Below are 115,343 nucleotides of genomic sequence, written 5' to 3'. Positions count from 1 at the left end.
CTGCTGCCCCAGCTGAGCCATGTGTGTCAGACCGACGCTGTAGTCGATAGCATCGCTGGCACGGCGACGGCCGCCACCCAGAGAAACCACGGCCATGCCCAGCGCGCGGGTATCCATCGCACTGACAATGCCCTGAGTTTCGGCATACACCGGCTTGGTCAGCGTGGCCTGTTGCAGATAACGGTCGTAATGTTCGATGAAATCACTCGGGCCTTTTTGCGCCGCAATCATGCGACCAAAGACTTCGGCCGCTTTGCCGTTGTCGAGAACGGCCTGCAATTTGCTGCGGGCGTCTGCGTCGTCTTTTGCCAGCCCGCCGGACAGCAACATTTCCACGCACAGCGCCATCGTCACTTCGAGCAGGCGCGGATTGCGGTATTCGCCGGTCAGGAAGCGCACGGCTTCGCGCACTTCGACTGCGTTACCGGCGCTGGACGCCAGCACCTGGTTCATGTCGGTGAGCAGCGCCGTGGTTTTGCAACCCGCGCCATTTGCCACATCCACAATCGCCTGTGCCAGATCTTCTGAAAGCTGGTAGGTCGGCATAAACGCGCCGGAGCCCACTTTGACGTCCATGACCAGCGCATCCAGCCCTTCTGCCAGTTTTTTGGCAAGGATTGACGCGGTAATCAGCGGGATAGAATCCACGGTCGCGGTGATATCACGCGTTGCGTAGAAGCGTTTGTCCGCCGGTGCCAGCGAGCTGGTCTGGCCGATAATCGCCACACCGACGTCCTGAATAATGCTGCGGAAACGGCTGTCGTCCGGGAAAATATCAAAGCCCGGAATGGCTTCGAGTTTGTCCAGCGTACCGCCGGTATGGCCAAGCCCGCGGCCGGAAATCATCGGCACATAACCGCCGCACGCGGCGACCATCGGGCCTAACATCAGGGAGGTCACGTCACCCACGCCGCCGGTGGAATGTTTATCCACAATCGGGCCGTTCAGGTTGAGGCTTTTCCAGTCCAGCACGGTGCCGGAATCACGCATCGCCATGGTCAGCGAAACGCGCTCTTTCATCGTCATGTCATTGAAATATATGGTCATTGCCAGTGCGGCAATCTGACCTTCTGAAACCTGACTGTCGCGAATACCGTTCACAAAGAAACGAATTTCTTCGTCGCTTAAAGGCTGGCCGTCACGTTTTTTTCGAATAATTTCTTGTGCGAGAAACAAGGTATCCCCCTGCTTAAGCTGAGCGCCCGATGCGGACGCGAATACCGGACGCTGTTAAACAGCGCCGCGGCAAAGTTCGTGTAGTGGTGATTAATAGCTGCTGGTGGCTTTCTGGCCAGCGTGACCCAGAGTGGTCAGCAGGCTTGCCAGCAGGCTGGAAGCGCCAAAACGGAAGTGACGTGCGTCAGCCCATTCGCGGCCCAGCAGGCGGTCAGCCAGTGCCAGATATTGCGCAGCATCTTCAGCCGTTTTCACGCCACCGGCCGGTTTGAAACCGACGGCTTTGCCCACGCCCATTTCAGCAATCACACTCATCATCAGCTCAGCGCTGTGCAATGTTGCGTTTTCAGGCACTTTACCGGTTGAGGTTTTGATGAAATCAGCGCCTGCTTTGATAGCAATTTCAGAGGCTTTACGGATCAGCGCGTCCTGTTTCAGTTCACCGGTTTCGATGATCACTTTCAGCAGAACGTTTGCGGCTGCACAGGCTTCTTTGCACTGTTTAACCATCTCAAAACCAATTTGCTCGTTACCGGCCATCAGTGCGCGGTACGGGAATACCACGTCAACTTCGTCGGCACCGTAAGCAATGGCTGCGCGGGTTTCTGCCAGCGCGATTTCAAGATCGTCATTACCGTGCGGGAAGTTCGTGACGGTAGCGATACGGATATCCGGCGTCCCCTGTTCACGCAAAGTTTTACGCGCAATCGGGATAAAACGAGGATAAATACAGACAGCAGCGGTGTTACCTGCCGGGCTTTTGGCCTGGTGACAAAGCGCGATCACTTTAGCATCGGTGTCGTCTTCGTTCAGCGTGGTTAGATCCATCAGGTTCAGCGCACGTTGCGCTGCGGCGGTTAAATCGGTCATATAACTCTCCAACAATTTTCAATTCCAGCGACCGGCCAGAACTGAGCATACAGTCATGAATTCATTCCGGCGGTTAACGTCGGGGAAAGAATTCTGCACGTTGGCGAGCGGACTTGGTTCCATGAAGATAGCGTGCGTAAACCCTGTGGCTTACGTGGCAACTGAGATCCTTCTCACCGCGCTTGGATTGGCTGATGCCAATTCGTTGTGACTATTTGAACACGTCACATCAGGTTCCTGTGTGCAGTATTTCACACAAAATGAAAACCGTTTGCAACGTTGCTTATTAAAATGAGACTCCTGTCACATTTTAACGGCGCTATGCTCAGCGTCTAACCCAGATAAGAGTGTATACCCGATTCATGACAAACGAAGTTCAGGCGGATATACAGAGAACGCCGACCGGCGATCTTGCGGATAATGTTATAATAATAACATTTTAAAGAGAACATAAATCGCACTACAGCGGATGAAACACAGGCAGCAAGAAATGCCGGGCGATAAAAATGTTATTTAAATCACAAAAAGTATAACGAATTACTGCCGTGCAGATAGCTGAAAGACCCGGCGGGTGTTGGCGAGCAGCGCATCGGCGATTTCCTGCGCGGATTCCGTACGCAACTGGCATAACACATCAAACACCGCCGCGGCGCGTTCCGGCCGGTTAGGTTGTCCCTGAAAACCCTGCAACGGCATATCCGGTGCATCGGTTTCGAGCAGTAAAGAAGAGAGTGGCAACTGCGCCATCACCTGACGGGTTTTCTGCGCACGTTCGTAACTTATCGTTCCGCCGACGCCTATCGCATAACCGAGTTTAATAAACGCCTGCGCCTGAGAAAGGCTTCCGGCAAAACCGTGTACCACGCCGGTCGCGGGCAGTTTCGCCTGCCGTAACATCGCGGCGAGCTGATCGTGGCTGCGGCGTGAATGCAAAATCACCGGCAGATTCTCATTTTTTGCCAGGGAAAACTGAGCTTTAAGCAACCGCTGTTGTTGCTCAAACATCGGGTCTTCCATGTATAAATCCAGCCCGATTTCGCCTACTGCGACCAGCCGCGCATCACGGTGGCTGAGCAACGCTTCCAGCAATTCGACATCCTGATCCTTGTGCTGCGCGATGTATAAAGGATGCAGCCCGAGCGCGGCGTGGATCTGCGGGTGATTTTTGGCGAGCGCGAGAATGCCGCGAAAGCGATCTGCCGTCACGGCAGGCACGATAATTTCGCGGACATCCGATTCACCGGCGAGACGCAGGCTTTCCGCTTCCGCGCCGGTAAAAGGCGGAAAATCGAAATGGCAGTGCGTATCGATAAACGTGAAACTCACAACTTATCACCTTCGCTGGCCGGATAATGACTCTCAGCCGGCGCATTGTCGTTCATCGCCGCCGGACGGACTACGCCGCCATCGGCGACCATATCCGTCAGCACGGCGGGATCGAGAATAATCTGTTCGATTGTGCTGCTGGCGGCGGCCAGCGGGATCACATTCTCCGGCTCGTCCTGCGGCACCACGATGCGTTTTGGCCGGCTAACGCGCGGAGTAATCTGCGGATAAGGCCGTTCGTTTTCGCGCGGCATCAGCCAGTGCGCAGCAGCAGAAAGGAAATACCGTCCGCAACGGCGGCCCAGATGATAATCCTGATTCAGCGCAGGAAGACGGCTTCCCAGCGCGTGGCTGGCCAGCGGTTTTGGCGGGAATATTTCGAAAATACGCACATCATCCGGCGGATTTTCAATGAATTGCTGAATGCGGTGATAGCTTTCTTCGTGATGCTGCATCATGCGCACCAGCTGTTGCAGGCTGCTTTCACTCAGCCACTGCTCCATCCGTTTCATCCACTGCGGCGTGTAGAACATCGCCGAAGGCACAGTGCGGATAACCACAATGGTATCTGCGCCGCGGCGGTAAGCTTCCTCGACCGGGATCGCATCGCTGATCCCGCCATCCTGATAGCTGATACCATCCAGATCCACGCCCATGCGGTAAAAACCGGGGATCGCGCTGGACGCTTTGATCACCGGCAGCCAGTTTTCACGCGTCGGCGCAAAGTAGTTGGCGGTGTAATCATCGCTGCGGCAGGCGCACATCAGAAACTCACGGCCGTCGATCAGCAGTTTTTCTGCACTTTCCATCGCCAGCGGCATGTTTTTCGCCGTTTCATCGACCAGCCAGTCGAGATCGATAAGGTGTCCGCCACGCACAAAGCGCAGGGGATTGAAAAAGTCAGGGCTGGTGGTGTAGCGGGTGATGACTCTGCGGGCATAACCGGGCTGGCCGCACACAAACGCGGAAAGGTTTTGCGCGCCTGCTGATGTGCCCAGATAGAGATCAAAAGGATTAAAACGAGCCCGCTGGAATTCATCCAAAACGCCTGCGGTAAAAATGCCTCTCTGTCCTCCTCCTTCACATACCAGGGCAATCTTCCCCGGCATATAAGGTTTATACGCCAGCGGTTCTATATTCCCCAGCGTGACAGGTATTCTATATCCCAACGCGCTATCCTCGCAAAATCGGCATTACACGATTGGCCTTTTACCGGCCTCCTTTCTGAGCATACCTCGACTTCTCGTTTTGCGTGAATTACTTGCCTGAATTGGCCGATAAAATCGTTACGTCCTGTTAACGAAACACGTATCCGCCTGAACGGACGCCAAAAAAAGTCTCGCCCCCTTTTCTGAAAACACGGCTTGAGGCAGTGCGTTCAGAGAAGGGGGCGAGAGTGATATTTTAACTCGTTATCGCTTCACTACATTATTGCGTCAGAGTCTCTTGCGGCCGGTAAACAAGCTGACCAGGAACAAGATAATACCGACGACGAAGACGATTTTTGCAGCCCATGCAGCGGTACCGGCTAATCCACCGAAACCCAATGCTGCCGCGATCAACGCGATGATTAGAAAAATAATGCCCCAACGAAACATAAGCTTCTCCTTACCCTATTTTCACTTTGCCAGTTTAAAAGGTGGTGCCCCGCTTCGGGCCATTGTCACTGTGAAACGTTTATCTTTCTGACGCCTTTTTTATCGGCTCAGCGCCTGATAACCCAACACATTACCTATTAAAGGTAGTCGAAAAATGAAAGTGTTAGCGTTTTCGGCGTCGATTTATTTGTACAAAGCTTTGTATAAATAAACGGACAAAGATGATCCACAGGGTCTGCACGACCCGTTATTCAGCGGGCAACTCAAAATATTGTTATGCGTTTTTCATTCGAACGGTGCCCGCCCGACAGGAGGGCACCTTTTGACTCAGAAAGATTAAGGTGCGACTTTCAGGTCGTTTTTAACGCTCTTCACGCCATCAACGGTTTTCGCCACACTTTCAGCACGGTCAGACTGCGCCTGATCTTTTACTGAACCGGAAAGCTGAACAACACCGGCGGTGGTTTCAACTTTCACGTTACGTGAAGGGACAATATCGTCAGCCAGCAGTTTCGCTTTTACCGAAGCTGTGGTTGCAGTGTCACCCGCGTAACCTTTTACGCTCTGATCTTTGCTGTCTTTGGTGTGCAGTTTGTCGCTGACAGATTTCACACCTTCAACTTTTGTCGCGGCAGCAACGGCTTGTTCAGCTTCGGCCTGTGAGCCCACAAAACCGCTCAGCGTCACGACGCCGGAGTTAGTGGTTACCGAAATGTCGCTGCTTTTGATGGCTTTATCATCCACCAGAGCACTTTTTACTTTCGCTGTGATGGCGCTGTCGCCCATGTAGTTATCAACTTTCTTCATGGAGCTATCGATTTTTGCACCTGCGCTATCCGTGGTAGTTGCAGCCAGTGCACTACCGCTCATCAGCGCGGTACCCAGAACTACGGCCATCATTGAATAGGCAAATTTAGAGTTTTTCATCGATTTCTTCCTTTCAGTTTGTGAGCCTCAATCGGGGCCCTTCACGTCACAGTCTTGGTGACGTCTCCTAACAATTTGTATTGCTGCTGTTTTCACGTCCGGAGAAGCAGAGTACGTCGTTTTATTCTGGCTTTTAATCGCCACGCGATATAACACTCTGTATCGTGACTTTAAGACAGTGCTTTAAGCCACCATTTCCTGAACACACATTTAATATAGTCAAGAATGTTCAAATTAGTAGGAAGATCGCCGGATACGCCCGCGAATGCAGACAAGTCTTAAGATTTCACGCGAATTCTGCCCGTTTTTCGGGCAAAGAGAGGAGAAATTGAACAAAGGGAAATTGCGGAGAATGGCAAAAGGCGAAAAAAAAGACGGCCGGATTGCCGTCTTTTTCATCAAAAGCCACGCGAAGAAGAATTAATGCTCGCGGGTTTTACGGAATTTCACTTCCGGGTAACGCTCTGAAGCCAGGTTAAGATTCACCATGGTTGGGGCGATATACGCCAGATTATCGCCGCCATCGAGCGCCAGGTTGGTTTCATTCTTACGTTTGAATTCTTCGAATTTCTTCACGTCGCTGCATTCTACCCAGCGCGCCGTTGAAACGTTCACGGACTCGTAAATCGCTTCCACGTTGTATTCACTTTTAAGACGCGCCACGACCACTTCAAACTGCAGAACACCGACCGCACCGACGATCAAATCGTTGTTGGAGATCGGACGGAAGACCTGAACCGCGCCTTCTTCTGACAGCTGAACCAGACCTTTCAGCAGCTGTTTCTGTTTCAGCGGATCACGCAGACGAATACGACGGAACAGTTCAGGGGCAAAGTTAGGGATGCCGGTGAACTTCATGTTCTCACCCTGCGTAAAGGTGTCGCCAATCTGAATGGTACCGTGGTTGTGCAGACCGATGATGTCGCCCGGATACGCTTCTTCAACGTGGGAACGGTCACCGGCCATAAAGGTCAGTGCATCGGAAATCACGACGTCTTTGCCGGTACGCACCTGACGCAATTTCATGCCTTTTTCGTACTTACCGGAAACCACACGCATAAACGCCACGCGGTCGCGGTGTTTCGGGTCCATGTTGGCCTGAATTTTAAACACGAAACCGGTGAATTTCTCGTCGTCGGCTTTCACTTCGCGCAGGTCGGTTTTACGTGGCATCGGCGCAGGCGCCCAATCCACCAGACCGTCGAGCATGTGGTCAACACCGAAGTTACCCAGTGCGGTACCGAAGAAGACCGGCGTCAGTTCGCCCTGCAGGAACGCTTCATGGTCAAATTCATGGGACGCGCCCTGAACCAGTTCCAGCTCTTCACGCAGCTGCATCGCCAGATCTTCGCCAACGGCAGCGTCCAGTTCCGGGTTATCCAGACCTTTCACCACGCGGACTTCCTGAATGGTGTGACCTTTACCGGTCTGATAAAGATAAACTTCGTCTTTATAAAGGTGATAAACACCTTTGAACAATTTACCGCAACCTATAGGCCAGGTAATTGGCGAGCAGGCAATTTTCAGCTCGCGCTCAACTTCGTCCATCACTTCCATCGGGTCGCGGATGTCACGGTCGAGTTTGTTCATGAAAGTCAGGATCGGCGTATCACGCAGACGGGTAACTTCCATCAGTTTGCGGGTCCGGTCTTCAACACCTTTGGCGGCGTCGATCACCATCAGACAGCAGTCAACGGCGGTCAGGGTACGGTAAGTATCTTCGGAGAAGTCTTCGTGCCCCGGGGTATCGAGCAGGTTGACCAGACACTGTTTATACGGAAATTGCATCACGGACGTGGTGATGGAAATACCACGTTGTTTTTCCATTTCCATCCAGTCGGATTTGGCGTGATGGCTTGAGCCACGGCCTTTTACCGTACCGGCGGTCTGGATTGCCTGTCCGAATAACAGAACTTTTTCAGTAATAGTGGTTTTACCGGCATCGGGGTGAGAGATGATGGCAAATGTGCGGCGCTTAGCCACTTCAAGGGCGTATTCACTTGGAGACATGTTTTTCACGTTTCTGCGGTTGGTCCGCCCTGCATCGGGATTCACATCACGTCAGAAGGTGACGTCAGGCAAAGCGGTAATAAAAGTTATAGCCGGCTATTTTCACTGATTTAGACGGGATGGGCAATCAATGGTTTTTTTGTGCGCGGCAAGGGATACGCCGTTTTAGAAACGGAAATCAGCAGAGAGAGAGATCCAATGTTCTTTCAGAACAGTTTTATGCTCTTCAAGCATTGGTAACGTTTCAAGCAGACTAGGCCAGGTTTCACGGGCAATTTCAATGGCATCTTCGATATGTACCTGTACGGCTGACCAGGGGACACCTATTCTTTCAGCCCAACGCTCAAAGGAGTGCATATTAATCTCGTGCCAGCGTTTTTCCTTTGCCATGTTTAAAGCCACGCTGTCTTCATTGCTAACATAAGGCTTCGTTGAAACAATGTCATAGGCAGGCGAAAGGATTGCACCAACGCGATCAGGGTAAATCACCGTCCAGTTTTTAAGATGGGCATCTCCATTGGCCACTAAAATATTCGCCAACATCCTGCGCGACATTTGCTGAATGTCGATGATTCCGCCCACGCCCATCCTATAGAGTGCGCGACCAATGTCATCATAGCTGTAGCGTTTGTATTTGTTTCGCGCATACACCTGAAATATCTGGGCAAAATCCTCGGAGTGCACTCGTCCCTCTTCCGTACGGTCAAAACGGCGAATCGCATAGGCGTAAGGTTCACTGGGCAGAGGAATATCAGGCAAATTGACCAGGCCCGAGAGTTCAACAAGCTTAATATCAGGAATGTTGACGCCAATTGCCTGCGCGAGTTTCATTGCAGTAAACTCATTTTCAGGCACTGCACGATGGGCCGTTGAAGGCGTTTTAATGATCCAGCTATCCCCACCAACGTCCGTGCTCACGTTGAAACGACCATCTTGTCGTAATGCAGAGAATTTCATCTGGACGCCAGCCAGGGAAAATTTGTCATTGGTGCGCGAAACATCCATCTGGACAGCTTCCAGTTTATCGCCACGGGAAGTCAGTGCCCAATCGGGAATTTCACCGCTTTTAAGTGGTACAGCCGTCAATCCTCCGGGCAAATTGTTCCCGGCATAGGCAAGCAGCGGGAATTCATCGTCATGATGAACTTTTAGCGTTTGAGCCATCCATTCACGAAGCGCACCTTCGGAAAGCAAGTTTGAAAGTACCGGAGGAAGCTTGTGAGAACTGATAAGTGGTTTGTGGAGATATTCGGCGCGTATATTTTGCGTTAACGTAAAGACAGGACGCTGACTCACTGGTAATGCAACATAGTCAGGGTCAAAAGACAGGATATTCCGGCTTCCGGCATAGTGAGCCAGAACCCCGACACGCTGTTTATCAAGATACAGCGCTAACGCCTCTACCGACTCCACCAATTTGCCCATATTTACTCCTTTAAATCGCCTAAAATGTCATCCCAGTCATTGTTAAGACTTTCTGGCTCTTGCTCAGATTGGCGATTATATGTGCTGTTTTTTGAATCGAGTAGCTCTTTTATCTGCTGAACACGCTTACGCGGTACCAACATCATTTCAAGATCCATGCCCTCAAGAATTCTCAATAATGTTGAAAGGCGTGGGTCTGCGCCCGCTTCAATTTTTTGATACTGCTGCTGCGACATGCCTGTTCGCATTCGCATATCTTGCTGACTAAGCTCTAGCTGCTGGCGTTGTTTTTTTAGCAATGCGGGCAATTCACCGAGAACTCTCATCAACGGTCTCCTCTCTCTCTCTTTTTACAACACATTGATTGTTTTTAGACCTGATTACAATTAGTTTGTTGTCATTAACCTCTAATTACAGCTAATGAATTGTAATTAACGAAAATTACAACATATTAGATGTAATGATAATGAAATTACAGCTAAAGTGTTGTATTCAACATCAAATACAACACATCAGCTGTAATTACCGGTTCTTTACAACGAATAGGTTGTTAATCAGCCCAGCGGCAGCGCCATCATGATGGCGTCTTCGCGGCCTTGTGCGGCGGGATAATAGTTACGGCGGACGGAGACTTCGTTAAAGCCCAGGCTTTCGTATAACGCGATCGCTTTGGCGTTGGAGGCGCGAACTTCCAGCCAGAGCGTGAAAACGTCTTTTTTCTCAATCTGTTGGATGACGTCTTCCAGCAAGGCCCGGCCTAATCCCTGACGCTGAAATGCCGGATCGATGGCAATATTGAACAGCGTAGCTTCATCAAGAACGATTTGCGTAATAGCAAAACCGGCCATCACGTCGTTGTGCATGATTTTGAGATTCAGATAGCGTTCGCCCTGATTGCTGGTGAGCGTTTTTTCCGTCCACGGGAAAGCGTGGCTGGCCTGTTCAATTTCAAATGCGCGGGGAAGATCAGCGGGCGTCAGGATAGAAATGTTGTTCATTTTCACAGATCTGCTGCCAGAGTGCGCGTTTTGCGCTGGCGTCGTGATAAAGCTCGGCGAGAGCCGGGCTGGATAACTGCGTACCGGCGAGCGTAAGCGGTTCGCTTAAACCCAGTCGCCAGATATTGCAGCGGGTATCTTCCGGCAACATTGTTACCTGTTCCGGCGTCAGGCGGTAAACCTGCGGTTCAGCCAGTGCCAGACTGCGGAGCACATCGCGCACCAGCGGATCATCTTCAGCGGGCGGTACGTCGGCGACAATCAATAATTTTGTCTCCGCAGGCAGGCTGACGGCGACTTCGCCCTGCAAAACCGCAGGCCGGCGCAGCGTCCACTGGGTAATGCCCAGTTGTTGTAACAGTGTATCTCGTCTGGATGCCATGCCTGATCCCTGCCCGTTTAATAGCGAAAAGCCCGGCTATGCTAGCAAACACATCGAACATGCGCCAATAAACCTCTATAATCGCGCGTTACATTCCTGAGGAGCCACACCCTGATGTCTGCATTAACTCCGGCCAGCGAAGTCATACTGCGCCATAGCGAAGAATTTGAAGGCCGCCGCGTCCTGTTCGCCGGCGACTTACAAGATAACCTGCCTGCTGAACTCGACGCTGAAGAAGTCCGCGTTCACACCAATATGTATCACCACTGGCAGATGCTCAGCAAAACGCTGGGCGACAACGTGCAGTTCGGCTTACTGGCCGACGCAGACCTGATCGCGCCTTGCGATGTGCTGGTGTATTACTGGCCGAAGAGCAAGCTGGAAGCCAAATTCCAGCTTTTCAACCTGCTGTCACAGCTGCCGGTCGGTATCGACGTATTTGTCATCGGTGAAAACCGCAGTGGCGTTCGCAGCGCGGAAACCACGCTGGAAGGCTTATGCGAACTGAGCAAAATCGACAGCGCGCGCCGTTGCGGTCTGTATCACGGGCGTCTGGAAAAACAGCCTGAATTTGATGCAGAGGGCTGGTGGGATGAATACATGGTCGAAGAAGTGACCATCAAAACCCTGCCGGGCGTATTCAGCCGTGAAGGTCTGGACAGCGGAAGCCTGTTGCTCATCAACAGCTTCGAAGAGCCTGTTAAAGGCAAAGTGCTGGATGTGGCCTGTGGTTCCGGCGTTCTGGCATCCGTGCTGGCGACATACTCGCCGAAGATGAAAATCACGCTGAGCGATGTGAGCGCAGCCGCTATCGAAGCCAGCCGCGCCACACTGGCCGCCAATGATTTGCCGGGCGAAGTGATCGCCAGCAACGTTTATTCCGATATTGCCGGTCGTTTTGACATGATCATCTCCAACCCGCCATTCCACGAAGGTCTGCAAACCAGCCTGACGGCGGCTGAGCAGCTGATCCGTGGCGCGGTCAGCCATCTGAATATCGGCGGCGAACTGCGCATTGTGGCTAACGCCTTCCTGCCGTACGCCGCGCTGCTGGATGACACGTTTGGCAGCCATGAAGTGCTGGCACAAAATGGCCGCTTCAAAGTGTACAAAGCAGTACGTGGCCGTCCGCCGCGTGATCCAAAGAAAAAGCGTTAATCCGTCGTTTTACTGCTCGCTGAGGATACGCATCATTTCTGCGTTGTAACGGTCACCCGCCGCAACGTGGAAAGGAAACACTGCTTCGATCGCCGCGATTTCGGCTTCACTCAGGGAGACATCAAGCGCGGCGATGTTTTCCTCAAGATAATGACGACGTTTGGTGCCAGGGATTGGCACCAGATTATCGTTACGCGATAACACCCATGCCAGCGCCAGCTGCGACGGTTTCACCCCTTTTTCCTGCGCCAGTTCACCGATTTTTTCCGCCAGTTGCAGATTCTTTGCGAAGTTTTCACCTTCGAAACGCGGGCTGAAACGACGGTAATCGTCAGGCTCAAGATCGTCCATTGAACGGATTTGTCCGGTCAGAAAACCGCGTCCCAGTGGGCTGTACGGCACAAAACCAATGCCAAGGCGTTCGCACGCCGGCAAAATCTCCGCTTCCACATCCCGCGACCACAGCGAATATTCCGTTTGCAGCGCAGTAACCGGATGCACTTTGTGCGCACGCTCCAGCAGGCTGACAGACACTTCGCTCAGCCCGATGTAACGGATCTTCCCTTCCTGAACCAGATCCGCCAGCGCGCCCATGGTTTCCTCAACGGGAACAGACGGATCAGGACGGTGCTGATAATAGAGATCGATAACATCCGTTCCCAGACGCTTCAGGCTGCCTTCAACGGATTGACGGACATAATCCGGATGTCCGTTGGTGGCGCGTGCGTGCGGGTTCGCGAGGTCACGCACGATGCCGAATTTGGTGGCCAGGAAAACTTTATCGCGACGCCCTTTCAGAAATCGTCCCAGAAGTTCTTCATTGGTATGCGGGCCGTACACGTCGGCGGTATCAAACATCGTGACGCCCAGTTCCAGCGCACGTTCCAGCGTCGCCATCGACTCTTTTTCATCCTGACCGGTGGTGTAGAAATCGCTCATGCCCATGCAACCCAAACCGAGCGCTGACACCATCGGACCCATTTTTCCAAGCTGACGTTGTTTCATTGAGATTCCCTCAAGACATGAAGAGTAAGTAACGGGAGGAAGTGTGCTTGTTATTGCGGATAAGATAAATCATCCAAAACGTGCAACACTGTTCATAAATCGCAAACAATGGTGAGCGCCTGCGGAGAAGTAAAATGGATCAGATACAGGCAATGAAAATTTTCATCCGTATCGCCGAGCTGGAGAGTTTTAGCCGTGCGGCGGAAGACCTTGATTTACCGCGCGCAACGGTCAGCACGACGCTGAAACGGCTCGAACAACGGCTGGGCGTTCGGCTGTTTTTGCGCACCACGCGTCAGGTTAAAATCACCGATGAAGGTAAAATTTATTACCAGCGCTGCCTGCAATTACTGTCAGCGCTGGAAGAAGCCGATACCTTATTTGCCCATCACAAAAACCAGCCCGCCGGAACGGTCAGAATCGACATGCCGCATTCGCTGGCGCGCGTGATGGTGATTCCGGCGTTGCAGGCATTTTATGAACGCTACCCGCATATCACCCTGAGCGTCAGCGCCAATGACAACTCCGTTAATTTGCTCGATCAGGGCGTGGATTGCGTGATTCGTGCGTGGCCGTCAGAAGACGAAAATCTGCAATCGCGACATCTGGCCAATCTCGAACAAATCACCTGTGCGTCTCCGGCGTATTTCGCGAAATTTGGCATCCCGCAGACGCGTGCAGATCTCGCCGCGCATCAGGCTATTGGCTACTTTTTCGCACATCAGCAACCGGAATCGCACCTGGAATTTGTCTCGGATGGCACGGTCGAAAAAATTCCGTTACGCCGCACGCTAACGGTCAGCGGCGCGGATGCGTACGTTGCAGCGGCAAAAGCCGGTTTTGGCCTGGTTCAGGTTTCGAGACTGGCGATAGCGCAGGAACTGGAACGGGGAGAACTGGTTGAAGTCTTGTCAGCATTAACGCCGCCGCCGATGCCGCTTTACATCATGTATCCGCCGGGACGTTTTCTCGCGCCACGTATTCGCGTGTTTCTCGACTGGCTGATTACGCTCTTTTCACAGCCGGATGCGTGAGTGGCGCCGTCGGCATTAATAGAAAAATTGCTGATTAAACCATCAATTAACCTGGCTTTGTTCTGACAGATTCACCCATTCACCGTGAATATGTTGTTTTTTACATCAACCGTCCGAAATGGGGGAAATAACAGTTGACGCCTGTGGGAAAATCTCTAGAATTCGCCCCCGTGGTTGTGTTACTTGCTGATGACATTCCGATGAATGCGTCAACACAGTAATCAATTGGTTCGCGATGGTGGCGGAATTGGTAGACGCGCTAGCTTCAGGTGTTAGTGTCCTTTGGATGTGAGGGTTCGAGTCCCTCCCTTCGCACCAAAACAATCACAAGATTTATATTGCACGGCACGGTACGCGATGGTGGCGGAATTGGTAGACGCGCTAGCTTCAGGTGTTAGTGTCCTTCGGATGTGAGGGTTCGAGTCCCTCCCTTCGCACCACTCCGGTGATATAAATCAGCAGTAAGCAGAATTCATCTGTGCGAAGGTGGCGGAATTGGTAGACGCGCTAGCTTCAGGTGTTAGTGTTCTTACGGACGTGAGGGTTCAAGTCCCTCTCTTCGCACCACATGATTCTGTTCTTCGGTTTTCCCTTCCTGTATTAACGCCTTAGATTTCAAAAAGTAAAAAATCCCCTTCGCTTTACTGTTTTTCCTGTTTCTCATCTTCGTATTCCTGTGTTTAAAACCTGTGTTTTCATCACAAACTAAAATTCAACGTCACTGCCGCCAGACCACCCGCCAGCGCCATAAATGAGGGCAGCAGCAGATAATGGCGCAACGTCCGGTGGAACAGCATGCCCAGCGTCACCAGCATCGCGACCACGACCAGAACGCGCAGCTGATCCAACGTCATATGCGCCAGCGCCAGCAACGGCATCAGCGCGCAAGGCAGCAAAACGCCCCAGCCGCTGGTCAGACGCTTACCCAGCATCCATACAACCGCCCAGATCCCACATGCCATGACAATTGCCGGTATCATAACCCTGCTCCAAACGTTGATAATGAGAACCAATATCATATAGGATTTTTTCTCATTTACCAGTCGTCCCCGCAATAAATCAGACGACACAACGCCCGTCTGCCAGTGCGCCCGCCTTTAAGGTAAGGTCTGCGTGGTTATTTGCGGTCTTGTACTCCGTTTGGGTGACACCTGCGTACAAAAGTGCTAATTTTAAAGGCGTTAAACCAAATTAGTGAAACCGGGTTAATTAAATTTTTTATAATAGTCACTAAAAAAACTATATTTATAGAATTCTAATAATTACCTATTAGAACTATTAGCCTGCCTGCATGGAACTTGTCTTAATGGAATAAGCGCGCGGTATAGGGCGATAAGAATCTTTATCTATTCAGAACAACACACGCTAAATAGAGTAAATTTGATGATATCTCATTCCTATGATGAGCTGCTGAGAAGCAAACATCGGCTGGCGATGCTCCTATTCTTTTTTTTAAATAGTGCCACAGCGCTATTTTCGATGGTTTATCCACCTGACAATGCAGCGGCGACACCCTTTCCGCTGATACTGATTTTTGCACTTTGTTGTGGCGGGTTAATATTTTCTTTTTTCAGTAAGAAAAATTACTCTTCACATCTGAATATGTGTTCTGTGATTGTCGGTCTGTTATGGGCCTGGCAAATAGCATTACGTTTTGAGGAAGTCGGGCAAACAGATAAAAATTATCTGGTGATCAGTTTACTCAGTATATTCTTTATCAGCGCCATCGCTTTGTCAGATAATTTTCTGGCTTTTTGCCTTCATGCAGTACCTTCCACTATCTGCGTGATCTTTCTGGATGACTTTCAGCACATCGGGCATATCCTGTTCACCGTCATGTTGCCGCTGATTGGCCTGTGGCTGCATCACCTGATGCTCAAACGCAGTGACGAATTCACCCGCCGCATGGTGTCGAATCTCTACAGCGAAAGGGAAAAGTTCAGCGATCTCAGTATGCTGGATCCGCTCACCGGCCTGTACAACCGTCGTGGCTTACAGAACAAGCTGGAAACCCTCTTTAATCAGGCGTCCGGCCATTACGTGATGCTGCTCGATATCGATCACTTCAAGGCCTACAACGACAATTACGGCCACAGCATGGGTGATCAGGCGCTGGTGCGCGTTTCTGCCGCCATTCGTGACGCCGTGCGTTCGCGGGATGTGGTCGTTCGTTATGGCGGAGAAGAGTTTCTGGTGCTGATGTCGAACGTGAAACAGGAACACGCAATCCGGATGGCAGAACGCATTCAGAATAAGGTTCTGGGGCTGAATATCCCGCATTTGTTTAACGCACAGGTCTCGACTCACGTTACCGTCAGCGCCGGGTTAGCTGCGCTGGAAGAGGGCGATTTTATTAGTGCCCTGGGCAACGCTGACGCCTCACTGTATAAAGCCAAAAACAGCGGGCGTAATAAAATATTTTATGCGTGGGAAGAGAATAATGAGCGCCACGAAATCGCTGAAGAAAAATTAGCCTGATTATTGCCGGAAAGTAACATTGATAACAGCGCGCTCATTGTTATTATTTTTGCTAGCGATAATGATACCGTTGCCCTGTTCGATAATAAAGCGCGCTCATTCATTATCACTGCATAATCATTCAACTTTCGGCCTGATTAATGGTTCAGGCTGAAAGTTAAACAGCTTGTTTACCTTATTGAATGTTACAAAACCCTGTTACCCGCCTGACTGAACGCCCTGCTTAAATAACTCTTTCATTTTGTAAATACCCACAAAAATAAGATGTATAAAAATAATCCTAATCCCGACGTTGTTTTGTCATCGCCCCCACAGAATATTGCTTTTTCCCGCCAGGTTTTATGTTACAAATCCCGTCTACTTTATTGTTTTAACGCCATTATTTAGTCTGTTTCAAAATTTGTGAACTCTCTCACGCCCACCTTCCGGCGAGTGCCAGAGGCTATTTTCCCGTGGCACTGACCGGAAGGCTCCCTGATCGAACACTTCTTACACTGTTGCCCACCCGCCGTACTGACTTCTGACGGATCAGCGTGTTACGGCGGGCTTATTCACCTCATTACCACTCTGTTTCTCTACATAACAAAAGGTCCGGTGTATGAACAGTTCGATAGTTTTAGGGATTATCTGGCATCTGATAGGAGCGGCCAGCGCAGCCTGCTTCTATGCACCTTTCAAGCAAGTGAAAAGCTGGTCCTGGGAGACCATGTGGTCGCTGGGCGGCTTCTTTTCCTGGATTATTTTACCGTGGGCGGTGAGCTACGTACTTCTGCCCGATTTCTGGGCGTATTACGGCTCGTTCAGCTTTGCCACCCTGCTGCCGGTTTTCCTGTTCGGCGCGATGTGGGGCATCGGGAACATTAATTACGGCCTCACAATGCGCTATCTCGGGATGTCGCTGGGAATAGGTATCGCCATCGGGATCACCCTGATTATCGGCACATTGATGACGCCGGTTCTGCAAGGCAAAATCGGTATGCTGTTCGGTACCGCCGGTGGCCGGCTAACGTTGCTCGGCGTTCTGGTGGCGGTGATTGGCGTGGCGATAGTCAGTTACGCCGGTTATCTGAAAGAGAAAGCACTGGGGATTCAGGCGGAAGAATTTAACCTGAAAAAAGGGCTGATTCTGGCGGTGATGTGCGGGATCTTCTCCGCCGGGATGTCGTTTGCGATGAGCGCAGCGGTGCCGATGCACGACGCAGCACGCGCGCTGGGCATCGACCCGCTGTACGTGGCCCTGCCAAGTTATGTGGTGATCATGGGCGGCGGCGCTATCGTCAACCTTGGTTTTTGCATCATCCGTCTCGCGACGCGAAAGAACCTTTCGCTCAGGGCAGACATGTCCGTTGCGAAATCCCTGCTGGTGGCCAATATCCTGTTCTCCATCCTGGGCGGCATCATGTGGTATCTGCAATTCTTCTTTTACGCCTGGGGACACGCGAGCATTCCCATCGAATACGACTACATGAGCTGGATGTTGCACATGAGTTTCTACGTACTGTGTGGCGGGATCGTCGGTCTGGTTCTGAAAGAATGGGCGGGCGTCGGCAGAAAACCGGTTCGCATTCTCTGCCTCGGTGCGCTGGTGATCATTCTGGCTGCCAATATCGTCGGGCTGGGAATGGCACTCTGATTTTCAATCCGTAAACCCTGGCGGCAGAGCGTGCTTTGCCGTTATCAATCCGCCGCAATCAGCGAAAAAGGCTGCGGCGGCGTCTTTTTCGCCTGAGCAATAAACCGCTGCCGGTAATCCCTCGGCGAAACACCGTACGCACGGTTAAACACCACGGAAAAATAATTACTGTCGTCAAAGCCGCATTCGGCAGCCACATCACCAATCGCCATGTTGCCATAACGCAGCAAACTCATTGCCCGGCACAGTCTGAGCTGACGCAAATAACTCATCACACTCAGGCCGGTATGTTGCTTGAATAACGCCCGCAGGCTGCGGGGATTCAGCTGATGTTGCTGACAAAACGTCTCCAGATGAAACGGTTGGGCAATACCTGCCCGCAGCGCCATCAGCAATAAATCCAGCTGATGGGCATCGGGCAACGCGCCGCTGTCCGGACGGTGCCGGAAGCGCAGCAAAAGCAGCGCCAGCTGCATCAGCAACGCTTCGCTCAGCTGAACAGACAGCGGCTCGGATTTCATACATTCCTTCGCCAGCTCATCCACTTTATCGCGCAAAACGGACATCCCAAGCGTGCTCAGCCGCCAGTAACGCTGTTCCTGGCTGGCATTTTCTCCCGGCAATAATTGCGCCCAGTCGGCTTCCAGCCGGAAACGTTCGCGGCAAAACAGCACATTATCGAGCGCCAGTTCATTGGCAGATTCATAGCTGTGCCGGTCTCTGGCGTTGATATAAAACAGGTCGCCGCAGGTAATGGGATAGGGAATATCGTTCCAGATATGCATACCGTTGCCACGCCAGACGATCACCAGTTCATCGAAATCGTGGTCATGGGTGGGGAAATCCGCCTGCGGATGGCGCTCTTCTACCACTACCGAGTTCATCCCGGTCAGAAAGAGGTCATTTTTATTGAGTCTTAAAGACATAGCAGCAATCCCATACCCGTTTGACGGCAAGATAAACGAGGCGGCTCAGGCAAAAACCTGAGCGCACGAGAGGCACCGCTTAACGTAGCTGATCACGCATGAGTTTTGGCGACACCGAAAATTCCCGACGGAACTGCGTCGAGAAATGGTTACTGTCACTGAACCCGCAGGCATAAGCGATATCCGTAATGCTCTGATCGCTGTGGTGTAAACGACGGCGGGCTTCCAGCAGGCGCAGGCGGTTGAGATACCGCTGCGGCGTCATGCCGGTGTAATGCTTCATCTGCCGGTGCAGCGTGCGCAGCGCCAGCGAAAACCGTTCGGCGGCCTCGGTCCAGTTAACGTCCTCACTGTAATGTGACTGGAGCCATTGCAAAAGTTGGTTAACCCTGTTTTCCGAGGTATCTCGCAATTGTGGCTGGAAACAGTCCTGATAAAGCAGGATCAGCAGCTGTAAAAACAGGCTTTCGCGCGTGGCGATGTGTTCCATTTCCACACTGGCGGGCAGCGCTTCCAGCTGCGCGATACAGTTCAGAACCTGATGCAGCACACACGGGCTGAGTTGCCAGTGGATCTGCGACTGATAGTGATGTTCCTGCGGCAGAAAATGGCCGACATCCTGAATAAAGCGAAACGCTTTTGGCGAACGGAAAAGCACATTGGTCAGCCGCAGGTTATCCACGTTTTCAAACAAGTGATGATCGCTGGCGCGAACAAAACACACCGTTCCGGCGGTCAGGGTATACGGATTGTCATTAAAGATGTGCACGCCCGAGCCGCTTTCCACCAGCATAATCTCGTGGAAATCGTGGTAATGCTCCGGGAAAACGTCTTGCGGAAGACGCCGCTCAACCGTCACAGTCAGCTCAGGTGCCGCAAAATAATCATCACCCTTCAGTAACGTCATTTATCGCCTCCGGTTCAGGAAATCATGATGCTTCGGAAAACAACCCTACCCTGCGCGTGCCGTTCTTACCTTCAAACGGCGGCGTGAAAAACGTCATAAACGGTCAGATTTTTAAGATTCACCCCACCACGCAGCAGATCTGCGGCGAAGATCACAGTCGCCCGCCCAGCACGCATTCCCTTTTGCAAAACCTCGCCAGAGGCAGCTTTCGGCTGATCTGTGATCTGCCTCGCATCTACCTTTTTAATGCTGCCATCCCGTCAAAACCGGTGGCAATCACCGGAAGGTGACCCCGCAACGCCTCCCCTACACTGGCTGCATATTCAATAAGGAATGGCCGCTATGAGAACTCACCATCTTGCCGCTATTGACCTCGGCGCTTCCAGCGGCCGGGTAATGCTGGCGACGTTTACCCGCCACGATGCAGACCCGGCAGCAACGCTGACGCTGAAAGAAATTCACCGTTTTCCCAATAACCTGCTGCACATAGGCGGTCACGAAACCTGGGATCTTGATGCGCTGGAAAAACACATTCTCGAGGGGCTGAACCGCCTGGATGCGTCGGGCATTCAGCTCGACGGTATCGGCATTGATACGTGGGGCGTGGACTATGTCCTGATCGACGAACACGGCGAGCGCGTAGGGTTGCCCGTTTCCTACCGCGATAACCGCACCGAAGGCGTCATGGCACGGATGGAACAACAGCTGAGCCGCGAAGCGATTTACCAGAAAACCGGCATCCAGTTTATGCCGTTCAATACGCTCTATCAGCTGCGTGCGCTGAGCGAACAGCAGCCTGAGGTCGTGGAGAAAGCCGCGCATCTGCTGATGATCCCGGATTATTTCCTCTACCGTCTTACCGGCAAACTGAATCAGGAATACACCAACGCCAGCACTACGCAGATGCTGAATATTGCCACCGGCGACTGGGATGAAGACCTGCTGAAACTGGCAGGCGTGCCGCGTCACTGGCTGACAAAACCAGGCCAGCCCGGCCATTCTCCCGGCCTGTGGCACAGCCCGCGCGGCCGCAGCGTGCCCGTTTTCAGTGTCGCCACGCATGACACCGCCAGCGCAGTCGTCGCCGCGCCGCTCACCGGCACGCACAGCGCCTATATCAGCTCCGGCACCTGGTCGCTGATGGGCATCGAAAGCCCGAAAGCGTTCAATCACGCCGGTGCGCTGCACGACAATGTCACCAATGAAGGCGGCATCAACGGCAGCTATCGCGTACTGAGCAATATCATGGGGTTATGGCTGTTCCAGCGCGTTTGCCGCGAACTGAATATTCAAGACCTGCCTTCATTAATTACGCTGGCCAAAAACGTCCCGCCGTTCACCTATCTGATTAACCCGAATGAAGACCGCTTTATCAATCCGCCGTCAATGGTCGATGCCATTCGTGAAGCCTGCGAACAGGCAGGAGAACCGGTTCCGGACTCACCGGCCGAACTGGCGCGCTGTATTTTCGACAGCCTTGCCATGTTGTACCGGCAGGTGTCCGTTCAGCTGGCGAAGCTGCAAGGTGAGCCGCTGCGCGACATTCACATTGTCGGCGGTGGCAGCCAGAACCAGTTCCTGAACCAGCTTTGCGCCGACACCTGTCAGGTGAACGTCAGCGCCGGGCCGGTTGAAGCCTCCACGCTTGGCAATATCGGCTGCCAGCTGATGGCACTTGATGCCGTAAAAGATGCCGCTGAATTTCGTCGCATTGTCGCCACGAATTTCGAGCAACGCCATTACCTCCCCCGTATTCACGAGGATTTCCCAATTCACTGGCGCCGTTTCCAGGCGCTCTGTCACGCCAATGAGGAGCTCGCAGTATGACTTCATCTATCGACAACGCATGGACGCTTGCTAAAGAACGTTTCGCCCAACTGGGCATTGATGCCGAAGCCGCAATCAAACAACTCGATACCCTGCCGGTTTCAATTCATTGCTGGCAGGGGGATGACGTCGCGGGTTTTGAAAATCCGGAAGGCGGGCTGACCGGCGGTATTCAGGCGACCGGTAATTACCCGGGCAAAGCGCGAAATGCACAACAGCTGCGGGCGGATTTAGAACTGGCGATTTCAATGATCCCCGGCCCTAATCGTCTGAACCTGCATGCTATTTATCTGGAATCCGATAAACCGGTTCCGCGCAATGAAATCGAACCGAAGCATTTCACCGGCTGGGTCGACTGGGCGAAGAAAAACAAGCTGGGTCTGGACTTCAACCCGTCCTGTTTCTCGCATCCGATGAGCGCGGACGGCTTCACGCTCTCCAGCGCCAACCCGGAAATCCGTCAGTTCTGGATTGAGCATTGTCAAGCCAGCCGCCGCGTTTCCGCTTCCTTTGGCCGCGCGCTGGGCACGCCTTCCGTCATGAATATCTGGGTTCCGGACGGCATGAAAGATGTCACCGTAGATCGTCTGGCCCCGCGCCAGCGCCTGATGAGTGCGCTCGACGAAGTGATTGCCGAGAAGTTTGATATCACCGAACACATCGACGCCGTCGAAAGCAAACTGTTCGGCATCGGCTCTGAAAGCTACACCGTCGGATCCAACGAATTCTATCTGGGCTACGCCGCCAGCCGCGGCACCGCGCTGTGCCTCGATGCCGGGCATTTCCATCCGACAGAAGTGATCTCCGACAAAATCTCGGCCGCCATGTTGTATGTGCCGCGCCTGCTGCTGCACGTCAGCCGTCCGGTGCGCTGGGACAGCGACCACGTCGTGCTGCTGGACGATGAAACACAGGCTATCGCCAGCGAAATCGTGCGCCATAACCTGTTCAACCGCGTGCATATCGGGCTGGATTTCTTCGACGCCTCCATCAACCGCATCGCCGCCTGGGTCATCGGCACGCGCAACATGAAAAAAGCCTTGCTGAAAGCGCTGCTGGAACCGACCGACTTGCTGAAAAAACTGGAAGTCGAAGGCGATTACACCGCCCGCCTGGCCCTGCTGGAAGAACAAAAATCGCTGCCGTGGCAGGCCGTCTGGGACATGTATTGCCAGCGCCACGACGTACCGGTCGGCGGTCAGTGGCTGGATACCGTTCGTCATTACGAAACCAGCGTGCTGGCAAAACGCTGATTACCGAAGAATTTATCGTTTAAAAGCATTCACCTTATTCGCAGGAAAGAACTGATGAAAACATTATTTAGCGCGTGGTTTGTACAGGGTATGGTCAAAGCGACCACCGATATGTGGCTGAAAGGTTGGGACGAGCGCAACGGCGGCAACGTCAGTATGCGTCTGCTGCCGGAAGACGTGGCACCGTACAAAAATGATTTTTACGCCCACCCGCGTCAGGTTGAACTGACCCAGCACGCGCCGGATCTGGCTAACGAATATTTCATTGTGACCGGCTCCGGCAAATTCTTCCGCAATGTACAACTCGCCCCTTCCGAAGCGCTGACCGTGATCCAGCTCGATGACAAAGGCGCCAGCTACAAAATCCTCTGGGGCCTGACCGCGGGTGGCCTGCCGACGTCTGAACTGGCGTCGCATCTGCAATCTCATGCCGTGCGTAAACGCGTCACTCATGGGCAGGACCGCGTGATCATGCACTGTCACGCCACCAACCTGATTGCGCTGACTTACGTGCTCGAACCCGACAGCGCGAAAATCACCCGCAAGCTGTGGGAATGCAGCACCGAATGTCTGGTGGTCTTCCCCGACGGCGTGGGCATTGTGCCGTGGATGGTCCCGGGCACCGACGGCATCGGCGCAGCCACTTCCGACCGTATGCAGCATCACAGCCTGGTGCTGTGGGCCTTCCACGGGATCTTCGGCTGCGGCCCGACGCTCGATGACGCCTTTGGTCTGATCGACACCGCTGAAAAATCAGCGGAAATACTGGTGAAAGTAATTTCAATGGGTGGCATGAAACAGACGATTCAAACCGACGAGCTGATTGCGCTGGCTAAACGTTTTGACGTCACACCTTTTGAGGCCGCTTTAAAAGCCTGAACCGGCCATTAAACCCGGCACAGGAACGACGGAATGTTTCCTGTCGCCGGGACCGGCGCAGATCAGGAGCCGCGCGGTCAGGGCATTGATTCTTAATAAAATAGAAGAGGGATTTTATATGAGCTTTATGTTGGCATTACCTAAAATCAGCCTCCACGGCCAGGGCGCGATCAGCGATATGGTTGCGATGCTGGCGACAAAACAACCGGGTAAAGCGCTGATCGTCACCGACGGTCAGCTGGTCGAGTTAGGTCTGCTCGATGGCCTGTTCTCCGCACTGAAAACCGCCGGACTGCCGTATGCGTTATACGGCGGCGTGGTGCCTAATCCGACTTCCGCACACGTAGACGAAGGTTTCCGTCAGTATCAGGAAAATCATTGCGATTACCTGATTGGTTTCGGCGGCGGCAGCCCGATTGATACCGCAAAAGGCATCAAAATCCTGACAGCCAATCCGGGGCCGGTGACGATTTATTCCGGCGTCGGCAAAGTAACGAAACCGGGCGTATTTCTGGTGGCAGTCAATACCACGGCCGGTACCGCTGCGGAACTCACCAGTAACGCGGTGATCATCGACAGCCAGCGTCAGGTGAAAGAAGTCATTATCGATGCGAATCTGATCCCGGATATCGCGGTAGACGATCCGTCGATTATGCTGAAGATCCCCGCAGACGTGACTGCGGCCACCGGTATGGACGCCCTGACGCACGCCATCGAAGCCTATGTTTCTGTCGGCGCGCATCCGCTGACCGATCCGACGGCGCTGGCAGCGATCTCAACCATCACCCGATGGCTGCCAGAAGCGGTGGATCATGGTGATAATATTGAAGCGCGCGAGAAAATGGCGCAGGGACAATATCTGGCCGGGATGGCGTTTAACAGCGCCGGGCTGGGGTTAGTGCATGCGCTGGCGCATCAGCCGGGCGCGACGCACAACCTGCCGCACGGCGTGTGTAATGCCATTCTGCTGCCGGTCGTGGAAGAATTTAACCGTGCCTCCGCCCCGCACCGTTTTGCCGATATCGCACGCGCCATGGGCGTGAATACGCAGGGCATCAGCGAAACGCAGGCCAGCATTGCGGCGATTAAAGCGATCCGTGATTTGTCGGCGAGAGTGGGAATTCCATCAGGATTCAGAGCATTAGGCATAGTCGAAGCCGACATCGAAGGGTGGCTCGACAAAGCGCTGGCTGACCCTTGCGCGCCGTGCAATCCGGGAACCGCAACGCGCGAAGAAGTGCGCGAGCTTTACATGAAAGCGATGTGACTTCTTTTCTCCTTCCCCTTCGCAGGGGAGGGAGAAAACCAAACCAGGAGAATTTAAATGATCCGTAAATCCTTCGTTATGCAGGTCAACCCGAATGCGCATGCGGAATATCAGCGGCGGCATACGCCGATCTGGCCGGAACTGGCGGAGACCCTGAAAGCGCACGGCGCGCACCACTACAGCATTTTTCTCGATGAAAAACGTAACCTGCTGTTCGGGTATGTGGAGATTGAATCAGAAGAAAGATGGAACGCCGTGGCGAAGACGGAAATCTGCCAGCAATGGTGGAAGCATATGGCAGACGTGATGCCTGCCAATGCCGATAACAGCCCGATCAGCAGCGATCTTAAGCCGGTCTTTTACCTCGATTAACCCGCTGTTCCCCGCTTTTTCCCTGCGCGGCAGACTGACCGTTTTTACCCTGAGCCGGTCTGGCCGCCGCCGGTTTTTTCCCTGCACGGAATTCGGTGGATTTGCCTTTTCCGGTCGCCGGATTTTGCGCTTTGGATCCGGTGAAACGCGTCGCGGCCGGTTTATCTTTCCCGGAACGTGATGGCGTAAATTTCGGGTCAAAACCGTCCGGTGGCACCAGGCAATCCGGGCGGATGCCGATCAGGCGGCGCAACCCCATCGCCGTAAGCGCTTCGCGGATCACCGGCCAGTTCACCGGATCGTGATAACGCAGCAACGCTTTATGCAAGCGACGCTGGCGATCGCCTTTCGGCACCACCACGTCCTCACTTTTGTAATCCACTTTGCCGAGCGGGTTTTTACCGCTGTAATACATGGTGGTCGCGCTGGCGAGCGGTGACGGATAGAAGTTCTGCACCTGATCCAGCCGGAAGCGGTTCTTCTTCAGCCACAGCGCCAGATTGATCATATCCTCCGTGCGCGTCCCCGGATGGGCGGAGATGAAATACGGGATCAGATACTGCTCTTTGCCGGCCTGTTTGGAATAGCTGTCGAACAGCTCCTTGAACCGGTAATAACTGCCCATTCCCGGTTTCATCATTTTCGACAGCGGCCCGGTTTCGGTGTGCTCCGGCGCAATTTTCAGATAACCGCCTACGTGATGTTCGGCCAGCTCCTTGATATAACGCGGATCTTCCACCGCCAGATCGTAACGCACGCCGGAAGCGATCAGGATTTTCTTGATGCCTTTCAGGCTGCGTGTGCGGCGGTAAAGATTGATGGTCGGCTCATGGTTGGTGTCCATGTGCGTACAGATTTCAGGATAAACGCAGGACGCGCGGCGGCAGCTTTGTTCCGCTTTTGGCGACTGGCAGCGCAGCATATACATGTTTGCCGTCGGGCCACCCAGATCGGAAATCACGCCGGTAAAGCCGGGCACACTGTCGCGGATCTCTTCGATTTCACGCACGATCGACTCTTCCGAACGGCTCTGAATGATCCGCCCTTCATGTTCAGTGATCGAACAAAATGCGCAACCGCCGTAGCAACCACGCATGATGTTGATCGAAAAACGGATCATGTCATATGCGGGGATCGTGGATTTTCCGTAAGACGGATGCGGCACGCGCTGGAACGGCAGGCCAAAAACTTCGTCCATTTCTTCCGTGGACAGCGGGATCGCCGGAGGATTAATCCACACATAACGATCGCCGTGTTTTTGCATCAGCGCCCGCGCACAACCCGGATTGGTTTCGTGGTGCAAAATACGCGAGGTGTGGGCGTACAGCACTTTATCGCCCTTCACTTTTTCGAACGACGGCAACAGAACGTAGGTTTTCTCCCACGGTTTAGGTTTTGGCGCACGAACGGTAACCGGCTGCGGCGCATCCGGCGCAGGAAGTTCCCCTTCCGAACACGGTAAATCCTCGCCGTACGGGTTCATAATCGGTTCAATTTTGCCGGGCTTATCGAGCCGCGTGGAATCCACTCCGCTCCAGCCAATCAATGCAGTTTTACGCATCACGGCGGTATTTCGCACGTCGTGAATATCTGCAATCGACTCGCCCGCCGCCAGCCGGTGCGCCACTTCCACCAGAGGTCGCTCGCCGTTGCCATAAATCAGCATGTCAGCTTTGGAATCCACCAGCACCGAACGGCGCACGGTATCGGACCAGTAATCGTAATGCGCGATACGCCGCAAACTGGCTTCGATGCCGCCGAGCAAAACCGGCACGTCGCTGTAGGCTTCTTTGCAGCGCTGCGTGTACACCAGCGTTGCGCGGTCCGGGCGTTTGCCGCCGACATTGCCCGGCGTGTACGCATCGTCATGGCGCAATTTCCGGTCAGCGGTGTAACGGTTGATCATCGAATCCATATTTCCGGCGGTCACGCCGTAAAACAGATTCGGCTTCCCGAGCCGCATAAAATCGTCTTTATTGGTCCAGTCCGGCTGCGCGATGATCCCCACGCGGAACCCCTGCGCTTCCAGCATGCGGCCGATGATCGCCATCCCGAAACTCGGGTGATCGACATACGCATCGCCGGTCACCACGATCACATCGCAACTGTCCCAGCCAAGTTCATCCATTTCTGCCCGGGTCATCGGGAAAAACGGCGCTGTGCCGTAACATTCGGCCCAGTAGCGCGGGTAAGAAAACAATGTGCGATCGGGTTGGATCAGGCTGATTGGCATAGGAGGTTCTTCGTTCGACGGCAAATAATTGGCCGCAAATTATACGGGGGCTACAATTTCGACGGGCGGGCAAATCACTCAGATTTGATTTAGATCAGTTTTTGTTTTGAGTACGAAAAAAGCCTGCGTGGAACCGGCAGGCCTTCATCGTTCAAATGCGGAAACTATATTTTGAGTCGTAAGTTTTTCTGAATTTCATCGGTAAATGCCGGAAAAACACCCGCTTCTTTAGCAAATACAGGCCACTGGCTCACAACCTCGATGACTTCATCAATAATCTGATTGGCTTCTTTCTTGAAGGAAGCGGCGGGGATCAGGAGATCCTGACGGGTAAAATGATCACGCTTGCCATTCAGCGATAACTGATGGGAATTCACCCATGGCGAACCCGGTTTGTAGCTGTAAGCGATGTCAAAAGCCGGAGCAAGTTTCCATTGAAAATCTTCATTCAAAATAAAACCGAAGTTCTTTGTGTGGTCATCATGATTTCGGGCGACGATGTTAAATACCATCCGGCGATACAACTCTAAAGCATCACTTTTGCTTTGACGCAGCACCCGCATGAGTGAGAACAATTGCTCGTAGCTGTAATGACCCGGCTGCTTATAATCCGCATGATCCATTGCGCAAAGCGACTGATAATGAATTTTACGGTTGCCGTCCCTGTCGAAGCGTTTCGTCATAAAATGCGCACGATCCCCGTCAGGCAGCAACTCACAATCCGACATCGTAATCCCCGCCGCTCTTGCCATAAGATAAAAAGCAAACTCCATACGCCCAAATCCCTGAGGATCACCGAAAGTCTCTTTCGACTGCGAAGATTCGACAACACCGTCAAATTTCAGCAAATAGTGTTCAAAACCTTCGGGGAGTTTGACCTGACCGCTACGGATTTCAGAACGATCGTTGTTGATGCCAATAACCGCTTTTGGCCGGGCACCGCCCGCAGAGGTTCCGACCTGCAAAATGTGGGTAAACGCGTCATTATCTGCGTCATCATTTAGCTGCTCATCGAGGCCTGCCCGCTGGTTTACCACCGATTGCGCCATCGCAACCAGGCTGTTGAGATCCAGCCTGTCGGCTTCATTTAATTCACGTTCAATGACAGGAAGATATTCCAGCGCACCCATGCCACGGATCCCGGTATAAAGCAGCCGCTCAAGCGCGGAAAAACTCGCCTTATCTTTTCCGGTTCTCGCCAGCCAGTCATCAATAACCGCATTCCCAAAGTCATCGGGTAAAGTATCCGCAAATGCGCCGGGCAAACCTTTGTAGGTTTCACGGGCCAATGCCTGAAATTGATAAACCTGAGAAGAAAGAGGCATTTTTACCGGGCTGATTTCAATGCCTCGCCGGATCCACCTTTCATCGAACTGAAAAGCACACAGGCCAGATGCGACGTCGTATGACAAAGCGCCAACCAGTTCTCCCCACATTTCGACGCGGGCAACGGAGTGACTTACCATCCTAAATCTCCATTTTCAGATGTTTTGTTCGGCTTTTTAGCCACCGCGCGTTGCCTTTTTTTTCCTTCTAACTTCAGCAACTCGATTGGGCTAAAGGGGGTCGGGGGCAGGAAATTTTCCAAATTTTCCAGCTTACCCAGTATGCGCATGATTCCGATGATCACTTCAAATTTAGCTTTTCCTTTCAGTGCATTGCGGTAGCTTCCTTTTGAGATACCCAACTCTTCAAGGATAACGCGCTGAGGGATATTGGCTTCCAGACGAACCTGTTCAAGACGCTTCCCGATTTCACTGGCAATCGCTGTATCCGTCATCGCGTAAAAGTTTACTTTCGCCATTTTTCATTCACTTCACTTAGGGGGTATTAAAGAGACCTTAATGAACAGTTATAGCATGTAAAGGTCATTATTATCACCTTAAAATTAGTCACGCTTGATTTTTTATAAGGGACATCTGAATGTTCCTAACGTTATAAATAGCCAATTAAAGGTCACAATAATGATCATAAAAAAGGCCTGCCGGTTTCCTCGCAAGCCTTTTGTTTTTAGGACTTCTCAACGCAATGACAACGTTATTTCTTCGCCAGTGCCTCGAACACTTTTTCGACGGCGACCGCGCCCGGATCTTTCACGCCTTTCAGGCTGTTGCTGCTGAGATATGAAGAACGACCGGCGTTGGCTTTCTTCATGCTGGCGGTGTCTTTTGCGCCTTTGGCCGCAGCTTTGGCGGCGCCTTTCAGCGCATCTTTTTTGCCTAATGCTTCCAGCGCAGGTTGCAGCGCGTCGATCATGGTGCGATCGCCAAGATCAGCGCCGCCATAATGTTTCATCCGCTCCAGGCCAAACAGCAGCGCTTTCGGCAACTTCTCGCCTTCAGCCACTTTTTTACCCGCCGCCGTGAAGAAGATCGACATCAGTACGCCGCTGGAGCCGCCCATCACGACGGCCAGACGATCGCCGACGACGCCGAGAAGATCGGCCACATTGTTCAGCGGCAGTTTTTTGCCTTTGTTCTGTTTCTGAATATCCCGCGCACCACTGGCAAACGTTGAACCGGTATCGCCGTCGCCCACTTTGGCATCCAGCTTGTTCAGTTCCTCTTCCAGGTCAGAAAGCGTCTGCGTGATGGTTTCGACAATTTTGCCGACCGCTGCGTTAGACGAGGCTTTCGCGACTTTCTTCTCGCTGATCTTCTTACCTTTTTTGGTCGCCAGTTTTTCCAGTTTCACCAGCGGCTGCCAGCCGGACGCTTCAACCTCTGCCAGTAATGCTTCTTCGATGCCGCCTTTCAGCGCAATCACCGAGAGCGAGAAACCTTTCATATCCAGCGCGCTGACCAGCGACGCCGGGCCAATCAGATAAAGGATTGAACCGCCGAGCGCAGAATGCACCAGCTCTTTGGTCAGCTGATTCATCTCCAGCGGCGAAACGCCACCAAGGTTATTGACCAGCACCGCCAGTTTGTCGCTTTTCTTCACATGTTCCTGAAGCTTTCCGACCAGCGTATCAATCACTTTTTTGCTGTTCTGGGTTTTCATGGTCGACACGCCCGGCTCGCCGTGAATGCCCAAACCCAGCTCAACGTGGCCGGACTCGATGCGCTGTTCTTCTTCATCTTCCCCGCCACCGGGCAGGTTACAACCAGCTGCCGCCACGCCGATACTGGCCGTCGCATCAATGGCCTGCTGGGCAATCTTGGTCACTTCTTTCAGGGATTTGCCCTGCTCCGCCGCATAACCGGCAATCTTGTGGACCAGCGCCGTGCCCGCGATGCCGCGCGGCTGTTTGTTATCCGGCAGGGAAATGTCATCAGACACCATCACCAGTTCGACGTTGTATCCCATGCCTTTGGCTTTTTCTGCCGCCAGGCCAAAGTTGAGACGGTCGCCGGTGTAGTTTTTGACGATCAGCAGGCAGCCCGATTTCCCGGTCACCGCAACAATGGCGTTGAGCACCGCATCAACGCTCGGGGAAGCAAACACTTCGCCGCACACCGCCGCCGTCAGCATCCCTTTACCGACAAAACCGACGTGCGCCGGTTCATGTCCGGAACCGCCGCCGGAAATCAGCGCGACTTTTTTCTTGTCCCAGTCGCGCCGTACGACCACGCGGATTGCCGGATCCACGTCCAGCTTCGCCAGATTTTTGTAGGGAGAGGTCAGGATCACCCCTTCTATCACATCGTTAATCAGAGTCTTGCGGTCATTCATAAAAAATTTAGACATGCAGAGCTTTTCCTTTTAACTGTTTTCCAGGTGTGTAGAGGTAATGAAAAAGTATAGATAACTCAAAACATAACACAGGGAAAATGCGCGGAGGGAGCGGGAAAGGCGGTTTCCCGCCTTTTCAGAAATAAGGTAAAGCCGGGAAATACCTTAAGCCGTTCGGATTGCATCAAGGCAGCAACTGATTGAATCCCCGGGAGCTGACATGGGTCAGTGACCGGGGTGAAAGAAGGCAACCAACGCAGAGGCAGTGCGAAGGGCGACAGGTATTTAGTTACAGGCTAAAACTTTAATCGCCAGACCACCTGTTGAGGTTTCACGGTACTTCGAGTTCATGTCTTTGCCGGTTTCGTACATGGTTTCGATGACTTTATCGAGGCAAACGCGCGGCTCGCTGGTTCGGCGAAGCGCCATGCGCGAGGCGTTAACGGCTTTCACCGCTGAAATCGCATTTCGCTCAATGCACGGCACCTGAACCTGTCCGGCAAGCGGATCGCAGGTCAGCCCGAGATGGTGTTCCATCGCGATTTCTGCCGCCATAAAGACCTGCGCGGTGCTGCCACCCAGAAGCTCGGTCAGACCCGCCGCCGCCATGGAACAGGCCACGCCCACTTCGCCCTGACAACCGACTTCAGCACCGGAAATCGACGCATTCATTTTGAACAGAATGCCGACGGCGCCCGACGCGAGGAAGAAACGGCTGTAGGAATCGGGGCTGATCGGGCGGATAAACTGATCGTAGTACGTCAGAACCGCCGGAATAATCCCGCACGCGCCGTTAGTCGGCGCAGTCACCACGCGGCCACCTGCGGCATTTTCTTCATTCACCGCCATGGCGTACATGTTGATCCAGTCAACGACGCCCATCGGATCGACGTTATTTTTATCCTGCGTCACCAGAATGCGACGCAGAGCCGCCGCACGACGGTTGATTTTCATCGGACCAGGCAATAACCCTTCCGTATGAATACCGCGGGTGATCCCTTCGCTCATCACATTCCAGATGGCAGCAAAGTGATCGCTGATTTCGTTACGGGTATGCCCCGCCAGCTCGTTTTTCAGCATCAGCGCCGACAACGACAGGCCGGTTTCCGTGCAATGTTTTTGCAGATCGCTGGCCGAACGGAACGGGTACGGGCGCACGACAGGGTTTTCATCCTGCACGCCAAATTTGCTGGCTTCGACAATAAAACCGCCGCCAATAGAATAGTAAGTCCGGGTATACAGCAGTTCATCACGATTAAAAGCACTGATGGACATGCCATTTTCATGCAACGGCAAATTGCTGGTGTGGAAATTCATGCCGGAACCGGCTGGGAAATCCACTTCTTTCGCCCCTTTGCCCAGCATCAGACGACCGGAAGTTTCCACCTGGTGTATAAAACCGGGGATCGCATCAATATCAACGTCATCCGGCATATTGCCGGCCAGCCCCATAATGATAGCCAGATCAGTATGATGACCTTTACCGGTCAACGATAACGATCCGTAAACATCCACAGAAACGCGGGTTGTCTGGTCAATATGGCCTGAAGAGATAAGTTCATCAGTGAATATTTTCCCGGCTTTCATCGGGCCGACAGTATGCGAACTGGAAGGACCAATACCAATTTTGAAAATATCGAAGACGCTGATCACGGTAGACTCCATGTCTGAATAGGATTAAGGAATAAATAAAGATGACGGTGGATAAAACAGAAGCAGTGAGCGGAATAACACCCGCTCACCGGATATGACTGTTGAATGAATTAACCCATCAGACTAAATACAATCGCAGACATGGCAATCAGACCCATAATAACCACGAATGCGTTACTGATATGACCGCTGTATTTTTTCATCGCAGGCACTTTGCGAATGGCATACATCGGCATCAGGAATAACAGCATCGCAATAATCGGGCCGCCCAGTGTTTCAATCATGCCTAAAATACTTGGGTTCAGCGTTGCGACTAACCAGGTGGTTAATAACATGAAGATACCGGTATAACGGTTCAGTGCTGGCAGAGGAATTGTTTTCCCTTTGCTGCGCAGTGATTTAATCACCATACCGTTGAAACCTTCACGTGCGCCCAGATAATGGCCGAGGAAAGATTTAGTAATCGCAATAAAGGCAATAAATGGCGCGATATAAGCAATCACCGGGTTAGAGAAATGGTTAGCTAAATAAGACAGAATGGAAACGTTCTGTGCTTTAGCTTCCATCAGGTTTTCCGGAGACAGGCTCAGGACGCAGCTGAAGACGAAGAACATCACCGTCAGCACCATCATGATGTGGCTAAATGCCAGAATACGGGAGCATTTTTTCTCAGCGTCTTCGCCGTACTCTTTACGTTTTGCGACAGCAAAAGAAGAGATAATCGGGGAATGGTTGAAGGAGAACACCATCACCGGAATGACCAGCCACAGCGTCATCAGCATGCCGTGACCCACGCCGTTACCGGACAGAGACACGTTTTCAAATACCGACGTGTTCCAGTTAGGAATAAGGTACAGCGCCAGCGCCATCAGCACGGCTACAAACGGGAAGACCAGAATGCTCATCGCTTTCACGATCATGTCCTGCCCGAAATGTACCAGCGTCATTAAGCCGAGGATCAGAACCAATGACAGCAATGCACGCGGTGGCGCATTCATATGCATCTGGTGAGTAATAAAACTCTCAACCGTATTGGTAATAGCCACGCTGTAAACTAAAAGGATGGGATAGATGGCGAAGAAATAAAGCAGGGTAATTAACTTACCGGCTGAAATACCGAAATGCTCTTCAACAACTTCCGTAATATCTTCGCCCGCATTCTTACCGGATAATACAAAACGTGTTAATCCGCGGTGAGCAAAGAAAGTCATTGGGAAGGCAAGAATTGCCATGATGATTAACGGAATTAAACCGCCAATCCCTGCATTAATAGGAAGAAATAGAACACCTGCACCAATTGCCGTTCCGTAGAGGCCTAACATCCACATGGTGTCAGTTTTACGCCAGGAACTTACCGATTTTTTAGACAGCGTCCCGATTGTTGTATTATCCATGATTCCTCAGTACCTAATTATAAAAATAATTCCGTTTTCCCCAGGAATGGTTGATGTTTTTTTACTGCACCCGTCATCAAAAAAACCACCCTGACGGATAAAACATACCATTAATGCGGGCATGATACCTATCAGCAGCATAAAAATCTGGTGAACAACCTGGCTTTGAGATCATGATCACGAATAACTCATTATTTCCGCCTGATATTCCTTTAAATTCAAAATCATTAACATTTCCTGCAATTTAAATTCATCAATTAGTGATTCCGATAACATTTATTTTTTGTCATATTTTGTTATCCACGTGACTATTATTTAAATAACGGTTGAATTGCCAGCAAAGTGTATTATTTATCGCCGTTTCAGGCTGCCCCGGATTGACTAAAAAACGAACAATTTTCGAACCAAAATCATTACCCCTGCTTCAGGATGCGCCGTTTGCCTGCCTTGTGTAAAAATTTCGGAACAAAGCGAGCGGCGTAACAAGATGAAAAATTTCTTATTGACGCTTTCAGAACTCATGCCGATAAAGTTATTCTTATTCCGGAGAAATAATTTCAACCGGAAGAAAACGCTGAGCGACTCAATGGGAAAAGCCCGAACTCTTTTTTGCCTGTCAGTGAAGACTCATTCCCGCCGTTTTTTGAAGGCTGTGACTGGCTTTGCGCTGCTGACATTGCTTCTGGCCGTTCCGCTGGCGCCGAGTGTGGCAGAAACCGGTGATGCGGCCACGAACGCCGCCGTCGCGCAGACGGTCAACGGCATTCTCAGCTATTCGCGCTGGCCCGACGGCACCGCCTCTTCGGCGCTGACGCTGTGCATCATTCCGCCGGTAAAATATGCCGCGCAATTAACGCCGGACGGCAGCGCATTTTCCGGCAGATCCCTCAAGGTTTTAACCCTTCCGATAGACAGCCCGCTGCTGACGTCGGAGTGCAACGCCATTTATTCCGGCAGTACAACCGCCGCACAGCAAACCGATTTACACCAGCGCCTGGAAGGGCATTCGATTTTGACCATTGGCGAACAGGATGATGCCTGCGCATTACTGAACGCATTTTGTCTGGTGATTACAGCTCAACACACCGGTTTTAAATTGAATCTGGATACGCTGTCCCGCAGCGGCGTACGGGTTAATCCCGCCGTATTACAACTTGCCAGGGAAAAGGAGTGACCATGGAAAATAAAATTCCTGTTCCTGACACAGAACAGCAGAGCCCGCGCACGACGTTGAGCGCCGCACTGAACAGAATCCATGTGATTGTTATTGTGACGGCGATTGGTCTGGCAGGCTTTTTACTCACCCTGCTGGCCCTGATCGCTTTGCGTTCGCATGCCCAAAGCAACCTTGAGCTGACGGCGCGCGCGATTGGCTACACCACGGAAGCGGCACTGGTCTTTAATGATCCGGCAGCCGCACACGACTCGCTGGAGTTCATCGCCAAGCGCGGTGATTTTACGCAGGCGAAAATCCTGACGCCTGCCGGTGCGACATTCACGGAGTGGCAGCGCCCGATCAACACCAACTGGGACAAGCTCGGCCAGTTCGTCGGGCATCTCGCCTTCCCGGAGCCGATTACCACGCAGGTGATCCACTCCGGTTCCGTCATCGGCACCATCTGGCTCGCCGGTAACGGCACCAGCCTGATTGGTTTCCTGCTGGAAACAGTGCTGAGTCTGCTGGGTTGTCTGGTGCTGACGGCGCTGGTCGCGCTGTATTTTTCGCGCCGGATGCAGAAAGGGATTGTCGATGCGCTCGGCCACATCACGCACGTTACGCACGAAGTGAGCGCTAACCGCTCTTTCAATCTGCGCGTACCGTCCGCCCCGATTGTCGAGCTGCATACGCTGAGCCAGGACTTCAACAGCCTGCTGACCGAGCTGGAAGCCTGGGAAAACCATATGCGCAACGAAAACAGTTCGCTGACACAAAAAGCGTTGCACGATGGATTGACGGGTCTGCATAATCGCGCGTTCTTTATTGATACCCTAAATCAGTGCTTCAACCCGATGCGTCCGCCTCTGTCGCTGGCTCTGCTGTTTATTGATGTCGATAACTTTAAAGAGATCAATGACACGCTGGGGCATGCCGCCGGGGACCGTGTGCTGATGGTGATCGGCGAACGGCTGGCAAAAACGCTGCGTCAGGGCGATGTGCTGGCGCGTCTGGGGGGCGATGAGTTTGCTATCCTGCTCGATCCGATGATTTCCACGGCGGAAGCCGTGGCCTTCGCCGAGCGGATTGTCGACATCATGAAAACGCCGGTGATCCTGCTCAATAACAAGACACTGGATGTTTCCCTGAGTATCGGTATTGCGTTGTCGCCTTCGCAGGCGAACAGCGCGAAAGAACTGCTCGAAAAAGCCGACGAAGCGATGTATCGCTCGAAAAAGATATCCGGCAGTTGCTGGCATGTTTCTTCAGGAATGCCGCTTCCTGTCGTGATGAAAGACTAAAAGGAGTTAACACACATGCATAATAACAATCGTTTCAAAACCTGGTGCCAGTATGCCGGAATGGCCCTTTGTATTATTTTCCTGGCGGCCTGCCAGGCCAAACCGGTGACCGGATTAACCCCGGAACAAATCGCGGTTCTGCAAAAAAATGGCTTCACCCAAACGGATGCCGGTTGGGAACTCGGTCTGGATGCCAAAGTTCTGTTTGGCAATAATCAGGACAAACTTTCCGCTGAGAGTAAGCAGTCGGTGGAAAAACTGGCGGGCGAACTTCTGCACGTTGGACTGAACAAAGTGAACCTCGACGGCCATACCGATAACTACGGCGACGCCAGCTACAACAATGATCTGTCGCTGCGCCGCGCCAATACCGTTGCCGCCGCCTTTGCCGATGCCGGAATGCCGCGCGCCAATATCCATACCCGTGGATTAGGCCAAAGCCAGCCGGTTGCCAGCAACAAAACGCAGGCCGGGCGCGCGCAGAACCGCCGGGTTTCTGTGATTATCGTGGTGTAATTTAGAGTAACCCCACCAGATGCAGCGCGGCCTTGCAGTTATCCGTACGTCGCCAGGCCAGCGCTATCTGCGTGGTTAATGTCTGCCCTGCCAGGGGCAGACATCGTACGTTAGTCTCATCAATCTTACTGAGCGACGCCGGCACCAGCGCATAACCAAATCCTGTTGCCACCATGCTCAGCGACGATGTAATTTGCGGACATTGCTGCCCGTAGCGCGGCGTAAAACCCGCATCTTCACACGCCTGTGTCACCGCGTCGTATAACCCCGGCGATAAATCCCGCGGGAAAGTGATCAGCGTATCGTGGCGCAGTGCCGCCAGACGCACCTCTTTCTCCTGGCTGAGCGGATGCTTTTTCGGCAGCGCCACCATCATTTCTTCGATATCCAGCACCTTAAAACTGAAGTCTTTGCTGCGCTCGCAAGGCAGGCGGATAAACGCCGCGTCCAGCGCGCCCTCGCCCATTGCAGTCATCAGCCCCGCCATATCCTTTTCCTGCGGCTCAAGCACGATGCCCGGATATTTATCCCGAAAGCGGTGCAGCAGCGCAAAAACCTGCGGGTTAAATGCCGTCGATGTGGCGAAGCCGATACGCAATGTCCCGTTGATTCCGCGCGCCACGGCACGGGTTCTTTCAAGGGCGGCATCGGTGAGTTTGATGATGGTCTGAGCATCGTCGTAGAGCACTTTTCCGGCTTCGGTCAGCTCGACGCCACGGGTCAGACGCTTAAGTAAAGGGGTTCCGATTTCATGTTCGAGCCGCTGGATTTGCTGGCTCAATGGAGGCTGGGAGATCCCCAGTTGTTCGGCAGCACGGGTGAAGTGGCCCGTCTCTGCTACCGCGACAAAGTAGCGCAGATGACGAAGTTCCATATCAAAAACGTCTCAAAGTGAACACCTCGTCATATTGGAACTTCTGGCTGAATCGCGTCAACCTTTAATCAGATAAGTTAATCATTCGACCGGAGCTTCCTGCATGAAAACCCATTCTGATTCCTGTTCCTGCGTTGCCGAACTCGCCCGCACCGCCTCAGCGTTTACCCAGAGACATCCCGACCGCGTCTTGTACCAGTCATCCCTGATGAGTGCCCTGCTCAGCGGCGTCTACGAAGGCGAAACCACCATGGCCGACCTGCTGGAACACGGTGATTTTGGCCTCGGTACCTTTAACCATCTCGACGGAGAACTGATTGCTTTTAACAGCAATATCTTCCAGTTGCGTGGCGACGGCAGCGCACGACGCGCCCTGCCCGAACAAAAAACGCCGTTCGCGGTGATGACATTCTTTAATCCTACGAATGAATACCTGATCGAAAAACCGCATACCCGCGAGCAGATCCATCAGGTGATTGACCGCGCCGTGGCCAGCCAGAACACCTTCTGTGCACTGCGCATCGACGGTGAATTCAGCCGCGTGGAGACGCGCACCGTGCCGGAACAAAAGCGCCCGTATAAACCGATGCTTGAAGCCATCGAGGCCCAGCCAACCTTTCACATCGAGCACAGCCAGGGCGTGCTGATTGGTTTTCTGACCCCGGCGTATATGCAGGGCATCAATGTGGCGGGCTATCACGAACACTTTATTAATCAGGAACGCAGCAGCGGCGGCCATGTTCTGGATTATCAGGTTGAAAGCGGCGTGCTCACGTTCGGCACCGTTGAAAAACTGCTGATCGACTTCCCGCAGGACAGCGATTTCCTGCATGCCGATTTAAATCCCGATGATTTAAACGATGCGATTCAGTCCGTTGAGAGTTAACAGCCCGCAGGTAAAAGGAAAACACCATGAAAAACTCAGACCCTAAAATCGAATGGAAATGCGGCGCAGATCTGGTAGTCGCTCAGCTTGAAGCGCAGGGCGTAAAACACGTCTTCGGCATTCCCGGCGCAAAAATAGACCGCGTATTTGATTCCCTGATCGACTCCACCATCACCACCATTCCGGTGCGCCACGAAGCCAACGCCGCCTTTATGGCCGGTGCCGTCGGCCGCCTGACCGGCAAAGCGGGCGTCGCACTGGTGACGTCCGGCCCCGGCTGCTCGAACCTCATCACCGGCGTCGCCACGGCGACATCAGAAGGCGATCCGCTGGTCGCACTCGGCGGCGCGGTAAAACGTGCCGACCACGTAAAACAGGTTCACCAGACGATGGATACCGTCGCGATGTTCCGCCCGGTAACCAAATATTCTGCGGAAGTGACCTCTTCTTCCGCGCTGGCCGAAGTGATGGCAAACGGCTTTCGCGCCGCCGAATTCGGGCGTCCGGGCGCGGCATTCATCAGCCTGCCAATGGACATCGTCAACGAACCCGCCAGCGGCAAACTGCTGACATCACAACCGCCCGTTCTGGGCAGCGCGCCGCACGACGCCATTTTGCAGGTCGCGCGTCTGTTAAATCAGGCCAAAAACCCGGTTCTGCTGCTTGGCCTGATGGCCAGCCAGCCGCGTAATGCGGCAGCCATCCGCCGTCTGCTGCACAAAAGCGATTTGCCGGTCACCAGCACCTATCAGGCCGCCGGCGTTATCGATCAGGCGTCGTTCCACCGGTTCGCCGGGCGCGTGGGTTTATTCAATAATCAGGCCGGTGACCGCCTGCTGCGCAATGCCGATTTGGTGATCACCATCGGCTACAGCCCGGTTGAGTACGAACCGGCGCAGTGGAATAACGAGAATGCCGAGCTGGTGCATATCGACGTGATGCCTGCCGAAACGGACAGCGAATACTTGCCGGATGTCGAACTGGTTGGCGACATCGCCGACACGCTCGACCTGCTGACCGAACAAATCCAGCAGCATTTCGTGCTGAGCACCTCGTCCATCGCGATTCTGGAAGACCGCCGCCAGCAACGCGAGCTGCTGGATCAAAAGGGCCGGAGCCTTAACCAGTTCGCCATCCACCCGCTGCGGCTGGTGCGCGCGATGCAGGACATCGTCAACAGTGACGTCACGTTATGCGTCGATATGGGCAGTTTCCACATCTGGATCGCCCGTTACCTGTACAGCTTCCGCGCGCGTCAGGTGCTGATTTCCAACGGCCAGCAAACCATGGGCGTCGCGCTGCCGTGGGCGATCGGCGCGGCGCTGGTCGATCCCGGCCGCAAAGTGGTGTCCGTTTCCGGCGACGGCGGCTTTATGCAATCGAGCATGGAACTGGAAACCGCCGTCCGGCTGGGTGTGAATTTGCTGCACATCATCTGGGTCGATGAGGCGTACAACATGGTCGCCATCCAGGAAGAGAAAAAATACCAGCGCACCTCCGGCATCCAGTTCGGCCCGATAGATTTCAAAGCCTACGCTGACGCGTTCGGCGCGAAAGGTTTCGCCGTCACCTCCGCCGAAACCCTGGAAAGCACCCTCCGCGCCGCGATGGACGTACAAGGCCCCGCCGTCGTCGCCGTCCCGGTGGACTACAGTGACAATGCGTTGCTGATGGGACAGTTGGAGATGGGGGCGATGTTTTAGGGGGGGAATAATGCGCTGAGGAGAAACGCCCTTGTTAGGGCGTTTTTTTGCTCTCAACTATCTTGAATTTTAAATCACCGATAAAAATACAGCCTTTAAAAAATATAAACTAGCTATATAGCATAAACGCCAATATAAAAATCTAGATTAAGAAATTTTACTTAGCATCTGAAAGTGGTTCATTTGCGGCCCCGCCATCAAAATCACTTTTAGTAATCAGCGTTTGGTTTATAGTACTTTTGATACTTCCCTTAGTAGGGAAAATGCTATTCTCAATATTTGACACAGCTGGGGTGAATTGGATGAAATCTAAGCCAACACGGCTCTTTGCACGACCAGTAAGTTGTAATAGATGTAATGCATATTCATATCTAAGCTGCGCAACAACCTGTGCTTTTAATTCAACAAATACGGGAATACCAGCATCTAATCCAGGACGAAAAATAGACAATTCTTTTTTTTCATCGAACACCCCGTGATTCGCTGCAAGGAAACTGTCAGCATTGGGGTTGGATTCCGATAGTAAATTTGAAATAAAGCTCAAGACTTCTATTCGTTCAGAATTCTCGAACTTGACGAAAACAAAATTATTTCTTGTTGCTAAGCCGAGTGCCTTGCACTCTAACTCTTCAGACGATGGTTTTTCTCCCTTAAAGTGATCAGCTAAAGATGACTTCAAATCGTAAAGTCTTACTAATGTTACTGGCATATTACTTTGCGTGTTAAACGATTTTTGACTTGGTTCAAGATCACATGCTGGAGTCATGCAAATCCAATAAGAGATATTCTCTACATGAGTAACCTTCAATATATGTCCAGTATTTAGATGATAACCATCGATAGGTTTAGAGCAATTAAAACAATTTACTTGCTTAATTGTTTCTATATCTTTAGGAAGAATCCATTTGCTAATGAAATATGACTTTTTATTCTCTGGGTCAGAATTCAAATATTTAATAAGCCTATTGGAGTACTCCATAATATTATATTTAGTTTGAGATGCTAACTCTTCCCAATGTTTTGACAAAACACTCCATATTTTGTAATCAAGAGTTCCTTCATCCGGATTTCCGATCAAATCCTCAAGCCAGTATGATTGCAGATGTTTCTTATTAAGTATCTCATTAGCAAATTTAAACCCGTTTTCATCAATCTCATGTCGAAGTTTTGCAAGCATTAGTTGGTGAGGATGTGGGCACCAATTCAATAGTGCCGCGCATAAATGCTCAGGTAGCTTAGCAGGTTCAACAGTCTCCTTTCCGATGACTGTGATAAATATGTTATTAGTTTTTATCCAATTTATATCATCATCATTAGAAAAGTACCAAGAAAAACCATCTAATTCATCATTACCAAAAAAATCCTTATACTGTTCGGATTTTTGTTTACAAAACCATTTTTTTAATACTGACGGATTGATCTTTTGTTTTTCATTTGGAAACATTTTAATAAATGGATTAAAAAAAGCACTTTCTAAACATTCTTTTGATGAACAATCATGGTCATTGATTAATCGCAGAAAATCTTCCAAATTTGCTGTATCTAATAACTCACCTCTTAGGTTAACATTATCAATTGAAGCTTGATCGATCAATTCTTCGATTTCAGCATCAAATTTCCCCACACTCTTAACAACTGGTTTTTTTTGTAAAAAAGAAATTACATCTAGTATTACATCCCGGACCGTTCCATCTCCTTGATATCCACCAGTATGAACGATAACCATATTAAAATGAGGCTTCTTTGCCAGTTCGGATATAACATTTAGTGCCTTATAACTCCTTTGCCCACCATCATTCTCCCCAAGGTGATAATCTAATATTAACAAATCGCTATTCAAATATGAGCTGTATTTAATTTTATGGTCTTCAGATATTTCTTGCCCATCATCAACATCAACGGTCCAATTTCGTTCCGAGTTTCTACAAAAATCAATAACATCACTAAGTCTTTTTTTATTCTTCTCAAGATATTTTTGATCACGTAATAACCCCTGAATCGTAGGATACTCATCATCAATAACAGCAACAGACCTAATTGGTTTAATAAAAGCTTCTTGGAGTAATGCCGAATAAGTTGGTGACATCGCCAGTCCATGCTCACTCATTTTTTCGCCTCATTGAATTCAATAAGAAAATTAGCACCAGAAAGTTTCTTGTTTGAACCGCTGGTAATGTAACTTATCTTATGCCCACCGGGTTGGAGATTGGTCCGGCAAAGATATAGTCCAACTCCACGCCCTCCACGGTGTTTTCTTGTGAAGAATAAAGTAAACAATTGGTCATAGTCATCAGGATCAACACCTGGTCCATTATCAGAAATAGTCACACCATCCTCGCCATTATCAAGTAAAATATTTTTACTATCACCTCCTCCCTGAGATACCCAATAGCGAGAGTTATTCACCAAATTAATAAAAACTGGATATATCCTCGATGGAAAATCTGTTACTGAAAAATTTAAAAAGTTTTGCGTAACTTCTAGATGTATTTTATTTCTTTCTAATGAATCGCCAAAAAAATTATTTAAATACCCAAAAACATCTCTCCCTGAAATATTTTTTTTAACTCTTTCTCCAGATAATTTTAGAGGGGATAAGAAACGCCACTTATCAGTCAATCCTTGATGGGCATAGACTACATCATCAAATGATGCTTTCTCATAGTCGTTGAAACTAGCATTTTTGATTGAGTCCAACCCACGGGCTATAGTGGAGTCTAAACCTTCTATTTCATGACCAATTATCTCAACAGTAATACCTAATTGAGCAAGTGAATTCAATCTTTCTGCTTCTTGCTTCCATTTTGCAGATTCATTCATGCTATGAATTGCCAACCCTTCGAGATCAATTTGATCGCGAATATTTTTAATAGCCGTTATATAAGGAACCAAGCGTTGATCATTTTCAATATATTGTTTTTGATATTCTTCATCTATTTTTTTTAAAACCTGCGGAAGTGAGACCCTTTCTAAGTGGAGATCTTCTAGAAAAGAATTTATTTCAGTAGGAAATATTTTTAATTGAACTTCAACCAATTCAGTAAAGCGACCCAGTTCTTCTTGAAGCAACTCTTTACCTAAGGAAGCTCTTTTTCTGATAGCTTGATTTATAGCACGTTTTTTTTCATTGAACACTTCAATCGCTATATCATAATCAGTTTTATCACTTAACCTAGTTAAAGATATGTTTGCTGATTCATCGAGGGTTTTTATTATTGATTTAGCTTCCGCCTCAATTCTTTTGTAATTTTTATATGCAGATTCAATATTCCCTAAATTATTAGGAACTGAACTCAATGAATAACTTTGTAATTCAGAGTTATGCTTACTCACTAAGGCCTTAAACTCCTTAGCGTCTAAAAGATCAACTATTTCATCTACATTTGAGTATTTTATTTGTAAATCTTTTAAGTCATCTAGCTTATTAGTAAGCTCTCCAATATTTTCTGTAATTAATTTTTTTATCCGCACTCTTTCATTTTTTATTAATTTTTTACGATCATTTTCGGCTTTCTCTATTGCTTTCAAAACATCCATATCTTCAATATGAGTTTTTCGTATGTCAGAGTATCTCCCTAAATAATTATCTGCGGTTTTTATAAGTATATTTTCGACAATCTCTCTAAAATATTTTGAAGCTGTGTTATCTAAGAAACCCTCACGACCGGCTTTATCTTTTAAATTTGAATTTTCTTTTCGTGTAATAGAGATTCTCCCAAAAGAACGTCTGTTAGACCAAAAATAACGTCCAGCATTTTTAGATCTTCTCTTTTCTATTTCGAAGTAATCATTATCTTCTCTACCATATGGCATAACTCTAAGACCATCTCGGTAAATTCTAACTCCTCCATAATATTCACTTTGCTCATTGAGGAAATCGACATATTCATCTGAAAGTGTTGACTTAGGTTTTTCATATTCATAAGAAGCAATGCGAATATTAAATTTCCCGAATTGCGTATTGGAGCGAGTCTTGTACACTCGAGGAGGTTTTATAACTATATCAGAGTAAATTATACCAAATGCTTTAACTTTTCCACGAAAGTCTCCATACTCATCAACATCACCTTCAATCATATGCTCCATCATTTCAAGATTTGACAGATCGAATTTTTTTACATCATCTATGATTATTCTATGAATATGCCCATTCCAAACTATAACTGATGTTCTGAAATCAGAAATTGTAGGTTCTAAACCTTTGGAGAAAGGGTCAGTGAAATTTATTAAGGTTTCCTTTAAACTATCACTAGCTTTTACAGCAGACAAATCACCTATATCTTTATTATCCAGAGGTATTTGTGCCTTCATATCATCATGAATATCCGCCATGAACATAGCAGTACCATGCTGACTAGCACCAGTCCAGACGGGCCATGTATTTAGAATACGGTCATCAAAGATGACATTATCGGCAGTTTCTAGAATTCTTTTTCGTGTCGTTTTGAAATTATTTTTTTTTGAAACTATAAATTCTTCTTCATTTAAAGAATCTTCATATTCAGCTAACTCCTGGTTATCAAGCTGTTTCCATGCGGATCTTATTCTTTGCTCGTGGGAATTATCTCCTCTTTCGTCAGTGCCACCATGTATATTAACTAATAATTCCTCGAACATTTTTGGAAGTAATGATTTTAGTTCTGACTTATTTTCGAACTGAAATAATGGAACTTTAACATCAGATAACATTAAGAAAGGATTTTCAAAAAACCGCCAATCAATTAAAGCTGCTACAAAACAAGACTCTACTCTTTTTGAGACAATCAATAATAGCGATCCCAAAGCTGCACATGAGAGTCTTCCAATACCTTTCTGCCCTTGTTTGGTCCTTAGTGTTAAACCTAATTGATCAGCTAACTCATTATTTTTCCTTGTAGCTTTCGACTCCGTTCCAATAACTAGCCATTTAGATATGAACTCATCAAAACTCATACCATGTCCATCATCGACCAAGGTAGCTATAGGAACAACACCGTCAAATATATTTAACTCAACTTTTCTTGCGTAAGCATCATATGAGTTTTTCCAAAGTTCTGATATTGCTGTAGGGCAGTCCGCTATCTGCTCCCGCCCCAAATGGTCAATGGTCCTTGCGCGGGTTTGGAATGAAATAGAATCCATACTTTAATTATCCTCTGTAGGTTTAGTCTACCGATTTAACTTTAATCATATCCATCACTGTATTTATTATAACTTCGCCCATTTTTACTGGTACAGCATTTCCAACCTGTTTACCTTGGTTAGTGATACCACCAGTAAAAATAAAATCCTCGGGGAAGGTTTGTAACCTTGCCGCATGCCTAATGGTTATTCCATGGTGCTTCCAAGCATGCAAAAATCGTCCTTTTGAGGGATTAAAACATCCAGTAGTCATTGTTGGTCCTGGTTGTGCTAGGCGTATTCTGCCATATACATCTTTATGACCAAGATAATCACCAACATGACAAGGCAAGCGAAAATCAATATCGCATCTACTCCCATTTATTGGAGTAGATATAAAACGCTCTGTTAAAGCTTGTGTATGTGTCATATGGATAGCTGAAGCATCTTCAGTTAATGGCCTTAGCCCCTCTCCAAAAATAAGTGATTTAGAAATATGTTCGCCCAAGACGAGTTTGATTTTATCAAGTTCTTCTACTGTAGGTTTTTCAAAAACTTCTGAGGCATTACGCCATTCTGGCGTACCTTTTTTTGGCTTAAAATGAGTAGCTTTAGGTGGCCATTGAGTTCTGTCAAACTGTTCTCCCTTTTTGATACCAAGTATGAATACCCGACTTCTATTTTGAGGAACACCATAATCCTTCGCATTCAACTTAACTGGACCAAGTATTTCATATCCACTTTCTTCACTTATTTCTTTGAAGCGATCTAAATAAGACTTATGTCTTTCCCATAGCAGACCTGGAACATTTTCAACAATGAATGCTTTGGGCTTCAACTTATTTACAAAATCAAAATACCTAATCAACAATTCATTTCGTGGGTCGTCTACACCTTGATCATTGATCCTATGCGAAGAAAAACCCTGACAAGGAGGACCACCAATCAAAAGATCAAGTTCACCTTCAAAATTTAACTTTCCAATAAAATCATCAATATTGATCTCGAAAATATCCTCATTGAATAAGCGAGTTTCGAGTGAACGTTTGTCAATGATGTTTTTTTTATAGGTTGCGCTAGCATCATCGTCTAACTCTACGGCAGCCAAAATGGCTACTCCTGAGTTCAGTGCGGCTAAAGAGAAGCCTCCCGCACCACAAAACAAATCCACCGCATAAACCTTTTTCATGTAAATCTCTTATTTTTCAATTAGTTAGTCAAAATAGTTATCTTCAGATTATACATTACTAATCATTCGTTCTGCATCACTTTGTTTGGCTACAATGCAATACTTATCTTCTATTTAAAACGACTCAAAAAATAATACTTTTGCCTTTTTCCCTCTTCAAGTAAGTTGCAAAGGGCTCTTTAGCAAGGAATCAAACCAATTATTTTATTGATGGTAATTTTCAACTAAGCATTATTTTAAGACGTTGAGTAATTTCTTTGGAATGCTTTGATAACTCTCTCGCATTAACATATAGCTCACCATAGGTTTCCAAATACATTTCTTTTTCATTAAATGGCTTCAAATCGCCAACTTCTCGGGCAAACATACTTTCGTTCAAACTTTCCAATCTTTTTAGCCTTAGCCAATGGTGAGACAGCAACTGGAGCAAGTCTGGCTCACAGCCATTAACCATTAAATTTTGTCCAACAACGTCCCAAACTGTGATACGCAAATCTGAATTACGCATTACACGTCCAGTAAAAGCAAGCTCCATAATTCTTTTAAGAATTGGTTCATTATATTCAAAAGCACCCAATAACACCTGTAACGATTTTCTTAATTGATCATTACTCTTTTGAACAGTTATTTTATTTTGTTGATTTATTACTTTCTGATTTACAAAAATTGCCACAGGAAAACCGATAACGACTCCAGCTAGAGTAGATGCAAAGTTAGGCCAAAATGAACTCATGAAATCAATCATATAACCTCACCTTATTGAACATTACATGCTTAAAAAAGATAATGCATAGTAGTGTATAAATTTCGATTCAAATCAAGAAAATATTTTCCCGGTGATACTTCAGTTGACTCATGTCAGGCGGATAACTTACCGGCATTCTTAACTGCTTCCCTTCATATTTAGCAAAATTCTCAATCGCAATATCGCTGGTCAGCTTCTTGAGCTTTGGCGAGACGATCATTTCTAAATGCGCATTAAAAGATATCAATCCGCGATCGAATGCTTTGTCGTGCAAACTTGAAAGGCATAGCCCATTACTTGGGTTCAAACGATGCTCGACAGCATCAGCCCAAGGCCGAATGTGGCTTGCAACCAGTAGGGCTGGTTCTTCCAACTCCGTAAGACAGCAACGATATTCATAGGCCGCAAGAACATTTTTGCGAAATAGCTGCTGATCGACACGCGCTTTAACGATAGTCGTTCTTTCTCGTCCACTGAAATCTACGGGGCCACTGTCATGCAAAGTTGTTGCAGGTTTGTCGAGCTTGTTCATCGCACGCAAACATTCGAAATCGAACGTTTCAGTGTTTAGCCTCATCTCCTTCCAGAGTTCTCGATCAGTATTTGAAGCACCTTTCAAGCCTGTGCGGCCAGATTCAATAATGAAAGGATCAAGGCTTGCCAGATTCACCAGCTTCATTGCTAAAGCCCCAGGTGTTCGGCCTATAAGCTCGGCGTAATGAATAATATCGGGGTTTTTAGAATGCAATTTACCAAAAGGAATTTGGCTATAGAGAGTAAACGCCACCAACAATTGATCGCGAGTCCAATGGTTTACGCCAGCCATAGGAAATATCCGTCTGTTTTATCGAAGTTTAGGGGTTCACGTTACTATGCCAGCTACCTCATTGATTTCAAATTTTTATGAATAAAACGTAGTGTTTGCTGCCCGTTATTTCATTCCTCCTTAAAGAGATTTTCATCTCATTTACATCCCTTTTCCAAGACATCTCGCAAGAATGAAAACTGCCTAAAAATTCTTCTTACTGTATAAATTCCCATGATGTAGTCTCTCCTCACTGCGGCAAAACCCGCAGTCAGAATTAGCGTTCTGTCCCAGTTTGGTGCCATCAACTCTATGAAAATAGAGCAAATGTGGTACGGTCTGCACTCACCCAAATTATGGTGGCTCAGGCAGTGGCTTCTCAGGAGGCACCGGATTCCAGACTGGCCGGAACGCTAACGCTGTTTGAGCTACCACCATCGGGATTAGCGTCTCTGGAGGTAGTTAATCAACTATCAGCTGGAGAATTAAAATGGAATTTTATACTACCGCTCTGCTCAACACCTCCGCACAGGAGGCAGCCCATGTCTGACCTTTATGACAATACACAGCTGGAACTCGAAGAGATCGTCGATCAATGCCGCGCATTGGCTTATGCGATCGTGACGCTGGATAACGCACAGGCCAAAGACTTGCTGGGCTATATTCTTTGTGAGCGATTAGAGGTGCTTAATCTGGCATTGGAACTGCCGTTTACCGATGATGACATCGCTGTAGAGGAAGAGCCGCTGGCGGCATAACGCCGGGATTCAGGGCGTAAAAAAGCCAGCGCATTTCGGCGCTGGCAATTGAAAACACGAGGCAATCGGTAATTAGAAATCGTAGAACACGGTAACCCAGGTCTGATCCGGTTCGCCATCGGTAGAATGCGCCAGTGTGCGTTCTACATAAACTGACAGGCCGTAACCGATCGTGGTGCCCGCACCGAAATAGGTGTGATTTGCATGGAAATCTTCGCCGCCTTTCAGTTGCAGGGAATCGGCTGCGACGTAAGGTTGAATAGATTTCAGGAACGGTTTGTCGATATTAAAGGTATAACCGACGAAACCTTCAACGCCGTAGCCGCTGCCTGCGAAGTAATGATCCACCGGATTGGCGCGCGTGCTTGGCACAAAGTCTTTGTAATAACTGCCGGTCCCGACGATATACCAGTTACCCGGCTGCCAGGTTAACGCAGTACCGGAAAGCTGCTGGTGATAATCTTTTTCATTGTATTGATTATCTTTAACTGTCGCGTCGGTCACGCTATAGGCTGCGCTCCAGACTAAATCTTTGGTCAGCTTATAATCGAAACCTAAACCGCCGCCATTATTACGACGGTAATATTGATTTTCACCGGCAGCGATTTGATCTTCCGGCAGCAAATAGTTTGCATATAACGTCAGAGGGCCAAAGTCGTTGGTATATTTAATACTGTTCTTCGGTTTATTAGCACCGTCGTAGTTGCCGTTAATACCAATTCCCGTACCGCCCGCGTGACCATCGTTATCCCAGACGTCGCTTTTAATCCCGACGACGGAATAATAAATCCCGTACTGGTGGCCGTAGGTTAATGTGCCGTAACGGTCGTCTTTAAACCCGGCATATAACTGACGCTGAGTATCGCGACGTGCGCCTTCTTCATAGTGTCCGTCCATGCCCAGCAGGTGCGCCATGTCCACACCCAGCTCGTAGTAAGCGATAATGGAGGTGTCTTGCGTTAGTTTATAATCACCACGGAAACGGAAACGTGTACCGCCGTCATGACCATTTTTATAATAGCCCGGCTCTTCGCCGTTATTGAAAATCCACTCAGGACGAATACTCCCGCCCACCTGTAAACTTAACGGTGCCAGCAAAGAATTACTCTGAGGATTTTTATCTAAAACAGTAATCTCGGCCTGCGCACTTGCCGATAAAGCCGACAGCACGACACCGCCAATTAACATTGACGCTTTTAAATTGTTCATTATTACCCTGTCATTATTATTTATGTGATGTGTGAGCGGTCTTGCGCCGCGTATAAATAATTAACATAGGTAAGACGGGCGACAAAGTGAAAATTCAGAAAGTTCCCTATAAGAAAAAGATATATGCGGATTAATAATTCGACATTGTTATTTTGAAATGTAAAACTAAAAAACAAAATGTATATTTTAGTGCAAATAACATCCGGATTGTTTGTAATGCAATCAAATGTAAATTCAATGGCGTTCAGAATTGAAATATTTAATAACAATTATCGGATAAAAATAGCACCTATAATTAAATCATGCCTGCGTGACAATTACATTACGTTATAACCACTCTATATCATTATTGTGATCACCGTTATAATCCCTGCTGACAGAATAATATTTTGCAAAGCCTGTTATTTATTAATCGATTTCATTTTTTATTTCTGTAATCCCCTTTTTATAAGGGGAAATGCAGGCTTTTTACTGAGATAAACGGAGATTCCAGGCAGGTCTGATGAATGAGGTTCAAAACACAAAAAAGGGTTCCCCCGTAACGGCAGAAACCCTTTTCTCGCTTTCTTTGTTTTCAGCTCACCGACACTTTCCGGCGGCGTTTATCGAGGTCTTTGATGAGTTTATTCACCTGCTCATCGGCAAACATTTCTTCGAGAGTGCAGGAAAGTTTGCGGCGCCAGTTCGGGTATTCGTCGCTGGTGCCGGGGACGTTGACCGGCGCGTCCATGTCGAGCCAGTCTTCCGGTTGCAGGCCGAGTAGCGCACAGGCGCTGTCGGCGACGTAGCGTTGCAGGCCGCGGTTTAGCACCGGCGTCATTTCCATTAATGCGGCTTTGTGCCCGGTTTTCTTCGGGATACAGTCGTAATGATGCAACCCGTCGAGCAGCCCCTGACGCGCACGTGCGCGGTCGGCGTACAGTTCCTGTAAAACGTCTTCGTCACGATAAAGCCCGAGCGTTTTACCGAGCACCAGATCGTCGCTTTGCCAGTAACCGCGCAGCGTCGGCAGGTCGTGCGTGGTGATGGTTGCCATCGCCTGAACCGGGTACGACTGCGGCGCACGGAAGTTGTTTTCCTCATCGCGCTCGAAATACAGCACTTTGTAGGAATACACACCGCCCTCGCGCAGCTTGCTGACGATCTCCACCGGCACGGTGCCCAGATCTTCGCCGATAACCATGCAGCGGTGACGCTGACTTTCCAGCGCCAGAATCGCCAGCAGATCGTCTACCGGATATTGCACATACGCGCCTTTATCCGCCGTTTCTCCGGCCGGGATCCACCACAAACGCAGCAGCGTCATCACATGATCGATACGCAACGCGCCGCAGCTGGTCATGTTCGAACGCAGTAAATCGATAAACGGCTGATAGCCGCGCTTCACCATCACATGCGGATCCATCGGGCGCAGATCCCAGTTCTGGCCAAGCGGCCCGAGAATGTCCGGCGGCGCGCCGACCGAGGCTTTCAGGCAATACAGCTCGCCGTCGCCCCAGGTTTCAGAACCGCCTTCGACAACGCCCACCGCTAAATCGCGGTATAACCCCATCGGCATGTCCTGCTGCTGGCTGGTGCGATAACAGTTTTCGAACTGGATTTCCGCCAGCCATTGCAGCCACAGATAAAACTCCACATCTTCAGCGTGTTGTTCGCAGAATGCGCGAACCGCCGGGCCACGGGCATCGTGATATTTTTCCGGCCAGCGGTTCCAGCCGAGCGCGACATCCGTTTCTTTCGCCAGATGCTCATACAACGCATCAAACGCCGCCTGCAAATACAGGCTTTCGCCGCCCTGTTTCACGAAACTGGCCAGCGATTTCACCTGCGGATCCTGCGTTTTTCGCCCACGAAAATGCGTATACGCCAGCCGTAAACCTTCGAGTTTCAGCGGCATCACGTCGGCGTAATCCACCCATTCACTGGCGCGGACGGCCTGTAAACGCTGCTGTGTCAGCGGCTGGTTCCACCAGATTTGGGCTTCCTGACTCTGCTTAAAATCGTCTACCGCGCTGACGTCGATATAAATGACGTTCAGCCAGCGGCGCGAAGACGGGCTGTACGGGCTGGCCGCCACCGGGTTTGCCGGATACAGCGCGTGAATCGGATTGAGGCCGACAAAAGCGCCGCCGCGCCGGGCGACGTTTTCGAGCATCAGGTTAAGATCACCGAAATCGCCGATGCCCCAGTTATTTTCCGAGCGCAGCGTATAAAGCTGCACGCAGGCGCCCCACAGTTTTTTACCGGCCAGCAAAGCGTCCGGTTCGTAGCAACGTTTCGGGGCGACAATCACCCGGCAATCCCACTGCTGCGCGTCCTGCGTCAGCGTCAGCTGGTGATAACCGGCGGGAATTTTCCCCGGCAGCGCCAGCGTCATTTTGCCGCTGATCCGGCCCTGCTGGGTTGCGCCGTTTTCCAGCTGCAGCGTCCAGCCAAATTCGCCTTCTCCGCTGACCGGCAGCGCCAGACGGCTGCCGGAGACAAAGACTTTGACCGGCGGAACCGGTGTTGCAGCCGGGCGATGCCCGGCCTTCCAGCCCATGGCCGACAACAGTTCGCGCTTGGTTTCCGACGCGATAGCCTGCTGCTTGCCATGTGCATTAATGAAACCAGAGGAAATACCCGCCTCCCTGGCGGCCTGCTCCAGTACTTTGTTCTCCATGCGGGCTCCTTAACGTTTCGCCTGCCAGATCCGCTGCTGATAATCGCGAATCGATCGGTCGGAACTGAACATCCCGACGCGGGCAGTATTGAGAATAGTTTTGCGCGTCCACTCGTCCTGATCGCGGTACAGGGCATCGACTTTTTGCTGTGCCGCGCAGTAATCCGCGAAGTCCGCCAGCACCAGATACGGGTCACCGCCGCCGAGCAGGCTGTCGAGCATCAGGCTGAACGCCTGTTTATCGCCGTTGCTGAAGAAGCCGCTTTCCAGCTCTTTAAGAATTTTATCCAGATGCTTGTCTTTCTTACGGATTTTGAGCGGATCGTAGCCTTTGGCCTGCAACGCTTTCACCTGATCGACGGTATTGCCGAAGATGAAGATATTCTCTTCGCCAACCTGTTCCGCAATCTCGACGTTTGCGCCGTCGAGCGTGCCAACGGTCATTGCGCCATTCAGCGCCAGCTTCATGTTGCCGGTGCCGGAAGCTTCTTTCCCGGCAGTAGAAATCTGCTCAGAAACGTCTGCCGCCGGGATCATCAGCTCCGCCACCGACACGCGGTAATCCGGGATAAACACCACTTTGATGCGGTCGCGCACCAGCGGGTCGTTATTCACTTTTTCGGCCACCTGATTGATGGCGTAGATAATGTTTTTCGCCAGGTAATAACCCGGTGCCGCTTTCGCGCCGAACAGGAACACACGCGGCACCATGTCCATTTCCGGGTTATCGCGCAGCTGGCGATACAGCGAAAGAATGTGCAGCAGGTTCAGATGCTGGCGTTTGTACTCGTGCAGGCGTTTGATCTGCACATCGAAAATCGCGTCCGGGTTAAGCGTCAGGCCCATTGTGTGTTTGACGTACTCCGCCAGACGCACCTTGTTTTCGCGCTTAATTTGCTGATAACGCTGGCAGAACGCCGCATCGTCAGCGGAACTTTCCAGCCCTTTCAGCGCGTCCAGATTGTTGACCCATTCAGTTTTCAGGGTGTCATCGATAAGCGCCGACAGCGCCGGATTACACTGTTTTACCCAGCGGCGCGGCGTGATGCCGTTGGTCACGTTGTGGAATTTGTTCGGCCACAGCTGGTGATATTCCGGGAACAGATCTTTGACCACCAGTTCGGAATGCAGCGCTGCAACGCCGTTCACCGCAAAGCCGCTGACCACGCACAGATTCGCCATGCGCACCTGTTTGTTCTGATGAACTGAAAGTTTTTCCCATACCGCTTTGTCGCCCGGCCACTGTTTTTCGACCACTTTTTTAAAGCGCGCGTTAATAGCTTTGATCAGCGAGAAGTGGCGCGGCAACAGGCTGCGGACCAGTTTTTCATCCCAGCATTCGAGCGCTTCCGGCATCAGAGTATGGTTGGTGTAAGCGAAGGTCTGGCTGGTGATCGCCCACGCGGCGTCCCAGTCCAGCTGATGTTCATCCAGCAAAATGCGCAGCAGTTCCGGGATTGCAATCGTCGGATGCGTGTCGTTTAGCTGAATCACTTCGAACTTCGGCAGATCCTGAATTTTGCGGCCCAGGAAATGGTGGCGGCGCAGAATATCGGCCACCGAGCACGCGCACTGGAAATACTGCTGCATCAGACGCAGGCGCTTACCCGCATCGTGGTTGTCATTCGGATACAGCACTTTGGTCAGTTTAGCGGCATCGATGCCTTTCTGTTCCGCTTTAAGGAATTCGCCGTCGTTAAATAAGGTCAGATCAAACGGATGCACGTCGGTCGCCTGCCACAAACGCAGCGGCTGCGTGACGCCATTTTTATAGCCGACTACCGGCAAATCCCAGGCTTCGCCGCGCAGGGAAAACGCCGGATGCCATTGCTCAATGCCCTGCTCATTTTTCACCAGCTTGCCGCCAAACTGAACGTCCACGGACAACGCGCTGTTATGGGTAAACCACGGGTAGCTTACGCGGTGCCAGTTATCCGGCGCTTCCTGCTGCTGACCTTCGCTGAATGACTGACGGAATAAGCCATACTGATAGTTCAGGCCGTAGCCGGTCGCCGGTTGCCCGACGGTCGCCATCGAATCGAGGAAACAGGCCGCCAGACGCCCCAGGCCGCCGTTACCCAGCGCCGGATCGGTTTCCTGTTCCAGCACATCCGCCAGTTCCACGCCCTGCTCTTTCAGCGCCTGTTGCACCGTTTCATACCAGCCGAGGTTGATCAGGTTATTCGCGGTCAGACGCCCGATCAGAAACTCCATCGAGATGTAATTGACGTGTCGCTGCGGGTGCTTTGTGGCTGCCGGCGCGGGTTGCGCGCTGAGTTGTTCTGACAGCGCGCCGCTGGTGGCCTGCCACCACTGATGTGGCGTCATGTCCTGCGCCTGCTGTAAACCGAATCCCTGCCACTGGCGTTTTAGCGCGGCTAAAAACTGCGTCTTATCCAAAGTCACCTGCATCACATGCCTCTTTATCCGGGAATTTGTGGGAAAAGTTTTAGGTTGATAATCACTATGCTGAAGCTTCTCCTGAAGAGCAGCATCATCCCGCTAAAGATTAGGCAGGGAGGAGAAACGGGGCGTAGCCGGAGGAGACGGGCTTACAAGGTGTTCGTGGGAAAACTCTCATTGAAATTTGTGATACAGAGCAACTTAACGACATGTAAAAACGTAACATTCTTGCAATCAATGTTTCAAAGGAGGACTTTAGAAAAAGTGATTAATTACACGCTGTGAAATAAAGATCGCCCCTTCTGTTCACCGTCAAAAGAATCGTAAAAAATGCTGATCCCTTCGAAATTGAGCCGCCCGGTGCGGCAGCAAAATACAGTGGTTCGCGATCGTCTGCTGACGAAGCTGGCGACTGCGCCAAATTACCGTCTGACCCTGGTCGCCAGCCCGGCAGGCTATGGGAAAACGACGCTGGTGGCACACTGGGCAGCGGGAAAAAGCGATCTCGGCTGGTACTCTCTGGATGAAAGCGATAATCAGCCCGAGCGTTTTGCCAGCTATCTGATTGCCGCCGTGCAGCACGCCTGCGGCGGTCATTGCGTGAAAAGTGAAGCGCTGAGCCAGAAGCATCAGTACGCGAGTTTATCCGCACTGTTTGCGCAGCTGTTTGTGGAGCTTTCCGACTGGCACCGCCCGCTTTTGCTGGTGATCGACGATTATCACCTCATTTCCAACGACGCCATCCACGAAGGGATGCGTTTCTTCCTGCGTCATCAGCCGGAAAACATTTCGCTGGTCGTGCTTTCGCGCACCCTGCCGCCGCTGGGCATCGCCAATATGCGTGTGCGCGAGCAACTGCTTGAACTCAATGCCTCGCATCTGGCGTTTACGCACCCGGAAACGCAGCAGTTTTTCGATAACCGTCTTAAAGACCCGATTGATCAGGCCGACAGCAGCCGCCTGTGCGATGACGTCGCAGGCTGGGCCACGGCGTTGCAGCTGATTGCACTTTCGGCGCGCCAGTCGACCACCTCTTCGCAGCAATCGACGCAGCAATCCGCGCGCAAACTGGCCGGACTGAACGCCAGCCATTTATCCGAATATCTGGTGGACGAAGTGCTGGATCGCGTTGATGCGTCAACCCGCGATTTTCTGCTGCGCTGTTCGTTACTGCGTTCGATGAACGACGCCCTGATTGTGCGGCTGACCGGAGGCGACAACGGTCAGCAACGGCTGGAAGAGCTGGAGCGTCAGGGGCTGTTTATTCACCGTATGGATGACACAGGCGAATGGTTTAACTTCCACCCGCTGTTTGCGACTTTTTTGCGTCAGCGCTGCCAGTGGGAACTGGCGACCGAGCTGCCGCAGATTCACCGCGCGGCTGCCGAAGGCTGGCTGGCTCAGGGTTTCCCGGCCGAAGCCATCCACCATGCGCTGGGCGCGGAAGACACCGATATGCTGCGCGATATTCTGCTGCAACATGCCTGGGCGCTGTTTAATCAGAGCGAACTGGCGTTGCTGGAAGAGTGCCTCGCCGCGCTGCCTTACGACCGCCTGATTCAGAATCCAAAACTGGTGCTGTTGCAGGCCTGGCTGGCACAAAGTCAGCACCGTTATGCCGAAGTGGAAGCGCTGCTGGCGCGTGCTGAAAGCGAAATGCAGCAACGCAATATCGTGATGGAACAGGATCTGACGGCAGAATTTGATGCCCTGCGTGCGCAGGTGGCGATCAACGATGGCCGTCAGGATGAGGCTGAAAAACTGGCCGCCGACGCCCTGCGTTTCCTGCCGTATGAAAGCTACTACAGCCGCATTGTTGCCACGTCGGTGACGGGCGAAATCCAGCACTGCAAAGGTGATTTAACCCGTGCGCTGCCGCTGATGCAGCAAACCGAACAAATCGCGCGGCGCTACGAGGCCTATCACTACGCCTTATGGGCGCTGCTGCAACAGAGCGAAATTCTGATTGCTCAGGGCTTTTTACAGGCCGCATTTGAAATGCAGGATCGCGCCTTTGAGCTGGTGCGCGAACAGCATCTTGAACAGCTGCCGATGCATGAATTTTTACTGCGTCTGCGTTCGCAATTGTTGTGGTCGTGGTCCCGTCTGGATGATGCCGAAGACGCGGCGCGTCAGGGGCTCGACGTGCTGACCAACTTCCAGCCACAGCAGCAGTTGCAGTGTCTGGCGATGCTGGCGAAATGTTCTCTGGCACGCGGCCAGCTCGACAATGCACATCATCATTTACAGCGCTGTGAAAGCCTGCTCAAAACCGGTCAGTATCACATCGACTGGATGACCAATACTGATAAGCCGCGGGTGATTTACTGGCAGATGATCGGCGATAAAACTGCCGCGCGGCAGTGGCTGCAACAGGCGCGTAAACCGGACATGGCGGACAACCATTTCCAGCAGGGCCAGTGGCGCAATATTGCCCGCGTGCAGATTTTGCTGGAACAGTTTGATGAAGCGGAAGTGGTGCTCGACGAGCTGAATCAGAACGCCCGTCAGCTGCGCCTGACCAGCGACCTGAACCGAAACCTGTTGCTGAGTAACCTGCTTTACTGGCACACAGGCCGCAAAAGTGACGCACAGCGCGTGTTAATTGAAGCGCTCGGGCTGGCGAACCGCACCGGATTTGTCAGCCATTTCGTCATTGAAGGGGAAATGATGGCGCAACAGCTGCGTCAGCTGATTCAGCTCAATCTGTTGCCGGAGCTGGAACAGCGCCGCGCACAGCAAATTCTGCGGGAAATTAATCAGCACCATCGCCATAAATTTGCGCACTTCGACGAAGGCTTCGTGAATAAACTGCTGACCCATCCGCAGGTACCGGAGCTTATCCGCACCAGCCCGCTGACCCAGCGTGAATGGCAGGTACTTGGCTTAATTTATTCCGGCTACAGCAATGATCAGATTGCCGGCGAGCTGGACGTTGCCTCGACCACCATCAAAACGCATATCCGCAATTTGTACCAAAAACTGGGCGTCGCTCACCGTCAGGAAGCCGTTCAGCAGGCTCAGCACCTGTTGCAGGTCATGGGCTACGGCGCCTGAAATCCCTTCATTCCCTCCTTTCATAACGCACCGGCTATTTATGGCGGTGTGTTATGCCTATTTTGCATGAGTACAGCCGAACATTTTTTGCTCACAACGAAAACCCGGTGATATAATGTGACCGTCGTCACACTATTTAACTTCACCATTTTCTTCAGTAAAGCCCATTGCCAACCAGCGGTAGCAGCCTTCAGGCTGATTTGGCTTCGTGCAAACGGCTGTAGTGAGTAAGGATTTATATCGATGGGTACTTTAACTGCCGGATTTATCATGATGCGCTGGGAACTGCTGAGCGCCTTTTTAATGTTCTGCACCAGCCAGCTTAATATTGTTTGCCGCCAGTCCAGCCGGAATACCATGGCGTTTGTTTGCAGTGGTATCGGCCTCACCGTCACCTGTTTCTTCGTGATGAGCCTGATGGGAATGAGCTATAACGCCGTGGCGATTGCTCAGTTCTGGTCCACGACGAAAGAGGTTTTCTTTGACGTCATGAGCAAAACCCCGACCGATATGTCTTACTACTATTAATCTTATTCTCTGATCGGTATTTACGATTTTAAGAGGGCAGAACGTCACGTTCTGCCCTTTTTATTGCGCCTTTTCTTTCACCCCGCCGCGATTTTGTTGCTTATTTGCGCACCGTTGCCTCATCTAATCCTAAATTTGAAAATTTGCGGGATGCATCGACTGTCTTTTTGTACCTATCTGCCTGATTACCTGTAAATTGCGCACTGTCCCGAAGGATAAAAAGATAATGTGCGGACGCCCTAAACTATTCATTGCTAATAGTTGAACGGTCGTATTAGATTCTCACACTATACTTTTCCCAGAATGATCATTGTTTTGTTTGCTTCAGGCTGCTGAATTTCCACTATTTTGGCACCCCTGCTTATGGCTGAAGGAATTCCGATGAATACGCATCACGTGCTTGGCGCGTTAGTGTTACTGGTAAGCTCTGCCTCGTCACTCGCCGTTGAAACAACGGGTATCCCGCAGGATCAGGTAAAAGAACGCAACGCGTTCATTGCCGACCTGATGAAAAAAATGACCCTTGATGAAAAAATTGGTCAGCTGAATCTGGTCACCGTTGGCCCGGATTATAAAAAAGAAGCCATCATGGCGGATATCCAGGCCGGTAAAGTCGGCGGGGTATTTAATACGGTCACGAAGCCAGACATCCGCCGTATGCAGGATGAAGTCAAAAACAGCCGTCTGAAAATTCCTCCTTTCTATGCCTATGACGTTGTCCACGGACAGCGCACGATTTTCCCGATAAGCCTTGGCCTCGCCGCCAGCTGGGATATGCAGGCAGTCTTCACCAGCGCACATATCGCTGCCGTGGAAACCGCCGCCGATGGCCTGAACATGACCTTCGCGCCGATGGTGGATATCACCCGTGACCCGCGCTGGGGCCGTGTGTCTGAAGGCTTCGGCGAAGACACTTATCTGACCTCACGCCTCGCGCACGAAATGGTCACCGGCTTCCAGGGCAAAGATCCGTCTGCACCCGATGCCGTCATGGCTAACGTGAAACACTACGCGTTGTACGGCGCGGTCGAAGGTGGCCGTGAGTACAACACCGTCGATATGAGCCTGACCCGCATGTTCAACGATTACATGCCGCCGTACAAAGCCGCAATTGATGCCGGTGCCGGTGGTGTGATGGTTGCGCTCAACAGCGTTAACGGGATCCCGGCGACGTCCAATACCTGGCTACTGAAAGACATTCTGCGCGACGACTGGCAGTTTAAAGGCCTGACCGTCAGCGATCATGGCGCGATTGGCGGGCTGGTGAAACATGGCGTGGCCGAAGACGATCGTCAGGCCGCCGCAATGGCGCTGAAAGCGGGCGTCGATATGGACATGGCCGACAACATGTACGGTAAGTATCTGAAAGGATTACTCGCCGACGGTCTGGTCAGCCAGCAGGATATCGATCGCGCCGTCCGTGACGTGCTGGCCGCCAAATGGGACATGGGCCTGTTTGTCGATGAGTACCGCCATTTAGGCCCGGCCTCGAGCGACCCGGCCGACACCAATGCCGAAAGCCGTCTGCACCGCAGCGAAGCGCGCGAAGTCGCACGTACTTCTCTGGTTCTGCTGAAAAATAACAACCAGACATTGCCGCTGGCGAAGAAAGGCACCATCGCCGTGGTCGGTGCGCTGGCTGACAGCAAACGTGACGTGATGGGCAGCTGGTCTGCCGCCGGTAAAGCCGATCAGGCCGTGACCGTATTGCAGGGCATGAAAGATGTGCTCGGCGATAAAGGCACCGTTCTCTACGCGCGCGGGGCAAATGTCACCGACGATCAGGCAATGGTCGATTTCCTCAATTCCTACGAAAAACAGGTGATCAACGACCCGAGAAAACCACAGGACATGATCGACGAAGCGGTGAAAACGGCTGAGAAAGCCGATGTCGTGGTGGCCGTGGTCGGTGAAGCACAGGGCATGGCGCACGAGGCTTCCAGCCGTTCTGAACTCAACATTCCGCAAAGCCAGCGCGACCTGCTGAAAGCGCTGAAAGCCACCGGAAAACCGCTGGTTATCGTGCTGATGAACGGTCGCCCACTGACCCTGACGTGGGAAAACGAAATCTCTGATGCGATGCTGGAAACCTGGTTCAGCGGTACCGAAGGCGGCCATGCGATCGCCGACGTTCTGTTTGGCGATTACAACCCGTCAGGCAAGCTGCCGATGACCTTCCCGCGCGCTGTCGGCCAAATTCCTTTGTATTACAGCTTCCTGAATACCGGGCGTCCGTTTAATCCGCAGCATCCGGACAAATACACCACCCGCTATTTTGATATCACCAATGGCCCGCTGTTCCCGTTTGGCTATGGCCTGAGCTACACCAGCTTCAGCGTGTCTGACGTGAGTTTGTCTTCCACCACCATGGATGCCAGACACCCGCTGACCGCCAGCGTGACGGTGAAAAACACCGGTAAAGTCAGCGGCGCAACCGTGGTTCAGCTGTATCTTCAGGACGTCGCGGCTTCAATCAGCCGCCCGGTTAAAGAGCTGAGGAATTTTGAAAAAATCACCCTGCAACCGGGTGAAGAGAAAATCGTTACATTTGCGATCAATGAAAAGGATTTACGTTTCTTCAACGACAAGTTGAAATGGGCTTCTGAACCCGGAAAGTTCAACGTATTCGTAGGCTTAGATTCTCAGGATGTGAAACAAACCAGCTTCCTGCTGAAATGATTTTCCGGGCTCATTTTGGAGCCCGGCGTGTAGTCTGAAATTGAGTCTCGCACAGGCGGGTTACCGGTAACGGCACCCGCCTGTTCTGAGCAGTAATTTCTGCCTGGCGACTGGATATCTAACCGACAGTTGCTAACCTTAAATTCAATGTGTTACGCGCCCTCGCCCTTTATCCGTTCGTTACGGAGCGTTGCGAATGTGCTGAACAGAGTAAGCTCCGTCTGTGCTGACTGTTGCCCTGTCGCCACACTGGCGGCGTATAGCGTTCTTTGCGGAGAAACATTTCATGGTCGATTCTCAAGATGCCTCCATTTTGTACCTACATTTCGGCACACCCCGCCCCTACTGGCGGCTGGGTTCCGACAGCAATGCACTGGAGCTATCCGCTGAGAAAGGCATCGTCAACGTCGCGATTTCCCTGACCCAATGGCAGGCAGGAAAAATCAGGCAACTGACCGGGATCACCTCAAGTTTCACACTCGATATCACGCTGTTCGGGTCTCCCGTTCGCCTGTATCTGGTGGGCCGCAAAATCGACAGCAAAGCCTGGGCGGGTACCGCGTCGGCTTATCAGGATACTGAATCCGTCGCACACGATCTGGAAGTCGGCCTGACGTTCGCCGAGCAGGTGGTGTCTGAGGCCAACTCAGTCATCGTGATTATCGATCAGGAAGGCAAAATCCATCGTTTCAACCGGTTAAGTGAAGAATATACCGGTCTGCGCGAAGAAGACGTCATCGGGCGCAGCGCCTATGACCTGTTTATGTCGATGGAAGAAGGGCTGGCGTCGCGCCAGAACATCAACGGTTTTTTTCAGCATCAGCAATCCTATGAAGTCGAGCGCTGGATCAACACGGTAAAAGGCCAGCGGCTGTTTCTGTTCCGCAATAAATTTGTCCACAGCGGCAGCGGTAAACAGCAAAAATACCTGATTTGCTCCGGCTCTGACATTACCGATGAACGCAAGGCGCAGGAGCGGTTACGCGTTCTGGCCAACACCGATTTAGTCACCGGTTTCGCTAACCGCAATGCCTTGCAGGAATCGCTGGCAAAGGCGCTGAAAGAACGCGGCGATGACAAAGTCGGCCTGATTTATCTGGATCTGGATAACTTCAAAAAGGTCAACGACGCCTACGGGCACATGTTTGGCGATCACCTGCTGCGCGCAGTTTCAGATGCGATTCAGGATTGCCTGTCGCCCAACGATAAACTTGCGCGCTTAGGCGGCGATGAATTCATTATTCTCAGCACGCATGCCGAAATCGACTCGCTCGAAGCACTGAGCCAGCGCGTGTTGCGCCGTCTGGGCTTACCCTTCCGCATCGGGCTGATTGAAGTCTACACCGGCTGTTCCGGCGGCATTGCGATTTGCCCGGAACACGGCACTGACGGCGATACGCTGTTGCAAAACGCCGATACCGCAATGTATGTGGCGAAAGAAAAAGGTAAAAACGCACACTGCGTTTTCTCGCAGGAAATGAACCAGAAAGCCGCGGAATACATGTGGCTGGATACGCATTTACGCAAAGCGCTGGCCGAAAAAGACCAGCTGGTTTTGCACTATCAGCCGAAAGTGTCTTTGTACGGCACGGTGCAAAGCGTTGAAGCGTTGCTGCGCTGGGAATCACCGGAGCGCGGGCTGATCCAGCCGCAAAGCTTCATCCCTTATGCCGAAGAATCTGGTCTGATTACGCCTATCGGAAAATGGGTCATTGAAACAGCGACCCGTCAGGCGACGGAATGGCAAAAAAAAGGCCTGAATCTGCGCGTCGCGGTGAATCTTTCCGGACGCCAGCTCAACAACGGTTCCTTCATTACCACGCTGTCTGATGCGATGAAAAAAGCCGGAATGAAAGGCTGCTTGCTTGATTTCGAGCTGACGGAAAGTTGCCTGGTGGAAGATGAAAGCGCCGCCGTCGTCATGATTAATCAGCTGCATAAACTGGGTGCGCAGGTGCATCTGGATGATTTCGGCACCGGTTATTCCTCGCTGTCGCAACTGGCGCGTATTCCGCTCGACTGCATCAAGCTGGATCAGAGTTTTATTCGTGGAATCAATGACAATCCGGTTTCGCAGGCGCTGGTTCGGGCGATTGTCGCAGTGGCAAAAACCCTGCAACTGACAGTGGTCGCGGAAGGTGTGGAAACGGCTGAAGAAGAAAAGCTGGTGGATGAAATCGGGGTGGACAGTAAACAGGGCTTTCTTTACGCCAAGCCAATGCCCGCGATTGAGCTGGAGCACTGGCTTGAGGAAAAAAGAGTTGCTTCACCCAATGTTTTTAAACATAAAGCAAAACAGAAATAGCGCCAGTGACGGGCTGTTTCTGTCTGTTATTAACCGGTTTTACGCAATGATGCGGTATGCCGGTTTTGCAGCATGACCAGACGCTCCATATAACTCAGATCCTTCTCCTCCAGCGTAAATGCGGCATCCACCCAATCTTCCGTAATATCCATCAGCTCTGAACGGGACAGCTGCAACACGCGCTGACGCGCCCGGATCATCGCCCTGATCCCGTTGAGTTTTGGCCGCAGGACATCCATGAAAGTACGCGTGGCGTTGAAGCCTTCGCCGGGCTGGAACAAAACATCCACCAGACCGCGGCTTTCGAACCACTCCGCCGTATGTGATTCGCCGGTGGAAATCAGCTCTTCCGCCAGTTTCATCCCTGCTTTGCGCGATACCAGCGAGTAACCGCCCATTCCCGGAAACAGGTTGAACGCAATTTCCGGGAACCCCATGCGCGCGGTGTTCTGCGCAAGAACGTAATGATGCGCCAGCGCCGCTTCGAATCCGCCGCCCAGCGCGGTGCCTTCGATCATCGACAAGCTGATTGCGCCGACATCAAAACCCCGCGCCGCCGCATGAACACAATCAACACAAGCGCGGGCATACGAACGTAAGGCCTCGCGTTTGTTATTGATGATGGCTTCAACAAAGAAACTCAGATCACCGCCCACGTTGTACATATTGGGCACAAGCGATCCGGTCACCCAAAAATCAAAACGCAGCCCCGATGCCTTCGCGGCGTAGGTCAGCGTCATGATGTCTTCAATAAGCTCCTGATTAAAACAAGGACGTGGATAAGACCTGAGCATCATCCACATGACATTACGGCCCTCTTCATAATAGGCTGCAATCTGGGACAAATGCCCGGCTTCGGTAAACGGGCGGCAGGCTGTATGGTCATTAAGATTCATAGTATATATCCAGGTTAGAAATGAATTTTTAGGGTGAAGCAGCTCCAGCCTAGTCCAGCTCTAACCCGAACTGAATCGATTCGAGATCCTTTTATAAAAATAATCCTAGCCGTAACGATTCAGGAAAAAAATGTTAAAAATAAACAACCTGCACATAATCAATATTGTGTAAAAACAAAGAAATAATTATTTTATCTGCTACGACCTGATGTTTACCGGTCGCCTTAATAACCCGGCTAATTAAAGAGCCACCCTTAATAATATACGTAATAGTTAATTAACTCTCCGCAACAGCCCCACAGTGACGCCTATCACAATCATTGCGCGCTAACTTTCCAATTGCCCTGCCAGAGGCTAAATTGAAACTATCTCATCCGACCACTTAAGAGAATTCCATGACTGAACGCGCGTTGCCGTTTTATCCGCACCTACTGGCGCCCCTGGATTTAGGTTTTACGCAGCTGAAAAACCGCGTGCTGATGGGGTCCATGCACACCGGCCTTGAAGAGCTGGAAGACGGGCCGGAGCGTCTGGCGGCCTTTTATGCCGAACGCGCGGCGGCAGGCGTCGGGCTGATTGTCACCGGCGGGATCTCGCCGAATGCGCAGGGCGTCGTTTATCACGGCGGTTCCGTTCTGGCGGAGCAGGAACACATCACGCATCATCGCGTTGTGACGCAGGCCGTTCACGACGCGGGCGGTAAAATTGCGCTGCAAATCCTGCATGCCGGACGCTACAGCTATCAGCCCCATCCGGTCGCGCCGTCGGCTCTTCAGGCACCGATTAACCGCTTTACACCGCATGCCCTGAGCGAAGAAGAGATTGAATCGACGCTGGAGGATTTCGCCCGCTGCGCCAGTCTGGCGAAAGAATCCGGCTACGACGGCGTGGAAATCATGGGCTCAGAAGGCTATCTGATTAATCAGTTTCTCACCGTCCGCACCAATCAGCGCACCGACCGCTGGGGCGGCAGCGTGGAAAACAGAATGCGTTTTGCCACGGAAGCTGTCCGCCGGGTGCGTCAGATTTGCGGTGAGGAATTCATCATTATTTACCGCTTATCGATGCTGGATCTGGTCGAGGAAGGCTCGGACTGGCAGGAAGTCGAAATGCTGGCGCAGCGCATCGAACAGGCCGGGGCCAGCATTATCAATACCGGCATCGGCTGGCACGAGGCGCGCATTCCGACCATCGCCACGATGGTGCCGCGCGGCGCATTCAGCTGGGTGACGCAAAAACTCATGGGCAAAGTCGGTATTCCGCTCATTACTACTAACCGCATTAATGACCCGGACGTCGCGGAGAAAATTCTCGCCGAAGGCTGCGCCGATATGGTCTCAATGGCGCGCCCGTTCCTCGCCGATCCGGCGTTTGTCGAGAAAGCCGCGCAAGGCCGTGCGGACGAAATCAACACCTGCATCGGTTGCAATCAGGCCTGTCTGGATCAGATTTTTGCCGGCGAAGTGACATCCTGCCTGGTGAATCCGCGCGCCTGCCATGAAACACAAATGCCGGTCGTGCGTGCGCAGCATTTCAAACGCCTGGCCGTGGTCGGCTCTGGCCCGGCCGGTCTGGCCTTTGCGACAACTGCCGCCAGCCGCGGGCATCACGTCACGCTGTTTGACGCCAATACCGAAATCGGCGGCCAGTTTAACGTCGCCAAGCAAATCCCCGGCAAAGAAGAGTTTTATCAGACGCTGCGCTACTACTCGCGCCAGCTGACACTGCTGGGCGTCACACTGCGTCTCGGTGAAACCGTGAATGCCAGCCAGCTGAACGGTTATGACGAAGTGATCCTCGCCTGCGGAATTTCGCCGCGTCTGCCGGATATTCCGGGGATCCACCATCCGCGCGTACTGACTTATCTCGACGTCCTGCGCGATAAAAAACCGGTCGGCCAGCGGGTGGCGATTATCGGCGCAGGCGGGATTGGTTTTGATACCGCCGAATACCTTATTCACAACGGCCCGTCATCGAGCCTGAGCAACAGCGCATTCAGCCACGAATGGGGTATTGATCAGACACTGACGCAGCGCGGCGGCCTTGCGCCACAAGGCCCGCAGCCGGAACCTGCCGCGCGCGATATTGTTTTGCTGCAACGTAAATCCACCAAAGTCGGCGCGGGACTGGGCAAAACCACCGGCTGGATCCACCGTGCCAGCCTGTTGCAGCGCGGCGTAAAAATGCAAAGCGGCGTCAGTTACGAACGCATTGATGACGCGGGTTTGCACCTCATCATGAACGGCGAACCGGTGTGTCTGGAAGTGGATAACATCGTTATCTGCGCCGGACAGGAGCCGCAGCGCGCGCTGTATCAGCCGTTGGTGGACGCCGGAAAAATCGTGCATCTGATTGGCGGCGCGGACGTCGCAGTAGAGCTGGATGCGCGGCGCGCTATCGGTCAGGGAACGAAACTGGCACTGGCGATCTAAGGGACTACTCAGTCGAAAAAAAGCCAGACGAAAAAAAAGCCGCGGGAGCGGCTTATTCATAGGTGCTGGCTTAAATCAGTGCTGAGCCGCCGTTTTTACCGCGCGCAGGATCACGAACTTCTGGTTGGTGGCGATGGTTGTGCAGTTGCCGAACAGGCGACGCAGTTTCTGGTAGTAATCCAGATGACGGTTGCCGACGATGCGCAGTTCGCCGCCAGTTTGCAGGCAACGTTTGGCGTCGCAGAACATGCGCCACGCGGTGTCATCGCTGATGACCGTGCCCTGGTGGAATGGCGGGTTACACAGCACGGCGTGCAGCGTTTCACGTTCTACGCCTGCCAGCATGTTGTTCACTTCAAAATGACAGCGGTTCAGATCCTGCGGCAGGTTGTTTTCAACGTTCAGACGGCTCGATTCCACCGCCATGTAAGACTCATCGACAAACAGCATTTCAGCATCCGGGTTCAGCGCCAGCGCGGTCATGCCGATTACGCCGTTGCCGCAGCCCAGATCCGCCATGCGGCCTTCGATGCCTTCCGGCAAATGCTGCATGAAGAAGCGCGCGCCGATATCCAGCCCGCTGCGTGAGAACACGTTCGCATGGTTGGAAATACGGAATTCGCTGTCGTCCAGCGCCCATTCGGCAATCACCGGTTCTGCCGGCTGAGCGGGCAATGTGGCTTCACAATGGATCAGACGCGCTTTTTTCCATGCCAGACTGGTTTTGGTCGGGCCGAGGATTTTCTCGAACAGTTGCAGCGTCGAGGTGTGAATATCGCGGGCTTTCGCACCGGCAATAATCTGCGTATCCGCCGTCACCACTTCGCGCAATGCCAGCAGTTGTTGTTCCAGCAGCGCCAGCGTTTTTGGCACTTTAATCACGACCAGACCCGGGTTGATCGGCAACGGCACGAGGCTGCTTTGCGCCGCCACGCTGTCTTCGTCAAAACCGTTATCGCGCAGGTTATGACGCATCGCCAGCTGGCTCATGAACGAGTCATTAATGCTGGTCGGATTGAATTCCTGCAACGCACAGGCCAGCGTGCCGAAAGCATCGTTGAAAATCAGCAGCGGACGGCCGTTGAGCGCGTCGGTGTTCAGGGTTTGCAGCAGATATTCATCGGCCGCTTCCCATGCCTGCAACTGCGTTGCCGCTTCATCCTGCGGATAACGTTCCAGGTTCAGTTGCAGTAACTGTCCACCCACTTCGAGTTCGAATTGGCTCATTGGCCCTCCTCAATATTCAATTTGCGCTGTTTATCCCCTAATTTGGGCTATCAGTAAAATGTTTTTTCAGTTAAAAAGGGGTTTATCTGCCTGATCCCAGCGATCGCTCCAAAAACCACGCTTAACGATCCGGCACCTTTTCCCCGGCAATAAGAGACAAAGCAAACAGTTATGTCTGAATTGACCTATCTGCAAGGCTATCCCGAGCAACTTCAGGCTCAGGTGCGCCAGTTAATCGAACAGGAACGTTTAGGTAACGTGTTGCTGTCGCGCTACCCCGAGCCGCACGAGCTGACCACCGACAAATCGCTCTATCAGTATACGCTCGACCTGAAAAACCAGTTTTTACGCAGTTCATCACCGTTAAGTAAAGTGGCTTATGACAACAAAATCCACGTGATGAAACACGCGTTGGGGCTGCATACCGCCATTTCCCGTATTCAGGGCGGCAAGCTGAAAGCCAAAGCAGAAATCCGCGTCGCCACCGTCTTTAAAAGCGCGCCGGAAGCTTTCCTCAAAATGATCGTGGTTCACGAACTCGCGCACCTGAAAGAAAAAGAACATAACAAAGCGTTCTACAGCCTTTGCTGCCACATGACGCCGGACTATCATCAGTTAGAATTTGATACGCGCATGTACCTGACGCATCTGGAAATATTCGGCAAGTTGTACCAATAATAATTAACGACCAACTATAGGGATCCCTCATGATTCGCTTTGCGGTAATTGGCACCAACTGGATCACCCAGCGTTTTATCGATGCCGCGCACGAGAGCGGTAAAATGAAGCTGACCGCGATTTACTCCCGCACGCTGGAAGGCGCGAAAAAGCTCGGCGAGGATTATCCGGTCGATCATTATTTTGATTCCCTTGAGGAAATGGCCGCGTCCGATCTCATTGATGCGGTGTATATCGCCAGCCCGAATTCCCTGCACTGCCCGCAATCCCTGCTGTTTCTCAGCCATAAAAAACACGTCATTTGCGAGAAACCGCTGGCCTCCAATCTGGCAGAAGCCGAAAGCCTGATTAGCTGTGCGAAAGAAAACAACGTCGTGCTGTTTGAGGCGTTTAAAACAGCCTATCTGCCGAATTTCCTGCACATGAAAGGCGCGCTCAGCCGTATCGGTACGCTGCGTAAAGCCATCCTGAATTACTGTCAGTATTCATCACGTTATCCGCGCTATCTGGCCGGTGAAAACCCGAATACTTTCAACCCGGCGTTTTCTAACGGGTCGATTATGGATATTGGTTATTACTGCCTGGCGAGCGCCATTTCGCTGTTTGGCGAGCCGGAATCTGTGACCGCTACCGCCGTCCTGCTGGAAAGCGGCGTCGACGGTCAGGGCACGGTGATTTTGTCTTATGCGGATGATTTCGAAGTGGTGATTAACCATTCCAAAATCAGCGATTCCCTTCTGCCGAGTGAAATTCAGGGCGAAGAAGGCACGTTGCAGATGGAGAAACTGTCTGAATGCCAGACGCTCAGCCTGACGCCACGCGGCGGCCAGAAGCTGGATCTGACGCAGCCACAACACATCAATACCATGCTGTATGAAGCGGAAACTTTTGCGATTCTGGTGGATAACCAGTTTGTCGCGCACCCGGGGCTGGAAGTATCGCGCATCACCGCCAAAGTGCTGACGGAAATCCGTCGTCAGACCGGCGTGGTGTTCCCTGCCGACCAGCAGTCTGCTTAATCTCTGCCAGTACGGAAATTATCGTTAATTGGGATTTTATTAATTGGGAGTAACAGATGACTGCACCCAGCCAGAAACCGTTGTTGATTTTGCAGACCGGCCACGCGCCTGACCCTATCCGCCGCGCGCACGATAATTTCCCGCAGATGTTTATCCGTCAGGGCGATATCGATCCGCGGCAGGTCGTGATTGTGGATTTACAGGCCGGTGAGCGCCCGCTTCCGCCGGAAAATTACTGCGGTGCCATTATCACCGGTTCGCGCAGCATGGTGACGGAACATCTGGCGTGGAGTGAAGAAGCCGCCGACTGGGTGCGTCTGGGCATGTTGCAGGAATTACCGATGTTCGGTGCCTGTTACGGCCATCAGCTGATGGCTTACGCGCTGGGCGGCGAAGTGGATTACCATCCGCAGGGCATTGAAGTCGGCACGCACGAAGTCACGCTGACGCCCGCCGGACATCTCGATCCGCTGGTTTCGCAGCTTCCGGCGCAGTTTGCGGCGAACCTGATCCATCTGCAAACCGTCATCACGCCGCCGGCGACGGCCACCGTTTTAGCCAAAACGCTGCACGATCCGCATCAGATCCTGCGCTACGGGCCGAACGCGGTCAGCACGCAATTCCACCCGGAATTCAGTCTGGCGGTGATGAAAACGTATCTGTCATGGCTGGGATCGATTGCCGAAGACGACAGAGTCGACTTTGCCGGTCAGGCTCAGCACCTTAGCGAAACACCGCTCAGCCGCGGGCTGTTGCTGGCGTTCGTCAGCGCACTCGGCAAGCGGGTGGCGCTGGCGGGATAATGAACCATAATGTTTCTGAATGTTTGACAGCGGATACATTTTGTATTATTTTCCGGATCGCAAAGGGGAGTAACTTCTTCGTCGGATAATCGTCATTACGGTGTCTGGACCCGCGCTTAAGCGCCGTCTCAGCCATCCGGTTACCGGGGCAATCAGATATATTCTATGAATACATCCTGGTTGTAAGTGAGACCTTGCCGGAAGGCGAGGTTTGCTTATAGCTCAGAGAGAGCGGCTAACGTCTTCCGACGCTGGCCGTTTTTTTTTGATGTTTTTTCGAGGATAAACCGATGATGAACTCCGTAGGCAACCCGATTCTCTGGGGCTCTTTTGCCGTGGTAGTGATTATTATGCTCGCCTTCGACCTGCTGTTGCAGGGCCGCAAAGGCGCGCAAACCATGACCATGAAAAGTGCCGCGATGTGGTCTCTGGTGTGGATTGGCCTGTCGCTGTTGTTTAACTTCGGCTTCTGGTGGTATCTCAACGGCGAGTTTGGCCGCGAAGTGGCGGACGCCAAAGCGACCATGTTCCTGACCGGCTATCTGCTGGAAAAAGCGCTGGCGGTCGATAACGTCTTCGTCTGGCTGATCCTGTTCAGCTACTTCTCAATACCGGCCAATCTGCAACGCCGCGTGCTGGTTTACGGCGTGCTCGGCGCAATCGTCCTGCGTACCGGTATGATTTTCGCGGGCAGCTGGCTGGTCGGGCAATTTAGCTGGATCCTGTACGTGTTCGGCGCGTTCCTGCTGTTCACCGGTATCAAGATGGCGCTGGCGAAAGACGATGACGGCGAAGTGGGCGAGAAACCGATGATCCGCTGGCTGCGCAGTAAGATGCGTATGACCGACGATTTACAGGGCGAGAAATTCTTCGTACGCCGCAACGGTATCTTGTTCGCCACACCGCTGCTGCTGGTGCTGATTATGGTTGAACTCAGCGACGTGATTTTCGCGGTAGACAGTATTCCGGCCATCTTCGCCGTGACCACTGACCCGTTCATCGTGCTGACGTCTAACCTGTTCGCGATCCTCGGCCTGCGTGCGATGTACTTCCTGCTGGCGGGCGTGGCGGAACGTTTCTCCATGCTGAAATACGGTCTTGCGGTGATCCTGATCTTCATTGGTATCAAGATGCTGCTGCTCGACGTGTTCCACATTCCGGTAGGGATTTCGCTCGGTGTGATCGCGTCGATTCTGATTATCACCCTGCTCATCAACACCTGGGTGAACCGTCGTAACGACCGTAAAAACAAAGCGCAGTCGTAAGATCCTGACGGAATAAAACAAAAGCGCGGCCGCTTCACCGGTCGCGCTTTTTATAGGATTACTTCTGAACCTGCACCCCGGCCAGTAATTTCTCCAGCGGATAGACTACCGCCAGCACCAGTTCATCCTGCACTTTGGCGGCATTGTCCAGCGCGGCCTGCGCCTGCTGGCGTTCCTGCGCACTCAGCGTTTCCCCTTTTTGCAGTTTCTCCAGCCAGACCAGCCCTTGCGAAGACAGCGCACCCAGCTGTTCCGCCACCGGCTGCAACGGTCTGAGCACCGAGTTCTGCGCCAGCACCGGTTTTACCTGTTCCGCGCTGCGCTGCCAGTCCTCTAACTGCCCGCGTGCCGCCTGCGCCGCCTGCGGATTCTTCGGATCCGCCACCAGCGTTTCGATCTGCCCGGCGAACTCACGTACTGCATTGCTTTCCGCCGGTAATGCATCCGCCAGACGGTTCAGCGGTTCGGCCTGCGTGTAATGTCCGGCCTGGAATTTGATGTGCTGGCGGGTGTAATACTGCGCCGGTTCGAGCGCGGTTGAGAAACTCAGCAACGGTGCAATGTCCGTGCTGTTGGAAAGCCGCGTCATCAGCCGCGCCGTTTCGGCGTGCTGTTGCAGCCCGACCGACACCACCGACCAGGCGTCGATTTTCGCCAGCCGCTGATACATGTTGCCGGTATCTTTGACGTCCTGCGCCGACCACAGGCGTTCTGCGACCACAAATCCGCGCGGCCAGAGTTTCAGGTCAAGGATTTGCGACGTGATGTTTTCCTGCCACAGCGCCGCTTCGCCACCGAGAATATTTTTCATATTTTCAGCGTCCGGCACCACCGGCGGCAGGCCGTCCGGCACGGTGCTGAGCGGGCCGCCGGTTACCGGATAACGCGCGTTACCGATAATGAAATAACCGTCGAATTTACCGTCTTTCAGGGTCAGCACCGGGCGCGTGTCGCCCATCCAGGTATCGACGGCAAAACTGACTTTACCGTCGTCCTGCCAGACAATATCGCGCACCGCACGGCGGGTTTTTCCGGTGAAATCAATGAATCCGCGCCAGCCGTTTTTGCCTTCAATCAGCGTAAAGCTGCCGTCCACCGGTTTGCCTTTCAGGCGCGGCATGTTGAATTTCCAGCTTTGCGCTTTTTCACCGTCAGCAACGTTCTGATCAACGCCTAGCGGCTGCGGCAGAATTTCATTGTGATAGTGATACGCGGCGCTGTGCGGCTGATCAAGATAGAAGCCGGTCGACAGAATGCCCTGATAGCCTTTCTGCGCGCTGGCTCCGAGGGAATCCGGGCCCTGCCATGACTGGATCACAATGTCGTGCGGCAGATCCGGGTGGAAGATTTCGTCCCAGCCGACCATTTTGCGCTGATGCTGGTGCAGGATCGTCTGGAGCCGGGTGTTGAAATACGCCTGCAACGCGTGCGTATCAGCGATGCCTTTTTCTTTCATAAATGCCTGGATCGGTTTGGACGTTTTCCACTGCGTGGCGTCCACTTCGTCACCGCCGATGTGCAGATACGGATCGGGGAAGATCTGCGTCAGTTCGCCGACGATGGCATCCGCAAAGGCATAGACTTTTTCACTGGACGGATCGAGTGTCGGTTCATGCACGCCCCAGGATCGTTCCATTTTGTACGGCCCCGGCGCGCTGAGCAGTTCCGGATACGCCACCGCAATCGCCGACGCGTGACCCGGCATGTCGATTTCCGGCACCACGCGGATCCCAAGCTGCGTGGCGTAAGCCACCACGTCTTTCATCTGCGTGACGGTATAAAACTGCCCGTCGCTGGCCAGTTCCTGCAATTTTGGATACTTCTGCGATTCGAAGCGCCAGCCCTGATCGTCACTCAGATGCCAGTGCAGGACGTTAAATTTTGCCGCCGCCATGCCGTCAAGCTGGCGTTTGATATCAGAGACCGGCAGGAAATGACGGGCGGAATCGAGCAGAACGCCACGCCAGGCAAAGCGCGGCTGATCGCGAACGGTAACCAGCGGAATAAACGTATTTTCACCGTCGTTCTGCACCAGCTGTAGCAGCGTTTCCATGCCGCGCATCGCGCCGAAACGGGTATTGGCGGTGAGCGTCGCACCCTGCGGCGTCACGGTTAACTGGTAACTTTCGTCGCTGTCCGGCATGGGCTGCGCGGCAACTTTCTGTTTGATCTCAATGTTGATTGCGGGATGTTCGCCCGCGCTGCCGGTATTTTGCGGCAACAGATACCAGCCGGTTTGCTGCGCCAGACGCTCGCGCCAGTGGTTCACTTCCGGCATCAGTGCGTCGCCTTTAACCTGAATTTGCAGCGCATCGTTAAGCACAAATTTGCCCGCAGGCGAGGTCATTTCTACCTGCTGCGGCCACGGCATCAGCGGCAGATCCCCTGCCGGAGCGGCGAAAGCGGAGGCGGTCAGAAATAATGAAGTCGCAAGAAGGGTACGGCGAAAAGGCAATAACATCGGTGAAATTCCTCAAAGATAAAAGCTGGCCCTCATAGCCCGCTGAAACGTAAAGGAATAACTATAGACGACGGATAAAAAAAAGACGGTGACTGCGTTAACAATCACCGTCTTCCGGTTACCGCTCAGGTTTTACTGCCAGCCGTAACGGCGTACAAACCAGCCTTTCACGCACTGCGTCAGCACCATATAACCGGCCAGGATCGCGATGAGCCATGGGAAGTAGCTCAGCGGCAGCGCCTGCAGTTGCAGGAATCCGGCAACCGGCGAGTAGATCAGCGCGATACCGGTAATCACCACCATCAGCGTCATGATGCACAGCGGCCAGGACGCGCGGCTCTGGATGAACGGCACCTTGCGCGTGCGGATCATGTGGACGATCAGCGTCTGCGACAGCAGCCCTTCGATGAACCAGCCGGACTGGAACAGCGTCTGCGCTTCAACGGTATTGGCTTTAAACACCCACCACATCAGGCTGAACGTCAGAATGTCGAATACGGAGCTGATCGGCCCGAAGAACACCATAAAGCGGCCAATATCCCCGGCGTTCCAGCGCTGCGGTTTCGCCAGCTGTTCTTCATCGACGTTATCAAACGGGATCGCCACCTGAGACACATCGTAAATCAGGTTCTGAATTAACAGGTGCAACGGCAACATCGGCAGGAACGGCAGGAAGGCGCTGGCAACCAGCACGCTGAAGACGTTACCGAAGTTAGAACTGGCGGTCATTTTGATGTATTTCAGCATGTTGGCGAACGTTCTGCGCCCTTCCGTCACGCCCTGTTCCAGCACCATCAGGCTTTTTTCCAGCAGGATAATATCGGCGGCCTCTTTGGCGATATCCACCGCAGAATCCACGGAAATACCGATATCTGCCGCACGCAGCGCCGGTGCGTCGTTGATGCCGTCGCCCATAAATCCGACCACATGCCCTTCGCCGCGCAGCACGCGCACGATGCGTTCTTTGTGCATCGGCGTGAGTTTTGCAAATACCGTGGTTTCGCGGGCAACGTGTAACAGCTGTACATCGTCGAGTTCGTCTATATCGCTGCCAATCAGTACGTTATCTGCCTTTAAGCCGACGTCTTTGCAGACTTTACGCGCCACCAGCGGGTTGTCGCCGGTGAGAATTTTGACGGTCACGCCTTTGCGTTGCAGGGCTTCCAGCGCCGGTGCGGTGCTCTCTTTTGGCGGATCGAGGAACGCGATATAGCCGGCCAGAATCAGGCTGGATTCGTCCGTAACGCCGTAGCCTTGCGTGCGGGAAGGCATGACTTTGTGCGCCACCGCGACCACACGCAGCCCCTGCTGATTGAGGTCGTCGGTGATGCGGCGAATGCGCCCGAGCAGCACATCGGTCAGCGGAACAATCTCACCGTTGAGCTGCACCAGCGTACAAATCGACAGCATTTCTTCCAGCGCACCTTTGCAAATCAGACGGTGATTCTGGTCGTTTTCTGCCACCACCACGGACATCCGGCGGCGGTCGAAATCAAACGGGATTTCATCAACTTTCAGGGAATTGTGCGCCTGACTGGCATCACCGGCTTCCAGCACCGCCACGTCGAGCAGGTTTTTCAGGCCGGTCTGGTAATGGCTGTTTAGCCACGCCAGGTGCAGCACGTCATCGCTGGTCACGCCAAGCACGTCGGTGTGGCGTTCGAGGACGATTTTATCCTGCGTCAGCGTGCCGGTTTTGTCGGTACAGAGAATGTCCATCGCGCCGAAGTTCTGGATCGCGTCCAGACGTTTGACGATGACTTTCTGGCGCGACAGTTTCACCGCCCCTTTCGCCAGCGTGGACGTCACAATCATCGGCAGCATTTCAGGCGTCAGCCCGACCGCGACGGACAGCGCAAACAGTGCCGCTTCCCACCAGTCGCCTTTGGTGTAGCCGTTGATCACCAGAACGACGGGCGTCATCACCATCATAAAGCGGATCAGCAGCCAGCTGACTTTGCTGATCCCCGCCTGGAAAGCGTTCGGCTGGGTATCTTCCTGCACCACGCGTTCGGCAAGCTGGCCGAACCAGGTTTTGGTGCCGGTCGCAATCACCATCGCGATTGCCGTGCCGCTCACCACGTTGGTGCCCATAAAGCACAGGGTATTCAGTTCAAGCGGATCGTTAGCAATGGGTTTCTTTTCGCAGGCGTGTTTTTCCACCGGCAGGGATTCACCGGTCAGCGCCGCCTGGCTGATAAACAGATCCTTGGCTGAGAGAATACGCAAATCCGCCGGGATCATATCGCCCGCCGACAGCTTAATCAGATCGCCCGGCACCAGCTGGCTGATGGCAATTTCGACCGTTTCACTGCGGCCGGTTTGCGCGTCGCTGCGCAGCACGGTCGCGGTGTTGCTGACCATCGCTTTCAGCGCATCAGCCGCTTTGTTGGAACGCGCTTCCTGAATGAAGTGCATGAACGTCGAGATAAACACCATCGCGCCGATGACCAGCGCGGCGGTCAGATCGTCGGTGGCGTAAGACACCATGCCGAGGACGGTCAGCAGCAAATTGAACGGGTTGCGGTAGCAGTGCCACAGGTGCAGCCACCACGGCGCAGGTTGCTGATCGCCGGTCTGATTCAGGCCGGAGACTTCGCGGATCGCCTCAGCTTCCTGCTCCGTCAGCCCTTCAGGGTGGCTGTCAAATTGCAGGTAAAGCTGGTCTTCTGTCGCACGGGCACAGGCCTGACAATGCGCTGCCATCGCCGCAGGCACCGCCTGTGCGGCACGGCCCGGAACGGTTTCGAGCATCGGGTCGCGACGAACTAAACGACGCGGAAGGTTGCGGCTGAGCGCATCGAGCAGCCGGGAAGTTATATTTTTGAACATCATTCGCACCTTTGTTGCGCCCACGGCTAAGCCGCCATAAGCATGGCAAAAGGATTTCTAAAAACAGGGCGAACGAAAAAACGTACACCACTGCTCACCAGATAACGTCACGGCAAGCAGCAGCAAAAGGCGGGTGCTTACCGGATCACAACGGACCTACAGAGTTGGGGTCGGGTTCCATCAGGTTTTCACCTCCGGTAAGGAACAGTTTGGAAATTCATAGCCGTCGGGCAGGAAAATCCGTTAGGGTAATCAGGAATAAGTGGATATACCTTCGATAATTCGCGCAGTATACGCCGGTGAACTGCAACCAAAATTAAACCTGATCAAGTTATTAATCATTCATCAAACAACCATACAAAATAACTATGCAAAATCGCCTGACCATCAATGACATTGCCCGCCTGAGCGGCGTCGGAAAATCCACGGTATCGCGCGTGCTGAATAATGAAGGCAATGTCAGCCCGCAAACCCGTGAGCGTGTTTTGCAGGTGATTGAGCAGGAGCATTTCAGCCCGTCAAAATCGGCACGCGCCATGCGTGGTTTCAGCGACAAAATTGTGGCGATTATCGTTTCGCGTCTGGATTCCCCTTCTGAGAATCAGGCGGTGCGCGCCATGCTGCCGTTGTTTTATCAGCAGGGATACGATCCGATTGTGCTGGAAAGTCAGTTCAGCGCCGAACGCGTGAAAGAGCATTTGCAGGTGCTGAAGCAGCGCAATATCGACGGCGTGGTGTTGTTTGGTTTTACCGGATTGTCCGCGCAAATGCTGACGCCGTGGAAAGATAAGCTGGTGATGCTGGCGCGCGATATGCCGGGTTTATCTTCGGTCTGCTACGACGATGCGGGCGCGGTGCAGCTGCTGATGCAAAAATTGCTGGCGCAGGATATCCGGTCGGTTGGCTTTATCGGCGTTTCACCGCACGACACCACCACCGGCCAACGCCGCAGCGAGGCATACCGGGCTTTTTGTCAGGAACATCACCTCACGCCGCACATTGTGCTGGGCGAACTCACCTACCAGAGTGGTTTTGAGCTGATCCCGCAGTTGCTTGACCGCGATATTCAGGCGGTAATTTGCGCCTCCGACACCATTGCGATTGGCGCGCAGAAATACCTGCAACAGCAGCAAGTCCGCGACGTACAGGTTTGCGGTATCGGGAATAACCCGTTGCTGCACTTTCTGTTTCCGCAATCCCTGTCGGTTGAACTCGGCTATGGCGCGGGTGGAGAAGCCGCCGCGAAGCAGCTTCTGGCGCAGCTCGACGGTTCCGCGACGCTGCAACAGCTGATTATTCCCGGCCAGCTCGCCGTCTGATTTTCCCCTCTTTGATTTTCTGAATAACAGAAACTTTGTGATCGTCCCGGCAAAACCGGGAACGTTCCCGGACAAGTTCCCACCGGCTTCGCTATGCTTGAACCGTTCCCTACCTCAACGACAAATTTACGCATACCTATAAAAGGCCACCTCCTATGAGTAAGGTAAAACAACAGGATGTTGATCAGCTGATCGCCCTCGTGGGCGGCAGTGACAATATCGCCATGGTGACTCACTGCATCACGCGTCTTCGCTTTGTCCTCAATGACCCGTCCAAAGCGGATCCGAAGGGCCTCGAAACCCTGCCGATGGTGAAAGGTTGTTTCACCAACGCCGGTCAGTTTCAGGTCGTCATCGGCCCGGAAGTGGACGATTACTACAAAGTGCTGATCGCCAGCACCGGCAAAAGCGAAGCCGGCAAAGAGCAGGCGAAAGTGGCCGCACGCCAGAATATGAGCTGGTTCGAACGCAGCATTTCGCATTTCGCTGAAATCTTCTTCCCGCTGTTACCGGCGCTGATCAGCGGCGGTCTGATCCTCGGTTTCCGTAACGTTATCGGCGATATTCCGATGAGCGACGGGCAGACGCTGGCGCAGATGCACCCGCTCTGGCAATCCATTTACGACTTCCTGTGGTTGCTGGGCGAAGCGGTGTTTATGTTCCTGCCGGTGGCCGTGTGCTGGTCAACCGTGAAGAAAATGGGCGGAACGGAAATTCTCGGCATCGTGCTGGGGATCACGCTGGTTTCGCCACAGCTGATGAACTCCTACAACCTTGGCCAGCAAATTCCTGAAGTGTGGAATTTCGGCTGGTTCACCATCGAAAAAGTCGGTTATCAGGCGCAGGTTATTCCTTCCGTTCTCGCCGGTATGGCGCTGGCGATGATTGAAAATGGCCTGAAACGCATCGTGCCGAATTACCTGTATCTGGTGATTGTGCCGGTTACATCGCTGATTATTGCCGTCTTCCTGGCGCACACGCTGATCGGGCCGTTTGGCCGCATGATCGGCGACGGCGTGGCCTTTGCGGTGAAATTCGTGATGACCGGCAGCCTCGCGCCCGTCGGTGCCGCCCTGTTTGGTTTCCTGTATGCGCCGCTGGTGATTACCGGTGTGCATCAGACCACGCTCGCCATCGACATGCAGATGGTTCAGAGCACCGGCGGAACGCCGGTCTGGCCGCTGATCGCGCTGTCCAACATTGCGCAGGCCGCGGCCGTTGTCGGCGTCATTATCGTCAGCCGTAAACACAACGAGCGTGAAATTTCCGTACCTGCCGCGATCTCCGCGTTCCTCGGCGTGACCGAACCGGCGATGTACGGGATCAACCTGAAATACCGCTTCCCGATGCTCTGCGCGATGATCGGCTCAGCTTTCGCCGGGCTTATCTGCGGCCTGTTTGGCGTGACGGCAAATGGCATCGGCGTCGGTGGCCTGCCGGGCATTTTGTCCATCAAACCGCAGTTCTGGAGTATCTACGCGCTGGCGATGCTGGTGGCGATTGTGATCCCAATCATCCTGACCGTTCTGGTTTATCAGCGTAAAGCCCGCCGCGGCGAGCTGGCGGCGGTGTGAAGAAACAGATGTTGAATAAGGAAAATGCGATGAGCAGCGAATTGCCGTGGTGGAAAAACGGCGTGATTTACCAGATTTACCCGAAGAGTTTTCAGGACACCACGGGCAGCGGCACCGGCGATATCAACGGCATCACGCAGCGTCTGGATTACCTGAAAACGCTGGGCGTTGACGCGCTGTGGCTAACGCCGGTATACCTGTCGCCACAGATTGATAACGGCTATGACGTGGCCGATTACTGTGCGATTGACCCGGCTTACGGCACGCTGGAAGATTTCGAGCGCCTGACCCGCGAGGCGCATCAGCGCGGCATCCGCATCGTCATGGACATGGTGTTTAACCACACATCGACGCACCACGAATGGTTCCGCCAGTCGCAGGATCCGGCCAGCGTTTTCCGTCCGTTTTACATCTGGCGCGACAGTGCGCCGGAAGGCGGGCCGCCGAATAACTGGCGTTCAAAATTTGGCGGCGGCGCGTGGGCGTGGCACGAAAACAGCGGGCAATATTACCTGCACCTGTTCGCCACCGAGCAGGCGGATCTCAACTGGGAATACCCGCCGGTGCGCGAGGCGCTGAAAAAAGTCTGCCAGTTCTGGGCCGATAAGGGCGTCGATGGTTTGCGTCTGGACGTGATCAATCTGGTGTCCAAACAGCAGGATTTCCCGGCTGATGACACCGGCGATGGCCGCCGTTATTACACCGACGGCCCGCGTATTCACGAATTCCTGCAAGAGTTCAGCCGGGACGTTTTCAAGCCGCTCGGGCTGATGACCGTCGGTGAAATGTCATCGACAAAACTGGAACATTGCCGCCGCTACGCCGCCAACGATGGCAGCGAGTTATCGATGACGTTTAACTTCCATCACCTGAAAGTCGATTATCCTAACGGTGAAAAATGGACGGACGCGCCGCCGGATTTCGTGCAGCTCAAGCAGATTTTCCGCGAATGGCAACAGGGAATGCACTGCCACGCCTGGAACGCGCTGTTCTGGTGTAATCACGATCAGCCGCGCATTGTCTCGCGCTTTGGCGATGAAGGCGCGCTGCGCGAAACGTCCGCGAAAATGCTGGCGATGGTGCTGCACGGTTTGCAGGGTACGCCGTACATTTATCAGGGCGAAGAGATCGGCATGACCAATCCGGGCTTTAAACATCTCGAACAGTACCGCGATGTGGAAAGCCTGAACATGTTTGCCGAGCTGAAATCCGACGGGCGCAGCAACGAAGAACTGCTGCGGATCCTGGCGCGAAAATCCCGTGATAACAGCCGGACGCCGATGCAATGGAACGACGGCGATCAGGGCGGTTTCACCACCGGTACGCCGTGGATTTCGGTCAGCCATAATGTAAAAGACATCAACACTGAACAGGCGCTGGCAGATAAAAACTCTGTGTTTTATCTTTATCAGCAACTGATTCAGCTGCGCAAAACCGTGCCGGTGCTGACTCACGGGGATTATCAGGATCTGTTGCCGGAACACCCGCAGTTGTGGTGCTACCAGCGTGAGGCAAACGGGCAAACGTTGCAGGTGATGGCGAATCTGAGCGGTGAAAATCAGGCCGCCGGTCTGCCTGATTTCGCAGGAAAAACGCTGCTGAGCAACTATGGCGATGCAACGGTTTCAGGCAGCCTTCGTCCTTACGAATGCCGCTGGCAACTTCTCGAATAATCTGAATTTTCACCTCTGTCGGGTCAGTCACATCAGTGGCTGACCCGTTTGTTTTTTATGCATCTCCTTAAAAAACAACACGCAAAAAACAGGCCAGAGTTAACATTTGTTCACCTATTCTTCCGACGAAAAAATTCTTTGTTTCAGGTCAATAAAATGACAATTAACGCTCGCGCAGATCCTACATCTAGTGTGTATAGTACACACCCAACCCAATATGTAGCGATTTCTCGCAAAACCCCCACAACCGGCCTGTAAGCCTTGCGGGGCGCGGGAATGAGCGTAAAAGGAGTGTCATTGTGAAGGCAGACAGACTGGAATCCGTACCCGCTAAATCTAACAACAAAATGCAACCCATCGTGATCAAGCGGGATGGTTGTCAGGTCCCTTTCGATGAAGTTCTGATCAAACAAGCGGTGCAACGCGCCGCCGCTGCCGCCGGTATCGACAGCGTCGGTTACTGTGAACAGGTCGCCCGCATTGTCGCTGAAAATCTGCAAGACCAGGCCCGCGTCGATATCCATGAAATCCAGGACGCCGTTGAAAACCAGCTGATGGCTGGCCCGCATAAAAAACTGGCGCGCGCCTATATCGAATACCGCCATGACCGCGACGTAAAACGCGAAATGCGTGGCCGCCTGAATCAGGAAATCCGCGGTCTGGTTGAGCAAAGCAATATGGCGCTGCTCAACGAAAACGCCAACAAAGACAGTAAAGTGATCCCGACGCAGCGCGATTTGCTGGCCGGTATCGTCGCCAAGCATTACGCTAAACAACACATTTTGCCGCGGGACGTGGTGCTGGCGCATGAGCGCGGTGAAATCCATTACCACGATCTGGATTACTCGCCGTTCTTCCCGATGTTCAACTGTATGCTGATCGACCTGAAAGGCATGCTGAATCACGGTTTCAAAATGGGGAATGCCGAGATTGACACGCCGAAGTCAATTTCCACCGCCACGGCGGTCACCGCGCAAATCATCGCGCAGGTCGCCAGCCACATTTACGGCGGTACCACTATTAACCGCATCGACGAAGTACTGGCACCGTTCGTCACGTCCAGCTTTGAAAAACACCGCGCCATCGCGCAGGAATGGCAGGTCGCTGACGTCGAAGCCTTTGCGCACAGCCGTACCGAAAAAGAGTGTTATGACGCCTTCCAGTCGCTGGAATATGAAGTCAACACGCTGCACACCGCCAACGGTCAGACGCCATTTGTCACCTTCGGCTTCGGCCTCGGGACGACCTGGGAATCACGCCTGATCCAGCAATCTATTCTGCGCAACCGCATTGCAGGGCTCGGCAAAAACCGCAAAACCGCCGTGTTCCCGAAACTGGTGTTCGCTATCCGCGAGGGTCTGAACCATAAAGCCGGTGACGCGAATTATGACATCAAGCAACTGGCGCTCGAATGTGCCAGCAAACGCATGTACCCGGACATTCTGAATTACGATCAGGTGGTCAAAGTCACCGGCTCCTTCAAAACGCCGATGGGCTGCCGCAGCTTCCTGGGCGTTTATGAAGAAAACGGCGAGATGATCCACGAAGGCCGCAACAATATCGGCGTGATCAGCCTGAACCTGCCGCGCATCGCGCTGGAGGCAAAACAGGATGAAGCGACGTTCTGGAGCCTGCTCGACGAACGTTTACTGCTGGCGAAAAAAGCCCTGATGACGCGCATTGCCCGCCTCGAAGGCATCAAAGCCCGCGTCGCACCGATTCTGTATATGGAAGGGGCGTGCGGCGTGCGTCTGAAAGCCGACGACGATATTTCCGGTATCTTCAAAAATGGCCGCGCATCGATTTCTCTGGGTTATATCGGCGTGCATGAAACCATTAATGCGCTGTTCGGCAACCAGACTCACGTTTTCGACGCCAGCCAGCTGCGTGAAAAAGCCGAGGCGATTGTTGCCCGTCTGAAAGCCGCCACGGAAAGCTGGAAAGACGAAACCGGCTACGGATTCAGCCTGTACAGCACGCCAAGCGAAAACCTGTGCGACCGTTTCTGCCGCCTCGATAAAGCCGAATTCGGCCTGGTCGCGGGCGTTACCGACAAAGGCTATTACACCAACAGCTTCCATCTGGACGTGGAGAAGAAGGTGAATCCGTATGAAAAACTCGACTTCGAAGCGCCGTATCCGCCACTGAGCAACGGCGGTTTCATCTGCTATGGCGAATATCCGAACCTGCAACACAATCTGAAAGCGCTGGAAGACGTGTGGGACTACAGCTACACCCGCGTTCCTTATTACGGCACGAATACGCCGATTGATGAATGCTACGACTGCGGCTACACCGGTGAATTTGAGTGCACCAGCAAAGGCTTCACCTGCCCGAAATGCGGCAACCACGAGCCTTCACGCGTGTCAGTCACCCGCCGCGTCTGCGGTTATCTCGGCAGCCCGGATGCGCGTCCGTTTAACGCCGGTAAGCAGGAAGAAGTGAAGCGCCGCGTGAAGCATTTGGGTAACGGACAACTGGGTTAATGTTGTGAATTTTCATCAATATTACTCAGTTGATGTGGTCAACGGCCCCGGAACGCGCTGCGTACTGTTCGTTTCCGGCTGCGTCCACGAATGCCGCGGTTGCTATAACAAAAGCACCTGGCGCGTGGACTCCGGTAAGCCGTTCACGCCGGAAGACGAAGACCGGATTATCGCTGACCTGCAAAACACGGTCATTCCCCGCCAGGGGCTTACACTCTCCGGCGGCGACCCGCTGCATCCGCAAAATCTGTCTGCCGTACGCCAGCTGTTGCTGCGCGTAGAGGCAGAATGTCCCGGCAAAGACGTGTGGATGTGGACCGGCTACACGCTCGGAGAATTGACGCCAGAACAGCAGGACGTGGTGGCGCTCATCAACGTACTGGTGGACGGCAAATTTGTGCAGGAACTGAAAGACCCGTCGCTGATCTGGCGCGGCAGCGGGAATCAGGTGATTCATTACTTACGGTAAAGCGCCTGAGATGAAAGCTTACAGAGGGGAAATCACGCCCCTCTTTTCTCTAAATTCCATTCAGCAAAAAATCAAACGCGTTTTTCACTTCATAGATTTCACCGTCGAGCTGTTTTATCCACTCACCGATTTCTTTCGGGGAAACACCTCCCAACATGTGCGTCATCGCAACATAATGCTGATGTTGGATTTTGAGCAACGGACAAAGCTTTTTAGGCGGAAAATCAATAAGCCGGGTCAACGGAATCAGCGGTACCATGACAGTATGGTGATAGCCCACGGCTGACGGATGATGAATATTCAGCAGAAAGGGATAGGCTGCTTTTCCTCCCCCCTTGTTGGTATAAATGGCGTACTGATCCATCAAAATGCACGCTGATAGTCAGAGAAAGCCCCATATTCCTCTGCATATTTCTTTATGGCCTCAATCCCTTTCCTATTCTCCCGCGTCCATATTTCAGCCGGTGTTTCAGGCATTACCTGAACAGGTAACTCATTGAATTCCATTGTTCTTGCTTCTGACATACATAATCCTTATGTGATTAACGGTTAAAACTTGCACGACTTAAAAAGTGTATTCCTACACTCTCACGCCGTAAACCGCCGATGTGTATTCCTGCGAGACATCTTCCAACTCTTGCGTTCCCTGACGCGTGTTCAGGCAACCGCGATACCGTTGATTTCGATATTCGAGATGCGCAGCTCAGCACTCGCCAGCATATTGACCAGCATATCGATACTGAAAACCGAGATTTTTCCCCGGACAAGATCCGATATCCGCGGCTGCGTTACTCCGAAAAACTTCGCAGCCTGAGCCTGTGTCATTTTGTTATTTTCGATATGCGCGGTGAGAACCCTCATCAATTTAGAGCGCACTTTCATGTTTTCAGCCCGCTCCGGGGTGTCTTCAATGGCATCCCATACGCTGTCAAACTCTTCAATCATTGCGAATACTCCATTATCAGGGCTTTGTATCGCTGCTTTGCCAGTTCAATATCCTGATGACTTGTCGTCTGAGATTTCTTCTGGAAACAATGCAACACGTAAATGGCCTCTTCTAATTTAGCCAGATAAATCACGCGAAATATCCCTGCGGGATCCTTAACCCTGACCTCTCTGACCCCGGTGCCAATGGCTGGCATAGGTTTCCAGTCAAACGGCATTTTCCCCTTCTGCACAAGCTCAAGTTGATAGCCTATTTCTTGCCGGACGCTGAGTGGGAATCCCCGCAGATCAGCAAGACTACTGCCCGCGAAGGCGATTTTTTTCATTATGACTTCCTTGTAAAATTATACAAAATTTTATATAAAATAAGATGTATTAATCCCATTCAGTCCTTTCATCAGGTTATCGCCGCGACCCGATCCCGCCGCGTCCGGAATGTAATGGGCTTATGTTTTCCCGTAAATCCTTACAGGTGATTCCTGCGAGACATCTTCCAACTCTTCACTTCTTTGCAACCTGACCTTCACCCAACTGTCACTTTGTTTCGCCAACATGATGCCAACGCCGAACTGAGGTTTGCATCATGTCTCATTCATACCGCTCTCAAAAAAATCGTCTGCCACTGCGTGAATGCGCAGCGCCCTCCTTTGCCCGTTTATCCCGTGCGAGGTATTCATTGTGATGAACTTATCTAGACATCCGACCAGTCACACCACGGTTTATCAGCAAATTGCTGCTGAACTGGAAAACGAACTGCGTAACGGCTATCGCTGCGGGGATTATCTGCCGCCGGAACAGCAGCTTGCCGAGCGCTTTAAGGTCAACCGCCACACGCTGCGTCGCGCGGTGGATGAGCTGGTGGATCGCGGCTGGCTGCAACGCCGTCAGGGGATTGGCACGCTGGTGCTGATGCGGCCTTACGATTACCCGCTGCATTCGCAGGCACGGTTCAGCCAGAACTTGCTGGATCAGGGCAGTCACCCGACCAGCGAACGTTTGCTGGCGGTTCTGCGTCCGGGCACCGATCACGTCGCTGCGGCGTTATCGCGTCAGGAAGGCGACACCGTGATTCATCTGCGCACGCTGCGCCGCGTCAACGGCGTGCCGGTTTGCGTGATCGACCATTACCTGCCCGATCTGGACTGGTGGCCTGCGCTGCAAAACTTCCATAACGGCTCACTGCACGATTTTATCCGCGAAGAAATTAAGCAAAAACTCAGCCGCCGCACGACCCGCATCAACGCCCGCCGCGCGCTGGCGAAGGAAAGCAAATTACTCGAAATCGTGCCGCAGGCCCCGCTGCTGTGTGTGCGCACCCTGAACATTTGTGAAGGCAGCGACCAGGTGGCGGAATATTCCGTCAGCCTGACGCGCGCCGACATGATCGAACTGACCATGGAGCACTGAATGGATCACCTGCAAACCCGCCAGCGCTGGATGTCGGTGCTGGCTCACAGCCGCCCGGATGAACTGCTCGCGCACTGGCAACCGCTGAATCTGTCTCCGCAATTTGAACGCATCCGCGCCGCCGAAAGCGGCCTGACGCAACTTCAGGGCCGCATGGGCGGCACCGGAAAACGCTTTGTGATGGGCGACATGACCGTCACCCGCGCCGTGGTGCAGATGGACGGCGGCGTCTACGGCTACAGCTATGTCAGCGGCCGCAATAAAGTCCACGCTGAGCTGTGCGCCGTTATTGATGCTTTGCTGCAAATCCAGGGGATGGATGAACTGCTCCATAAGCGGGTGATCGCCCCGCTGGCGGCGCTGCAACAGGAACGTCGCCAGCAGCGCGCCCGCGAGGTGGCTGCCAGCCGTGTCGATTTCTTTACTCTGGTTCGCGGAGAATAATTCATGTCACTTGTTGCCAGTTTTCAAAATCCGGTTGCCGATGCGCAATACAGTTTCCGTCGTATTCTCAAAGCGTTAAGCGAACCCGGCGTCAGCGTGCAGTTGCCCGCGATGCCCGGCTTCGGCGCGCTGGGTTCTGCCAGCGCCTGCGTGTTGCTGACGCTTATCGATCAGGACACCCCGCTGTGGCTGAGCGCCTCGCTCAACGATGAAATCCTGCGGAAAAACCTGCGCTTTCACACCGGCGCGGTGCTGACCGATTCTCCTTCTGCCGTCAGCTTCGCGCTGGCGGATCCGGCGCTCGACAGCGCGACGTTACTGGCTTTCCCGTGCGGTGACGAAATGTCGCCGGAGCTGGCGACCAGCGTAATTGTTCAGCTTGAAGCTCTGACCGGCGGTACGCCGCTGCGTCTGCGCGGGCCGGGTATTGAGAGCAGCCGGACGATTTCGCCACAGCTGCCGGACGCAGTTCGCGATTACCTGCTCAACCGCCCTCACCGTTTCCCGCTCGGCCTGGACTTTATGTTCACCTGCGGCGAAGAACTGATTGCCGTGCCGCGCACCACGCGCGTGGAGGTGTGCTGATGTACGTCGCCGTTAAAGGGGGTGAGAAGGCGATTGCCGCCGCCCATCAGCTGCTGGCGCACGAACGCCGTGGCGATACGGATGTGAATGAACTCGGCTGCGAACAGATTGAGCAACAGCTCGGTCTGGCAGTCGACCGCGTGATGAGCGAAGGCGGGATCTACGACCGCGAGCTGGCCGCGCTGGCGATTAAGCAGTCCGGCGGCGATCTGGTGGAAGCCATTTTCCTGCTGCGCGCTTACCGCACGACGTTGCCGCGTCTGGCGACCAGCGAACCGCTGAACACCAAAGCGATGCGCCTCGAACGCCGTATTTCCGCCATCTATAAGGATTTGCCGGGCGGTCAGGTTCTGGGACCAACCTACGATTACACCCACCGTTTGCTGGATTTCGCCCTGCTGGCGGAAGGTGAAGCGCCGTTTACGCCCATTGCCGACGAACCTCAGCCGGAAAATTGCGGGCACGTTTTTGACCTGCTGACGCAACAACAGCTGGCGGTTGAGGAACAGGACGACGGCACCGAGCCGGAAGATATCACCCGCACGCCGCCGGTCTATCCGGCTTCGCGCGCGGCGCGGTTGCAGCAACTGGTACGCGGCGACGAAGGTTTTCTGCTGTCGCTGAGTTATTCCACGCAGCGCGGATATGGCCGCACGCACCCGTTTGCCGGTGAAATCCGTACCGGCTGGCTGACCGTAGAAATCGTGCCGGAAGAGCTGGGCTTTGCGATTGATATCGGCGAAATCCTGCTGACCGAATGCGAGATGGTGAACGGCTTTGTCGCGCCCGAAGACAAACCGCCGCATTTCACCCGCGGTTACGGGCTGGTGTTTGGCCGCGCCGAACGCAAGGCCATGTCGATGTCGCTGGTCGACCGCGCGCTGCAAACCCGCGAATACGGCGAGCAAATCAGCAGCCCGGCGCAGGACGAAGAATTCGTTTTATCTCACGCAGACAACGTCGAAGCGGCGGGTTTCGTTTCGCACCTCAAGCTGCCGCACTACGTCGATTTCCAGGCCGAACTGGAATTGCTCAAGCGCCTGCGCGCTGCGAAAGAACAGGACTCCGCCCATGAACAATAATGCCGCCCAGACGCTCACCGGCTATAACCACGGTTATCTCGACGAGCAAACCAAACGCATGATCCGCCGCGGGATCCTGAAAGCCGTGGCGATCCCCGGCTATCAGGTTCCGTTCGCGGGGCGCGAAATGCCGATGCCTTACGGCTGGGGCACCGGCGGGATCCAGCTCACCGCCAGTGTGATCGGTGAAAAAGATGTGCTGAAAGTGATTGATCAGGGCGCTGACGACACCACCAACGCCGTGTCGATCCGCAAGTTTTTCCAGAGCGTAGCCGGGGTGAAAACCACCGAGAAAACCGTGGATGCCAGCCTGATCCAGACGCGTCACCGCATTCCGGAAACGCCGTTGCAGGAAGATCAGATCCTGATTTTTCAGGTGCCGATCCCCGAACCGCTGCGCTTTATCGAACCGCGCGAAACCGAGACCCGCAAAATGCATGCGCTGGAAGAGTACGGCGTGATGCAGGTGAAACTGTATGAAGACATCGCGCGCTTCGGCCATATCGCCACCACCTATGCGTATCCGGTGAAAGTGAACGATCGCTACGTGATGGATCCGTCGCCGATCCCGAAATTTGATAACCCGAAAATGCACATGATGCCGGCTTTACAGCTGTTTGGTGCCGGGCGCGAAAAACGTATCTACGCCCTGCCGCCGTTCACCAAAGTGGAAAGTCTGGACTTCGACGATCACCCGTTCACCGTGCAGCAATGGGACGAACCCTGCGCCCTCTGCGGTTCACATCACAGCTATCTCGACGAAGTGGTGCTCGACGATGTGGGCAACCGGATGTTCGTGTGCTCAGACACCGATTTTTGCGCTCAGCAAGTTGAGCAACAGGCTTCCAACGAGGTTAACCGCTGATGACCACTCCATTAAATCTCGCCGCCGCGCCGCTGTTGTCGGTGAACAATCTGACCCATTTGTATGCGCCGGGAAAAGGCTTCAGCGATGTGTCTTTCAATCTGTATCCGGGCGAAGTGCTGGGCATTGTCGGCGAATCCGGTTCCGGCAAAACCACGCTGTTGCAGTCGATTTCAGCCCGCCTCGCGCCGCAGCAGGGCAACGTTATTTACAACAATGGCCAGACGCCCGCGCAGTCTTTGTATGACATGCCGGAAAGCGACCGCCGCCGCCTGCTGCGCACAGACTGGGGCGTGGTACATCAGCATCCGATGGACGGCCTGCGCCGCCAGGTTTCTGCCGGTGGCAATATCGGCGAGCGCCTGATGGCGGTCGGTGAGCGTCATTACGGCAATATCCGCCAGAAAGCCAGCCAGTGGCTGGAAGACGTGGAAATCCCGGTGTCGCGCATCGATGACCTGCCGACCACGTTTTCCGGCGGGATGCAGCAACGTCTGCAAATCGCCCGCAATCTGGTGACGCATCCACGTCTGGTGTTTATGGATGAACCCACCGGCGGCCTCGATGTGTCCGTGCAGGCGCGGTTGCTGGATTTGCTGCGCACGCTGGTGGTGGAAATGCAGCTGGCGGTGGTGATTGTGACCCATGATCTGGGCGTCGCGCGTCTGCTGGCGCACCGTTTACTGGTGATGAAACAGGGTCAGGTGGTGGAAAGTGGTTTAACCGACCGCGTGCTCGACGACCCGCATCATCCGTATACGCAGCTGCTCGTGTCCTCCGTGTTGTCTTAACCCTTATTCCAGAGAAAGAGTGACCAAAATGACGACGAAGCTCAGGGTCGAAAATCTCAGTAAAACTTTTGTGTTACACAACCAGCACGGCGTGCGGTTGCCGGTGTTCAGCAACGCCAGTCTGGAGGTGAAAGCCGGAGAATGCGTGGTGCTGCACGGCCATTCCGGCAGCGGAAAATCTACGTTACTGCGCTCGCTGTACGGTAATTACCTGCCAGACAGCGGCAAAATCTGGGTCGAACATCAGGGCCAGCAAATCGATATGGTCAGCGCCGAAGCGCGCGAAATCCTGTCCGTGCGCCGTCATACCGTCGGCTGGGTCAGCCAGTTTCTGCGCGTGATCCCGCGTATCAGCGCGCTGAATCTGGTGATGCAGCCGCTGCTGGAACTGGGCGTGGATAAAGCACAAAGCGAAGCCCGCGCCAGCGCATTGCTGCGCCATCTGAATGTGCCGGAACGTTTGTGGCATCTCGCGCCATCAACATTTTCGGGCGGCGAACAGCAGCGCGTGAATATCGCACGCGGCTTCGTGGTCGATTATCCGGTGCTGCTGCTTGATGAACCGACCGCCTCGCTCGACGCCACTAACCGCGCCGCCGTCGTCACGCTGATTGAGCAGGCGAAAGCCCGCGGAGCCGCCGTGGTCGGGATTTTCCATGACGAAGATGTCCGCGAACGTGTCGCCGATCGCCTGTATGAAATGAGCCCAGAAACTGCCCCGGAGATGTCCGCATGATCATCAACAACGTCAAACTGGTTCTCGACGATCAGGTCGCCGAAGGCTCGCTGGAAATGCACAACGGCGTGATCACGGCTTTTGCCGACACGCGCAGTCAGTTGCCGCAGGCGCTGGACGCTCAGGGCGGCTGGCTGCTGCCGGGATTGATCGAGCTGCACACTGATAACCTCGACAAGTTTTTCACGCCGCGCCCGAAAGTGGACTGGCCGGCACATTCCGCCATGAGCAGCCATGATGCGCTGATGGTGGCAAGCGGGATCACCACGGTGCTCGACGCCGTGGCCGTGGGCGATGTGCGCGACGGCGGGCATCGTCTGGAGAATTTGCAAAAGATGATCGACGCCATCGTCAACAGCCAGAACGCCGGGCTGAACCGCGCTGAACACCGTCTGCATCTGCGCTGCGAACTGCCGCACGATACCACGTTGCCGCTGTTTGAAAAGCTGATGGATACGTCAGTTCTCTCGCTGGTTTCCCTAATGGATCACTCGCCGGGCCAGCGCCAGTTCGCCACGCCGCAGAAATACCGCGAGTATTATCAGGGCAAATATCACATGAACGATGAGCAGATGGACGCGTATCAGGAAGAGCAAATCGCCCTGTCGCGCCGCTGGGCACAGCCAAACCGCGAGGCGATTGCCGCCCATTGCCGCGCCAGGAATATTTCGCTGGCCAGCCACGATGACGCCACGGCGGCACACGTTGAGGAATCTCTGGCGCTCGGCAGCGTGATTGCAGAATTCCCGACCACCGAAGAAGCGGCACGCGCCTCGCACGCCAGCGGGCTGGCGGTGCTGATGGGCGCGCCGAATATCGTGCGCGGCGGCTCGCATTCGGGCAACGTCGCGGCGCATAAACTGGCGTCACTGGGTCTGCTGGATATTTTGTCCTCCGACTATTATCCCGCCAGTCTGATGGACGCCGTTTTCCGCATCGCCAATGATGAAACGAATGCCTTCAGTTTGCCGCAGGCCGTGAAGCTGGTAACGCGAAATCCGGCCAATGCGCTGGGCTTGCAGGATCGCGGTGAAATTGCCGAAGGCAAACGCGCCGATCTGGTTCTGGCACGTGCGCATGGCGATCATCACTATGTGCAAAACGTCTGGCGTCAGGGCATTCAGGTGTTCTAAACGGAGAGAAAATGAGTCGTTTACTTTATCTGATGGGTGCTTCAGGTTCGGGAAAGGACAGTCTTCTGGACGCACTGCGCCAGCATTTACCGGCGGATGTTGCCGTGGCGCATCGCTACATTACGCGCCCCGCTGACGCCGGTTCTGAGAATCATATAGCGCTGAGCGATGCCGAATTTATTCAGCGTCGTCAGCACGGATTATTTGCGCTGGAATGGCACGCGCATCAGTGCCGTTACGGCGTGGGAATCGAAATCGACACCTGGATGCAGCTCGGTTGCCACGTGGTGGTCAACGGTTCGCGGGCGCATCTGGAGAAAGCGCAACAGCGTTACGGCCAGCGGCTGGTGCCGGTGTGTTTGCAGGTTTCAGACGAGGTGCTGGCTGCGCGTTTATTGCGGCGTGGACGCGAAGACGCCGGGCAAATTGCCTGCCGTCTGGCGCGTGCCCGTGAGTATGACAGCGCCTTGCCCGCCAGCTGCCACCGGCTGAATAACGACGGTGCGTTACAGGACACTTTACGGCATTTGCTGGCCATTCTTTCGCTGCCGGTCAGCGCCCCTTTTTATTCCGTCACTTCAACATGAGCGAGATTATGACAGACATCATTTCCCCGTTTTCTCTGGCTGACGAACAGGATTATTCACGTCCGAAAATCGGCCAGCAGGTCGAACTGAACCGTTCGCAGCTCGGGCAATACGTGCATATTGCCGATAACGCGATCATCGAAGAAACGCAGATCGGCGATTATTCGTATACGGCGGGCAACAATCAGATCTTCTACGCGACCATTGGCAAGTTTGTGTCGATTGCCACCTACGTGCGGATCAATCCGGGGAATCACCCGACATATCAGCGCGTTGCGCAGCATCATTTCACCTACCGCAGCTCGGTTTACGGGTTGGGTGAGGACGATCAGGATTTCTTCGACTGGCGCCGTGAACATCACGTCACCGTCGGCAACGACGTGTGGATCGGCCATAACGCCGTGATCATGCCTGGCGTCAGCGTAGGGAACGGCGCGGTGATCGGGACGTCCGCCGTGGTGACGAAAGACGTTGAGCCGTATTCCATCGTGGCGGGCGTGGCTGCGAAAAAGATCGGCATGCGTTTTGACGATTCAATGATCGAAAAGATCGAGAACAGCCAGTGGTGGAACTGGGATCACGACACGCTGAAAAAGAGAATGCCGGATTTTCGAAATCTGGATGTGTTCGCGGAGAAATATCTGTAAGGATCGGGACGATCCTTGCGGGGCAAAATTCGCGTTTTTTGCTGATACCTTATCATAAGGATCCCGCTCAGCAGAGAACGCGGATTAAAGTTCTTCAATGCTGGCGGCGATTTGATCGGATTCCAGCACGGTGACGCCGCCCAGTCCTGCGTTAAACGCCTGTTCCTGCAAGGCTTTGGCGACAACGTCCGAATCGATGGCTTTCCATTTTCCCGGCAACAGTTTAAACAGCGGCGCGCTGAGTTGTTCGAGCAGGCGCGGCGGATGGCGTTTCCCGACCAGCAGCGAAGGCCTGACCAGCGTCAGCAAAGTCCAGCCCTGGTGCATCAGCGCCTGTTCCATTTCCCCTTTCGTCCGGTTATAGAGAAATCGTGAGTGCGCATCCGCACCGTTGGCGCTGACCGCCAGACAATGGCGCGCACCGAGTTCCTTCGCGGCTTTGGCGCAATCCACCACCAGATCGTAATCCACGGCGCGAAACGCTTCCGCGCTGCCCGCCTGTTTACGCGTGGTGCCGAGGCAGCAAAACAGCAGGTCAATCGGTTCATCCAGCGCAACCACCAGCGACGTGAGATTTGCCCCGAGCGGGTTGATCAGTTTATTACCCGGCGGCAGCGGGCGGCGGCTCGGCGCAACAATCCGGCTGACGCGCGGATCCAGTTGCAGCAGACGCAAAAGCTCGCGCCCGATCAGACCACTTCCGCCCAGCAGAAGAACTTTTGCCATATCACTTCCTTTTAAAAAACGGCGTTTACACGGAATTTCAGAAACAGATAAGTTCAAGTGTTACCCGATTGTAAATTCCCCGCTATAAGACAGTTCCTGTTACTCAGGCTTATCAGAAAGCGTGCGATCCCACAGCAGCTTTTTGCCAAATCCCAGGGCGTTATCCGTCATCTTGATGCTGTTAAGCTTCAGCGCCCAGACCGGCGCTTTCATGGCGATCGCCACCGGGAAATGTTTGCAGTACAGACGGCGCGCGTGGCTCTCTTCTTCACCGGAGAGGATCGTCGCCTCACCGCGATACTGAATGCCTTTGATCAGCGCGATGGTTTTCGGATGCGGCGCGATCGTGCCCACCACCTGCGGCGATTTTGCCATCAGCGTGCCGTGCAGCGTTTTCAGTTCGGTCATGAAGTATAAAGACAGGTTTTCAGCATCGGCGACGTAAAAGCAGTTAGCGCTCCACATCTCACCGTCGGCGGCGGCACACAGCGCCAGCACATGATTTTTGTTCAGGAATTTGAGAATGTGTTTCAGGTCGTCGGGGTTATTCATCGGAGGATCCTTGTCGTCTTTGCCGCAGTGTACCGTGACACACCGATGTTTTACGTCATTCTGCTGTGCGGTTCAGGTAAACTTACGCAAACTTTTCCAAATACGATGCGTCTATGTCCACTTCTCCCGGCTGGTTTTTATACATGTTGAGAACGCCCACCGGCATGCTTTATACCGGCATCACGACCGACGTAACGCGGCGTCTCGGCCAGCATCAGGCAGGCAAAGGGGCGAAAGCATTACGCGGAAAAGGCGAGCTGGAGCTGGTGTTCCACTGCGTGGCGGGGGATCGTTCTCTGGCCTCTAAGCTGGAAATCCGGGTGAAAAAGCTGAGCAAGGCGCAGAAGGAATTGCTGGTTTCCTGCATGCCGGAAGATCTGGTGGTTTACCTGGAATCACTGGCCGCGCGCGTAACGGTTATTCCGGTTTAACCGAGGAAGGCGCGAAGCCGAATTTCTGTTTGAAAGCTTTGCTAAAGTGAAATGAATCAAAGAAGTTGAGCAGTTCTGCGACCTGACTGACGCTGTAATTTCCCTGACGAAACAGTGACAGCGCCAGCCCGAGCCGCGCATCGAGATAATATTCTTTCGGCGTTTTTCCGGTGTATTTAAGAAATAAACGCCGCAGATATTGTTCGCTGCACTGCATCCATTGCGCCATCTCCGCCACGGTCCAGCGTTTTTGAATATCGGTATGAATAAGCGAGAGTAGTTTTTCCATCTGCCTGAGCTGCTGACCTTTCACGCCGGTCTGAACAATCAGGCAAACCCACTGGTAAATTAACTTGGTAATAAAGGCAACGGCCAGGTTTTTATTTAAGTCGATATCACTGGCAATTAATTCGGTGACCTGAATGAGTTCCTGATTAAATAACTCGCCGTTATAAATTATAGCCTGTTGCGATAATGGAATTTCCATGATGCCTGTCGGAATAAACTCCATCCAATATTGTTCCCACAGCAAACCTTCGCAATGATAAGACTTTATTTCTGTTGGCTTGAGAAATATCACGCAATTGCCGTTAAGCGTGACGCTCGATTCATCCTTTAACGTGATCTTGCCGCAGCCTTGCAGGGTATAGACGGCCACCCAGGAGTTTTCAATCAGCGGTTTCCTTTTGTCCTGCGGCCATATCACCTTATAACTTTTATCGGCCAGCGTATGCCAAAGAGAGATAAGCGATATCCCGCTTGAGATCACATTTTCGGCAAGAACCAGCGGGATATTGTACGTTGTTTCGTTTTTTACATGCCAGCCGTCAATTTTTCCATTCATTTTATTTCGCCGTCAGAGAATGATGCCTATGTCCTGCCGATATTATTTACCACACTCTACTCGCAGGGCGCGAGCAATGCCTGTTTGTTAATAAAGAAAACCGATAAAGAAAGCTGAAAAAATACTGAAGAATAAAACAATATCCGGGGCTGTAAAGAGCGTTGTTCATTTTTACGCTGCGGCACACCAGATCATCAGCAAAAATAAGGGCAGTGAAATGAATGTTCAGCAAGTTTTAAGCTTTTTCGCTTTTACACTTCTGGTGGCATTAATTACCTGGTGGAAATTGCGCAAAGCCGACACCCAATCTCAGCAAGGTTACTTTCTGGCCGGACGCTCCCTGAAAGCGCCGGTGATCGCCGCATCCCTGATGCTGACAAACCTTTCCACCGAACAGCTGGTCGGGCTGGGCGGTCAGGCATGGAAAAGCGGAATGTCCGTGATGGCGTGGGAAGTGATTTCAGCCATTCCGCTGATCTTCCTCGCCCTGATTTTTCTGCCGAAATATTTGCAGCGCGGCATCGCCACCATCCCTGATTTTATCGAAGAGCGGTACGATAAAAGCACACGTATTTTCGTTGATTGCTGCTTTCTTATCGCCACCGGCATCTGTTTTCTGCCGATTGTTCTGTACTCCGGCGCGCTGGCGCTCAACAGTTTGTTCCACGTGGGTGAAGCGTTTGGCGTCTCCGAAGGGACCGCGATCTGGTTTATGGTGAGCCTGCTGGGCGTGTCCGGTATTTGTTATGCGGTGATTGGCGGGCTGCGGGCCATCGCGATTGCCGATGTGATTTACGGCATCGGACTGGTGATTGGCGGGCTGATGATCCCGGTGCTCGGCCTGATGGTGATGGGCGACGGGAATTTCCTGCACGGCGTGCAGCAACTGACGACGGTTCACAGCGAACGCCTCAATTCCATTGGCGGCAGCCATGATCCGGTGCCGATTGGGGCCGCGCTAACCGGGCTGATTCTGGTGAATACGTTTTACTGGTGTACCAATCAGGGGATTGTGCAACGCACGCTGGCCTCGAAAAGTCTGGCCGAGGGCCAAAAAGGGGCCTTGCTGACGGCCGTGCTGAAAATGCTCGATCCGCTGATTCTGGTGCTGCCGGGCGTCATTGCGTTTCATCTGTTTCCGCAACTGCCGAAAGCCGATATGGCCTATCCGGCGCTGGTCAATAAGGTGCTGCCGTTACCGCTCGTCGGGTTCTTCGGCGCCGTGCTGTTTGGCGCCATCATGAGCGCATTCAACGGGTTCCTGAACAGCGCCTGTACATTGTTCAGCTATGGCATTTATCACCGCGTGATTAATCAGCGGGCAGAACCGCAAAAGCTGGTGAGCGTCGGCCGCCGGTTCGGGCTGGCCGTGGCGGTGGTGTCGGTGATCGTCGCGCCGTGGATTGCCAATGCGCCGGAAGGACTTTACAGCTGGATGAAGCAGCTCAACGGCATCTATAACGTGCCGCTGGTGACGATTGTGATCATGGGGTTTTTCTTCCCACGCATCCCGCCGTTGGCCGCCAAAGCCGCCCTGTTTTTCGGGATTTGCAGTTATGTCGTGATCCATTATCTGGTGTCGTTCGAACTGCATTTTCTCTACGTTTTGTTCTTCACGTTCTGCATTAACGTTCTGCTGATGCTCAGCATTGGCTGGCTCAAACCCCGCGCCACGCCGTTCAAATTCCGCGACGCTTTTGCCGTCGATATGCAACCGTGGCGGCCGGTAAAAGTGGCCTCCGTCGGCGTGCTCGCTGCCATGATTGGCGTTTACTCAGGGCTGGCGCAATTTGGCGGTTATCCGACGCGTTGGCTGACGCTGATCAGTTATCTGACAGCCGCCGCGGTAGTGATTTATCTGTGCATTCACCGCTGGCGTCAGCGTCCGGTGGACAGCGTTATCTACACTTCTGAACCGGGGAATAAGTAATGGAACGCCCTAATTTTTTGTTGATCATGACCGATACGCAGGCCACCAATATGGTGGGGTGTTACAGCGGTAAATTGCTGAATACGCATAATATTGATGCGCTGGCGGAGTCCGGCATCCGGTTTAATTCGGCTTATACCTGCGCGCCGGTTTGCACGCCTGCACGCGCCGGATTATTCACGGGCATTTATTCCAATCAGTCCGGTCCCTGGACCAACAATGTCGCGCCCGGTAAAAACATTTCGACCATGGGCCGCTATTTTCAGGATGCAGGTTACAAAACCTGTTACATCGGCAAATGGCATCTCGACGGACACGACTATTTCGGAACCGGCGTATGCCCGCAGGAGTGGGACGATGAATACTGGTTTGACGGTGCCAATTATCTGGCAGAACTGACGGACAAAGAGATTGGCCTTTGGCGCAATGGCCTGAACAACGCGGAAGATTTGCGGGAAAACGGCATCGATAAAACCTTTACCTGGGCACACCGCATAACCAACCGTGCGATTGATTTTCTGGCGCAACCTCAGCGCGGAGAAGAACCGTTTCTGATGGTGATTTCCTATGACGAACCACACCATCCTTTCACCTGCCCGGTTGAATATCTTGAGAAATATGAGGATTTTTACTACGACCTCGGGGAGAAGGCACAAGACTCTCTGGCCGGTAAACCGTTGCATCACAGACTGTGGGCCGACGCTATGCCGTCTCCGGTGGGCGCTGACGGTCAGTACCATCATCCGCTGTATTTCGCCTGCAACGATTTTGTTGATGATGAAATTGGCCGCGTCGTGGCCGCACTGTCACCGGCCCAGCGCGAAAATACCTGGGTGATTTATACCTCTGATCACGGCGAAATGATGGGCGCGCACAGGCTGATCAGCAAAGGCGCTGCGATGTATGACGATATCACCCGCATCCCGCTGATTTTCGTGCCACCCGCCGGACAGGAAATTCCGCGTCAGGTCGATACGCCCGTCAGTCATTCCGATGTATTGCCCACGCTGATGGCGCTGGCGGGCATTGATAAACCGGCGATTTTGCCCGGCGAATCGGTTTTCGACGCACAGCCACAGCGCGGCGTGATGGTGGAATTCAACCGCTACGAGATTGAACACGACAGCTTCGGCGGGTTTATTCCGGTGCGCGGCTGGGTGACGGACGGCTATAAATTCGTGCTCAATCTGTTTACCAGCGACGAACTCTACGATCGCTATAACGATAAAAATGAAATGCACAATCTGATCGACAACCCGGATTACGCAGACATCCGCAACACATTGCACGATCAGCTGATGGACTACATGGACAAAATCCGCGATCCCTTCCGCAGCTATCAGTGGTCGTGCCGTCCGTGGCGCAGTGAGACCAGACCACGCTGGATGGGCGCTTTCCGGCCACGCCCGGAAGACGGGTATTCTCCGGTGGTGCGCGATTACGATACCGGTTTGCCCACGCAGGGCGTGAAAGTGGAAGAGAAAAAACAGAAATTCTGAGGGCAGGATGTTAAAAATCGCACAGACCGGAGAGGCACCGGATTACCGTTTTTCTCTGGCAAATGAACGTACTCTTCTGGCGTGGATCCGCACTGCGCTGGGATTTCTGGCCGCCGGGGTCGGGCTGGATCAGCTGGCGCCCGATCTCGCTACGCCTCAGCTGCGCGCCGGAATTTCGCTGTTGCTGTGTCTGTTTTCCGCCGGGCTGGCGGTTTACGGTTATATCCGCTGGCTGCGTACTGAAAAAGCCATGCGCCTGCGCCAGGATCTGCCTTACACCCACAGCCTGCAAATGATCAGCCTGATGATGGCGGCGATTGCCGTTGCGGTGATGGTGCTGGTGTTCTGTGCCCGCTAGCCGGTTACAACGCCGGATAGCGGATCCGGGACTTCAGCCGGAACGGACGTCGCTGGCATGGTTTCGCACGCTGCTCAGTTACAGCGCCCTGCTGATTCTGATGTTGCGACACAATACGCATCAGAGCAGCCCGTGGTTCTGGCTGAGTTTTGCGGCGCTGGCGACGGTCGTGGCCGTGCTGTACCGTTATGCGAGATTGCGCAATGTGATGGACAGCCGCGTCTGCGATTATTCGCAACCTGACGCCCTGCTCGCCAAATTATCCGTGGTGCTGGCGGTGTGTTTTCTGGCATTACTGTTTGTCGTATTTCATTTGGGTCATTTTCTGTTTCTGCCGGGAGGCTCGTAATGCGCGGATGTCATGTGATGGCAAAACCGGCCAGTTCACGTTGCAACATTGACTGCCGTTACTGTTTTTATCTGGAAAAGCCGCAGCAGCCGCTGATGGACGACGCGACGCTGGAAGCTTTTATCCGCCAGCACATCGACGCTCAGCCGGGAAATACGGTGGAATTCGCCTGGCAAGGCGGTGAACCGACGCTGGCCGGATTGCCGTTTTATCAGCACGTGGTGAAACTCCAGCAACGTTATGCCAGTGGCAAAACCATTCACAACAGTCTGCAAACTAACGGTATTTTGCTCAACGATAGCTGGTGCCGTTTTTTGCAGGACAACCACTGGCTGGTGGGGATTTCCGTCGATGGCCCGGCAGATTTACACGATGCGCATCGCGTCACCCGCAGCGGTAAACCGACACACCGCCGCGTAACAGCGGCCATTGAAAAGCTGCGGGCGCATCGCATCGAATTTAACGTGCTGGTGGTGGTCAGCAGAAAAAACAGTGCTGAACCGGCGCGGTTATACCGCTATCTGAAAACGCTGGGCACGCCGTTTCTGCAATTTATCCCGCTGGTTGAGCATGATCAGAATGGCGCGATCAGCAAAGAATCAGTTTCCGAAGAAGGTTTCGGGCAGTTTCTGAATAACGTGTTTGCGTTGTGGGTGAAAGAAGATATCGGGAAAGTGTATGTGCAGATTTTTGATTCCACGCTGGCCGTATGGAGCGGGTATCCGTCGCAAATGTGTACCTTCAGCGCCACCTGCGGCCATGCTTTGGCGCTGGAATCTAACGGTGACGTTTATCAGTGCGATCACTACGTTTACCCTGAATACAAACTGGGCAATCTGCATCAGACGCCGATTGCCGTCCTCAATGAAAGCGAAGCTGCCATCCGTTTCGGTGAGAATAAACAGCGTTTATTGCCGATGGATTGTCAGGCGTGTCCGGTGTTGAAATTGTGTCAGGGAGATTGCCCGAAGCATCGCCATCAGGGTGCAAAAAGCTATCTGTGTAAAAGCTATTACGCCTTTTTCACATACACCGCGCCGTACATGCAAATGATGCGAGATTTGCTGCGTCAGAAACGGCCTTCGGTGGAGCTGATGGCACTTTTGCGCCAGCCGTAAAAAAAGCGGAGAGATCCTCCGCTTTCGTGAGTGAGTCTTTATTCAGAACCGGTCAAACGGCGGGGAGAATTCTACCTGACCGCTGGCGTCGTTGAGCGCATCATCGGACAAGGTGAAGAACTGGAATGCCGCTTCGGTGTCCGGCCAGCGGCACTGCAAATCATGTACTGCCGCCGGTTTAAAACCAAAACGCCCGTAATACGCCGGGTCACCAAGCACCACGACGGCGGCGTAACCAAATTCATTCAGGGAATCGAGCCCTTCGTACACCAGCTTTTCGCCCAATCCCTGACGACGCAAAGACTCGTCAACCGCCAGCGGTGCCAGCGCGACCCAATTGCGATCTTCGCCCTGAATATCAACCGGGCTGAAGGCGACATAACCGACCACACCGCCTTCGTCGTCGGTGGCGACAACGCCCAGCGTCAGCAGGCCGTCTTCGCGCAGTTGCTGCACCAGATCGGCTTCGGCGCCGCCGGGGAAGGCGCGGCGCAACAGACGGTCAATGCCCGCGGCATCTACCGGAATTTCAGTGCGAATTAGCATGGCTCAGCTACCGGAGCTTTCGGCTCACGGTCCTCTTGCAGTCCCGCTTCGACGAAATCGGCCAGGCGCAGCAGGCCATTTTTCAGCAGCAGCGGCATAGTATCGAGATCGATAGAATCCATCAGATTCTTCACGTACAGACCGAGTTCCGTGTCACCTTCAATGCGCAGACGACGCTGGAAGAACAGCGTATCCGGATCTTCTTTCCGCGCAGCAATCAAAATCAGGTCGTTGGCGTTGCCGCTAAAGCTGACATCCGCGTCGCCTTTTTCTGCAACGATCAACTTGCCTTCGTCCACTGACATCAGCCAGCTCAGGCTGAGATCGCTGACATCAATTTTCAGCCAGCGGCCTTCGAGGAAATCCAGTTCGCCATCGGCCAGCGCCTGACGAAGCTGCCCGCTCAGTACCTGTTGCAAGACCTGACGCTGTAGCGCAAAAGGCGTGAATTTCAAAGGCACACTCAACAGGGATGGTCCCTGACGAACCAAACGTGCACGTAGTTTTTGCAACACTGGCACTACTCCTTTCGGTAACTTTTTCGGCAATTTTTTGGCAACTATTTGTACTATTTTGCCACATCGCCCGTAACGTTCAGCGGTCTACATCAATAAATACTGCAACAGAAAAACCTCCCGTACAACCTCCCCGACGGTTGCAGCCCCTTCAACACCCCAGAAACTGCCTCAAATCAAAATATTGCATCTATAGCTTCTCTAAAATAGTTCGCCAATCAAAGCCCTGACTGATGAATGAATAACGTCGGCAACTGGCTTTTCATCACCCACAACCCTTTCGCCACGGCGTGCGGTTGCAGTAAGGAACGAGAATGGAGCTACTTTGCCCGGCAGGGAATTTACCTGCGCTAAAAGCGGCCATCGATAACGGTGCTGATGCGGTATATATCGGCCTGAAAGATGACACCAATGCACGCCACTTTGCAGGCCTGAACTTCACGGAGAAGAAATTGCAGGAGGCGGCAAATTACGTTCACCGCCACCGCCGTAAGTTGCATATCGCCATCAATACGTTTGCGCACCCTGACGGCTATCAGCGCTGGGAACGCGCCGTGGATATGGCCGCACAGCTCGGCGCCGATGCGCTGATCCTTGCCGATATCGCCATGCTGGATTACGCCGCGACGAAATATCCTCACGTCGAGCGCCACGTCTCCGTTCAGGCTTCCGCCACCAACGACGAAGCGATCCGTTTCTACAAAAACAATTTTGACGTCGCCCGCGTGGTGCTCCCTCGCGTGCTGTCGATGCATCAGGTGCGTCAGTTGTCGCGCACCACCGTCGTGCCGCTGGAAGTGTTCGCGTTCGGCAGCCTGTGCATTATGGCCGAAGGCCGTTGTTACCTTTCTTCCTATCTCACCGGCGAATCGCCTAATACTGTGGGTGCCTGTTCTCCGGCGCGTTTTGTGCGCTGGCAACAAACCGCACAGGGCATGGAATCACGTCTGAATGACGTGCTGATTGACCGCTATGACGAAGGCGAAAACGCCGGTTATCCGACGCTGTGCAAAGGCCGGTATCTGGTGGACGGCGCGAAATACCACGCGCTGGAAGAGCCGACCAGCCTGAATACGCTGGAATTACTGCCGGAGCTGTTCGCCGCCAATATTGCCTCGGTGAAAATCGAAGGGCGCCAGCGCAGCCCGGCGTATGTCAGCCAGGTAGCGCGCGTGTGGCGCATGGCCATCGACCGCTGCATGGCTGATCCGCAAAACTACAAAACCGACGAAGCCTGGATGAATGCGCTGGGCGCGATGTCTGAGGGTACGCAAACGACGCTCGGTGCCTATCACCGTAAATGGCAGTAATTAAAGAGATCATCATGAAATATTCATTAGGAGCCATCCTTTATTACTGGCCGAAAGCGCAGGTTGAAGACTTTTATCAGGCGGCGGCAAACAGCAGCGCCGACATCATTTATCTCGGCGAGAATGTGTGTACCAAACGTCGCGAAATGAAGGTCAATGACTGGATGGATGTCGCCCGTGAACTGGCGTCAGCCGGAAAGCAGGTGGTGATTTCCACGCTGGCATTGTTGCAGGCGCCGTCCGAGCTGAATGAACTGAAACGCTATGTGGAGAACGGTGAGTTCCTGCTGGAAGCCAACGATTTTGGCGCGGTCAATATGGCGGCTGACCGGAAGCTGCCGTTTGTCGTCGGCCACGCGCTGAACTGCTACAATGCCGTTACGCTGAAACTGCTGCAAAAACAAGGCATGGTGCGCTGGTGTATGCCGGTTGAGCTTTCCCGCGACTGGCTGGTAAACCTGCTGAATCAATGTCAGGAACTGGGCATCAGGGATAAGTTCGAAGTGGAAGTGTTGTCTTACGGGCATCTGCCGCTGGCCTATTCCGCGCGCTGTTTTACGGCACGTTCGGAAAACCGTGCGAAAGATGAATGCGAAACCTGCTGCATCAATTATCCGCAGGGCCGGAAAATGCTGTCGCAGGAAAATCAGCAGGTGTTTATCCTCAACGGCATCCAGACGCAAAGTGGCTATTGCTACAATCTGGGCAATGAACTGACGTCGATGCAGGGGCTGGTCGATATCGTGCGGCTGTCACCGGAAACGCACGAGACGCTTTCCACCCTCGAGGAATTCCGCGCTAACGAACGGGGTTTGCGTCCGCTAATGCTGACAGACAGAGCCGACTGTAACGGCTACTGGCAGCGCATTGCCGGGCTGGAACTGCGTCGCTGAGATTTAAAATGACGCCATGAAAAAGGGATATTACTTTGCGGTAATATCCCTTTTTGGATCAGACGCCTTTTCGCCGCGGCCTGAACATCGCCCGCAGACGCACGCCGTCGCGCAGCATCCCCACGGCGATACCAATGAACGTATAAAACGCGCATAAAAGCAGAAGCATCAGGATATCTCCGCCAACATCTTTAAACGGCAGCCCCATCTGATTCACCCCCGCAATCGCTTTGGTCGCCCAGGTCGAAGGCAGCATCGAAGACACCGCCCTGACCCACGCGGGCATCGCCTGCAGCGGCCAGATGGTACCGGAAATGTAAAAGACCGGCGTCGTCACAAAGGCCAGCGTCAGGTAGATCAGTTCCACGCTGCGCAGGCATTCCGTGACCAGTTTGCCTAAGCCGAGTACGGCCAGTAAAAACGGGAACGTCAGCAGCAGAATTTCAGGAATGCTGGCCGTCTGCCGGTATCCCAACACCCACGGCCACAAGACGAACAGGACAATCGACAGGAATAACCAGACCGGGATCAGCGCAGAAATCCCGCCGAGAAAGGCCGGTATTGCCGGTTTTCCGGAAGGCCCGCTGTTGAGCACAATGCTGACACGCACGCTGGCGATCAACAGTGAGTGCTGTAATAACATGACCAGAAGACCGGGAAAGATAATCGCCGCGAAGCTGATGCCGGGGTTAAAGACATCCAGCGACTGCCCGATTATCGGCGACAACACGACGCTGGCCTGCCGCTCGCTGAAGCCGCTGCTGAGCAGTAAATCCGTGTTGTATTGCGTGAGGATCGCCTGATACGCCGCGAGCACGTCCTGCTGGATTTGCCCGTTCGCCAGACGGTTGGTCGCATCGCCATAAACCGGGATCACGATGTTTTCACCGGCGAGGATCTTCTTCTCCAGATCCACCGGCATGATGATCACCGCGAACAATTTGCGCAGCGCCAGATCGCGTTCGGCATCGGCGAGATTATCGTAGTGATTAGTTTCAACTTTCGACGTGGCGTCCAGCTGACGGGTCAGCATGCGGCTGGCGGTGCTGTGATCCTGATCGATAACGGCGACCGGCAGATCCCAGACGGTACGGTTAGCGTAAACCAGGCTCATCACGCACAGCGAAAGCAGCAGCATCATCCACATCGGTTTATCGAGCAAACCGGTCAGCACTTTGCTGAAAGTTCCCCACCAGGTTTTGAACCATTCGCGACGGGTCATTGTCCTGGCTCCTGTTGCTTCATGCGCATATACAGACGCTTACGCACCAGCACACCGGTCAGCAGCGGATAAATCAGCAGAATGCAGCACACCATCAGAATCCCGCGCAGCGATACCTGCCGCAGGAAAACGTCAAACATTGCCGCCAGCGCGTAACTCAGGGGTTCGATACCGGAAATAATACGCGCCGGCAGCGGCATCGATAACACCGGAACAGCCATACCGGAAAAGGTGAGCGCGATACTGACGAAAATCCCCATCATGGTGTAGGCGGTGATGGTCGTTTTCGTGAAGGTAAACAGCAGCAGCCCCAGGCTTTGGGCGGCAATCACATAAAAGAAGCCAATAACAAGCATATACAATGGATTACCGCTCACCCGTGCGTCGAAAAAACCCACGAGCATGGCGATTTCCACCATCAGTAAGGTGGTGAAACACAGCGTGTACGGCGCGAGTTTCCCGAGCAGTGCCAGGGTAAACGACGGCGCACTGAGCAGCGCCTGACTGCGTGCCATCACGTAAATCATGCAGGTAACGGTGAAAAGCTGCAAAAGGTGGATGGTGGCGGCGAATTGCTGGTAGTAAATATAGCTGCCGCTGGCGTTGAACAGGCTGCCGTAAGAGAGATCGACGCTCGCCAGTGACGGCAACGTTTTGCCGATTTCCGTCGCGATAATCGACCGGTAGCGGGTGTTCAGCTCAGTGATCAGCCCGCTGAAATCTTGCGTGGAATACAACCCGGCACCGTAAAACAGGGCGTTGTAATACAGGACCGCGCTCGGCTGTTTACCGGCCAGCACGTCCGCTTCGAAGTTCACCGGAATATACAATAATGCATAATCCTGCGCGGTGCGCAGACGGTATTCCGCCTCCGGTAATCCGCCTTCAAATGCCTGAACGTGCGCATGAGAACCCGCGTCAAGTTTGCGGGTGAGCGTTTTGGACAGCGTGCTGTGATCGTTATCCACCACCGAAACGGGCAAATCCAGCAAGGTGCCTTCAGAGAAGTTGCTGCTGATCAGGCCAAACAGAAGTAAAGGGAAAATCCAGCACAGCCAGTGGATCACCGGCTTACGGAAGGCGTAATTTGCCTCGCGGGTAAAAGCACGACTGAAACAGCGCCATGCGGCTTTTATCCTTTCACTGCGCGGCGCTTTGACCGGCTTCACTTCGCCTTCCACTGCCAGAGCGCGCTCATGCCCTGACGTAATCCGGGAACCGGTTTGGCGGGATACAGACGAACTTCAAAGGTTTTTAAATCAAAGTCACCGGTCGCGCGCGTTGCACGCTTGGTGGCGTAATCACCGAGCGGCGCGATATAACGCACTTCGGTTTCAATCATTTCATTATTCAGCGCAGGCACGCGCATTTGTACTTTATCGCCTTTGCGCACGCCCGCCAGAATGTCTTCACGCAGGTTAAAAACGAAATAAGCATCCGGCAGACGGACTAACGTCAGCAACGGGCTGGATGCACTTTGCAACTCGCCGACTTCCACCGGAATCGGCCCGACTTCCCCGTCTACCGGCGCTTTCACCTGTAAATCATCGGTCTGGGCTTTCACTTCCAGTAAATCTTCTTCCGCCTGACGCAGCTGAGCCGCATAACTTGCGCGTTGCTCCACGCGATCGCCGTTAACGCCTTCATCCAGATTGGCTTTAGCCACCAAAACCTGCGCATAAGCGCTGTCACGCGCGCGGCGTGAATCTTCTAAATCGGAGGCGGAGATAAAGCCTTTACCGGCGATTTTCGCATTGCGGTTGTATTCATCGCGGGCGTTGACGTATTCGGCCTGAGATTGCGCCAGCGTCGCTTTCAGGTTGCGGATGCTTTCTTCACGCGTCCCGTTAACTGAAAGTTCGAGCTGGGCTTTGGCCTGATCGCGTGCGGCTTCCAGCGCGCGGAGTTGCGCCATCATTTCCGGACTGTCGAGAGTAATCAGCAACTGCCCTGCTTTTACGTCATCGCCACGTTCGACATGACGTTCAATCACGCGGCCTTTGGCTTTCGACGCGACAATGACTTCAGGCGCATCGACTTCGCCCTGAAGCAGGAGATCTTCGTTATGCGCACGAAATAAAACAGCCAAAGAAACCGCAACCGCCACCAGCAGCAGGGTTAATAACATTCGTTTACTCATTGATACCACGTCCTTTTTGTTCGCCTGAATTATTTACCGGCATTGGTTTTCCCTTCCATCATTGTCCCTGCCTGCTTTCGCAGCCTTTTCAGGCGCATTTTTTACTTCAATGAAATCATAGCGGGATGAGCAGAGACTTTTTAACACAAAACAACATATTGGCTAAAATTATAGTTTAGGCGACTTCAATCTAATTTAAGCATGTTTAAACGGAAATTAAGGGCACAAATGCCGTATTCAATGAACACGTAATGGGTAATACTCGGTTTAATTATGAGCGGAATGCACCCTTTCCCCTCCTCTTCATCAACGAGTGAGCCGTGATTATGTCTGATAAAAACGCCGTTCCCCTTTCCGTGCTCGATCTGGCACCCGTCCCGCAAGGTGCTGATCCGGCGAAGGCTTTTCAATGTTCTCTGAGTCTGGCGCAAAACGCCGAGAAATGGGGCTATCAGCGCTACTGGATGGCAGAACACCACAACATGACCGGCATCGCGAGCGCGGCGACGTCCGTTTTGCTGGGTTATATTGCGGGCGGGACGAAAACGATCCGCGTGGGTTCCGGTGGCGTGATGCTGCCAAACCATTCGCCGCTGGTGATTGCTGAACAATTCGGGACGCTGGCAACGCTGTATCCGAACCGTGTCGATCTCGGCCTGGGCCGTGCACCGGGAACCGATCAGCGCACGATGATTGCACTGCGCCGTCATCTTTCCGGGGAGATTGATAATTTCCCGCAGGATGTTCAGGAATTGCAGATGTATTTCGGCGACGTTCAGCCGCAGCAGGCCGTCCAGGCGGTTCCGGGTCAGGGTCTGCATGTGCCAATCTGGCTGCTGGGTTCCAGCCTCTACAGCGCACAACTCGCCGCCGCACTTGGCCTGCCGTTTGCCTTTGCATCGCACTTTGCGCCCGACATGCTGTATCAGGCGCTGGCAATTTATCGCAGTAAATTCCAGCCTTCCGCGCAACTCGAAAAGCCGTATGCAATGGTGTGTATCAATGCGATTGCCGCAGATACAGACGAAGAAGCGCAGCGGATGTTTACCTCGAACCAGCAGCAGTTCATCAATTTACGCCGCGGCATGCCGGGGAAATTACCGGCACCGGTCGATAACATCGAAAGCCTGTGGTCAGCGTCAGAACGCTTTGGCGTGGATAATGCGCTGCGGATGTCAGTCGTCGGCAATAAAGAGTCGATTCGTCAGGGGTTGCAGTCTATCTTGCGCGAAACCGAAGCCGATGAGCTGATGATTAACGGGCAGATTTTTAATCATGAAGCCCGCCTGCGTTCATTCGAAATCGTCTCTCAGTTACAGGGCGATTTGGTGAAAGAACAGCGCATCGGATAAACGTTGCGGTAAATGGCAGACGAAAAAAAACCAGCCCGTCAAAAGGCTGGTTTTTTATTATCTGAAGTTCAGCGAACTGAAGTCAGATTATTATGCGTCAGTAGTACGACGTGGTGCGCGGCTTGGCGGACGACGGTCACCGGCTGCTGAAGAACCTTCACGACGGTCGCCGTTGAAAGAACGTGGAGCACCGTTACCACGGCCACCTTCACGACGTTCACCATTGAACGGACGCGGAGCACCGTTACCACGACGCTCACCACCAGCACCTGCCGGACGGTCGCGACGCGGAGCCTGTGGCTGCGCATCACCGATCAACTGCATGTTCATCGGTTTGTTCAGGATACGGGTACGGGTGAAGTGAGACAGAATCTCGCCCGGCATACCCTTCGGCAACTCGATAGTGGAGTGCGTACCGAACAGTTTGATGTTACCGATGTAACGGCTGCTGATGTCGCCTTCGTTAGCGATAGCGCCAACGATATGACGAACTTCAACGCCATCATCGCGGCCCACTTCGATACGATACAGTTCCATATCGCCAGCGTCACGACGCTCACGACGTGGGCTGTCGCCATCACGTGCAGGGCGGTCGCTGTTACGCGCCGGACGGTCACGACGATCGCCACGATCACCGCGGTCACCACGATCTTCGAATTCACGACGTGGTGGACGGCTTTTGAACGGCTGATCAGCAGGAACGATCAGAGGACGTTCGCCCTGTGCCATTTTCAGCAGTGCAGCGGCCAGCGTTTCGATGTCCAGCTCTTCTGCAGGTTGCAGTTTCGCCAGCAGAGCGCGGTACTGATCCAGATCGCTGCTTTCCAGTTGTTGCTGAACTTTTGCTGCGAACTTAGCCAGACGACGTTCGCCCAGAACTTCCGCAGTTGGGATTTCAACTTCTGGAATGGTAAGCTTCATTGTACGTTCAATGTTGCGCAGCAGACGGCGTTCGCGGTTCTCAACGAACAGCAATGCGCGACCTGCACGACCTGCACGACCGGTACGGCCGATACGGTGAACGTAAGATTCTGAGTCCATCGGGATGTCGTAGTTAACAACCAGGCTGATACGTTCTACGTCGAGACCACGTGCTGCCACGTCAGTTGCGATCAGAATGTCCAGACGGCCATCTTTCAGACGTTCCAGAGTCTGCTCACGCAGGGCCTGGTTCATGTCACCGTTCAGTGCAGCGCTGCTGTAGCCGCTACGTTCCAGTGCTTCTGCCACTTCCAGCGTTGCGTTTTTGGTACGAACGAAGATGATCGCCGCATCAAAATCTTCTGCTTCCAGGAAACGAACCAGCGCTTCGTTTTTACGCAGGCCGTATACAGACCAGTAGCTCTGGCTGATGTCCGGACGCGTTGTCACGCTTGACTGGATACGCACTTCCTGAGGCTCTTTCATGAAGCGACGGGTAATGCGACGGATAGCTTCTGGCATGGTTGCAGAGAACAGCGCGGTCTGATGTTCAGCCGGGATCTGCGCCATGATAGTTTCGACGTCTTCGATGAAGCCCATACGCAGCATTTCATCAGCTTCGTCCAGCACCAGACCGCTCAGGTTAGAGAGGTTCAGGGTGCCGCGTTTCAGGTGGTCCAGCAGACGGCCCGGGGTACCTACAACAACTTGTGGACCCTGACGCAGTGCGCGCAGCTGAACGTCATAGCGCTGGCCGCCATAAAGGGCAACCACATTCACGCCATGCATATGTTTAGAGAAATCAGTCATTGCTTCAGCAACCTGAACCGCCAGTTCGCGGGTGGGTGCCAGAACAAGAATTTGTGGTGCTTTCAGTGAAGCATCGATGTTATGCAGCAGCGGTAAAGAGAACGCTGCGGTTTTACCGGAACCTGTCTGAGCCATACCCAGAACGTCGCGGCCATTTAACAGGTGAGGAATACACTCAGCCTGGATTGGTGATGGTTTTTCGTAGCCCAAATCAGTCAGGGCAGAAATGATCGGAGCAGACAGCCCCAGGTCAGCAAAAGAGGTTTCAAGCTCAGTAGTCATGTACACGTGCCTCATTAATAATGGCAGCCAGTCTACATAACTCGTCGAGAAAATTTTCAGTCATTTTCATTGAAAAGTGTGAACCGGCTCAAATTAGATTATAAAACGAACAAAGCAACCCTCGCCCGTTAAGGCGCTTAAAAATGGTTAATACCATGATTAAAAAGGCTGATTGGTGTCGTCAGCTATTGCTGGTCCGATTCTGATAGGTCGTCTTGCTCATGGCCCAAAAGCGCCAATTCCAACAATGCATAGCGGTGCTCAACAAAGTTATGAACGTTGTTAGCTACCGTCAGTTTGAACAGTGCCGCGGCGCTGTTCTTGTCCCCCAGACTTAGGTAATACTTACCTAAATAGAAGTCAGTTTCACTGAGATGCTCAGCGAGCGAAGTGTTATCCGTTGCTTCTGCCTTGAGGCGTTCCATCAGCGTAGATTCGCTGATCTTGCCCAGGTAGAATTCGACGATATTCCATCCCCATTGCCCTCTGTCCGCTTTGTCATAACGCTGTTGAAGCGCTACTTCGGCATTCTTCGGATTGATTTCTCGCTCCGCAAGGTAAAGCCATAACGAACGGAAGGGATCATTTGGATCGTCTCGATAAAACGCCTGCAGATCATCCTGCGCTAACGAGAATCGGCCACCGTAATACAGTGCGATACCTCGGTTCAAACGCGCGTAGTTGTAAGTTGGATCAAGCTCTAGTACAGAATCAAACGCTTCATAGGCAGCATCGAAATTGCCTGCCTGCGTTAGGTAAATCCCCAGGTAGTTAAAAACTTCTGGCATATCAGGACGAATAGACAGCGCTTGTGAAAAATCATTTCGCGCCAGTGCTCTTAGCCCGAGACTATCATACAGCACACCGCGCTCATATAATAGCTGTGCTCTCTCATCGTCAGTCAATGACCGGCTGGCAAGTATTTGTTCCATGCGTGCCAGAATGACTTCCTGCTGCAACGTCGGCTGCAACGGAATCGCCAGAACTTCATTTTTACGCCAATCATGGTTGCTGCATCCTGCCAACATAAGTGCTGTCGCAACATAACACCAGCGCAAGAAAGGCTTCATTTCTACTCCCGGAGACAAACATTGGATGAACGTCCTGTCATCCGCTTGCTTAACACAAACGCATCCCTACGTTCGTGAGACGAACAGCTCCCGTCCAAGTGGAAAGGAGCTGTAAAACTTCTGTTACAGATTATTCAGCTGCAGGTTGCTCAGTTGTATCGTCCTGAGTTGGTGCGGTAGCTTCTTTGATGCTCAGACGCACACGACCCTGACGGTCAACTTCCAGAACCTTAACCGGAACTTCCTGGCCCATCTGCAGGTAATCAGTCACTTTCTCAACGCGCTTATCAGCGATTTGAGAGATGTGAACCAGACCTTCTTTACCGCCGCCGATGGCAACAAACGCACCAAAGTCAACGATACGGGTCACTTTACCCTGATAGATACGACCCACTTCGATTTCTGCAGTGATCTCTTCGATACGACGGATAGCGTATTTCGCTTTCTCGCCGTCGGTTGCTGCGATTTTCACAGTACCGTCATCTTCGATTTCGATAGTGGTGCCAGTTTCTTCAGTCAGAGCACGGATCACAGAACCACCTTTACCGATCACGTCTTTGATTTTGTCCGGACTGATCTTGATGGTGTGGATGCGTGGAGCAAACTGAGAGATATCGCCACGTGGTGTGCTGATAGCCTGTTCCATTACGCCCAGAATGTGCAGACGCGCACCCTTAGCCTGGTTCAGAGCCACCTGCATGATTTCGCGGGTGATACCTTCGATTTTAATGTCCATCTGCAGCGCGGTGATACCGTCGCGGCTACCGGCCACTTTGAAGTCCATATCGCCCAGGTGATCTTCGTCACCCAGAATGTCGGACAGAACGACAAAGCTGTCGTCTTCTTTAACCAGACCCATTGCGATACCCGCAACAGCGGCTTTAATCGGAACACCTGCATCCATCAGGGCCAGAGAAGCACCACAAACAGAAGCCATTGAAGATGAACCGTTAGATTCGGTGATTTCAGAAACTACACGTACGGTGTAAGGGAAGTCTTCTGGTTTTGGCATCATTGCCAGCACGCCACGTTTAGCAAGACGGCCATGGCCAATCTCACGACGTTTTGGCGAACCAACCATACCTGTTTCACCTACAGAGTACGGAGGGAAGTTGTAGTGGAACAGGAAGCTATCAGTCTTCTCGCCCATCAGCTCATCCAGATTCTGCGCATCACGTGCAGTACCCAGAGTTGCGGTAACCAGGGCCTGAGTTTCACCACGGGTGAACAGCGCAGAACCGTGTGTACGTGGCAGAACACCAGTACGCACGTCCAGACCGCGGATCATGTCTTTTTCACGGCCATCGATACGCGGCTCGCCACGCAGAACACGGCTACGAACCACGTTCTTCTCGATGCTGCCCAGGATGTCGGAGATTTCGCCCGCATCCAGAGATTCGTCTTCAGCTTGCAGAGCCTGAACAACATCAGATTTGATGACGTTGATCTGAGCGTAACGATCTTGTTTATCAGTGATCAGGTACGCATCACCCAGACGGGATTCAGACAGTGCAGCAACGCGAGCGTGCAGCTCAGCGTTAACAGCTTCAGGCTGCCATTCCCATTTAGGTTTGCCCGCTTCTGCAACCAGAGCGTTGATGTTGTCGATAACGATTTGCTGTTGGTCATGGCCGAATACCACCGCACCCAACATTTGATCTTCGCTCAGCACTTCAGCTTCAGATTCAACCATCAGAACTGCGCCCTGAGTACCCGCTACAACCAGATCCAGACGGCTGGTTTTCAGCTCATCGGCAGTTGGGTTCAGAACGTACTGGTCATTGATATAACCTACGCGAGCTGCACCGATTGGGCCACTGAATGGAATACCAGACAG

General features: G+C 52.8%; 98 protein-coding genes and 3 tRNA genes (2 of these 101 cut by a window edge). 51 read left to right on the top strand and 50 right to left on the bottom strand.

Going from position 1 to position 115,343, the window contains the following annotated elements:
• From deoA to KWG64_RS13935, 11 genes are all read right to left on the bottom strand, one after another.
• Positions 1–1,176, bottom strand: the 5' portion of a protein-coding gene (gene deoA, locus KWG64_RS13985) for a thymidine phosphorylase (protein ID WP_195813671.1). 153 nt of this gene lie to the left of the window's left edge; only the first 1,176 of its 1,329 coding nucleotides appear in the window; it begins with the start codon at positions 1,174–1,176; the stop codon falls past the left edge of the window.
• A 90-nt stretch (positions 1,177–1,266) separates the two neighbouring features.
• The gene (gene deoC, locus KWG64_RS13980) at positions 1,267–2,046 is read right to left on the bottom strand and encodes a deoxyribose-phosphate aldolase (protein ID WP_218522218.1); all 780 of its coding nucleotides are present in this window, start codon (positions 2,044–2,046) and stop codon (positions 1,267–1,269) included.
• A 537-nt stretch (positions 2,047–2,583) separates the two neighbouring features.
• Entirely contained in the window at positions 2,584–3,372 is a 789-nt protein-coding gene (locus KWG64_RS13975) for a TatD family hydrolase (RefSeq protein ID WP_218522217.1), read from the bottom strand.
• On the bottom strand, positions 3,369–4,481 hold the full coding sequence (locus KWG64_RS13970; RefSeq protein ID WP_255562186.1) for a patatin family protein: 1,113 nt from the start codon (positions 4,479–4,481) through the stop codon (positions 3,369–3,371). Before KWG64_RS13970 ends, KWG64_RS13975 begins: the two co-directional genes overlap by 4 nt.
• Before the next feature lie 327 nt (positions 4,482–4,808).
• The gene (locus KWG64_RS13965; protein ID WP_013577105.1) at positions 4,809–4,970 is read right to left on the bottom strand and encodes a DUF1328 domain-containing protein; all 162 of its coding nucleotides are present in this window, start codon (positions 4,968–4,970) and stop codon (positions 4,809–4,811) included.
• Between the two features lie 336 nt (positions 4,971–5,306).
• The gene (gene osmY, locus KWG64_RS13960; RefSeq protein ID WP_195813667.1) at positions 5,307–5,897 is read right to left on the bottom strand and encodes a molecular chaperone OsmY; all 591 of its coding nucleotides are present in this window, start codon (positions 5,895–5,897) and stop codon (positions 5,307–5,309) included.
• Between the two features lie 420 nt (positions 5,898–6,317).
• A complete protein-coding gene (gene prfC, locus KWG64_RS13955) occupies positions 6,318–7,907 on the bottom strand; it encodes a peptide chain release factor 3 (RefSeq protein WP_195813666.1) in 1,590 nt (529 codons plus the stop codon).
• A gap of 165 nt (positions 7,908–8,072) precedes the next feature.
• The gene (locus tag KWG64_RS13950) at positions 8,073–9,332 is read right to left on the bottom strand and encodes a type II toxin-antitoxin system HipA family toxin (protein ID WP_218522215.1); all 1,260 of its coding nucleotides are present in this window, start codon (positions 9,330–9,332) and stop codon (positions 8,073–8,075) included.
• A 2-nt stretch (positions 9,333–9,334) separates the two neighbouring features.
• A complete protein-coding gene (locus KWG64_RS13945; protein WP_218522214.1) occupies positions 9,335–9,658 on the bottom strand; it encodes a helix-turn-helix domain-containing protein in 324 nt (107 codons plus the stop codon).
• Between the two features lie 228 nt (positions 9,659–9,886).
• Positions 9,887–10,330, bottom strand: a complete 444-nt coding sequence (rimI, locus tag KWG64_RS13940; RefSeq protein WP_195823883.1) for a ribosomal protein S18-alanine N-acetyltransferase — start codon at positions 10,328–10,330, stop codon at positions 9,887–9,889.
• The gene (locus KWG64_RS13935) at positions 10,299–10,712 is read right to left on the bottom strand and encodes a DNA polymerase III subunit psi (RefSeq protein ID WP_195823884.1); all 414 of its coding nucleotides are present in this window, start codon (positions 10,710–10,712) and stop codon (positions 10,299–10,301) included. Before KWG64_RS13935 ends, rimI begins: the two co-directional genes overlap by 32 nt.
• Positions 10,713–10,826: 114 nt before the next feature.
• Here KWG64_RS13935 and rsmC point away from each other — a divergent pair, with 114 nt between their 5' ends.
• Entirely contained in the window at positions 10,827–11,870 is a 1,044-nt protein-coding gene (gene rsmC, locus KWG64_RS13930; RefSeq protein WP_218522213.1) for a 16S rRNA (guanine(1207)-N(2))-methyltransferase RsmC, read from the top strand.
• A gap of 9 nt (positions 11,871–11,879) precedes the next feature.
• On the opposite strand, the gene KWG64_RS13925 is transcribed toward rsmC, so the two are convergent.
• A complete protein-coding gene (locus KWG64_RS13925) occupies positions 11,880–12,875 on the bottom strand; it encodes an aldo/keto reductase (protein WP_195813660.1) in 996 nt (331 codons plus the stop codon).
• Positions 12,876–13,009: 134 nt separating this feature from the next.
• Here KWG64_RS13925 and KWG64_RS13920 point away from each other — a divergent pair, with 134 nt between their 5' ends.
• The 4 genes from KWG64_RS13920 (at position 13,010) to KWG64_RS13905 (ending at position 14,476) form a co-directional block, all read left to right on the top strand.
• Positions 13,010–13,909, top strand: a complete 900-nt coding sequence (locus KWG64_RS13920; RefSeq protein WP_218522212.1) for a LysR family transcriptional regulator — start codon at positions 13,010–13,012, stop codon at positions 13,907–13,909.
• A gap of 232 nt (positions 13,910–14,141) precedes the next feature.
• A tRNA-Leu gene (locus KWG64_RS13915) sits at positions 14,142–14,227 on the top strand.
• Between the two features lie 36 nt (positions 14,228–14,263).
• Positions 14,264–14,349 (top strand) — tRNA-Leu (locus KWG64_RS13910).
• 40 nt (positions 14,350–14,389) lie between these two features.
• Positions 14,390–14,476 (top strand) — tRNA-Leu (locus tag KWG64_RS13905).
• A 131-nt stretch (positions 14,477–14,607) separates the two neighbouring features.
• Here KWG64_RS13905 and KWG64_RS13900 read toward each other — a convergent pair.
• Positions 14,608–14,889 (bottom strand): DUF1435 domain-containing protein, encoded by a 282-nt coding sequence (locus KWG64_RS13900; protein WP_165058933.1) that lies wholly within the window; start codon positions 14,887–14,889, stop codon positions 14,608–14,610.
• Positions 14,890–15,292: 403 nt separating this feature from the next.
• On the opposite strand from KWG64_RS13900, the gene KWG64_RS13895 reads away from it, so the two are divergent.
• Positions 15,293–16,387, top strand: a complete 1,095-nt coding sequence (locus KWG64_RS13895) for a GGDEF domain-containing protein (RefSeq protein ID WP_195813657.1) — start codon at positions 15,293–15,295, stop codon at positions 16,385–16,387.
• A 598-nt stretch (positions 16,388–16,985) separates the two neighbouring features.
• Entirely contained in the window at positions 16,986–18,020 is a 1,035-nt protein-coding gene (gene rhaT / locus KWG64_RS13890; RefSeq protein WP_218522211.1) for an L-rhamnose/proton symporter RhaT, read from the top strand.
• Positions 18,021–18,064: 44 nt separating this feature from the next.
• Here rhaT and rhaR read toward each other — a convergent pair whose 3' ends face one another.
• Both rhaR and rhaS read right to left on the bottom strand, forming a co-directional pair.
• Entirely contained in the window at positions 18,065–18,946 is an 882-nt protein-coding gene (gene rhaR / locus KWG64_RS13885; RefSeq protein WP_218522210.1) for an HTH-type transcriptional activator RhaR, read from the bottom strand.
• Between the two features lie 79 nt (positions 18,947–19,025).
• Positions 19,026–19,853 carry an HTH-type transcriptional activator RhaS gene (gene rhaS / locus KWG64_RS13880; RefSeq protein WP_195823891.1) on the bottom strand — a complete coding sequence of 276 codons (828 nt, stop codon included), beginning with the start codon at positions 19,851–19,853 and terminating at the stop codon, positions 19,026–19,028.
• Positions 19,854–20,195: 342 nt separating this feature from the next.
• Here rhaS and rhaB point away from each other — a divergent pair, with 342 nt between their 5' ends.
• The 5 genes from rhaB to rhaM all read left to right on the top strand — a co-directional run bounded on the left by rhaB (position 20,196) and on the right by rhaM (position 25,451).
• Positions 20,196–21,680, top strand: a complete 1,485-nt coding sequence (gene rhaB, locus KWG64_RS13875; RefSeq protein WP_218522209.1) for a rhamnulokinase — start codon at positions 20,196–20,198, stop codon at positions 21,678–21,680.
• Complete coding sequence (locus KWG64_RS13870; RefSeq protein WP_218522208.1) at positions 21,677–22,933, top strand: L-rhamnose isomerase; 1,257 nt, start codon at positions 21,677–21,679, stop codon at positions 22,931–22,933. The genes rhaB and KWG64_RS13870 overlap by 4 nt, the downstream gene beginning before the upstream one ends.
• A 54-nt stretch (positions 22,934–22,987) precedes the next feature.
• Positions 22,988–23,812: a rhamnulose-1-phosphate aldolase gene (gene rhaD, locus KWG64_RS13865; protein ID WP_218522207.1), complete on the top strand. Its 825-nt coding sequence runs from the start codon at positions 22,988–22,990 to the stop codon at positions 23,810–23,812.
• A 118-nt stretch (positions 23,813–23,930) separates the two neighbouring features.
• Entirely contained in the window at positions 23,931–25,079 is a 1,149-nt protein-coding gene (gene fucO, locus KWG64_RS13860; RefSeq protein ID WP_218522206.1) for a lactaldehyde reductase, read from the top strand.
• Between the two features lie 57 nt (positions 25,080–25,136).
• Entirely contained in the window at positions 25,137–25,451 is a 315-nt protein-coding gene (gene rhaM, locus KWG64_RS13855; protein ID WP_152325225.1) for an L-rhamnose mutarotase, read from the top strand.
• On the opposite strand, the gene KWG64_RS13850 is transcribed toward rhaM, so the two are convergent.
• From KWG64_RS13850 to KWG64_RS13825, 6 genes are all read right to left on the bottom strand, one after another.
• Entirely contained in the window at positions 25,426–27,684 is a 2,259-nt protein-coding gene (locus tag KWG64_RS13850) for a YgiQ family radical SAM protein (protein WP_218522205.1), read from the bottom strand. The two genes, rhaM and KWG64_RS13850, sit on opposite strands and share 26 nt — an antisense overlap.
• 164 nt (positions 27,685–27,848) lie before the next feature.
• Positions 27,849–29,150, bottom strand: a complete 1,302-nt coding sequence (locus tag KWG64_RS13845) for a type II toxin-antitoxin system HipA family toxin (RefSeq protein WP_218522204.1) — start codon at positions 29,148–29,150, stop codon at positions 27,849–27,851.
• Positions 29,144–29,488, bottom strand: a complete 345-nt coding sequence (locus KWG64_RS13840) for an XRE family transcriptional regulator (protein ID WP_195823898.1) — start codon at positions 29,486–29,488, stop codon at positions 29,144–29,146. Before KWG64_RS13840 ends, KWG64_RS13845 begins: the two co-directional genes overlap by 7 nt.
• A 233-nt stretch (positions 29,489–29,721) precedes the next feature.
• On the bottom strand, positions 29,722–31,374 hold the full coding sequence (locus tag KWG64_RS13835; RefSeq protein WP_218522203.1) for a dihydroxyacetone kinase subunit DhaK: 1,653 nt from the start codon (positions 31,372–31,374) through the stop codon (positions 29,722–29,724).
• A gap of 270 nt (positions 31,375–31,644) precedes the next feature.
• On the bottom strand, positions 31,645–33,012 hold the full coding sequence (locus tag KWG64_RS13830; protein ID WP_195813646.1) for an L-serine ammonia-lyase: 1,368 nt from the start codon (positions 33,010–33,012) through the stop codon (positions 31,645–31,647).
• A 110-nt stretch (positions 33,013–33,122) separates the two neighbouring features.
• Positions 33,123–34,406 carry an HAAAP family serine/threonine permease gene (locus KWG64_RS13825; RefSeq protein WP_195813645.1) on the bottom strand — a complete coding sequence of 428 codons (1,284 nt, stop codon included), beginning with the start codon at positions 34,404–34,406 and terminating at the stop codon, positions 33,123–33,125.
• A 652-nt stretch (positions 34,407–35,058) separates the two neighbouring features.
• Here KWG64_RS13825 and KWG64_RS13820 point away from each other — a divergent pair.
• From KWG64_RS13820 to KWG64_RS13810, 3 genes are read left to right on the top strand one after another with little or no spacing between them, the layout of a single operon-like run.
• On the top strand, positions 35,059–35,580 hold the full coding sequence (locus tag KWG64_RS13820) for a YfiR family protein (RefSeq protein WP_255562185.1): 522 nt from the start codon (positions 35,059–35,061) through the stop codon (positions 35,578–35,580).
• 2 nt (positions 35,581–35,582) lie between these two features.
• Positions 35,583–36,863 carry a diguanylate cyclase domain-containing protein gene (locus tag KWG64_RS13815; protein WP_195813644.1) on the top strand — a complete coding sequence of 427 codons (1,281 nt, stop codon included), beginning with the start codon at positions 35,583–35,585 and terminating at the stop codon, positions 36,861–36,863.
• Between the two features lie 15 nt (positions 36,864–36,878).
• The gene (locus KWG64_RS13810) at positions 36,879–37,379 is read left to right on the top strand and encodes an OmpA family protein (protein ID WP_195813643.1); all 501 of its coding nucleotides are present in this window, start codon (positions 36,879–36,881) and stop codon (positions 37,377–37,379) included.
• A gap of 1 nt (position 37,380) precedes the next feature.
• Here the strand turns inward: KWG64_RS13810 and KWG64_RS13805 are convergent, their stop codons facing one another.
• Entirely contained in the window at positions 37,381–38,253 is an 873-nt protein-coding gene (locus KWG64_RS13805; protein WP_195813642.1) for a LysR family transcriptional regulator, read from the bottom strand.
• A gap of 103 nt (positions 38,254–38,356) precedes the next feature.
• Here KWG64_RS13805 and budA point away from each other — a divergent pair, with 103 nt between their 5' ends.
• Together budA and alsS are read left to right on the top strand one after the other, a co-directional pair.
• Positions 38,357–39,139 carry an acetolactate decarboxylase gene (gene budA, locus KWG64_RS13800; RefSeq protein WP_152325233.1) on the top strand — a complete coding sequence of 261 codons (783 nt, stop codon included), beginning with the start codon at positions 38,357–38,359 and terminating at the stop codon, positions 39,137–39,139.
• A gap of 26 nt (positions 39,140–39,165) precedes the next feature.
• Entirely contained in the window at positions 39,166–40,842 is a 1,677-nt protein-coding gene (gene alsS / locus KWG64_RS13795; RefSeq protein ID WP_218522202.1) for an acetolactate synthase AlsS, read from the top strand.
• 157 nt (positions 40,843–40,999) lie between these two features.
• On the opposite strand, the gene KWG64_RS13790 is transcribed toward alsS, so the two are convergent.
• The 5 genes from KWG64_RS13790 to KWG64_RS13770 all read right to left on the bottom strand — a co-directional run bounded on the left by KWG64_RS13790 (position 41,000) and on the right by KWG64_RS13770 (position 48,702).
• The gene (locus KWG64_RS13790) at positions 41,000–42,949 is read right to left on the bottom strand and encodes a response regulator receiver domain (protein ID WP_218522201.1); all 1,950 of its coding nucleotides are present in this window, start codon (positions 42,947–42,949) and stop codon (positions 41,000–41,002) included.
• Positions 42,946–45,963 (bottom strand): ATP-binding protein, encoded by a 3,018-nt coding sequence (locus tag KWG64_RS13785; RefSeq protein WP_218522200.1) that lies wholly within the window; start codon positions 45,961–45,963, stop codon positions 42,946–42,948. Before KWG64_RS13785 ends, KWG64_RS13790 begins: the two co-directional genes overlap by 4 nt.
• A 22-nt stretch (positions 45,964–45,985) precedes the next feature.
• Positions 45,986–47,131, bottom strand: a complete 1,146-nt coding sequence (locus tag KWG64_RS13780) for a DNA cytosine methyltransferase (protein ID WP_218522199.1) — start codon at positions 47,129–47,131, stop codon at positions 45,986–45,988.
• Between the two features lie 220 nt (positions 47,132–47,351).
• Positions 47,352–47,876, bottom strand: a complete 525-nt coding sequence (locus KWG64_RS13775; protein WP_218522198.1) for a hypothetical protein — start codon at positions 47,874–47,876, stop codon at positions 47,352–47,354.
• A 67-nt stretch (positions 47,877–47,943) separates the two neighbouring features.
• Positions 47,944–48,702 carry an HNH endonuclease gene (locus KWG64_RS13770; protein ID WP_218522197.1) on the bottom strand — a complete coding sequence of 253 codons (759 nt, stop codon included), beginning with the start codon at positions 48,700–48,702 and terminating at the stop codon, positions 47,944–47,946.
• Positions 48,703–49,223: 521 nt separating this feature from the next.
• Here KWG64_RS13770 and KWG64_RS13765 point away from each other — a divergent pair.
• Complete coding sequence (locus KWG64_RS13765) at positions 49,224–49,439, top strand: hypothetical protein (protein ID WP_195813638.1); 216 nt, start codon at positions 49,224–49,226, stop codon at positions 49,437–49,439.
• Between the two features lie 72 nt (positions 49,440–49,511).
• Here KWG64_RS13765 and KWG64_RS13760 read toward each other — a convergent pair whose 3' ends face one another.
• The 3 genes from KWG64_RS13760 to malP all read right to left on the bottom strand — a co-directional run bounded on the left by KWG64_RS13760 (position 49,512) and on the right by malP (position 55,722).
• Complete coding sequence (locus KWG64_RS13760; RefSeq protein WP_152325238.1) at positions 49,512–50,648, bottom strand: porin; 1,137 nt, start codon at positions 50,646–50,648, stop codon at positions 49,512–49,514.
• A 574-nt stretch (positions 50,649–51,222) separates the two neighbouring features.
• Positions 51,223–53,310: a 4-alpha-glucanotransferase gene (gene malQ / locus KWG64_RS13755; protein WP_218522196.1), complete on the bottom strand. Its 2,088-nt coding sequence runs from the start codon at positions 53,308–53,310 to the stop codon at positions 51,223–51,225.
• A 9-nt stretch (positions 53,311–53,319) separates the two neighbouring features.
• Positions 53,320–55,722: a maltodextrin phosphorylase gene (gene malP, locus KWG64_RS13750; protein ID WP_218522195.1), complete on the bottom strand. Its 2,403-nt coding sequence runs from the start codon at positions 55,720–55,722 to the stop codon at positions 53,320–53,322.
• 321 nt (positions 55,723–56,043) lie between these two features.
• Here malP and malT point away from each other — a divergent pair, with 321 nt between their 5' ends.
• The 4 genes from malT (at position 56,044) to pdeR (ending at position 64,282) form a co-directional block, all read left to right on the top strand.
• On the top strand, positions 56,044–58,770 hold the full coding sequence (gene malT / locus KWG64_RS13745; RefSeq protein WP_218522194.1) for an HTH-type transcriptional regulator MalT: 2,727 nt from the start codon (positions 56,044–56,046) through the stop codon (positions 58,768–58,770).
• Between the two features lie 243 nt (positions 58,771–59,013).
• Positions 59,014–59,298: a YjcB family protein gene (locus KWG64_RS13740; RefSeq protein ID WP_152325242.1), complete on the top strand. Its 285-nt coding sequence runs from the start codon at positions 59,014–59,016 to the stop codon at positions 59,296–59,298.
• Positions 59,299–59,679: 381 nt separating this feature from the next.
• Positions 59,680–61,977 carry a beta-glucosidase BglX gene (bglX, locus tag KWG64_RS13735; RefSeq protein WP_218522193.1) on the top strand — a complete coding sequence of 766 codons (2,298 nt, stop codon included), beginning with the start codon at positions 59,680–59,682 and terminating at the stop codon, positions 61,975–61,977.
• Positions 61,978–62,263: 286 nt separating this feature from the next.
• Complete coding sequence (gene pdeR / locus KWG64_RS13730; RefSeq protein WP_218522192.1) at positions 62,264–64,282, top strand: cyclic di-GMP phosphodiesterase; 2,019 nt, start codon at positions 62,264–62,266, stop codon at positions 64,280–64,282.
• Between the two features lie 29 nt (positions 64,283–64,311).
• On the opposite strand, the gene KWG64_RS13725 is transcribed toward pdeR, so the two are convergent.
• Positions 64,312–65,178, bottom strand: a complete 867-nt coding sequence (locus tag KWG64_RS13725; RefSeq protein WP_152325245.1) for a crotonase/enoyl-CoA hydratase family protein — start codon at positions 65,176–65,178, stop codon at positions 64,312–64,314.
• Positions 65,179–65,573: 395 nt separating this feature from the next.
• Between KWG64_RS13725 and KWG64_RS13720 the strand changes: the two genes are divergently transcribed.
• Entirely contained in the window at positions 65,574–67,610 is a 2,037-nt protein-coding gene (locus tag KWG64_RS13720; RefSeq protein WP_218522191.1) for an FAD-dependent oxidoreductase, read from the top strand.
• Positions 67,611–67,685: 75 nt separating this feature from the next.
• Here KWG64_RS13720 and rlmG read toward each other — a convergent pair whose 3' ends face one another.
• Positions 67,686–68,837 (bottom strand): 23S rRNA (guanine(1835)-N(2))-methyltransferase RlmG, encoded by a 1,152-nt coding sequence (gene rlmG, locus KWG64_RS13715; protein ID WP_218522190.1) that lies wholly within the window; start codon positions 68,835–68,837, stop codon positions 67,686–67,688.
• A gap of 171 nt (positions 68,838–69,008) precedes the next feature.
• On the opposite strand from rlmG, the gene KWG64_RS13710 reads away from it, so the two are divergent.
• The 4 genes from KWG64_RS13710 to KWG64_RS13695 all read left to right on the top strand — a co-directional run bounded on the left by KWG64_RS13710 (position 69,009) and on the right by KWG64_RS13695 (position 72,602).
• Positions 69,009–69,515: a M48 family metallopeptidase gene (locus KWG64_RS13710; protein ID WP_218522189.1), complete on the top strand. Its 507-nt coding sequence runs from the start codon at positions 69,009–69,011 to the stop codon at positions 69,513–69,515.
• Positions 69,516–69,544: 29 nt separating this feature from the next.
• Positions 69,545–70,534 (top strand): Gfo/Idh/MocA family protein, encoded by a 990-nt coding sequence (locus KWG64_RS13705; protein WP_218522188.1) that lies wholly within the window; start codon positions 69,545–69,547, stop codon positions 70,532–70,534.
• 56 nt (positions 70,535–70,590) lie between these two features.
• Entirely contained in the window at positions 70,591–71,337 is a 747-nt protein-coding gene (locus KWG64_RS13700; RefSeq protein ID WP_218522187.1) for a glutamine amidotransferase, read from the top strand.
• A 290-nt stretch (positions 71,338–71,627) separates the two neighbouring features.
• On the top strand, positions 71,628–72,602 hold the full coding sequence (locus KWG64_RS13695; protein WP_305079894.1) for a TerC family protein: 975 nt from the start codon (positions 71,628–71,630) through the stop codon (positions 72,600–72,602).
• A gap of 58 nt (positions 72,603–72,660) precedes the next feature.
• On the opposite strand, the gene KWG64_RS13690 is transcribed toward KWG64_RS13695, so the two are convergent.
• Complete coding sequence (locus tag KWG64_RS13690; protein WP_218522186.1) at positions 72,661–75,063, bottom strand: beta-N-acetylhexosaminidase; 2,403 nt, start codon at positions 75,061–75,063, stop codon at positions 72,661–72,663.
• Positions 75,064–75,195: 132 nt separating this feature from the next.
• Positions 75,196–77,898 (bottom strand): magnesium-translocating P-type ATPase, encoded by a 2,703-nt coding sequence (mgtA, locus tag KWG64_RS13685; RefSeq protein ID WP_218522185.1) that lies wholly within the window; start codon positions 77,896–77,898, stop codon positions 75,196–75,198.
• A gap of 365 nt (positions 77,899–78,263) precedes the next feature.
• On the opposite strand from mgtA, the gene treR reads away from it, so the two are divergent.
• The 5 genes from treR to nrdG all read left to right on the top strand — a co-directional run bounded on the left by treR (position 78,264) and on the right by nrdG (position 85,416).
• Positions 78,264–79,214: a trehalose operon repressor TreR gene (gene treR, locus KWG64_RS13680; protein ID WP_218522184.1), complete on the top strand. Its 951-nt coding sequence runs from the start codon at positions 78,264–78,266 to the stop codon at positions 79,212–79,214.
• A 155-nt stretch (positions 79,215–79,369) separates the two neighbouring features.
• Positions 79,370–80,788: a PTS trehalose transporter subunit IIBC gene (treB, locus tag KWG64_RS13675; protein ID WP_218522183.1), complete on the top strand. Its 1,419-nt coding sequence runs from the start codon at positions 79,370–79,372 to the stop codon at positions 80,786–80,788.
• A gap of 29 nt (positions 80,789–80,817) precedes the next feature.
• The gene (treC, locus tag KWG64_RS13670) at positions 80,818–82,461 is read left to right on the top strand and encodes an alpha,alpha-phosphotrehalase (protein WP_218522182.1); all 1,644 of its coding nucleotides are present in this window, start codon (positions 80,818–80,820) and stop codon (positions 82,459–82,461) included.
• A 347-nt stretch (positions 82,462–82,808) separates the two neighbouring features.
• Positions 82,809–84,947, top strand: a complete 2,139-nt coding sequence (nrdD, locus tag KWG64_RS13665) for an anaerobic ribonucleoside-triphosphate reductase (RefSeq protein ID WP_218522277.1) — start codon at positions 82,809–82,811, stop codon at positions 84,945–84,947.
• A 4-nt stretch (positions 84,948–84,951) separates the two neighbouring features.
• Entirely contained in the window at positions 84,952–85,416 is a 465-nt protein-coding gene (nrdG, locus tag KWG64_RS13660) for an anaerobic ribonucleoside-triphosphate reductase-activating protein (RefSeq protein WP_195823919.1), read from the top strand.
• Positions 85,417–85,465: 49 nt separating this feature from the next.
• Here the strand turns inward: nrdG and KWG64_RS13655 are convergent, their stop codons facing one another.
• The 4 genes from KWG64_RS13655 to KWG64_RS13640 form a co-directional block, all read right to left on the bottom strand.
• Entirely contained in the window at positions 85,466–85,780 is a 315-nt protein-coding gene (locus tag KWG64_RS13655; RefSeq protein ID WP_104923467.1) for a CcdB family protein, read from the bottom strand.
• Positions 85,780–85,941: a type II toxin-antitoxin system CcdA family antitoxin gene (locus tag KWG64_RS13650; protein WP_218522181.1), complete on the bottom strand. Its 162-nt coding sequence runs from the start codon at positions 85,939–85,941 to the stop codon at positions 85,780–85,782. Before KWG64_RS13650 ends, KWG64_RS13655 begins: the two co-directional genes overlap by 1 nt.
• A 132-nt stretch (positions 85,942–86,073) precedes the next feature.
• Complete coding sequence (locus KWG64_RS13645) at positions 86,074–86,361, bottom strand: helix-turn-helix domain-containing protein (protein WP_101078355.1); 288 nt, start codon at positions 86,359–86,361, stop codon at positions 86,074–86,076.
• Positions 86,358–86,690, bottom strand: a complete 333-nt coding sequence (locus KWG64_RS13640) for a type II toxin-antitoxin system RelE/ParE family toxin (protein ID WP_218522276.1) — start codon at positions 86,688–86,690, stop codon at positions 86,358–86,360. The genes KWG64_RS13645 and KWG64_RS13640 overlap by 4 nt, the downstream gene beginning before the upstream one ends.
• Positions 86,691–87,042: 352 nt before the next feature.
• On the opposite strand from KWG64_RS13640, the gene phnF reads away from it, so the two are divergent.
• From phnF to KWG64_RS13590, 10 genes are read left to right on the top strand one after another with little or no spacing between them, the layout of a single operon-like run.
• Positions 87,043–87,768 carry a phosphonate metabolism transcriptional regulator PhnF gene (gene phnF, locus KWG64_RS13635; protein ID WP_218522180.1) on the top strand — a complete coding sequence of 242 codons (726 nt, stop codon included), beginning with the start codon at positions 87,043–87,045 and terminating at the stop codon, positions 87,766–87,768.
• On the top strand, positions 87,769–88,212 hold the full coding sequence (gene phnG / locus KWG64_RS13630) for a phosphonate C-P lyase system protein PhnG (RefSeq protein ID WP_218522179.1): 444 nt from the start codon (positions 87,769–87,771) through the stop codon (positions 88,210–88,212). It abuts the gene before it with no gap.
• 3 nt (positions 88,213–88,215) lie between these two features.
• Positions 88,216–88,797 (top strand): phosphonate C-P lyase system protein PhnH, encoded by a 582-nt coding sequence (gene phnH / locus KWG64_RS13625; RefSeq protein ID WP_195823925.1) that lies wholly within the window; start codon positions 88,216–88,218, stop codon positions 88,795–88,797.
• Positions 88,797–89,879: a carbon-phosphorus lyase complex subunit PhnI gene (locus KWG64_RS13620; protein WP_195813616.1), complete on the top strand. Its 1,083-nt coding sequence runs from the start codon at positions 88,797–88,799 to the stop codon at positions 89,877–89,879. The genes phnH and KWG64_RS13620 overlap by 1 nt, the downstream gene beginning before the upstream one ends.
• The gene (locus KWG64_RS13615) at positions 89,869–90,744 is read left to right on the top strand and encodes an alpha-D-ribose 1-methylphosphonate 5-phosphate C-P-lyase PhnJ (RefSeq protein WP_195823926.1); all 876 of its coding nucleotides are present in this window, start codon (positions 89,869–89,871) and stop codon (positions 90,742–90,744) included. Before KWG64_RS13620 ends, KWG64_RS13615 begins: the two co-directional genes overlap by 11 nt.
• The gene (gene phnK, locus KWG64_RS13610; RefSeq protein ID WP_101078348.1) at positions 90,744–91,535 is read left to right on the top strand and encodes a phosphonate C-P lyase system protein PhnK; all 792 of its coding nucleotides are present in this window, start codon (positions 90,744–90,746) and stop codon (positions 91,533–91,535) included. Before KWG64_RS13615 ends, phnK begins: the two co-directional genes overlap by 1 nt.
• A 28-nt stretch (positions 91,536–91,563) precedes the next feature.
• On the top strand, positions 91,564–92,271 hold the full coding sequence (phnL, locus tag KWG64_RS13605; RefSeq protein ID WP_195813614.1) for a phosphonate C-P lyase system protein PhnL: 708 nt from the start codon (positions 91,564–91,566) through the stop codon (positions 92,269–92,271).
• Entirely contained in the window at positions 92,268–93,404 is a 1,137-nt protein-coding gene (gene phnM, locus KWG64_RS13600; protein ID WP_195823927.1) for an alpha-D-ribose 1-methylphosphonate 5-triphosphate diphosphatase, read from the top strand. The genes phnL and phnM overlap by 4 nt, the downstream gene beginning before the upstream one ends.
• Before the next feature lie 11 nt (positions 93,405–93,415).
• Positions 93,416–93,991: a ribose 1,5-bisphosphokinase gene (gene phnN, locus KWG64_RS13595; protein WP_195813612.1), complete on the top strand. Its 576-nt coding sequence runs from the start codon at positions 93,416–93,418 to the stop codon at positions 93,989–93,991.
• Positions 93,992–93,999: 8 nt separating this feature from the next.
• Positions 94,000–94,638: a DapH/DapD/GlmU-related protein gene (locus KWG64_RS13590; protein ID WP_218522178.1), complete on the top strand. Its 639-nt coding sequence runs from the start codon at positions 94,000–94,002 to the stop codon at positions 94,636–94,638.
• A gap of 84 nt (positions 94,639–94,722) precedes the next feature.
• Here the strand turns inward: KWG64_RS13590 and KWG64_RS13585 are convergent, their stop codons facing one another.
• A complete protein-coding gene (locus KWG64_RS13585) occupies positions 94,723–95,364 on the bottom strand; it encodes a hypothetical protein (RefSeq protein ID WP_195823929.1) in 642 nt (213 codons plus the stop codon).
• Between the two features lie 99 nt (positions 95,365–95,463).
• Positions 95,464–95,916: a YhbP family protein gene (locus tag KWG64_RS13580; RefSeq protein WP_218522177.1), complete on the bottom strand. Its 453-nt coding sequence runs from the start codon at positions 95,914–95,916 to the stop codon at positions 95,464–95,466.
• 113 nt (positions 95,917–96,029) lie between these two features.
• On the opposite strand from KWG64_RS13580, the gene KWG64_RS13575 reads away from it, so the two are divergent.
• Complete coding sequence (locus KWG64_RS13575; protein WP_218522176.1) at positions 96,030–96,347, top strand: GIY-YIG nuclease family protein; 318 nt, start codon at positions 96,030–96,032, stop codon at positions 96,345–96,347.
• Here the strand turns inward: KWG64_RS13575 and KWG64_RS13570 are convergent.
• Positions 96,334–97,191 carry a helix-turn-helix transcriptional regulator gene (locus KWG64_RS13570; RefSeq protein ID WP_218522175.1) on the bottom strand — a complete coding sequence of 286 codons (858 nt, stop codon included), beginning with the start codon at positions 97,189–97,191 and terminating at the stop codon, positions 96,334–96,336. The two genes, KWG64_RS13575 and KWG64_RS13570, sit on opposite strands and share 14 nt — an antisense overlap.
• A gap of 217 nt (positions 97,192–97,408) precedes the next feature.
• On the opposite strand from KWG64_RS13570, the gene KWG64_RS13565 reads away from it, so the two are divergent.
• Genes KWG64_RS13565 through KWG64_RS13545 form a run of 5 tightly spaced genes read left to right on the top strand, consistent with a single transcriptional unit; the run spans position 97,409 to position 102,445 of the window.
• Positions 97,409–99,121, top strand: coding sequence for a solute:sodium symporter family transporter (locus KWG64_RS13565; protein ID WP_218522174.1), 1,713 nt, complete (start codon positions 97,409–97,411; stop codon positions 99,119–99,121).
• Entirely contained in the window at positions 99,121–100,620 is a 1,500-nt protein-coding gene (locus KWG64_RS13560) for a sulfatase-like hydrolase/transferase (RefSeq protein WP_218522173.1), read from the top strand. Before KWG64_RS13565 ends, KWG64_RS13560 begins: the two co-directional genes overlap by 1 nt.
• 7 nt (positions 100,621–100,627) lie before the next feature.
• Positions 100,628–100,978, top strand: a complete 351-nt coding sequence (locus KWG64_RS13555; RefSeq protein WP_218522172.1) for a YidH family protein — start codon at positions 100,628–100,630, stop codon at positions 100,976–100,978.
• Positions 100,968–101,327 (top strand): DUF202 domain-containing protein, encoded by a 360-nt coding sequence (locus KWG64_RS13550; RefSeq protein WP_218522171.1) that lies wholly within the window; start codon positions 100,968–100,970, stop codon positions 101,325–101,327. Before KWG64_RS13555 ends, KWG64_RS13550 begins: the two co-directional genes overlap by 11 nt.
• Complete coding sequence (locus KWG64_RS13545; protein ID WP_218522170.1) at positions 101,327–102,445, top strand: anaerobic sulfatase maturase; 1,119 nt, start codon at positions 101,327–101,329, stop codon at positions 102,443–102,445. The genes KWG64_RS13550 and KWG64_RS13545 overlap by 1 nt, the downstream gene beginning before the upstream one ends.
• Positions 102,446–102,487: 42 nt before the next feature.
• Here the strand turns inward: KWG64_RS13545 and KWG64_RS13540 are convergent, their stop codons facing one another.
• Positions 102,488–102,991 carry a GNAT family N-acetyltransferase gene (locus KWG64_RS13540; RefSeq protein WP_218522169.1) on the bottom strand — a complete coding sequence of 168 codons (504 nt, stop codon included), beginning with the start codon at positions 102,989–102,991 and terminating at the stop codon, positions 102,488–102,490.
• Positions 102,985–103,506 carry an SCP2 domain-containing protein gene (locus tag KWG64_RS13535; RefSeq protein WP_152325276.1) on the bottom strand — a complete coding sequence of 174 codons (522 nt, stop codon included), beginning with the start codon at positions 103,504–103,506 and terminating at the stop codon, positions 102,985–102,987. Before KWG64_RS13535 ends, KWG64_RS13540 begins: the two co-directional genes overlap by 7 nt.
• Positions 103,507–103,820: 314 nt before the next feature.
• Between KWG64_RS13535 and KWG64_RS13530 the strand changes: the two genes are divergently transcribed.
• A complete protein-coding gene (locus KWG64_RS13530; protein ID WP_195813606.1) occupies positions 103,821–104,816 on the top strand; it encodes a peptidase U32 family protein in 996 nt (331 codons plus the stop codon).
• Positions 104,817–104,830: 14 nt separating this feature from the next.
• The gene (locus KWG64_RS13525) at positions 104,831–105,709 is read left to right on the top strand and encodes a U32 family peptidase (protein WP_218522168.1); all 879 of its coding nucleotides are present in this window, start codon (positions 104,831–104,833) and stop codon (positions 105,707–105,709) included.
• Between the two features lie 58 nt (positions 105,710–105,767).
• Here KWG64_RS13525 and KWG64_RS13520 read toward each other — a convergent pair whose 3' ends face one another.
• Genes KWG64_RS13520 through KWG64_RS13510 form a run of 3 tightly spaced genes read right to left on the bottom strand, consistent with a single transcriptional unit; the run spans position 105,768 to position 109,071 of the window.
• Positions 105,768–106,931: an ABC transporter permease gene (locus tag KWG64_RS13520; RefSeq protein ID WP_195823933.1), complete on the bottom strand. Its 1,164-nt coding sequence runs from the start codon at positions 106,929–106,931 to the stop codon at positions 105,768–105,770.
• Positions 106,928–108,100 carry an ABC transporter permease gene (locus KWG64_RS13515; protein ID WP_218522167.1) on the bottom strand — a complete coding sequence of 391 codons (1,173 nt, stop codon included), beginning with the start codon at positions 108,098–108,100 and terminating at the stop codon, positions 106,928–106,930. The genes KWG64_RS13520 and KWG64_RS13515 overlap by 4 nt, the downstream gene beginning before the upstream one ends.
• The gene (locus tag KWG64_RS13510) at positions 108,097–109,071 is read right to left on the bottom strand and encodes an HlyD family secretion protein (RefSeq protein ID WP_218522166.1); all 975 of its coding nucleotides are present in this window, start codon (positions 109,069–109,071) and stop codon (positions 108,097–108,099) included. The genes KWG64_RS13515 and KWG64_RS13510 overlap by 4 nt, the downstream gene beginning before the upstream one ends.
• A 326-nt stretch (positions 109,072–109,397) precedes the next feature.
• Here KWG64_RS13510 and KWG64_RS13505 point away from each other — a divergent pair, with 326 nt between their 5' ends.
• Complete coding sequence (locus KWG64_RS13505) at positions 109,398–110,423, top strand: luciferase-like monooxygenase (RefSeq protein WP_218522165.1); 1,026 nt, start codon at positions 109,398–109,400, stop codon at positions 110,421–110,423.
• Positions 110,424–110,513: 90 nt separating this feature from the next.
• Here the strand turns inward: KWG64_RS13505 and KWG64_RS13500 are convergent, their stop codons facing one another.
• The 4 genes from KWG64_RS13500 to pnp form a co-directional block, all read right to left on the bottom strand.
• The gene (locus tag KWG64_RS13500) at positions 110,514–112,436 is read right to left on the bottom strand and encodes a DEAD/DEAH family ATP-dependent RNA helicase (protein WP_101078328.1); all 1,923 of its coding nucleotides are present in this window, start codon (positions 112,434–112,436) and stop codon (positions 110,514–110,516) included.
• The gene (gene yrbN, locus KWG64_RS25900) at positions 112,426–112,500 is read right to left on the bottom strand and encodes a protein YrbN (protein WP_223499600.1); all 75 of its coding nucleotides are present in this window, start codon (positions 112,498–112,500) and stop codon (positions 112,426–112,428) included. The genes KWG64_RS13500 and yrbN overlap by 11 nt, the downstream gene beginning before the upstream one ends.
• 121 nt (positions 112,501–112,621) lie before the next feature.
• A complete protein-coding gene (nlpI, locus tag KWG64_RS13490) occupies positions 112,622–113,506 on the bottom strand; it encodes a lipoprotein NlpI (protein WP_218522164.1) in 885 nt (294 codons plus the stop codon).
• Positions 113,507–113,636: 130 nt separating this feature from the next.
• On the bottom strand, positions 113,637–115,343 hold the 3' portion of the coding sequence (gene pnp / locus KWG64_RS13485; protein WP_195813600.1) for a polyribonucleotide nucleotidyltransferase. 417 nt of this gene lie beyond the right edge of the window; only the last 1,707 of its 2,124 coding nucleotides appear in the window; its start codon lies beyond the right edge, outside the window; it ends in the stop codon at positions 113,637–113,639.

Origin of the sequence: Rahnella sp. PD12R (genome assembly GCF_019200965.1) — a bacterium.
GTDB classification, from domain to species: Bacteria; Pseudomonadota; Gammaproteobacteria; order Enterobacterales; family Enterobacteriaceae; genus Rahnella; species Rahnella laticis.
This window is presented reverse-complemented; position numbering and strand designations above follow the sequence as displayed.

Bases quoted from the DNA above. Each gene is read 5' to 3' on its own strand.
- KWG64_RS13720 (WP_218522191.1), top strand. From the start codon at position 65,574: ATGACTGAACGCGCGTTGCCGTTTTATCCGCACCTACTGGCGCCCCTG.
- budA (WP_152325233.1), top strand. From the start codon at position 38,357: ATGAAAACCCATTCTGATTCCTGTTCCTGCGTTGCCGAACTCGCCCGC.
- bglX (WP_218522193.1), top strand. From the start codon at position 59,680: ATGAATACGCATCACGTGCTTGGCGCGTTAGTGTTACTGGTAAGCTCT.
- pdeR (WP_218522192.1), top strand. From the start codon at position 62,264: ATGGTCGATTCTCAAGATGCCTCCATTTTGTACCTACATTTCGGCACA.
- phnL (WP_195813614.1), top strand. From the start codon at position 91,564: ATGACGACGAAGCTCAGGGTCGAAAATCTCAGTAAAACTTTTGTGTTA.
- KWG64_RS13835 (WP_218522203.1), bottom strand. From the start codon at position 31,374: ATGTCTAAATTTTTTATGAATGACCGCAAGACTCTGATTAACGATGTG.
- KWG64_RS13845 (WP_218522204.1), bottom strand. From the start codon at position 29,150: ATGGTAAGTCACTCCGTTGCCCGCGTCGAAATGTGGGGAGAACTGGTT.
- KWG64_RS13810 (WP_195813643.1), top strand. From the start codon at position 36,879: ATGCATAATAACAATCGTTTCAAAACCTGGTGCCAGTATGCCGGAATG.
- KWG64_RS13585 (WP_195823929.1), bottom strand. From the start codon at position 95,364: ATGGCAAAAGTTCTTCTGCTGGGCGGAAGTGGTCTGATCGGGCGCGAG.
- KWG64_RS13525 (WP_218522168.1), top strand. From the start codon at position 104,831: ATGAAATATTCATTAGGAGCCATCCTTTATTACTGGCCGAAAGCGCAG.
- KWG64_RS13840 (WP_195823898.1), bottom strand. From the start codon at position 29,488: ATGGCGAAAGTAAACTTTTACGCGATGACGGATACAGCGATTGCCAGT.
- KWG64_RS13965 (WP_013577105.1), bottom strand. From the start codon at position 4,970: ATGTTTCGTTGGGGCATTATTTTTCTAATCATCGCGTTGATCGCGGCA.
- malP (WP_218522195.1), bottom strand. From the start codon at position 55,722: ATGCAGGTGACTTTGGATAAGACGCAGTTTTTAGCCGCGCTAAAACGC.
- phnF (WP_218522180.1), top strand. From the start codon at position 87,043: ATGAACTTATCTAGACATCCGACCAGTCACACCACGGTTTATCAGCAA.
- KWG64_RS13695 (WP_305079894.1), top strand. From the start codon at position 71,628: ATGATGAACTCCGTAGGCAACCCGATTCTCTGGGGCTCTTTTGCCGTG.
- phnH (WP_195823925.1), top strand. From the start codon at position 88,216: ATGTCACTTGTTGCCAGTTTTCAAAATCCGGTTGCCGATGCGCAATAC.
- KWG64_RS13805 (WP_195813642.1), bottom strand. From the start codon at position 38,253: ATGGAACTTCGTCATCTGCGCTACTTTGTCGCGGTAGCAGAGACGGGC.
- phnM (WP_195823927.1), top strand. From the start codon at position 92,268: ATGATCATCAACAACGTCAAACTGGTTCTCGACGATCAGGTCGCCGAA.
- KWG64_RS13655 (WP_104923467.1), bottom strand. From the start codon at position 85,780: ATGGATCAGTACGCCATTTATACCAACAAGGGGGGAGGAAAAGCAGCC.
- malQ (WP_218522196.1), bottom strand. From the start codon at position 53,310: ATGGAGAACAAAGTACTGGAGCAGGCCGCCAGGGAGGCGGGTATTTCC.
- rhaS (WP_195823891.1), bottom strand. From the start codon at position 19,853: ATGACGTTACTGAAGGGTGATGATTATTTTGCGGCACCTGAGCTGACT.
- rhaT (WP_218522211.1), top strand. From the start codon at position 16,986: ATGAACAGTTCGATAGTTTTAGGGATTATCTGGCATCTGATAGGAGCG.
- KWG64_RS13740 (WP_152325242.1), top strand. From the start codon at position 59,014: ATGGGTACTTTAACTGCCGGATTTATCATGATGCGCTGGGAACTGCTG.
- KWG64_RS13970 (WP_255562186.1), bottom strand. From the start codon at position 4,481: ATGCCGGGGAAGATTGCCCTGGTATGTGAAGGAGGAGGACAGAGAGGC.
- prfC (WP_195813666.1), bottom strand. From the start codon at position 7,907: ATGTCTCCAAGTGAATACGCCCTTGAAGTGGCTAAGCGCCGCACATTT.
- KWG64_RS13765 (WP_195813638.1), top strand. From the start codon at position 49,224: ATGTCTGACCTTTATGACAATACACAGCTGGAACTCGAAGAGATCGTC.
- KWG64_RS13785 (WP_218522200.1), bottom strand. From the start codon at position 45,963: ATGGATTCTATTTCATTCCAAACCCGCGCAAGGACCATTGACCATTTG.
- KWG64_RS13945 (WP_218522214.1), bottom strand. From the start codon at position 9,658: ATGAGAGTTCTCGGTGAATTGCCCGCATTGCTAAAAAAACAACGCCAG.
- KWG64_RS13590 (WP_218522178.1), top strand. From the start codon at position 94,000: ATGACAGACATCATTTCCCCGTTTTCTCTGGCTGACGAACAGGATTAT.
- treB (WP_218522183.1), top strand. From the start codon at position 79,370: ATGAGTAAGGTAAAACAACAGGATGTTGATCAGCTGATCGCCCTCGTG.
- alsS (WP_218522202.1), top strand. From the start codon at position 39,166: ATGAAAAACTCAGACCCTAAAATCGAATGGAAATGCGGCGCAGATCTG.
- KWG64_RS13620 (WP_195813616.1), top strand. From the start codon at position 88,797: ATGTACGTCGCCGTTAAAGGGGGTGAGAAGGCGATTGCCGCCGCCCAT.
- KWG64_RS13520 (WP_195823933.1), bottom strand. From the start codon at position 106,931: ATGACCCGTCGCGAATGGTTCAAAACCTGGTGGGGAACTTTCAGCAAA.
- KWG64_RS13705 (WP_218522188.1), top strand. From the start codon at position 69,545: ATGATTCGCTTTGCGGTAATTGGCACCAACTGGATCACCCAGCGTTTT.
- KWG64_RS13540 (WP_218522169.1), bottom strand. From the start codon at position 102,991: ATGCTAATTCGCACTGAAATTCCGGTAGATGCCGCGGGCATTGACCGT.
- KWG64_RS13925 (WP_195813660.1), bottom strand. From the start codon at position 12,875: ATGAAACAACGTCAGCTTGGAAAAATGGGTCCGATGGTGTCAGCGCTC.
- KWG64_RS13920 (WP_218522212.1), top strand. From the start codon at position 13,010: ATGGATCAGATACAGGCAATGAAAATTTTCATCCGTATCGCCGAGCTG.
- fucO (WP_218522206.1), top strand. From the start codon at position 23,931: ATGAGCTTTATGTTGGCATTACCTAAAATCAGCCTCCACGGCCAGGGC.
- osmY (WP_195813667.1), bottom strand. From the start codon at position 5,897: ATGAAAAACTCTAAATTTGCCTATTCAATGATGGCCGTAGTTCTGGGT.
- treC (WP_218522182.1), top strand. From the start codon at position 80,818: ATGAGCAGCGAATTGCCGTGGTGGAAAAACGGCGTGATTTACCAGATT.
- rhaM (WP_152325225.1), top strand. From the start codon at position 25,137: ATGATCCGTAAATCCTTCGTTATGCAGGTCAACCCGAATGCGCATGCG.
- KWG64_RS13775 (WP_218522198.1), bottom strand. From the start codon at position 47,876: ATGATTGATTTCATGAGTTCATTTTGGCCTAACTTTGCATCTACTCTA.
- KWG64_RS13900 (WP_165058933.1), bottom strand. From the start codon at position 14,889: ATGATACCGGCAATTGTCATGGCATGTGGGATCTGGGCGGTTGTATGG.
- deoC (WP_218522218.1), bottom strand. From the start codon at position 2,046: ATGACCGATTTAACCGCCGCAGCGCAACGTGCGCTGAACCTGATGGAT.
- rhaD (WP_218522207.1), top strand. From the start codon at position 22,988: ATGAAAACATTATTTAGCGCGTGGTTTGTACAGGGTATGGTCAAAGCG.
- mgtA (WP_218522185.1), bottom strand. From the start codon at position 77,898: ATGATGTTCAAAAATATAACTTCCCGGCTGCTCGATGCGCTCAGCCGC.
- KWG64_RS13870 (WP_218522208.1), top strand. From the start codon at position 21,677: ATGACTTCATCTATCGACAACGCATGGACGCTTGCTAAAGAACGTTTC.
- KWG64_RS13950 (WP_218522215.1), bottom strand. From the start codon at position 9,332: ATGGGCAAATTGGTGGAGTCGGTAGAGGCGTTAGCGCTGTATCTTGAT.
- rhaR (WP_218522210.1), bottom strand. From the start codon at position 18,946: ATGTCTTTAAGACTCAATAAAAATGACCTCTTTCTGACCGGGATGAAC.
- KWG64_RS13895 (WP_195813657.1), top strand. From the start codon at position 15,293: ATGATATCTCATTCCTATGATGAGCTGCTGAGAAGCAAACATCGGCTG.
- KWG64_RS13565 (WP_218522174.1), top strand. From the start codon at position 97,409: ATGAATGTTCAGCAAGTTTTAAGCTTTTTCGCTTTTACACTTCTGGTG.
- rhaB (WP_218522209.1), top strand. From the start codon at position 20,196: ATGAGAACTCACCATCTTGCCGCTATTGACCTCGGCGCTTCCAGCGGC.
- nlpI (WP_218522164.1), bottom strand. From the start codon at position 113,506: ATGAAGCCTTTCTTGCGCTGGTGTTATGTTGCGACAGCACTTATGTTG.
- KWG64_RS13760 (WP_152325238.1), bottom strand. From the start codon at position 50,648: ATGAACAATTTAAAAGCGTCAATGTTAATTGGCGGTGTCGTGCTGTCG.
- nrdD (WP_218522277.1), top strand. From the start codon at position 82,809: ATGCAACCCATCGTGATCAAGCGGGATGGTTGTCAGGTCCCTTTCGAT.
- phnN (WP_195813612.1), top strand. From the start codon at position 93,416: ATGAGTCGTTTACTTTATCTGATGGGTGCTTCAGGTTCGGGAAAGGAC.
- KWG64_RS13580 (WP_218522177.1), bottom strand. From the start codon at position 95,916: ATGAATAACCCCGACGACCTGAAACACATTCTCAAATTCCTGAACAAA.
- KWG64_RS13725 (WP_152325245.1), bottom strand. From the start codon at position 65,178: ATGAATCTTAATGACCATACAGCCTGCCGCCCGTTTACCGAAGCCGGG.
- KWG64_RS13690 (WP_218522186.1), bottom strand. From the start codon at position 75,063: ATGTTATTGCCTTTTCGCCGTACCCTTCTTGCGACTTCATTATTTCTG.
- KWG64_RS13825 (WP_195813645.1), bottom strand. From the start codon at position 34,406: ATGGATAATACAACAATCGGGACGCTGTCTAAAAAATCGGTAAGTTCC.
- KWG64_RS13815 (WP_195813644.1), top strand. From the start codon at position 35,583: ATGGAAAATAAAATTCCTGTTCCTGACACAGAACAGCAGAGCCCGCGC.
- KWG64_RS13555 (WP_218522172.1), top strand. From the start codon at position 100,628: ATGTTAAAAATCGCACAGACCGGAGAGGCACCGGATTACCGTTTTTCT.
- KWG64_RS13790 (WP_218522201.1), bottom strand. From the start codon at position 42,949: ATGAGTGAGCATGGACTGGCGATGTCACCAACTTATTCGGCATTACTC.
- rimI (WP_195823883.1), bottom strand. From the start codon at position 10,330: ATGAACAACATTTCTATCCTGACGCCCGCTGATCTTCCCCGCGCATTT.
- KWG64_RS13645 (WP_101078355.1), bottom strand. From the start codon at position 86,361: ATGATTGAAGAGTTTGACAGCGTATGGGATGCCATTGAAGACACCCCG.
- rsmC (WP_218522213.1), top strand. From the start codon at position 10,827: ATGTCTGCATTAACTCCGGCCAGCGAAGTCATACTGCGCCATAGCGAA.
- KWG64_RS13505 (WP_218522165.1), top strand. From the start codon at position 109,398: ATGTCTGATAAAAACGCCGTTCCCCTTTCCGTGCTCGATCTGGCACCC.
- KWG64_RS13650 (WP_218522181.1), bottom strand. From the start codon at position 85,941: ATGTCAGAAGCAAGAACAATGGAATTCAATGAGTTACCTGTTCAGGTA.
- KWG64_RS13615 (WP_195823926.1), top strand. From the start codon at position 89,869: ATGAACAATAATGCCGCCCAGACGCTCACCGGCTATAACCACGGTTAT.
- KWG64_RS13710 (WP_218522189.1), top strand. From the start codon at position 69,009: ATGTCTGAATTGACCTATCTGCAAGGCTATCCCGAGCAACTTCAGGCT.
- KWG64_RS13545 (WP_218522170.1), top strand. From the start codon at position 101,327: ATGCGCGGATGTCATGTGATGGCAAAACCGGCCAGTTCACGTTGCAAC.
- KWG64_RS13575 (WP_218522176.1), top strand. From the start codon at position 96,030: ATGTCCACTTCTCCCGGCTGGTTTTTATACATGTTGAGAACGCCCACC.
- rlmG (WP_218522190.1), bottom strand. From the start codon at position 68,837: ATGAGCCAATTCGAACTCGAAGTGGGTGGACAGTTACTGCAACTGAAC.
- phnG (WP_218522179.1), top strand. From the start codon at position 87,769: ATGGATCACCTGCAAACCCGCCAGCGCTGGATGTCGGTGCTGGCTCAC.
- treR (WP_218522184.1), top strand. From the start codon at position 78,264: ATGCAAAATCGCCTGACCATCAATGACATTGCCCGCCTGAGCGGCGTC.
- malT (WP_218522194.1), top strand. From the start codon at position 56,044: ATGCTGATCCCTTCGAAATTGAGCCGCCCGGTGCGGCAGCAAAATACA.
- KWG64_RS13770 (WP_218522197.1), bottom strand. From the start codon at position 48,702: ATGGCTGGCGTAAACCATTGGACTCGCGATCAATTGTTGGTGGCGTTT.
- KWG64_RS13935 (WP_195823884.1), bottom strand. From the start codon at position 10,712: ATGGCATCCAGACGAGATACACTGTTACAACAACTGGGCATTACCCAG.
- KWG64_RS13510 (WP_218522166.1), bottom strand. From the start codon at position 109,071: ATGAGTAAACGAATGTTATTAACCCTGCTGCTGGTGGCGGTTGCGGTT.
- phnK (WP_101078348.1), top strand. From the start codon at position 90,744: ATGACCACTCCATTAAATCTCGCCGCCGCGCCGCTGTTGTCGGTGAAC.
- KWG64_RS13850 (WP_218522205.1), bottom strand. From the start codon at position 27,684: ATGCCAATCAGCCTGATCCAACCCGATCGCACATTGTTTTCTTACCCG.
- KWG64_RS13500 (WP_101078328.1), bottom strand. From the start codon at position 112,436: ATGACTACTGAGCTTGAAACCTCTTTTGCTGACCTGGGGCTGTCTGCT.
- KWG64_RS13530 (WP_195813606.1), top strand. From the start codon at position 103,821: ATGGAGCTACTTTGCCCGGCAGGGAATTTACCTGCGCTAAAAGCGGCC.
- KWG64_RS13700 (WP_218522187.1), top strand. From the start codon at position 70,591: ATGACTGCACCCAGCCAGAAACCGTTGTTGATTTTGCAGACCGGCCAC.
- KWG64_RS13560 (WP_218522173.1), top strand. From the start codon at position 99,121: ATGGAACGCCCTAATTTTTTGTTGATCATGACCGATACGCAGGCCACC.
- KWG64_RS13570 (WP_218522175.1), bottom strand. From the start codon at position 97,191: ATGAATGGAAAAATTGACGGCTGGCATGTAAAAAACGAAACAACGTAC.
- KWG64_RS13780 (WP_218522199.1), bottom strand. From the start codon at position 47,131: ATGAAAAAGGTTTATGCGGTGGATTTGTTTTGTGGTGCGGGAGGCTTC.